Raw genomic sequence first — 111,519 nt, forward strand, 5'->3', positions numbered from 1 at the left:
GTACGTTCTGCGAGCGGCGAAATCCTTGTTGCGAAAGGCAATTGTTCAATTGATCCGCACCTTCCCCCTGTAGGGCGGTGAACAGTTTGCGCTCCATCCTGCCCTCAAGGTAAGGGCAGGGCTGGGGTGCCGTCACATAGAATTGTGGCGCAATTGGCAGCGTGTGTCGCATGAAGGTCCCGCATTTCCTCGGAACCGATGATAGCAACGGTTTTTGGCGCAGCCAAGTGTTTCACTCAGGTGTTTTTAGGCGCGCTGGTTGATCATCACGGTGCCGAGGAAGGCATCGGTCAGGCCCTGACAGCGGGCGCTGGTCATCATCATGATGACCGAAATGATCTGTAGTACCGGGATCGCCATGCTGACGAAATACCCTGCCGTATGTGCAATGGCTTTCCCCGTATCCATTCGGGCGCCAAAGGCGTCACGCAACTCTATCCCCATGAAGCGCATCCCCAGTGTGGCCGAGCCGTCGGCGATGGTAACGACGCGATAGACAAAGCTGATGACTGCGTAGATCAGCGCCAATATGAAGAAGCCCATGCCAAAGGTCAGCAGAATCGCAACCGTACAGAGCAATGAGATAAAGGCGATGTCGAACAGCCACGCGAAAAAGCGCTTGGTCGCTACGGATTGGTAGAATTCGGGTTGGCTGTCGGGGTCAGGCAGATGAAGCATAGACTGTAATCCGGGTATTGTGCAGAAACACCCTGTCCCGATGGGCGGGACAGGGCAAGCCACGATTACGCAGGTTGTTCGCCGTTTTCGTCATCACGATTATCGCGGGCGCGTTCATCCATGAACTCGTCGAACTCGGCCTTGTCCTTGGCTTCACGCAGGCGGTGCAGGAACGCCTCAAAGTCTTTCTGTTCACGCTCCAAACGCGCCAGGGTGTCGGCCTTGTAGGCGTCAAACGCGCTGTTGCCCGAAGGTTTCATGGCGCTCATGTGGCTGTTCCACGACGAACGGCGGCTGCAGGATTTGCTGAACATGCGTTTGCTCCAGATCATATAGGCAAGAAAGGCCAGGCCGATGGGCCAGAAGAAGATAAAGCCAAGGACCATTGCGGCGATCCAGGCGCCTTTGCCCTTGCTATCAAGCCAGGCTTCGCTTCGGTGCAGCCATCCCGGATTTTGGGGAACGGCGTGGTCGGACAATGCGGTCATGTGCTCTCTCCAGTTAAGATGTAAATGCTTTTCACATTACCAAGATGGGAGGGGGGATAGGTGGTTGCAAGGGGGTATGTGAAAAAGATTTACATTTTTCGGAATCCAGCGTCTGACCGGGCGGATCAATCAGCGGGGTGAAGCGCGCCATGGTTTTATTCAAATTTCGACATGGATAATTGCAGCAAGTCGTTTTCTGGTTTCTTCGCTCACTGGTCCCCGGATCAAAGCCGCCTATCTGGGCGGAGAAGTGTGAGGACGCTGTGAAACTGCTTGTTGTAAATCCCAACACCACCGCCTCCATGACGCGAAAGATCGAAGAAGCTGCACGGGCCGCTGCGCATTCCGAAACCACGATCATTGCCGCCAATTCGCAAGAAGGCCCCGCCAGCATTCAGGGCTATCTGGATGTCTCTACCTGTGTTCCCGGTCTTCTGGAGGTCGTGAAGGCGCATGCTGATGCGGACGCAATTGTTGTTGCTTGTTTCGATGATACCGGAGTCGACGCCGTGCGCTGCGTCACTTCGGCGCCAGTCATCGGCGTTGGGGAGGCGGCCTACCACGCGGCGTCCATGATCAGTCCAAAATTTAGCGTCATCACCACTTTGTCCCGATCTCTAGCAGGGCTAAAGGCAAACTTGTTGCGATACGGCTTAGATCGCAGATGTGTCAGGGTTCGGGCTTCGGATGTACCGGTTTTGAAGCTGGAGGAAAACGATCCCAAGACCATCGACATAATACGGGCAGAGATACGCGCCGCAATCGAGGAAGACCGAGCGGAAGCGATTGTTCTGGACTGCGCTGGCATGACAGATCTGATGTCACAACTGTCCGAAGAGTTCGGCCTGCCGGTGGTAGATGGCGTTGCATGTGCCGTCACTTTTGCCGAAGCCCTTGTCAAATCCAGATTGACGACGTCAAAGCTTTGTTCTTATTCCTAGCCGGTTTTTTTAACTAATTGCGTCAGAGGTCGAGTGGTAGCAATGGCATGTTGCTTATCAAAATTGTTAATTGATGCGTTCAATCGTTGAAACTAGTTGATGCACAAGATCATTTGCCGCGGCGGATGGCAGGCAATGCGCAGGGCGCATGATTGAAATATTCAGCGCAACCTCGGGAAAGAATGCTCGAAAGACAACCGAAGGCGATTATTACTGCCCGTTGATGTATCCGCTCACGGTGGTCGGGTCGCAAAGACTATGGCAAAGCTCTTTTTCGACCAGTTAAGTCAGGGTGAAAGGCTCTGAGTTCGAAGCCGTGTTCGAACCGAGCTTACTACAGAACGAAGGCAACGAGGGTTGCGATCAGGTTCGGGTCCCCCAACTGAATCGCTGCCCTTGGGCGGCCTAATAGCGATTTGGTGTCCCGTGTATATCCTAGAATTACGGGAACAAAATCTGGGCTGGAGCATCAGCGTATATCTGCGTCCAGAAATTCAGTGCACGGCGACAACGCCTCATAGTAGGCATAGCCCGCTGGTTTGCCCTTGATCTACGCCAGCCGGTCCGACGCGATGTCCATGGCCCAGATGTCATTCATACGCTCAACCTCAGATCGGCTGGATCAGCGCGCTCAAATCAGCGGGGGTAACGCTCGACGAAAGGTAAGTGACGCATATAATCCGCAAAGGTCAAATCATACCCAGAACCTGTCCGTTTCATCAATTCGCTGAACCAGCCGCTTAACAATCTAAACCTTAGCAACGGACGCCACGAGGTTTCGCAGTTCACGAGTTTCCGTTGTCCAGTTTTGAAGCGTAATAGAAGGCAATCGCCTGCGCGCGGTTCTTGATCGACAGCTTGTCGTATATGTTCGACAGATGGAACTTTACCGTGTTGGTCGAAATCTGCAGCTCTTTCGACAATTCCTTGTTGGACATGCCCTGCGCCAGTGCCTCAAGGATAGCGAGTTCCTTGCGCGACAGAGTCTGCAAAGGGTTCTGATGCATTTTGCGCACGTCGATATAGGGAAATACCATTTTGCCCTTAGCGACATCGACACAGGTTTCCAGCAAGCCTTCGACCTCGCCCGAACGCGGCGCGAACCCTGCGGCCCCGGCCTGCATAGCCTGACGCGGTACGTCCCCAGCCTCGTCCCCATAGACCACAAAGCGTGGCGCGTTGGTCTGTTCGCGCAGAACCTCAATCAGTTTTGCCGCGCCCAAAGCAGGAAGTTCCCAGGACACGATCCCCACCTGAACCGGCACCCGCATGACTGTACCCAGAAATCCCTCGGCGGTCGCTGAAGTGGCCACCAGAGAGAATCGCGGGTCGCGCTCGAAGATCTCGGACATGGCCGACAGCACCAAAGGGTTGTTGTTGGCCAGCATGACATCAATGGGGCGTTGAGATGTGTCGGACATTGTTTTCCCGTCTGATTTTATCTAAACCTACCCATTTTGGTGGGGATGCTTTCAGTATACATTGGCATATTTACCAAAATGGGTAGGATAATACCCGCCTAACAAGATATGCTAAAGCTGTAGTAAGTTACGTTGCGCCCCGGCGCAAGTTTCAGTTTTCCTCTGGGTCAAGGCGATCGGCGGTATCGAACACACCCGACGCACAGGAGGAGCACATGACGTTTCAGATTTATCCAACGCTCGACATCCCCGAGACGCTGGCCGCTGGCCCAGGACCGGGAAACACCGACGCACGTGTTTTGCAGGCGTTTGCCAGCGCCGGCGTTGCCGACCACATGCAGAGCGACGTGCTGCGTGGCATGATCGAATGCAAGCACATGCTGCGTCTGATCTGGGGCACCGCCAACACCCATACCTTCGCGGTTGCTGGCACCGGATGGAGTGGGCTGGACACCATGTTCTCGGCGGTGATGCCGGGTGACAAGGTTGTGGCCTTCACCAATGGCACCTTCTCGGGCATCGATGCGATGACTCTGCGGATCAAGGCTGCAACACCGGAAGAGCACGCGACCAACCCTCTGGACCCACAAGCTGCGAGTGTCGCCGTTATTGAGGTTCCTCATGGCCAGCCCGTCACAGGCGAGATGGTCGAAGAGGTGTTGGCCACGCACAAACCGAAGTGGGCCTTCATGGCGCATTGGGAAACCGGGTCGGGTCGGGTCAACGACCTGAGTGGCTTCTCGGACGCCTGTGAACGCCACGATGTGATGGGTTTGATCGATGCCGTATCGTCGTTGGGTATCGCGGATTTCAGCATCGATGACTATCCGGGTGTCGCGGGATGGGCCTCGTGCCCGCAAAAAGGGCTGTGCTGCCTACCGCTGACCTATGCGCCGGTCAGCTTCACCGACGCCTATATCGACGCGCTGAAGACCTCCGGCGCCTATACATACGTCCACAACCCGATTTTCGAAGCACGCCACTGGGGCATCGTTGACGGGCAAGACGTGGAAAAGGGCACCTATCACCGTACCCACTCGGGCTATGCGGTCGCCGCCTTCCATGAATCGCTACGCCTGACTCTGCAGGAGGGATTGGCCAAACGTGCGCATTCCTATCGCACGCATGAGGCCGTCCTGCGCGACGCCGTCACCGCGATGGGTTGCCAGGTCACATCGGACATGCCCAGCCTTGTGGTGCTGAACCTGCCCGCAGAGCTGGCGGGTCGTGAGATGGAGTTGGTACAGAACTGCCGCGCCCGTGGCTTTGGCATCTGGCCCACGCTCAGCGCCCCGGTTCAAGTCCGTATCGGCATCCTGAACCAGCTAACCCACCAATCGGTCAGTCGCATCGTCAGGCTGTTCGCCCAGGCCATCCGCGAGATGGGCGGCTCGGTTGATTTCGAAGCCATCGAAGCACTTTTGGAAAGTCGCTACGGCACATCTATCGCTGCATAACGGGAGGGAATGCAGATGGATATCCATGAATATCAGGCGAAAGAACTTCTTTCGAATTTCGGCGTCGAGGTCCCTTCGGGGGCTTTGGCCTACAGCCCCGAGCAAGCGGCATATCGCGCGCGTGAGTTGGGTGGTGACAAGTGGGTCATTAAGGCGCAAGTCCATGCCGGCGGGCGTGGAAAGGCCGGTGGTGTAAAGCTGTGCAACTCGGAAAGCGAAATATACGAGGCTTGTGACGAGATGTTTGGCCGCAAGCTGGTGACGCACCAGACCGGCCCCGAGGGCAAAGGCATCTACCGCGTCTATGTGGAGGCCGCCGTACCGATTAATCGCGAGATTTATCTGGGCTTTGTGCTGGATCGGTCCAGTCAGCGGGTGATGATCGTGGCCTCTTCGGAAGGTGGGATGGAGATCGAAGAAATCTCATCTGAGCGCCCCGACAGTATCGTCCGCTCAATCGTTGAACCTGCCGTTGGACTGCAGGAGTTTCAGGCCCGCGAAATAGCGTTTAATCTGGGGCTGGAACCTCGCCTAATTCAACACATGGTCCGTACCCTGCAGGGTTGCTATGCTGCGTTCAGCGAGCTGGACGCGACTATGGTCGAGATCAACCCGTTGGTCATCACTGGTGACGACCGTGTGCTGGCGTTGGACGCGAAGATGAGCTTTGACGACAATGCCCTGTTTCGCCATCCGCAGGTTGCTGAATTGCGCGACAAAAGTCAGGAAGACCCGCGCGAAAGCCGCGCGGCGGATCGCGGACTGTCTTATGTCGGACTGGACGGCAATATCGGCTGTATCGTGAACGGTGCCGGTTTAGCCATGGCCACGATGGACACCATCAAGCTGGCTGGGGGTGAACCTGCGAACTTTCTGGACATCGGTGGCGGTGCCTCGCCCGAGCGGGTGGCCAAGGCGTTCCGACTGGTACTGTCCGATGACAACGTTCAGGCGGTGCTGGTCAATATCTTCGCAGGCATCAACCGCTGTGACTGGGTGGCCGAGGGCGTAGTACAGGCGCTGCGCGAGTTGGAAATCGACCTGCCGGTCATCGTGCGTCTGGCGGGTACCAATGTCGAGGAAGGTCAGAAAATCCTGGCCAAATCGGGCCTGCCAATCATCCGCGCGACAACCCTTATGGAAGCCGCTGAACGCGCTGTGGGTGCATGGCGCAACGATCTGTCCCAAAACACCAAGATGAGGGCTGTGTAATGAGCATTCTTCTGGACCGCGACACCCGCGTTATCGTTCAGGGCATCACCGGACGCATGGCGCGCCTGCATACCAAGGATATGGTGCAATATGGCACCAACGTCGTTGGCGGCGTTGTTCCCGGCAAAGGCGGAGAGACCGTCGAAGGCGTACCCGTATTCGACACCGTCAAACAGGCGGTTGAGGCCACTGGCGCCGAGGCTAGCCTTGTCTTCGTGCCTCCGCCGTTTGCGGCGGATTCGATCATGGAGGCCGCAGATGCCGGTATTCGCTATTGCGTCTGCATCACCGACGGCATCCCCGCGCAGGACATGATCCGCGTAAAACGCTACATGTACCGCTATCCTAAGGACAAGCGCATGGTGCTGACCGGTCCGAATTGTGCCGGTACCATCAGCCCCGGTAAGGCGTTGCTGGGCATCATGCCGGGACATATCTACCTGCCAGGCAATGTGGGCATCATCGGACGTTCGGGCACGCTGGGTTACGAGGCCGCAGCGCAGTTGAAAGAGCGCGGCATCGGTGTCTCGACCAGCGTCGGCATCGGCGGTGATCCGATCAACGGCTCGTCCTTCCGCGATATCCTTGAGCGGTTCGAACAGGACGAAGACACCGAGGTCATCGCCATGATCGGCGAGATCGGCGGCCCTCAGGAAGCTGAGGCGGCAGAATACATCCGTGACCACGTCACCAAGCCTGTTGTGGCCTATGTCGCGGGTCTGACCGCGCCCAAGGGCCGGACCATGGGCCATGCTGGTGCAATCATCTCGGCCTTTGGCGAAAGCGCCAGCGAGAAGGTGGAAATCCTGTCAGCGGCTGGTGTGACGGTTGCTGAAAACCCCGCGGTGATCGGCGAGACTATCGCCCGTGTCATGGGAAAGGCCGCTTGATGGTCAAACCTTCGGTCCTTGTCACCCGTCGCTGGCCTGCCGCCGTCGAGGCGCAACTGGCCGAAAACTACAACGCCGTGCTGAATACCGGGGACAATCCGATGTCCCCGGCTGAACTCCGCGACGCGTTAAAGACATACGACGCGGTTCTGCCCACCGTCACCGACACGCTTAGCGCCGAGGCGCTGGACGTGACCGCAGCTCAGACCAAGATTTTGGCCAATTACGGCGTCGGGTACAGTCATATCTGTGAACCGGCGGCCCGTGATCTGGGTATGACGGTCACCAACACGCCCGATGTTCTGTCTGAATGCACCGCCGATCTGGCCATGACCCTGCTTCTGATGGTCGCCCGTCGCGCCGGTGAGGGCGAGCGCGAGCTGCGCGCAGGCGGCTGGACCGGCTGGCGTCCGACCCATTTGGTCGGCACCAAGGTCAGCGGCAAGACGCTGGGCATCATCGGCTTTGGCCGCATCGGTCAGGAAATGGCCCGCCGCGCTCATCACGGTTTCGGCATGAAAATTCTCGTACAGAACCGCAGCACCGTGTCGCCAGACGTACTGAAGCAATTCAACGCCACGCAGGTCGAGACAGTGGACGATCTGTTGCCGCAGTGCGATTTCGTCTCGCTGCATTGCCCCGGCGGGGCCGCGAACCGGCACCTGATCAACGGGCGCAGGCTGGACTTGATGAAACCCGACGCCTTTCTGATCAACACCGCGCGCGGTGAGGTGGTGGACGAGCGCGCTTTGGTACAGTCGCTGATGTTCGACACGATCGGCGGCGCTGCGCTGGATGTTTTCGACGGCGAGCCGCGCATCAACCCTGACCTGTTGCAATGCGACAACTTGGTGATGCTGCCGCATCTGGGCAGCGCAACAAAAGAATCGCGCGAAGCCATGGGCTTTCGCGTGCTGGACAATCTGGGCGACTTCTTCGCTGGTCGCCCACCCCGTGACCGCGTGATCTGACGCACCCTTCTTCAAAGGAGCAAAACCCATGAGCTTTTATGCCATCGAACAGGCCCCCGCGCGCCTGAACCGCAGCGAACTCGCCGTGCCGGGCAGCCAGCCCGGCATGTTCGAAAAAGCCGCGAACTCGGATGTGGACGTGATCTTCCTAGATCTCGAAGACGCGGTAGCCCCGCATGAAAAAGAGCAGGCCCGCAAGAACATCATTCAAGCCCTGAACGATATCGACTGGGGCAGCAAGACAATGTCGGTGCGCATCAACGGGCTGGATACGCATTACATGTATCGCGATGTTGTGGATGTAGTCGAACAAGCCGGTGAGCGGCTGGACCTGATCATGATCCCCAAGGTCGGCACAGCTGCAGATGTCTATGCCGTCGATATGATGGTGACGCAGATCGAAGACGCGATGGGTTACAAGAAACGCATCGGGTTCGAGCATATCATCGAGACCGCTCTGGGCATGCAGAACGTCAGCGAAATCGCGGCGGCCTCGAACCGCAATGAGAGCTTGCACTTCGGTGTGGCAGACTATGCAGCCTCGACCCGCGCGCGGACCACGATCATCGGTGGTGTGAACCCCGACTATTCGGTTCTGACCGACCCGGATGGCGATGCTGCGCGCGCGACCCATTGGGGCGACATGTGGCACTACGCGCTCGCCCGCATGGTTGTCGCCGCCCGTGCCAACGGTCTGCGTCCGATTGATGGTCCGTTCGGTGATTTCCAGGATCCTGAAGGCTATAAGGCAGCTGCCAAAAGGGCGGCGGTGTTGGGCTGCGAAGGTAAATGGGCCATCCATCCCAGCCAGATCGCTCTGGCGAACGAGGTCATGTCACCCAGCGATGCCGAAGTCACCAAGGCGCAGCGTATCCTTGTTGCTATGGCCGAGGCCGAGACCGCAGGCAAAGGTGCGGTGTCGCTGGATGGTCGTCTGATCGACTATGCCTCGATCCGCCAGGCGGAGGTCATGGTCGAAAAGGCTCGCCAGATTGCGGCAGCGTGATTTTAGCCCGCATTGGGCACTGAAGTAGGGGTGCGCGCGCTTGCCTCGGCAGGTCCGGGGCAGGCAACATCTGCAGACTTCGGTGGTCATTCATTCGATATGGCTGAAGTCTGCAACACACTACCCTGAACACTCACAGCCTTGCCTGAAAACGATGTTTTTCGGACCAAACCAGATAGGTTCTGTCGCAATCTACGATCCCAATTGTCGCTTGCAAGGTAGTTCTTTTGGCGGCGTTCGCAAAACAGACAGGAGCGGTACGTACTGATCTTACTCAAGGGAGCACATTTTCCTGATGAAGTGATCTTCCACGCGGTTTTCCACTACCTGCGCTAGCGTGTTTCTTGCCGGGACCCAGAAGAAACCATGTCGGAGCGGAGCGTAGTCTTGGACCACGCTGCACTGAACCGCCTTTTGAACGAGACCAATAGCATACCGTCAACTGGATAATACTTTTCGCCAAACTGACGCTAGATCCGCCAAGGTCAATGGTCAAAAGATTGCGACGGGTCCCGTTACGACAGAACCGGCTTCTATAAAGTGGCAACGGCGCAAACGCGGTTTTGAACCATGTCAATTTTGACGACGACAGCAGGGGGCCAAGACGTTCAATCAGTGTCGCATGATAGGTATTAAGCCAGATGACCTAAGCCTCGGTCAAAAACTGAATCTGCAGCATGGTGGTTTGAACAGGGCACCATGTCAGGTTCGAAAACTGCATGAACCCGTCATCGACTCTTACGATCTCGAACAGGTTTTCGATCCGGATACCGAACTATTCGGGCACATAAGAGCCTGGTTCGCAAAGAAGGGCGATCTTGTGACCGAACCTGATGCCGAGTACGCCATTCTGCGCTTCCGACAAGCGTCATCAGCTCATTTTATACTGACTCACAACTACACGGGTTATCCAATGGTTCGTCAGGCACGTGGCATGGTGCGTGCGGGCGAGTTGGGCAAGCTGCGGTTGGTGCAAGTGGAATATGCGCAAGACTGGCTGGCCGCACCCACCGCATCGGACAACAAGCAGTCCGACCAGCGCACCGACACAATTCGGTCCGGTGCTGGTGTAATTGGTGATATCGGTACTCACGCGTTCAATCTGGCACATTTTGTAACGGGCGAAGTGCCATCGCACCTTGCCGCCGACCTTTCAAGCTTGGTTCCGGGCCGCCAGGTGGACGACAACGCCCACGTCTTGATGCGCTATGCTAGTGGCGCGCGTGGAATGCTATGGGCCAGTCACGTGGCCGTGGGAAACGAAAACGGCCTGCGTTTGCGGGTTTATGGCGAACGTGGTGGTCTGGAGTGGTCACAGGAACACCCTAACCACCTACAATTCACCCGCTTTGGCCAACCTATGCAGCTCCTGACACGTGGATCAGGATCGGTGCTCCCGCAAGCCGCTCAACGAGCAACTCGTATCCCTCCGGGCCACCCTGAAGGATATTTGGAAGGCTTTGCAACCTTCTACGCCGAGGCCGCCGAACTGATCCGATGTGAGGATAAGGCGGACCACTTACTGCCCGGTCTTTGCGACGGTTTGTTGGGTATGGCGTTAATCTCAAGCGTACTGGCATCGGTCAAGACGAAGGCCGATGGTGCCGCATGAATGCATAAGGGTTCTACAGCGAAGCCTCCTGAAGTTCTAATAAATGCATCTGACCTGCGGTATAAAGTGGTCAGTTCTTTGAGCTTTTGAAAGGAACAGACTCCAAGCGTTAGCTGACCTTTACGGATCATGTGCGCGACCTCGATTGTCGGCAAAAAAGTGCGGGGCGATACTTGTAGTAAAGCGTCCACATTGGCCGACATTGTCGCAAACAACTTCAAACTGGAATACAGATTTGAATCAGTTTCAGTTTGCTCATACCTTTGATGGGTTGGCATTGAGGGCCAGACAGAAAATGGCCTCCGAAATACCGGAGGCCAATCAAAGATATTAGCTCAACCTCTACTCGGCCGGCATAGTCGTTGCGTCAGCTGAGATTGTTGTCGCGATGCCCGCTGCTTCGCGCCGCCCATCATTCCAGATTGCTTTGATCAGTGCGATGCACATCAACGCCATTACAATAGAGAAGGGCAGTGCACCTATCACCATTGCGGTCTGAATTGCTCCGGTACCACCTGAGACAAGCAAGCCCCCGACAACAAGTGCCAGAGCTGCGCCCCAGAACATGATGTGAGGCCTTGCCTTGGGACCTTCGTCGCCAGCTGCGTTGATCGTATTCACGATCAGCACGGCCGAGTCTGCAGACGTGACAAGGAAGGTCATCAGCAGGACAACGATCACCGCGGCCATTGCCCACGCCAATGCTTCTGCAATCGGAGCAAGCATGTGTTCTGTCATCGCGAAGATTTTGTCGCCGTTCGCCGCATCCAGGATGACGCCGTTTGCGTCTCCGTTCAGTTCCAGGTCGATTGCCGTGCCTCCGGCCCAGGCGAACCAGACAAAGCACATTAGTGCGGGAACAATCATCGCGCCCAACACGAACTCACGGATTGTCCGGCCTCTGGAAATCCGCGCCAGGAACAAACCGACGAAAGGTGCGAACGCGATCCACCACGCCCAATAGAAGACCGGCCACCAGCCTTGCCACTGCGCAAGAAGGAACGCTTCCGACCCTTCAACACCATCAGATGTGTATACGTTGAAGCTCAGCCATGGCAGCGCGACCACATAGTCCCATATGCCTACAAAAAACGCTTTGGCGCCAAAGAAGGTCGCTCCGAACAGGATGAAGAACCCCAGAAGGAAGATCGACAGGCCCATATTGATGTTCGAAAGCCATTTGATGCCCTTGCCAACACCGGACAGGGCCGACAAGGTCGACGCGCCCATGATGACAAGCAGAGCGACGACGATACCCAAGTTTGTCGCAGAACCATCGGGCTGTGCGAGCCCACCGATGCCGATGCGTGTGAGACCTGCAACGAACTGTTCAACACCGAAGCCGAGCGTCTGGGCTACCCCAAGAATAGTGGCGACAACGGCGACGATGTCGATCAGATGACCGAGGTTGCCCGACAGTGATTTACCAAACAGTGGGGTCAATGAGGAGCGGATCGTTAGCGGCAGTCCGCGACGATAGCTGAAGAAAGCAAGCGCCAAGCCAGCTATCGCATAGCATGCCCACGCCCCGAAACCCCAATGTAGGTATGACCAAACATACGCCGTTCGGACATTGTCTGCATCCAGTGCAGTCGTCACCCCCTGAATAACGGACGGAGTGTTCTTGAAATGCGCGACAGGTTCGGCGACCGCCCAAGTTAACATTCCGACACCGATGCCCGCGCCAAACATCATCGAGAACCAGGAAAAGTTAGAGAACTCGGGTTTCTCGCCCTCTACGCCAAGTTTCATACGTCCTGCAGTTGGCCAGATGGCCAGCCCAATACAGACGATGACAAACCCGGTAACAACCCAGATATACCAGGCAGCAAACTGCGAAAGAATGGCGGCGTTCCAATCGCCAAGAATTCTACCCGCCTGTGTTGGCCAGACTATGCACCAAACAACCAGCAGGCTGATGACGATCTTGCTGATCACCGTCACGTTGACGCTGAACCCCCGGTAAAAACCGTTGTCAGCGGTTTTTATCGGAAGTTCCGATAGTGGTGGTTTCATTGACATTTGTATTCCTCCCTTTGAATCTCCGCTTCACGCGTCGAGCGCGACCGGGCCTTTCGGCCAACTGCAACAGGCCAGCACATACCCTTGCTCGGTATCACCGGGTTGCAGGCCGCCCATGTCCTGCATCTCAACATCGCCCTGAGTGAGGCGCACTTTGCAGTTGCCGCAAACGCCCTGCTGGCAGGCCGAGTCGATCCAGACGCCTGCGTTCAGCGCAGCCTCTAGCAAGGTCTCGCCCTCGGCGGCATGACCGTGCAGACCGCTGAGTGAGAAATAGACCTCACCCCCCGTGCCGCTGCTTTCTTCGATAGTGATCTTTTCGCCAAAGCTTTCTTCGTGGACAGCGGCAAACGGAATGACAGAAGCCACATCACGGGCTGCTTTCATGAACGCTTCGGGACCGCACATGAAAATGCTGCGCTCGGCGTGATCAGGCACAAGTCGCTGCAGCAAATCTGCCGATATCTGACCGATTTCACCCTCAAACCCATCATTCGCTTCATCCACAATGGTATGGATGGTCACGTTGGCGAAGCGTCGGTTCAAAAACTCAAGCTGGTCGTGGAAAATGATGTCCCTCGGCGAGCGAGCGAAATGCACGAAAACGATGTCTTTCGGCAAGGTCACGTCGGTGACGTATTGCAGCATCGACATGACCGGGGTGACACCCGAGCCACCGGACAGGAACAATGGCTTATCGCTGGGGATATCCACCCAGTTGAAGCCACCGGTGATATCTGCAATCTTGATCTCTGTTCCGGGGACCATCTGATCGTTCAGATAGTTGGACACAACCCCACCGGGCACGCGCTTGACGGTGACCTGAATGTTGTGGGGCCGGGTCGGCGTGGACGAGATCGAATAGGCGCGTACATGCTGCTTGCCCTCGATCTCGAAACAGAAGGTCACGTATTGGCCTGGTTTGAAGTCGAAGCTGCGGCTTTGCGTGTCTTCAAAGACGAAGGTCTTGCTGTCATGCGTTTCATCGATCACCGCTTTGCAGGTCAAAGTGGCAGGCCCACCTGCGTAGCAGGGTTGGTTGTTGGCTGAACTCAGGGAAAACGGACTGTCCGTCGCAACGAGCATCTTGCGGAAACCTCCAGAATAGGGTTCGCGCGAGGATAATGGTGCGAGGGGACTGAAAAACGGTGCAGAATTGCGGTATCAATCGGTTAAAGCGATTGATCTGTGTTGGATTAGTTCTTTGAACAGGGTGACAGCTTGCGCCACCAGCGGATCATGGCGTTTTCGAACGTGCACGATGGAATAGATGGGCTGTGGGATCACCGGTGCGTCAGTAACCTGTTGCAATGTTGGATACTCGGCACACAGACCCGGTGCGGCAAATCCGGGGAAATATGCCGTTCCGCCGCTGGCTTTTAGGAAATCCAAAGCCAGATCATTGCTGCCCACCAGGGTCGAGCTTTGCGGCTGATCCAAAAACGCCTCGTCATGCTGGCGGTCAAAATATGATGTGTAGGCCACCTGAATGTAGCGCGTCCATGGAACGTCCTCGATACGGTCACAATCGGTGGACAGCATTATATAGCTTTCGCTGCCCAATTCGCTGACAAACATGTCAGGCGCCCGCTGCGGGACAAAAACAATACCGATATCGGTCTCGCCGGTCAGAACATCCCGCTGTATCTGTTGTGAGAAATTCGCCTCGAGATACAAGTCCAGATACGGGTTTTTTTCCCTGACTGCCTTAGTCCAGTCTATCAGCACGGATCGGGCCAAACTGAACTGAACTGATATACGCAAGCGTTGCCTGTTGCCGCTGCCACCCGCCTCAACATCGCGTCGTGCCAGACTCCAAGCAGCCAGCAGTGACCGGCAATGGGTCTCAAAGCGGCGCCCGGCGGCCGTGGGTTCAGCCCCGCCGCGCCCCCGTTCGAACAGGCGTGTGTCCAGCTCCTGCTCCAACTGACGGATGCGAGCGCTGACCGTGGATTGGGTCACATTCAGACGTTCGGCGGTGCGGTTGAAGTTCCGCGTTTCCAGAACATCCATGTAGGTCACTAAAAGCTGGCGATTCATTTAATCGGTAATCCCGATCGATAGGTGCGTTTCAATTGTATTTATTTGCCAAAGTTTCGCAGATATCAAGCATCGTTGAACAAGATGTAAGCCCGCCCTTTTGGCGCCAGCAACAGGAGAAGTTCATGTTCATCGTCGATTGCGACTGCCACAACTATTGGTGCAGCGCCACGGTTCTGGAACCCTACATGGAAGGTCTTTTCAAGGACATGTTCGTCCGGGGTGAACGCACCGGCCCACGTGGTGCATTCCCACATGGCCATCGTCCCTGGTTCCACCCCGAAGGATTTGCCCGCCATGACGTGAACCCGGTTGAGGAAGACGACAACTACTTGATAATGAAGGAAAAGCACCTCGATAAATACAATATCGACGTTGCGATCCTGACCGGCGACGAACCGATCGAAGCCTCAACGCTGGCCAACCCTTATTACGCCAATGCGCTGTGCAAAGCCTATAACGACTACATGATCGACTACTGGCTGCCCAAGGACGAGCGGTTCTGGGGCTCGATCGTGGTGGCACCGCAGGACCCGCATCTGGCCGCCGCTGAAATCCGCCGGGTTGGCGGCCACCCCCGTGTCGTTCAAGTTTTGGTGAGCCACGGTGCCGCGCGCCCTTATGGCGACCCGTTCTATCACCCGATCTATGAGGCTTGCGCCGAAATGGGCTTGCCATTCGCTATGCATCTCGGCGGACAGGGCGGCATCAACTCGACCCCGATCGGGGCCGGGCCTTCGACCTTTTTCTGGGAAACCCACGCGATCCTGCCGCAGACGGCCATGACCCACATGGCCAGCCTGATCGCCCACGGCGTGTTTGAGAAATGGCCGGGCTTGAAAGTGGTAATAATCGAATGTGGCGTCGCCTGGGTGCCCTCGGTTCTTTGGCGTCTAGATGCGAACTACAAGGCGCTGCGCAAGGAAACGCCGTGGCTCAAGCGTCTGCCGTCCGAGTACTTCAAGTCGAACATCCGCATGTCGACCCAGCCGTTGGAGCAGCCCGCGAATATCCAGCACCTGTGGGCCACGCTTGAGGCGATGGATGGAGAGAACACCCTGATGTTCGCGTCGGACTATCCGCATTGGGACTACGACGACGTCAACAAGCTGCATGTCCCGCCCGCATGGCGCGAGAAGATCTTCGGACTCAATGCGTTGGACGTATATACCCGTCTGCCACGCCCGATGGCGCATGCCGCCGAATAAAGAAGGAGACATCGACCATGGCAAACAAGTATTTCGCCTGCAAAACTGATGAAGTCCCCAGCGACGCGGCAAAGATCGTCACAGTTTCGAACATGCCCATCGGCGTTTTCAAACTCGACGACGGTTATCACGCTCTGCTCAACATCTGTCCTCACAAAGGTGCGGCCCTCTGCGAAGGCCCGGTCTGCGGTACGACCCGCCAAACGGACTCAACCGAATTTGTCTATGATCGCGCCGGTGAAATCGTCCGTTGCGCCTGGCACGGTTGGGAATTCGACATTCGCAGCGGTGAGTTTCTTGTGGATTCGTCCATTAAAACGAGACGCTTCGATGTATCAGTAGAGGGCAGTGATCTCTTCGTGCATCTGTAAGAAGCGGGTTTCACGACGAAGGTCAGAAATATTAGGCAGTTCAATCTTTCCTCCCAGCTGCCTGCGCTGGCATTGTCTAGGCATAGGCAATGCCAGTTCTATTTTTGAAACTGGAGATCTATCGCTGCGCTTCTCGTATTGGCTTGGAGGATGGCTATATGCACGTTCTGATTGGCCTACAGGAGGGCGCTCACCCTGGCCAGATATTCAATGAAAACAACTCATGGCTTGGCTAAGCCATTCTTACCAGCGCCCAAAACTATTTGTTTGATTGGCTTCATGAGGCATTGGGCATTTGCCACTTTTATGTCCCAGAAAACAGCAGACCGCGTAAATAGCTGTTCAAGGCCTTCTTGAAAACCATTGGGCTCATGAGATTTTCAAACTAAGGAAATGCATTTGAGCCCATATTTTACACGCCAATTCAGGTCCATTCGCAATTATCCCGCTTCCTCTGATCTACTGCAGTATAGAGTATTCAACTACAGCGGATTTACGTCTCAGTAATTCAGGCCGAGCGACGCAGCCCATCGGTTAAACGTTTCATTAAGAACGCTTAATAATCAAACCCTTCCATAGGGTTTGCGCAATGGCTGCATACATAGTTTTCCGAGGAGCAATCAAGGGAGGTCGCTGAAATGAATGTTGTGAACACAACTCATTGGCCGTTCGGGTCAGAGGAGAGTTTCATCTTGTCGACCGAACCAGGCCTAGCTTCGCAAGGCGGCGTATCTAGTTCGATTGATCAAGTCGATTTGCCTTTTTTGAACCTCGATCCCCATGATCTCGAAGGGAAAGAAGATCTGCCGGATATCGAACTGCGCGGGTTTTGGGACGGGGTGATCGACAGCACGGTCAGCGCGTATCAAGTTGCTGGGTCTCACGAGGTTGAGTTCAATCTTTCGATGGTGAACCACGAGATCGCGACACGCGGAAGCGCCACGCTCATTTCCGAGCTGTACCATACACAGCAAGTCGCGCTTGAAACCATAAGCATGAATGGAACGGACATACCTGTTTCTTATGAGGCCCGGTCAGCCTTTGGATTTGAGGGCGTTCACATTAGTCAGGCAGCACAGTTTCAGCATCTGTCTATAGCCAGCGAACAGGGGGAGATGTTCGATGTGCATGGGTTCGATACAAATGGCGATCTGGTATTGGCGTCATACGGCTATTACGAGGTCGTCGAGATCGCAGGCAAGCTTCACCAAAACGGAATTTCTGATTTTGCACTTAGTTTCGAGGTGTCGTTCGAGCTCGAAATGAATGAGACCGGTCTTTATGAAGTATTTGCTGCGGTCTCGTTCGATGGCCAAATTGACTTTAACGACGGAATGTCGCGCTACTTTGAGTTTGAAGAGGATATGTATTTCCCAGCTCGCGATCTGGGGAGTGTGGAATTTGGCCCTTTGCCAGATGGCTTGTTCCAACAACTGGCGATGTTCCAGGCTCATATGGGTGACGCCTGGGACGAGTTGGTGAGTTTGAACGATCAGCTTGAGGCGGTGTTTTTGCAGCTTCGTGAAGACGAGCACTATGATGAGTGGGATTTGGCCGGGCAGGGGATTGAAAATCCGTTCACTTTCGATTTGCCGCCAGTGGATCAGTGGCTATAACGATTTGGACATTCGGCCCTTTCTGCTGTTCAATCGGACAGGGCTAAGCCAACTCTGTCCGATCATGTGCGCTGGCCGCATCTGATTTTCGGCCGTCACAAGTCATAGGCAAATGGAAGATATTGAAAACACCAGCCCACCGTCACTCGATCAGATCCTCTCGCTGGAAAAACAGGTATGGACTGCGCTGGTTGAAGGCAATGCACAGGCGGACCGGGCACTGTTGAGCCCCGATTTTCTGGGCGTGTATCCAACGGGTTTTGCCAATCGCGACGATCATGTTGGCCAGTTCGCCGATGCGCCTACGATGGCGCAATATGAACTCAGCGATACCAGGTTGCGCGTCTTATCGGCGGATGTGGTTTTGCTCTCATACAGGGCAGATTATCTGCGCCCCGAAGCACAGGAATGGGAGGCGATGCTGATCTCATCCCTGTGGGAGCGGCGTCACGACGTCTGGATCAACAGTTTCAGCCAGGACACGCCACTGGAACGGTCATGAGCCAGCCTCTTGTTATCAACCGCTTGCCGCGCGCTTTTCATACCGATCTGGGTGACGAAACACGCGCGGCGCTGCCCGATTTGACTGCCGAGCAGGGGGAGTTGATCGCGGGAACTGCGGGCTCTAGCCCCTACCTGAAAGGTTTGATTGACCAAGAAAGGGACTGGTTGCCGCACGCGTTGCAGCAACCGGACCAGGCATTGGCGGATGTGATGGGCGCAGCGCGTGCGCTGCCGCCGGATCAGTTGAAACCCGGTTTGCGGCAAGCGAAGAGGCGCATGGCCTTGCTGACGGCGCTGGCCGATCTGGCAGGTGCGTGGCCGTTGGAAAAGGTAACTGCCGCGCTGACCGACTTTGGCGCTTTGGCCGCAGATGTGGCAGCGAAGGCCGAAATTGCTGCGCTGATCCGGCGCGGCAAGCTGCCGGGTATGACCGAAGATGATGTCGAAACCGCAGCTGGTATGGTCATTCTGGCGATGGGCAAAATGGGCGCGTATGAGCTGAATTATAGCTCAGATATCGATCTGATCGTGCTGTTCGACGAAACCCGCTTTGATCCCGATGATTTCTACGAAGCGCGACAGGGCATGGTGCGCGCCACGCGGAATTTCTGTGCCACGCTCAGCGACAAGACGGCGGATGGCTATGTGTTCCGCACCGATCTGCGATTGCGCCCCGACCCGGCGGTGACGCCTGTGTGTCTGGCGATGGAAGCGGCTGAGCGCTACTATGAAAGCCTTGGGCGCACGTGGGAACGCGCGGCCTATATCAAGGCACGCCCCTGCGCCGGGGACATCGCGGCAGGTCTGAGATTCCTCGATGCATTGCGCCCGTTCGTCTGGCGGCGGCATCTGGATTTTGCCGCCATTCAAGACGCCCATGACATGCGCTTGCGCATTCGCGAGAACAAGGGAACGGGCGGAAGTCTCTCGATTCCCGGCCACGATATGAAGCTGGGGCAGGGCGGTATTCGAGAGATCGAGTTTTTTACTCAGACCCGTCAATTGATCGCGGGCGGACGTGATCCCGACCTTCGCGTCCGGGGTACCGTTCCCGGTCTGGCGGCGTTGGCGTCGAAGGGCTGGGTGCCCGAAGACGTCGCAGAGAAACTGACTGACCACTACCGCGCCCACCGCGAGGTCGAGCATCGCATCCAGATGGTGCACGACGCACAGACCCATAAGGTGCCAAATTCAGAGGACGGTTTCGAACGGGTCGCGTGCCTGATGGGGATCAGCAGCGCCGAATTGACCGCCGAACTGACCCGCCGCCTGACCGAAGTGCACGAACTGACCGAAGGGTTCTTCGCCCCTGGACCAGGCGCGGCACCCGTGCCGCTTCAGGAGGTTGAGTTTGACAAGGGTGTGCTGGCCCGCTGGCCGACTTATCCGGCGCTTCGATCGCAGCGTGGTGCACGGATATTCGAGCGGCTCAGACCGGAACTTTTAGCGCGATTGGCGAAAACTGCGAAACCCGACGAAGCATTGCTGGCGCTGGATGGGTTTTTGGCAGGATTACCCGCTGGAGTGCAGCTGTTTTCCCTGTTCGAAGCGAACCCGCATCTGATTGATCTGCTGGTCGATATCGTTGGGACGTCACATGCGCTCGCCACCCATCTGTCGCGCAACGCCTCGGTTTTTGATGCGGTGATTGGTGGCAGTTTCTTCAGCGATTGGCCCGGGCAGGCGACCTTGCAGTCGGACTTGACGCAGGCCTTGGCAGAGGAAAGCGACTATGAAACACAGCTCGATCTCGCACGTCGCTGGTGCAAGGAATGGCACTTTCGCATCGGTGTGCATCATCTGCGCGGACTGATCGATGGGGCGCAGGCCGGGCAGCAATATGCCGAACTGGCGCAGGCCGTGATTGCGGCGGTTCTGCCCTGCGTTGTCGACCAGTTCTCCAAAAAGCATGGACCGGTGCCCGGGCGCGGCGCCGCGGTTTTGGGCATGGGGTCACTTGGGGCAGGGCGCATCAACTCGCAATCCGATCTGGACATGATTGTCATCTACGATCCTCAGGATCAGGATATGTCCGACGGTCCTCGCCCGCTGGCGACGCGGACGTATTATGCTCGGTTCACCCAGGCACTGATCACGGCGCTCAGCGCGCCAATGTCGCAGGGACGGCTTTATGAGGTCGACATGCGTCTGCGCCCGTCGGGCAATCAGGGGCCGGTGGCCACAAGCTGGGCCAGCTTCACCAACTATCAGCAGAATGAGGCCTGGGTGTGGGAACACCTTGCTTTGACTCGCGCCCATGTCGTCGCAGGCGACGCCGGTCTGGCCGAGGATATCGAAAACTTCCGCGCTGATTTCCTGTCGCAACCGCGCGACCGTGACAAAGTGCTGAAAGAAGTGGCCGAGATGCGCGAAAGGCTGGCCGCCGCAAAAGCGCCAGCGGGCGTTTGGGACGCAAAGAATGGGCCGGGCCGCATGATGGATATCGAACTGATGGCAGAGACGGGCGCATTGCTGGCCGGATTGCCCCAGCGCGATGTACACTCGGGTCTGGACGGGGCGGTCGCTGTCGGGCTGCTGGATGTCGCGCAGGCGCAAACCCTGAAGGGTTGTTACAATTTATGCTGGTCGGTGCAATGTGCGGCGCGTCTGCTGTCGGGAAAGGTGATCGAGGCCGATAAGATCGGTGAAGGCGGTACGGCCTTTCTGTGCCGGGCGACCGGGTTCGATCAGGTCGAACAGCTGCAATCCGCGTTGCAAGACAATTACAGCACTGCGGCCTCGTTGATTGGCGCAGTTGTCGGAAGGGTTGAAGATGGCACGCAGTGATGATCCGAATGACCACAAAGGCCTGATCCGCGAGGCGTATCGCATTGAAGGCATCACCTTGCCCGAGTGTCGCAGCATCTTTCTGGATTGGGCGCTGAGCCTGCCCGGAGAGCTTGATCAAAATCAAGCCTTGACCAACCTGCACGCAGTCTATTCGGAACAGGCTGCTGATCATCCGATGACGCAGGTCCTGACCGAGGGTTTGCAGGCGGCCCAAGCCCCCAAGCGTCGTGGCGGCTGGCGCAAGCGCAACCGTTAACGGGGCTTTCACCCCCGTGCATTCACGATTATGAGGGCGCCATGACACCCGTAGCTGACCGCCCCCGTATCCGTTTGAAACCCAAGGCCAATGCGCGTGGCCTGCGCCACGGGTTTCCCTGGGTCTATGCCAATGACATCGTCACCGACCGCCGGACCCGCAAAATCGGGCCGGGGTCCTTGGCTGTGCTGGAAGACGAGAAGCGCGCGCCAATCGCTCTGGTCGCGGTGAATCCGGCCTCAAAGATCATGTGCCGGGTGCTGGATCGCGACATTAACGCGCAGTTGGATGCGGACTGGTTTGAAACCCGTCTGCGCCGCGCGCTTGAGATGCGCGAGCGACTGTTCGATGCGCCTTACTATCGCCTGATCCATGCCGAGGCGGATGGGTTTCCCGGGGTGATCATCGACCGGTTCGGAGACGCCTGCGTGATCCAACCCAACGCAACCTGGGCTGAGGCACATCTTGAATCTCTGACCGACGCGCTAGTCAAGGTGACCGGGGTCGACACAGTGTTGAAGAACGCCTCGGGGCGCACGCGTGTGCTCGAGGGGTTGGACGACACCAATCTGACCTTGCGCGGCATCGCGCCCGATAAGCCTCTGCCGGTGCCAATGAATGGCGCAACCTACATGGCTGACCTGACTGGTGGACAGAAAACCGGCCTGTTCTATGACCAACGCCCCAACCACGCCTTTGCCGCCAAGTTGGTTCACCCCGAGGCGCAGGTGCTGGACGTATTCAGCCACGTCGGAGGCTTTGGTCTGGCCATGCTGGCGGGCGGCGCAGCACAGGCATTGTCCGTTGACGGCTCGGCGGCGGCGCTCGAACTGGCGGCGAAGGGCGCAGAAGTCTCAGGATTTTCTGCCCGTTTCCAGACCCGACAAGGCGACGCCTTTAATATACTGACCAAACTCGGCGAAGAGGGCGCGTTGTTCGACGTCGTCATCTGTGATCCCCCGGCTTTTGCACCTTCGAAACAGGCGTTGGATGCAGGTTTGCGTGCCTATGAGCGTACCGCACGTCTGGCGGCTCCGCTGGTCAAACCGGGCGGGTATCTTGGCCTCTGCTCCTGTTCTCATGCCGCTGATCTGGGCCGCTTCCGCGATGCCTCATCCCGTGGGATCGGACGGGCAGGACGACAGGCCCAACTGATCCGAACTGGCTTTGCCGGGCCGGACCATCCACAACTGCCGCAGCTGGCAGAAAGCGGCTACCTCAAAGCCGTGTTTTACCGTCTGTGAAGGCGGTTCTTGATACCTGCGTCATCTATCCCACGGTGATGCGAGAGATGCTGTTGGGCGCTGCGAGGCTTGGTTATTTCACGCCCGTCTGGTCTGCACGTATCCTCGAAGAATGGGCCCGCGCCGCCCGCAAGCTTGGCCCCGAGGGCGAGGCGCAGGCGCGCGCCGAAATCGCGCTGGTTCAGGCCCATTGGCCAAATGCCGAGCAACCCGCCAACCTCGGTGTTGAACAGCGCCTATGGTTGCCGGATGCCGCCGACATCCACGTTCTCGCAACGGCGGTCACAAGCTCGGCAGATGTCATTGTCACCGTCAATGCCAAGGACTTTCCCAAGAATATGTTGGCCGACGAAGGGCTTGAGCGGCGCGATCCGGACGGGCTGCTGCATGAACTCTGGCTGTCCGACCCCGAAGGCATGACGCAGGTTTCCAAAGCGGTCCTTGCTGAAGCCAACCGGCTATCCAGTGCTCAATGGACCTTGCGCAGCTTAATGAAAAAAGCCCGCCTGCCGCGCCTTGGCAAAGCCCTGAGTACTTAATTCGGGATCCCATTCATCTGGCCAAAAATATCTCGGGGAGCGCGAGGGGCTGGCCCCTCGCTCCTATCCTAAACTCCCACGCCCCATTTTTGTTCAAGTACTTCCAGAGCTGCGATCCGCTCATCCGTCTTTGGATGACTCATTAACCAAGCGGGCACAACGCCCGCGCGCTGCTGTGTCAGATCCTCAAGCTTGTGGAACAAAGACTTCTGTGGACCAATCCCGATCCCGGCTTTTGTCAAAAGCGCAGCCGCATATTCATCCGCCTCATATTCATCACTCCGCGACAGGCGGGAGGCCAGCAAATGAGTCAGCATATTTGCAATCCAGGCTCCAATGAACGGGATGAAGCGGTTCAATAGCATCATCAGCGCAGCACGCAGGGCGTTTTGACCCGAGAAATCAATCATCCGCCGCCGGGCGTGGCCAAGGGCGACATGGCCCAATTCATGCGCGATTACGCTTGCCATTTCTTCCGCTGATACTTCGCCGTTGCCAAATTTGCGATAAAAACCGCGAGTGATGAAAATACGCCCATCCGGCGCGGCCAGCCCGTTCACCGGATCGATCTCGTAGATGTAGACTGGGACCCGATCAATCTCCAAGGCTGCAGCCAGCCGGTCCGTCATGCGTTTTAGCGCAGGATCGGCCAGTTCGGTGGACTTCGCATCCAACTCACGATGCGTGCGCCAGACGGATATCCGGTACATCACAACGGCATAGGCTATGGCCAGCAGGATGGGTGTTAAGCGAAGCATGAGTTAGATATGGGCGGCCCACCCCGAGGAGGCAAGCGGTAACTCGCCCTTCACGTCCGATCAGTTATGCGGCTCAATCCAGCCTTACCTGCCTGGCGAGGGCAGGTGCAGGTTCGAATGAAACTCGGCAAGGGACTGCTTGATTAAGACCTCGCCCTTCGAAGCCTCAAAAAATGCGCGTTCAGCTTCCTTTTCTGCGACCAGAGCATCAACTCTCAGGTCCCTCACATCCGCGCGCAGAGCGTCGCGCGCCTCCTCGTAGGTTTCAGCATCGCGCAGCTCATCCTCAAGCGCACTCAGCTTGTCATCATAGTCCGGGTCCGCAGGATCAAGTGCGGCGATATCATCGGCGATGTCTTCGCTGCTGCGGCCATCGTAGTCTTCGTTCAGATCACGCAGTTCACGGCGCGCCTCATAGAGGTCACCGCGTAAGTCGTAATAGGTTTCCGCCGCCGCCTGGTAGGTCGCGATTTTGCCGACATTGCTGTTGGGTGAAGCATTGCGGAACGCCGGGGCCGCTGCCTTAGACGCATTCAGGTTACGCAGCTTGTCCGAGCCATAGGGATCGGTGATCGCTGCAACAAGCGGGTCGCGGTAATAGCGGTAGCGGTCCTTCTTGCGATCGGAATATGGCTTTTCGTAGCGCAGTCGATAGTCGGTTTCATCATAGATCTTCTTATCGTCCGAATAGCGGTAGCCGTCAGGATCGTAAGGCACCGGCTGGATCGTTGCCCAGTCCTTGTGCCGGTGGTTTGGCTGTGGCAGATTGAGATTGCCGTGGAACTCGCCCAGCGTCGCTTTGGTCAATGTACGCCCTTTCGAAGCGTCATAAAAGGCAGCCTCCGCATCTTGCAACGCGTCGCGGGTTTCGTATTTCAGATCCCTCAGATCAGCGCGCAGATCGTCGCGCGCCTCCTCGTAGGTTTCAGCATCGCGCAGCTCATCCTCAAGCGCACTCAGCTTGTCATCATAGTCCGGGTCCGCAGGATCAAGTGCGGCGATATCATCGGCGATGTCTTCGCTGCTGCGGCCATCGTAGTCTTCGTTCAGATCACGCAGTTCACGGCGCGCCTCATAGAGGTCACCGCGTAAGTCGTAATAGGTTTCCGCCGCCGCCTGGTAGGTCGCGATTTTGCCGACATTGCTGTTGGGTGAAGCATTGCGGAACGCCGGGGCCGCTGCCTTAGACGCATTCAGGTTACGCAGCTTGTCCGAGCCATAGGGATCGGTGATCGCTGCAACAAGCGGGTCGCGATAGCGACGCTTGCTGGGCTTCTTATTGTCATAGTGGTTGGATTTATAATCTGTGCGAGCAACAGGTCGCGGGGAATACTCAACCGGAGCCACCGACGCCTTGCGGTACGATTTCTTTACCCGGTTCGCGCTTGACTTGGTTTTTACCGGCGAACGCTTGCCAAATAGTTGCTCGACATCGCGTTTAAACTCTCTTCCAAAGCCCGCCAGTGTGGTCTTTTGTACCTTGCCGTTCCGTCCCTTAGCTTTAGCAGAGGCTTTGGCTGACCGGTGGTGTTTTGCCTTTTGCTTCTTGTTAAACCCGAAAGCCTTTTCCACGCGGTGCGTTTTGGAGTTGGCCTTGCCGGCATCTTTACCCGCGCTTTTGGAACCCTTAGCTTTGCCGGATTTTCCCTTTTCGCCACTTTTGTTGCCGTCGTTGCCTTTTCCGGACTTACCCTTGCCTTTGTTGCCATCGTTGCTTTTTCCAGAATTGCCTTTGCCGCCGCCGCGGCCCTTTCCATTGCCATTATCATTCTTGGCATAAGCGGCGTCAGGGGAAAGTACCAATGTCGCGGTCGCACCCGATGCAATTGCGAACGCTGTAATGGTCAAAACAGATGTCAGGATATTTCGTAGTTTTGAAATGGTCATCTCAGCCCCCCAGCTTCAATCCCTTTGTCGTATATCACGAATTCGAGAGAGGCAGGGAATTTTGCCGAGATTGTTTCTTTGGTGGTTCTTTTGACGCGAATATCTCTGAAAAATGGGCCTATTGTTTCCGGTTTCTGAAAAAACAAGGACTCCGACGGTGACTATCGCGTCAGTTCCCGCATACCTTGTTCTAAACCCGCCAGCGTCATGGGTACCATGCGATCTTCGAATATCTCACGGATCATGCCGATCGAATGGGTGTATTCCCAATACTTCTCTGGCACTGGATTGATCCACAGGTTCGATGTCCACTGTTCGCGTGCACGGCCCAGCCAGACTTGGCCAGATTCCTGGTTCCAATGCTCATTTGCACCACCGGGATAAGCGATCTCGTAAGGACTCATCGAGGCATCGCCGACAAAGATGCATTTGTAGTCCGGCCCGTATGTGCGCAAGACCTCGTGCGTCGGAGTTTGCTGATCCCAGCGGCGGCGATTGTCGCGCCAGACGCCTTCATAGAGGCAGTTGTGGAAGTAGTAGTATTCCAGATGTTTGAATTCGGTTCGGGCCGCTGAGAACAGTTCTTCCACAACCTTGATATGCGGATCCATCGACCCGCCCACGTCCAGAAACAGAAGCACTTTGACGGCGTTGTGTCGTTCGGGACGGGTTTTGACATCCAGATAGCCGTGTTCAGCCGTAGCTCTGATCGTTCCATCCAGATCAAGCTCTTCCGCTGCACCTTCACGCGCCCAGCGGCGCAGGCGTTTCAAGGCAACCTTGATGTTCCGGGTGCCCAGTTCAACAGTGTCATCTAAGTTCTTGAATTCGCGCTTGTCCCAGACCTTTACGGCACGCTGATGTCGGCTTTCTTTCTGGCCGATGCGCACGCCTTCGGGGTTGTAGCCATAGGCGCCGAAAGGTGAGGTGCCCGCGGTGCCGATCCACTTGTTACCGCCCTGATGGCGACCCTGTTGGTCCTTGAGGCGCTCGCGTAGCGTCTCCATCAGCTTCTCAAAGCCACCAAGCGCCTCGATCTCGGCTTTTTCTTCATCCGACAGGTGCTTTTCGGCCATCTTTGCAAGCCACTCGGCAGGAATATCGACCGCCTCGAGTACTTGATCGAAACTGATTTCACCCAACCCTTCGAAACTGGCGGCAAAGGCACGGTCGAACTTGTCGATGTTGCGCTCGTCTTTCACCATCGAAACGCGGGCGAGATAGTAAAACGCCTCGACATCGTATGTCGCCAAGCCCTTTTTCATCCCTTCCAGAAACGTCAGGTATTCGCGCAGAGATACGGGAATGCCAGCGTTTCGGAGGTTTTCGAAGAAGGGCAGGAACATCGTTCTATACCAGACGAACAATGACCAGTGAAATCACCAGCCCGACCAACGCAAAGGCAATGCCGTAACCTGCAGCGTATTGAGCCATATCCGCACCGCTTCCGTTACGTTTGCGTGCTGTCAACGCGCCCAGAATCGCGCCCAGAATAGCCATGCCCAGAACCACTATCATGTGACGTTATCCACCCGTGCTTGTGGCGGCTGACTGCGCGATGTCTTGTGTGACCGAGCGCACCACCAAATCCGAGCCGAAGCCGTAACGTGCCCATCCGATACTGTCCAGCCGAACGCGACGTGCCTGATCTAGTTGACCGGACTGCCGCAGCGCCTCGGATTTGAGCAGCAGCAGGGTGGCCAGAAGGGCGGCGTTCTCGGCCTTCGTCATAACACTGATTGCTTTGTTCAATTCGGGCAGGGCCTCGGCGCCCTGACCCTGTGCCAAAGCAAATGCTGCGGTTTGTGCCGTGATATGAGCGCGCTGAATTTCCGTTCCCGGGGTGGCGTTCAGGTATTTCAGGGCAATTTCATATTGCTGCTGCGCCGCCTCGGGGTCGTCGAATTGCCCCATGCGCCCCAGCAGATAATGCGGATAGGCGCGGCGGTGGTCGGTCCAGCCTTGCTGTTGACCAATTCGCGCTGCCTCGTTCGCAGCGTTGACGCGTTTGGCCGTACCAGCGCCAGCCCCCAAAGCGCGTTGAACTGCGTTAATCCAGGCCCGAGGTGTCTCAGTAACCTGTTGTGGCGCAACCCGATCCCCTCTGGGGTTCAGCCGGCTGAGTACGCCGGGTAGAACCGCCGCCACCTGTTCGCGTGTCATGCCATTTTGCAGCTCAGGCGCATAGGCTGCGCGCAGGATCAACATGTCGAATCCGGTCAGAACCGTGTGGAAATTGTCGTCGTTGAATACTGAATCGGTTAGGCGATAGAGGTCGTTCAGAGGTCCAAGTGCCTGAGCCAATTCTTCATGCAGGCAGTCACGAATTTCCTGTGGGCTGGCATCGTAGGGGATGAATATCCCGATCCGTTCACGTTTTCGCAGTTCGGTCCAGTTGCTTTTGCTTTTGCGCCTGTCACGGCGGTATTCTTCCAGACTTGAAGAGTTGGGCACGACGAAACAGGCTGCCTGCGGCAGGATGCGGCGGATCTGTTTCTGGCTTACAGCCTCGATCGTGATGTTCGCCTGACCCTCTGGAATCTGACGGATGTCGATCTTCGCCTCACGTTGCAACCGTGTCAGTAGCCGGCTCAGGTCGGTCTGCATCGTTGGTGGCGGTGTCCCAGTCAGGCGCACCGTGATGGGTCCATCAAACCGGGTGAAAACGGGCAACTCTGCGCCGCTCTCAAGTGCGAAATGCAGCGAAAGGAAATCTGCGGCGATGTTCTTGTTTGAGCGGGCGGGCGGGCTTGGACGAGCAGCGCCGAAGGATTTAGACGGCGGCAGCGAAGCTTCAATCACCTGGGTACGGGTCGGCGTCTCGATCCGGTCGACCGTGGTGCAGGCAGACAGCGCCGCCAGAAGTAGGGTTGCGCCTAAAAGCCTCATGGTCGCTGATACTTCAGGAACGGCGACAACTTGCCGATGCGGTCATAGAGTTTGCGTGCGGTATGGTTGTTTTCCTGCGTCAGCCAATAGACTGAGGGGGCTTTCTGCCTGTCCGCTTCTTCATAGACGGCCTCAATCAGGGCGCGCCCAACTCCGGTGCCTCGCGCTTCTGGGCGGGCATAGAGATCCTGCAGATAGCAGACACTTTCTTCCTTCCAGGCGTGGCGATGAAACAGGTAGTGGGTCAGTCCAAGCAGTTGCCCATCCAAATCCGCGACAAAACAGGAAAAGTCATTCGGATCATCACCTAAGAGCCGCGCAAAGGTGCTTTGGAAAGTCGAATCCGGCACTTCGGTTTCATAAAATGCCAGGTAGTCACGCCACATTTCGGCCCATTGATCCCGGTCTTCTGGTCGCAAGGGGCGAATTGTGAGGGCGTTAGTCATTTTATTATTTCCTGCTCTGGAGGCCCGATTGGCGCGGGGTCTTTCGTTGATGTAATGCTGACACCCGACCGTACCGATGACAAGCTGTGATCACCGCTTGCTACGTGCCATAAAGGCCAGCCGTTCAAACAGGTGTACGTCCTGCTCATTTTTTAGAAGCGCACCATGTAGCTTGGGCAGTGCATTCACACCGTCGCGTTTAAGGTCCTCAGCGCTCAAGTCCTCAGCCAAGAGCAGTTTCAGCCAGTCCAGCACTTCCGAGGTCGAGGGCTTTTTCTTCAAACCCTGCGTTTCGCGGATTTCGTAGAACTGGGTCAGCGCGGTGGTTAGCAGCGCATCTTTGATGCCGGGGTGATGGACTTCGACGATACGGCGCATCGTGGCTTCGTCTGGAAAGCGGATGTAGTGAAAGAAGCAGCGGCGCAGGAATGCGTCAGGTAGCTCCTTTTCGTTGTTCGACGTGATTATGACGATAGGGCGGTTCTTGGCACGGATCGTCTCGCCGGTCTCGTAGACGTGGAACTCCATCTTATCGAGTTCTTGCAATAGATCGTTGGGGAATTCGATATCAGCCTTGTCGATCTCGTCGATCAGTAGCACGACCTTTTCATCCGCATCGAATGCCTGCCATAGCTTCCCCTTGCGAATGTAGTTCGAAACATCATGCACGCGCTCATCACCTAGCTGACTGTCACGTAGACGGCTGACCGCATCGTATTCATACAACCCCTGCTGCGCGCGCGTTGTGGATTTCACATTCCACTCAATCATCGTCAGCCCCAGCGCGCCTGCGACCTGTTTCGCCAGCTCGGTTTTGCCGGTTCCGGGTTCGCCCTTGACAAGCAGCGGGCGTTCCAGCGTGACGGCCGCGTTCACGGCAATGTTCAGATCGTCGGTGGCAACATATTCTGCGGTGCCTTGAAAACGTGCGGTCATGGGACCCCTCATGTGGTTTCCGCGGAATGCGGGCTGGGTTTGCTCTGCTCGGGTTACAGAGAGGCAAGGTTATTTACAAGCCGGGCCGCAGCGTCGCGAAAGGATGGGATGGGCTGTAAATCCAATCTGTTTTGGGCGATTCGTTCGGGGCGGGGTATCGCAGGGGTTGAAGCTGCCTGAAAAACGCCTTGCGAGAACCACAGAAAAACAAGGTTTTGTTGTTACAAGTCTCAATATTAGAGCAGTCGGAGTGACGCGGCGGCGAGGCATACGTTTGTGTAGTGACAATCTCTGCCCCGTCGGATAAACGCTCCGCAGAAGGGGGTGCCGAATGTCAGGTAATACAATCGCAACCGACGTTTCAGGCCATACCGAGGGAGCAAATATGAAGCAGGAAGTTTTTCTGCCGGAAGATTACCGTCCGGCTGAAGATGAACCTTTCATGAATGATCGCCAGCTTGAGTATTTTCGCCGCAAGCTGATGGATTGGAAGACAGAACTACTCGCAGGCAGCCGTGATACGATCGAAGGTCTGCAAGACAACACCCGAAATATTCCAGATGTTGCCGACCGCGCAAGCGAAGAGACTGACCGCGCGCTGGAACTGCGCACCCGGGATCGTCAGCGCAAGCTGGTGGCCAAGATCGACTCGGCCCTGCGCCGGATCGAAGAAGGGGAGTATGGATATTGCGAGAAGACCGGTGATCCGATCTCGCTCAAGCGCTTGGATGCGCGTCCTATCGCGACTATGACGCTTGAGGCGCAAGAGCGTCACGAGCGCCGCGAAAAGGTCCACCGCGACGATTGATCGCTGGGAAATTGCAACAAAACAACTGCGCCGGGGCCTGTCGCCTCGGCGTTTTTGCGTTATGGCAGGTCCATGAATATCAATGGTCTGAATTTCTGCGTCATTGGCGGCGGCATTGGGGGCATGGCGGCGGCACTCGCACTGCGAAGTCAGGGTGCTCAGGTGACGGTTCTGGAGCAGGCCCCAGAACTGACCGAAGTTGGTGCTGGATTGCAAATCAGTGCGAACGGGATGGCGGTACTGCGTGCGCTAGGCGTTGCTGGTAAGGTCCCGGAAGCTGGACAAATCTCGGGTGGGACCGTTCTGCGCGATTACCGTAATGGGCGCGTGATCAGTCGGGTCCCGGTCCCTGCCGCTGGGTCGACTTACTATTATCACCGGGCAGATCTGCTGGACCTGTTACACAAAGCCGCCTTGCGCTCTGGGGTGGATATTCGGCTGGATGCACCTGTCGCCACGGTTCATAAACACCCAAGCGAAGCCGAGATCGTTCTGGAAAGCGGCGAAAGGCTGCGTGCGGAATGCGCGATCGCCGCAGACGGTGGGCGCAGCGCTATCCGCCCGATCTTGAATGGCCCCGAGGTCCCGGTGTTCACCCATCAGGTTGCCTGGCGAGCAACGATCCCCTGGACCCAGCCAGAAGAACTGCCATGCGCGTCCTTGACGATGGGGCCAGGCCGGCACGTGGTAACCTACCCGCTGCGCGATCAACGCCTCGTGAACATCGTGGCCATAGAAGAGCGTTCCGACTGGCAAGAGGAAGGCTGGCGACGTCAGGGTGATCCCGACGACCTGCGAACCCGGTTCGCCGATTTTGGCGGACCGGTTGGTGAGATATTGTCAAAGATTGACGAGGTTCACCTTTGGGCGCTGTTTCTGCGCCCCGTGGCGCAAATCTGGCAGAATGGGCGATTGGCCTTACTTGGGGATGCGGCGCACCCGACGTTGCCTTTTATGGCCCAAGGAGCTTGCCTAGCACTGGAAGATGCCTGGGTCCTGACACGCGCGTTCCAGGACAACTCAGGCGTCGCCCGCGCATTGGCTACCTATGAAGCCACTCGACGACCGCGTGCCAGGCAAGTGGTTGGCGCCGCAGGCGCAAATGCGCGTAGTTTCCACCTTCGTGGGCCAATGAGGCTGGCCGCGCAGGCCGCCTTAATGGCGGTTGGTCCACGCTTGGCGCGGCGCTACGAGTGGATCTATAGCTACGACGCGACCGCGTAAGCTTTCACAGGTCGAGATCAACCCAGACCGGCACATGGTCCGAAGGTTTTTCGTGCCCCCTCACTTCGGCATCGATCCTGCAATCACGCATCAAATCTGCAGCTTGCGGCGTCAGAAGAAAGTGATCGATGCGGATCCCGTCGTTTCTGTTCCACGCACCGGCTTGATAATCCCAGAATGAGTAATGACCGGGGCCTTGCGTTCGTGCGCGAAAGGCTTCGGTGAAGCCCAGATTTAATATCTTGCGAAATGCTGCACGGCTTTCGGGCCGAAACAACGCATCCTCGCGCCAGGCGTCGGGGCGCTTGGCATCTTCGGCCTGCGGAATAATATTGTAATCCCCGGCCATCAATGCGGGTTCCTCTGATGCCATCAAATCGCGGGCACGATCATAGAGGCGCTCCATCCACTCAAGCTTGTAGTCATATTTCGGCCCCGGCACCGGATTGCCATTTGGCAGATACAATCCGCAGATGCGCAGTGCTCTCTTTCCTATGACAGTGGCTTCGATCCAGCGCGCCTGCTCATCACTTTCATCACCGGGCAACCCAAGGGAGACATCCTCAAGCGGCAATTTCGAAAGGATTGCAACGCCGTTGAAGCTCTTTTGCCCGTGGGTTTCAACGTTATATCCACGCTCCCCGAAAATCTCGCGGGGGAAATTCTCATCGATTGATTTGATTTCCTGCAGCAACACGACATCGGGCTGTGCCTCATCCAACCAGCGAGGTAACGCCTCGGCCCGTGCCTTGATACCGTTGATGTTGAATGTGGCGATTTTCATGCGTGATCCTCCGGTGCCATTGGCAACCTATCGCGCAGAATACACGCAACGGCAAGTTGCCGAACAAGTAAGCGAGGCTCTGCCTCGCGCTCCGAGGTATTTTGGGCCAGATCAAGAAACGGATTCTTAACCATATTCGTCAAAACTGAGTATGCGGTACAGGCGGAGGCGCCGATGACCGCGCCAGGTGAAGTTCTCTGACTTTGACTGTCAGAGAGCGGATCCCTCTTCATCTGGCTAAAAATACCTTGGGGGTGTGGGGGCAAAGCCCCCACCGGAGCTACATCGAGAACGATGTGCCGCAGCCGCAAGAAGACGTGGCGTTGGGGTTCTCAATCACGAAGCGCGCGCCGATGAGTTCCTGTGTGAAATCAATTACCGCGTTCTCCAGAAACGGCAGAGAGATCGAGTCGACGATGACCTTTTGGCCTTTGCCCTCTAGCACCAAATCGTCCTCTTTCGGCTCATCCAGGGCGATCTCGTATTGAAAACCGGAACATCCGCCACCCTCCACAGCGACACGCAGGGCCTGGCCCTGATCTGCGGCACCGATTTCGGCCAGGCGTTCAAAGGCGCGTTCTGTGACTGTTGGGGGCAGATTCATGCCGGTCTCCAAAGGTTTATTTCCTTAGCATCGTACAATATATGGAACCTGACGACAGGCGACAAGGACAAGACCTTTGGACAGAGCGGGTTTTGCCTCGGACCCAGGCCGCGCAAGGGGGCGGCTTGTACCTGAGGAGGAAAGCAGTTTTCGGTCATGCTTTCAGCGCGACCGTGACAGGATTATTCATGCCAGCGCGTTTAGGCGCCTCAAACACAAAACTCAGGTGTTTGTCGAGCATGAGGGCGACAGTTATCGAACTCGCCTGACGCATTCCATAGAAGTGGCTCAGGTGGCCCGAACGATTGCCGGGGCCTTAGGCTTGAACGGCGAATTGACCGAAGCGGTCGCGTTGGCGCACGACCTCGGGCATACGCCGTTTGGCCACACGGGCGAGGATGCTCTGCATGCGTTGATGGAGCCATATGGTGGCTTCGATCACAACGCGCAGGCCATTCGGATCGTAACCAAACTTGAGCGTCACTACGCCGAGTTTGATGGGTGCAACCTGACCTGGGAATGTCTGGAAGGAATAGCTAAACACAACGGACCGGTTACTGGCGAGCTGCCCTGGGCGCTGGCCGAATGCAACCAGGGCTTTGACCTCGAACTCCATACCCATGCGAGCGCCGAGGCGCAGGTCGCGGCGCTATCGGACGACATTGCCTACAACAACCACGATCTGTTTGACGGATTGCGGGCGGGATTGTTCAGAGATGAAGACATTCAGCAGCTTCCCATAATTGATGCCTGTTTCGCCGAAGTGGATGCCAAGTATCCGGGTCTTGACCCTTATCGCCGTCGGCACGAGGCGCTCAGACGGGTATTTGGCGTCATGGTTTCGGATGTTATCGACACCTCACGCGCGTTGATAGCGGCCTCGGGGGCGCAGTCGGTCGAGGATATCCGCCATCTGGGTTATCCGGTCATTCAATTCTCGGATGATCTTTGGGCGAAGCTCAAACAGATCCGTGCCTTACTGTTTTCGCGCATGTATCGCGCACCGAGCGTGATGGAAGTGCGCGCCAGTGTCAGCAAGGTGGTTGAGGAACTGTTTCCGATTTACCTGTCCGACCCGAAACAGATGCCCAGGCACTGGCATGTCGATATCGAGACGGCAAAGGATGAGACCGCGCTGGCCCGCATCGTCTCGGATTATATCGCGGGCATGACCGACAGGTTTGCGCTGCAAGACCATGCCCGGCTTACCGGAGATCACTCGATCGCAATATAGGCGATGGCCCAGACCTGTTGGCTGGCTTGTGTTTGAGCCAGTTCAGCATCATTCGTGGGCGGGAAAACGATCATCGTGGGGCCGTAACTACCAATGCCCATCGGCACGCCATCCGCGTGGGTGGCCACGATGGGTTGATGTGTCTCGATGCTTTCCCATGGGATTTCAGCCTGATAGCCATCCATAGCCATGGGCAGAGCAGATTTGCCCCTCGCACCTGCCATCGTCATCACGTCGGACAACAGTGGGCCGGAAAAGGTATAGTCGCGCTGGTTCTCTGGCGGGCCGTAGGGGATGGTGATTTCGATCTGTTCCAACCCGTCCAGCATGGCAGCGTCAAAGCCTGCTGCACCGTCATGTGTGACTTCGAGAAAACCCAACAGCCCACCGTCGTTCTCAGCGCGCGCGGGCAGATTGGTTTCGGTGATGGCGCCACCGAGCGTCAGCAGTACGTGGCCTTGAGGTGAGGGCATCTCGGCCCATGTGGGCAGGGCGGTGGTCAGCAACAGGGCGAAGGGCAGGGTAAGGCGCATTCAGGGGCTCCGGTCACGGTTTTCCCCGACCTTAGCCCTGATAGCGGTTAATCCAAGCGCAAAATTTAGGCGTCCATTGACCTTGGCGCTTTGCGTGGTAAACCCCGCGGCAAGCAAAAGGACATCCGAAATGAACCTGTTTTCCGAGATCCGCGGCCTGGTACTGGACGCGCTGGCGCAGATGCAGTCCGAAGGCGCGCTGCCTGAGGGGCTGAGCTTTGACAACGTGGCGGTTGAGCCTCCGCGCGATGCGGCGCATGGCGATATGGCGACCAATGCGGCGATGGTACTGGCGAAACCGGCGAAGATGAAGCCGCGGGACATTGCGGATGTGCTTGCGGGCAAGCTGTCTGCAGACGACCGGATCACCAGCGCCGAGGTGGCGGGCCCGGGCTTTCTAAACCTGCGGCTTGCGTCTTCAGTTTGGCAGGGAGTGTTGGCTGCGGTGCTGGAAAAGGGCACCGGTTATGGCCGTTCGACCATGGGATATGGTCAGAAGGTGAACGTGGAGTATGTCTCGGCCAACCCGACCGGCCCGCTGCATGTGGGCCACACGCGGGGGGCTGTGTTCGGTGATGCGCTGGCAAGCTTGCTGGCCTATTCGGGCCATGAGGTGACCCGCGAATACTACATCAACGATGGCGGCGCGCAGGTGGATGTGTTGGCGCGGTCGGCCTATGAAAGGTATCGCGAGGCGAATGGTCTGAGCCCAGAGATCGCCGAGGGCCTGTACCCGGGCGATTACCTGATCCCGATCGGTGAAGCGCTGAAAGAGAAATACGGCGACAGCCTGATCGACAAGCCGGAAAGCGAATGGCTGGAAGAGCTGCGCAACTTTGCCACCGACGCGATGATGGACCTGATCCGCGCCGACCTGAAGGCGCTGGGCGTTGAGATGGACGTGTTCTTCTCAGAGAAGTCGCTCTACGGCACGGGTCGGATCGAGGCGGCGCTGCAGTCTTTGACCGACAAGGGCCTGATCTACGAAGGCGTGCTTGAGCCGCCGAAAGGCAAGAAGCCCGAGGATTGGGAGCCGCGCGAGCAAACCTTGTTCAAATCTACTGAACACGGGGATGACGTCGACCGCCCGGTCAAGAAATCGGACGGCAGCTGGACCTATTTCGCCCCGGATATCGCTTATCATTATGACAAGGTGAGCCGTGGGTTTGACGCGCTAATCGACGTGTTCGGTGCGGACCATGGCGGCTATGTCAAACGGATGAAGGCGGCGGTTTCGGCCCTTTCCGATGGTAAGGTGCCGCTGGATATCAAGCTGACCCAATTGGTGAAGTTGTGGAAGAATGGCGAGCCATTCAAGATGTCCAAGCGGGCAGGGAACTTTGTCACGTTGCGCGATGTAGTCGATCAGGTCGGGCCTGATGTAACCCGTTTCGTGATGCTGACCCGCAAGAACGACGCACCGCTGGATTTCGATTTCGACAAGGTGCTGGAACAAAGCCGCGAAAACCCGGTGTTCTACGTCCAATACGCCCATGCCCGCGTCATGAGTGTGCTGCGCCGCGCCGCTGAGGCCGGGATTTCTGCCGATGATACTACGCTATCAGGGGCAGATCTGGGCAAGATCGACCACGCCTCTGAGCTGACCGTTGCCAAGAAGCTGGCAGAATGGCCACGTCTGGTTGAAATCGCCGCTCGCACAAATGAACCGCACCGGGTTGCCTTCTATCTCTATGAATTGGCAGGAGATTTCCACGCGCTGTGGAACAAGGGCAATGACGAAACCCAGTTGCGCTTCATTCAGGATGGCGATGTTGCCACAAGCCAATCGAAAATCGCACTGGCCCGGGCTGTTTCTGTTGTGATTTCAGCGGGCTTGGGTATTCTTGGCGTTACCCCGGCGCAGGAGATGCGATAACAAATATCGCCCGAACCGCCGGTCTGAGGCAGACAAGAAATGACCCGCGCGCCACTTTTTACGGCGCAATCGGGCGGTGAGGCGGAAATGGCACGTTACGATTACTCGGGGCAGCATAGCCCCGAGCAGATGCATTACTCGAATCAATCGCATCCTGAAGATGCGTATGATTATCCTGATGAAAGCTATAGCTATGATGACGCCCCGCGCGCAGGCGCTGGGCTGGGCCGTATTGTCAACGTGCTTGGGGCGGTTGCGTCTTTGGCGCTGGTCGCCGGAGTCGGCGTTTGGGGCTACCAACTGATCATGCGCGACGTCAGCGGGGTACCGGTCGTGCGTGCCGCCGAAGGACCCATGCGCGTGCAGCCCGAAAATCCCGGCGGGACGCCTGCTGATCATCAGGGCCTAGCGGTGAATGCAGTTGCCGCTGTCGGGACTGCTGCACCGCCGGCAGATCGTCTGATCCTCGCACCGCGTCCCGTGTCTCTGACTGATGAAGACACGCCCATGACCGCGCTTGAGGCCACAAATGCAGTGCAAGTGATTGAGGAACCTGCCACTGATCAGGCGATCGTGAACGCTCTGGCCGAAGGGCTCGCCGCCGAACCTTTGCCCGAACAGGCGCCTGAGCAGGGCGTGCAATTGGCTTCCCTGGTCACGCCCGAAGACGAGCCCGCGATTGATCCGGCTGATTACGCAGCGCAACAGCCCGACCCTAAGATTGCTGCACTGCCTGGTGTGCGCCGGTCGCTGCGTCCGCATGTGCGTCCAGCCCGCGCTACGCCAAGTTCTATTTCGTCCAACAGCGCTACGGAAGCTGCGATCAATGCTGCAGTAAAGGCTGCTGTTGGTCTGGATGTTGATCCCGATACATTGACCAAAGGCACGCGACTTGCTCAGCTTGGGGCATACGAAAGCGCCGATGTGGCGCAGGCCGAATGGGCTCGTTTGAATGGCCGATTTGGGGAATATATGGATGGAAAACAGCGTGTTATACAGAAGACCTCAAGCGGAGGACGAACCTTCTATCGCCTGCGTGTCATGGGGTTTGATGATCTGAGCGACTCGCGCCAGTTTTGCGCGGCCCTAGTCGCGCAGGGTGCAGACTGTATCCCGGTCGCCGTCCGGTGAGATTTGGCGCGGTTATCACCGATGCCGAAGGGCTGCGCCTGACGCCGGATGAAAAAGCTTTGTTCAAAGAGATGAACCCGTTCGGGTTCATTCTGTTTGCCCGCAACATCGAATCCGCTGACCAGACCCGCGCCTTGTGCGAGGACTTCCGCGAGGCGGTTGGCCGAAATTGCCTAATCACAGTCGATCAGGAAGGTGGCCGCGTACAACGTCTGCGCGCACCTTTAGCCCGTGAATGGTTGCCCCCTTTGGATCATGTCGCGCATGCCGGAGATCAGGCCGAGCGCGCGATGTATCTGCGCTATCGTCTGATCGCGCATGAACTGCTGGGATTGGGCATCGACAGCAATTGTGCGCCGATGGTCGATCTGGCCCGCGAGGGTACTCATGCGTTCCTGAAGAACCGCTGCTATGGGTCTGATCCCGAAAAGGTTTCCGCGATTGGTCGAGCCGTTGCCAACGGACACTTTGATGGCGGAGTGTTGCCGGTAGTAAAGCACATGCCCGGCCACGGTCTGTCGACGCTCGACAGTCATCACGAGTTGCCGCATGTGGATCTTTCTCTAAGTGCACTGGAAGCAGCAGATTTTGCACCATTCCGCGCGCTGAACGACTTGCCGATGGGGATGACGGCGCATTTGGTTTATGACCAGATCGATCCACGGCCCGCAACGATTTCTGCTGGAATGATGACTTTGATTAGGGAGCGCATCGGTTTCGACGGTCTGATTATGACCGACGATATCACGATGAAAGCCCTGAACGGCGCGCCCGCCGACTTGGCCCGACAGGCACTGGACGCTGGATGCGATGTTACTTTGCACTGCAACGGGGCCTTTGAAGAGCGTGCTAAGGTGCTCGAAGCCGCTGGTGAGATGTCGGATGCGGCACAAGCCCGCGCAGATCGGGCGTTGGCTCGACGCCAGCCGCCACAGGAACTTGACATCCAAGCCGCCGAGGCGGAACTATCTGCCCTAATGGGCGGGCAGGTATATGCAGGATAACCTTTTCAGCGAAGACCCGGTCTCGGTTGCCGATCGGCTGGCCGCCGAGGCTTTGATTGTGGACGTCGACGGGTTTGAGGGTCCGCTCGATGTGCTTTTGACACTTTCGCGTACGCAAAAAGTGGACTTGCGCAAAATCTCGGTTCTGGCGTTAGCGCAACAGTATCTGACCTTTGTCGAAAAAGCGCGTCAGTTGAGGATCGAACTGGCCGCCGACTATCTGGTGATGGCGGCCTGGCTGGCCTTTCTGAAATCCCGCTTGCTGCTGCCTCCGGACCCGGATGATGAGGGTCCTTCGGGTGAAGAACTCGCCGCGCACCTCGCGTTCCAATTGGAACGCTTGCAGGCCATGCGCGATGCCGCTGCGCGCCTGATGGCGCGTGATCAATTGGGCCGAGATTTTTTCAAACGCGGGCAGGGTGAGGATGTTACGCGTATCCGCACCGTGACCTATTCCGCCACACTACTGGACCTGATGCAGGGCTATGCGCGTATCCGCACGCGCGACGAGTTCCGCCCCTTCGTCATGGACCGCGACGCCGTTTTCACCATGGAACAAGCGCTTGAGCGAATGCGACCCCTAATAGGCTTTGCCGGTGCGTGGACGGATATGGAGACCTACCTGCCCGAAGGCTGGGATGCTGATCCGGTTCGGCGACGCTCTGCCACGGCTGCAACCTTCGCAGCCTCGCTTGAGCTGGTGAAAGAAGGACATATGGAGATCAAGCAAAGCGAGACCTTTGCGCCGATCCATCTGCGTAAGAGGACTGAGACACGTGACTGACGCCAACGAAGAGACAGGCACACTGTTCGAAGCGCCGCCCTTGGCGGAACAGGAACGTATGGTCGAGGCCGTGCTGTTTGCCAGCGCCGAGCCGGTGACGATTGGTGATCTTGAAGCGCGGATGCCCCATGGCAGCAATGCCGCGCAAGCTGTTGAATCGCTTCAGAAACGGTACGAAGGGCGCGGGGTGCGTGTGGTGCGCGTTGGTGAGGCTTGGGCGATCCGCACAGCCCCCGATCTTGGCTTCCTGATGCAGAAGGAAACTGTCGAGACCCGCAAGCTTAGCCGGGCGGCCATCGAAACGCTGGCGATCGTGGCTTATCACCAGCCCTGCACCCGCGCCGAGATTGAGGAAATCCGGGGCGTGTCCGTTTCGCGCGGCACCATTGATCAACTGCTTGAGATGGAGTGGATCCGACTGGGCCGCCGTCGCATGACACCAGGCCGTCCGGTGACATTCGTCGTAACGCCTGAGTTTCTGGATCATTTCGGGCTGGAAAACGCCCGTGACCTGCCGGGCCTGAAGGAGTTACGCGCAGCCGGACTGTTGGAGAATCGCCCACCCCCTGGTGCTGTGCCGCTGGGCGAAGGAAAGGGTGATGACGAGGACGAAGATCAAACCGAGCTGTTCGAAGAAGAGTGATCGGACGGCCCTTTTATTGCCGCAGATCGCACCTATCCTAGGGTGCACATAACGGAGTTGAGCCAATGAATGCCAATCGGATCATCGATATGATCGTGCGCCGGGTGATGCGTCGCCTGGTGAACCACGGTGTGGACAAGGGTATTGATATGGCCAGCAAGGTGGGCCGCAAACCGGGTCAGTCTGATGTTGAGAATGGCCCCGAGGCGGATCGCCAGATGCGCGATGCGACCAAGCGCCAAAATCAAAGCGCAAAGCAGATGCGGCAGGTGTCGCGTCAGATGCGTCGGTTCATGAAGTTCTGAAACTCAGCCCACAGCTTTGAAATGCTTGGACAGTTTCAGGCCTTGACCCTGATAGTTCGAAGCAATCCCAGCACCATATAGCTGTGTCGGCATTTCGGCCATCTTCTCATAAACCAGGCGCCCGACGACTTGTCCGTGTTCCAACACAAATGGCGCTTCGTGGCAGCGCACTTCCAGCACCCCGCGTGATCCAGCGCCGCCTGCTTCGGCATGTCCAAAGCCCGGGTCAAAGAATCCGGCGTAATGTACCCGGAACTCGCCGACCATAGCGAGATATGGGGCCATTTCAGCAGCATACATTGGCGGGATATGCACCGCTTCGCGGCTGACGAGAATGTAGAACGCGCCGGGGTCGAGGATGATGCGACCGTCCTTGGTATGCACCTCTTCCCAGTATTCCTGCGGGTCGTATTCGCCGATCCGATCCAGATCGATCACCCCGGTATGGGGCTTGGCGCGATAGCCGACCAGATCGGTATCGGGCAGTTGCAGATCGACCGAAAACCCCAACCCGTCCTGAATGACGGCTGGCCCATCAACCAACGGCGTTTGACCATGCAACGCGGTCAGCTCGGCGTCGCTGAGTACCGCCTGACCTTTGCGGAAACGGATCTGATTCAGACGCATTCCGGGGCGCACCAGAACCGAGAACGATCGCGGGCAGATCTCGGCATAAAGCGGACCTGTGTAGCCTGCGGGAACCCGATCAAACTCGGTTCCGCCATCGGTGATCGTGCGCGTGAGCAAGTCGAGCCGCCCGGTCGAGCTTTTGGCATTGGCCACCGCACTGACGTCATCGGGCAGGGCGAGCGATTCCATTAGCGGCACCAGATAGACACAGCCCTTTTCCAGAACAGCGCCTTCAGTGATGTCGATGCGGTGCATCTCAAACTCGGCCAGCCGGTCTGCGACAGACCGTCCTTCGCCCGCCAGAAAGGACGCGCGCACCCGGTAAGCCACTGTTCCCAAACGTAGATCAAGGCTTGCCGGCTGCACCTGTGCAGGGATGATGTCCGGGCTGGCGGTGATCTCACCGCGTGCAATCATCGCCTCAAGCTGTTGGTTTGGGCAAACACCTGTCATCTCGATCCCCTCTGCTGCCAGAGCGGGATCTGGCCTATGTGCCATAAACGTCGGTGTGATTTGGTCGGGCTAGCAGGACTCGAACCTGCGACCTTCCGTCCCCCAGACGGACGCGCTACCAGGCTGCGCCATAGCCCGACGTTGAGGTGTTCATAAAGACTTTCCCGGCGGGGGCAAGAGGAAATCATCGCCTTTTTTGCTATCCCGCCGTGTGGTGTTCGACGCGATCCAGCCACCTGCGCAGGTCCTTGGCGATGGGTGCAATCTGGTGCAACAGCTCATCGTCATACTCGTCACGATTCCATGCCAGCGAGGCAATACCACCCATCAGCGGCGCTGCATCCAGCTCAGCCGGTATCGGTTTGGGTTCGGGGGTTGCGACGGGTTTCGGAGCCTCTGGGGCAGGGGAATGGGCGGGTTCGCCCAAATCCATGTCGATCTGGTTTGCGGATGGTTCCGGCGCTGAAGCGAACGGAACCACAGTATCGTCGATGCTGGGTGCGGGCGCGTTTTCGTCCAGGCTAGGTGACAGCGATGCAACATGCGCAACGCCCTGTTCCCGAAGGATACGCTGAACACCTTTGATGGTAATCCCGTCCTCGTGTAGCAGTTTCTTGATACCGCCCAGCAGGCGCATATCATTGGGGCGATAATATCGCCGCCCACCGGCGCGTTTGACGGGTTTGACTTGGGTAAATCGGCTTTCCCAGAAACGCAGCACATGAGCCTGAACTCCGAGCCAGTCCGCAACTTCACTTATGGTGCGAAAGGCATCGGGGGACTTACTCATAACCTGGATGTCCTGAACTTACTTGCGGTTCCCTGCGGCGACGCGATCCTTCATCAGGTGCGACGGACGGAATGTCAGTACACGACGGGGCTGGATCGGAACCTCTTCACCGGTTTTAGGGTTGCGACCGATACGGGCAGTTTTGTCCCGAACGCTGAAGGTGCCGAAGGACGAAATCTTGACCTGTTCGCCACGCACCAGCGCGTCAGACATGTGGTTCAGAACGCTTTCGACCAGCTGTGCGCTTTCATTGCGTGACAGGCCAACCTCACGAAAGACGGCCTCGCTCAGATCCATTCGGGTCAGTGTTTTGTCGCCCATGCTTTTTCCCCTGTTGATGTCTGAGCATATGGCTATGCAAAATTCGCTGTCAATATCAATGAATTGCAGGAGGCTCTGTAAGCCGGATTGTGCCGGTCACCAACGCAGTGCGACCGCACCCCAGGCCAGACCGCCACCAATCGCCTCTGTAACGATCAGATCGCCGGTTTTGATCTGGCCGTTTTGCTTGCCCACCGACAGGGCCAGAGGGATTGAGGCTGCCGATGTGTTGCCATGGTCCTGAACGGTGACCACAACGTTATCCATCGGCAGGCCCATCTTCTTGGCGGTGCCCTGAATAATGCGGATATTGGCCTGATGCGGCACGATCCAGTCAACATCGTCGCTGGACAGACCTGCACGCTCCAGCGCGACTTCTGCGGTTCGGGCCAGTTTCTCGACCGCATGACGGAAGACCTGATTGCCCTGCATCCGCAAGTGGCCGGTGGATTGGGTCGAAACCCCGCCATCAACATAGAGAAGGTCTTTGTAGCGTCCGTCCGAATTCAAGTCGGTCGCAAGAATACCGCGATCATCCGAAGTGCCCTGACCCTCTTGCTCTTCCAGAACCAGTGCGCCCGCGCCATCGCCAAACAGCACGCAGGTCGACCGGTCGGTCCAGTCCATGATTCGTGAAAAGGTCTCGGCGCCGATCACCAGTACGCGCTTGGCCTGACCGGACAGGATCAGGGCGTTGGCGTTGCTGAGCGCAAAGACAAACCCTGCGCAGACCGCCTGTACATCGAAGGCAAAACCTTTGGTCATGCCCAACCGGGCCTGTACCATGGTTGCCGCCGAAGGAAAGGTCAAATCAGCTGTGGAGGTTGCCAGTACAATCGCGTCGATATCATCCGCCGTCAGTCCGGCATCAGCCAGTGCGGCTTCGGCCGCTTTGGTGGCTAGATCGGAAGTGGTTTCGTCCTCGGCCGCAAAGTGTCGCCGCTCGATCCCGGACCGGGTGCGAATCCATTCGTCCGTCGTATCCAGCGTTTTCTCGAACTCAGAGTTCGGTACAACGCGCTCTGGCAAATAATGCCCGACACCTACAACAACTGAGCGGCCTGCCATGCTGGGGTACTGCCTTTTTTGTTATTATTCCGATTGAGACACGGAATGGGCCGCATCTTGTGCAAGTGCGGCTGTTGATGCAACCCGTGCCGCCAATTTTTCGGCGAAACCGGATTCAGCCAGAGTGAAGGCCAGCTTAACCGCTGCGGAAACGCCGGTTGCGTCCGCTCCGCCGTGGGATTTCACCACGGTTCCGTTGAGTCCCAAGAACACGCCGCCATTGACGCGGCGCGGGTCTATCCGCTTTTTCAGACGATTCAACGAGGTGATTGCCAGGATCGAGGCCAGCCGGGATAGGGGCGAGTATTTGAACGCTTCACGAAGCAAATCACCGATAAGGTTCGCGGTCCCTTCGCCGGTTTTAATGGCGACATTTCCAGTGAAGCCGTCGGTCACGATCACGTCAGCTTTGTCGCCGGGGATATCGCTGCCTTCGACAAAGCCCACGAATTCGAAATTCGCCTGATCGGCAAAGTCCGAGATCATCGCGTGGGCTTCTTTCAGTTCGGCGCGGCCCTTGTGTTCTTCGGTGCCGACATTCAGCAACCCGATCCGAGGGCGGCTGAGCGCCATACCGTTGCGCGCGTATGAAGCCCCCATCAGCGCGTATTGCAAAAGGTCCTTGGCATCAGCGCGCACATCTGCGCCGACGTCCAGCATCACGTTGAACCCATGCGGATTGCGCGAGGGCCACAGGATCGCGATGGCAGGGCGGTTCACGCCGGGCAGCTTGCGCAGCCGCAACATGGACATGGCCATCAGCGCGCCCGTATTGCCGCAGGACACCGCGCCGTGCGCTTCACCTGCACGCACCGCTTCCAGAGCGGACCACATCGATGTGCTCTTGCCGCTGCGGACAACCTGGCTTGGTTTGTCTTCCATCGTGACCACGTCCGGGCAATCACGAAAAACGACGCGCCCATCAAGGACACGCCGTTTGGCAACCAGCTTGCGTAGTTCCTGTTCCTGACCGTGCAGGATGAACCCGATCTTCGGGTTCTTGTCCGCAGATTTCGCAATGCCCGCCACAACGACGGCAGGGCCCGAATCTCCGCCCATAGCGTCAACCGAGATGATGATCCGTCCGGTCTGCGTGGGCTGATCCGTCATGCCTTGGCCTGCGTCCAATCAGGCTTAGGCCGCGTCTTCGTCCAGGTCGATTTCGTCGGCCTGAGCGACGACTTCACGATCGTCATAGTGGCCGCAAGATGCGCAAACGTGGTGTGGGCGCTTCAGCTCGCCGCAGTTCGGGCATTCGTTCGGGTTTGCAGCAACCAGAGCGTCGTGTGCGCGGCGGTTGTTGCGACGCGACTTGGAAACTTTGTTCTGTTGGACGGCCATGGTCTCAACCTTTGTCTGATATGGGCTGACAGAATCGCTGTCAGCCGGGTTACGTACTTTGTTTTCTCGTGGTTTGACGCGCGTTTAAGGGGCTTGCCCCGCAATGTCCAACCCAAATTCCAATGAGCGCGCGAAAATACTGCGATTCTCGTCATGTTCAAGCGGTTTTTCTGACGGCCTGCTATGACAGGAAATCCCTCGCCTGTCACTCGTCTTTTTTCATCGCATCCCGCAGCCCCGCCAAACCAGCGAAGGGTTTTACATCCTCATCTGTGAGGGCCTGTTTGCCCGGTTCGGTATAGTCTATCTGGCCCAGCTCGACTCCATCCTTCCGTGGATATTGGGGCAGGGCCAGCGACAGCGCTTCAACCATGATCAGCGCAGGATCGATCTCGGGGCCAAGCGGTTCGGTCTCGTCATCCTCGGGGATTTCGAACTCGGGCTCTTCTGGATCGCTCCAATCGGCCACAAAGATGCGACTCACCAGGGTGTCGATGCGTGTGGTCACAGGTTCCAACGTCACGACACAAGGTTGGATCACCGTTGCGCCCAGCTTGCCTGAAAGCGTCCAATCCCGTTTGCCCTGCGCGCGCAATTCGCCGACAAAGCTGAGCTTGCGCAGGCCAAGCAGGCCGAGCTCTTGTTTTATGGCCTCCAGCGCCTCGCCGGTCGGGCGCAACTCAAACGGGGTCGGAGCGTTTTGCGGCAGGTCTGCAACGCGTAAAGATGTCTGGTTGCTCATTCGTGAGGTTTTCCTGTGTTGAACCGGAGCCTTGGTTTCTGTAATCGGATAGGGTCCGCAAGGGGCCATGGCAAGAGGATGTGCATGTTGAAGGGTTTGAACAGGTTGAAACCAGCGTCGAAAACGCTTGTCTTTGCGGCCTGTCTGGCGGTCGCGGGCGCATGTTCACCAATCTTCAAGAATCACGGCTACGTGCCTCCGCCAGAGGATCTGGCCAAAATCAAGGTCGGCGTCGATACCCGCGATAGTGTTGAAGAAACCATCGGCGCGCCCAGCTCGGCGGGCGTGGTGCGGGATTCGGGCTATTACTATGTCGCCTCGCGCGTCCGTCATTATGGGCCCAAACGACCCGAGGTCGTTTCACGTGAACTGGTCGCGATCAGCTTTGATCAGCGCGGTGTCGTTCGTAATATCGAGCGGTTCGGCCTGGAAGACGGCTATGTCATCGTGCTGGATCGTCGCGTGACCGATTCCAACGTGGAAGACAAAGGCTTCCTGCGTCAGCTTCTGGGTAACATCGGCAACTTCAACCCGGCAAATATTCCTGGCGCAAACAACTAAAGCGACCAATTCTCTTGCAGTGGTCACAGGACAGTCACACATTCTGTAGTAAGGACCAGACAGATGTGACCGGTCAGCAACCGCAGGAGGATGCGACCATGGCGGTTTTGTTGGACAAGGGCCGATATCGCGCCCGCTTGGCGCAAACCGAGCAAGACGTGGCGGCGGCGCAGACGCTGAGGATGCTGACCTTTGCTACTGATGGTCAGGATTGTGATGCTTTTGACGAACGCTGCGCCCATGTTCTGGTCGAAGATCTGCAGGCCGGTGGGGCGTTGGTGTGCTGTTTCCGTATGCTAACAATGCAGGGCGGCTTTGAAATCGGACTCAGCTACTCGGCACAGTTCTATGACCTGTCGGCGCTATGCGATTTTACGGGACCGATGGTCGAGATGGGTCGGTTCTGTATCCACCCGGACTACAATGATCCGGATATCTTGCGTGTCGCGTGGGGCGCAATGACGGCGTATGTCGATCAGAACGGGATCGAAATGCTGTTTGGTTGTTCGTCATTCGCTGGAACAGAAACTGCCGAATATCTTGACGCTTTTGCGATGCTCAAACACCGACATCTGGCACCAAGGCGATGGTTGCCGCGAGTCAAGGCGCCGGATGTGTTTCGCTTTGCGGCGCGTTTGCGCCGACGCCCCGATGTAAAACAGGCGATGCTTAGGATGCCGCCCTTGTTGCGTACCTATCTGATGATGGGGGGGTGGGTCAGCGATCATGCGGTGGTAGACAGGCACATGAACACCCTGCATGTGTTCACCGGCCTTGAAATCGGAGCAATTCCCCCAGCTCGTAAACGGTTGCTGCGGGCGGTGGCAGGGTGATTTGAGTATCTGGGAAAAGGTGAAGTTGGGGCGTTGACGCCTTGCTTTGGCCGGTTTAGCTGGCGGGTATGGCGAGAATTCCTTTATTGCAGATGTCCGGTATCTCTCTGACGTTCGGGGGTGATCCGGTGTTTTCCGATCTGGACCTTGTGGTTCAACCCGGTGATCGCGTCGCGCTGGTCGGGCGGAACGGGTCTGGCAAATCCACTTTGATGAAAGTGATGGCCGGGCTGGTCGAGGCCGATCAGGGTGAAATCGTCATCCCTCCTGGTAAATCAGTGGGTTACATGGAGCAGGATCCCGGAATGCAAGGATTCGCGACGCTTGGAGACTATGCCTCAAGCGGGTTGGAACCGGGTGAGCTGTATAAGGTCGAACGCGCGGGCGAAGGGCTGAAATTCGACCCTGAGCGCGCGGTCGAAACCGCTTCGGGTGGGGAAAGGCGACGCGCCGCCTTGGCCAAGCTGATGGCCGAAGCGCCGGACCTGATGTTGCTGGACGAACCGACGAACCACCTGGATATCGAGGCGATAGCGTGGTTGGAGCGTGAGTTGGGCTCGACCCGTGCAGCCTATGTTCTGATCTCGCATGATCGCGCATTCCTGCGTGCGTTGACCCGTGCGACGCTGTGGATCGATCGCGGAGTTGTGCGGCGGCAGGAACAGGGCTTTGCGGCCTTTGAAAGCTGGAGGGATAAGGTCTGGGAAGAGGAGGATCAGCAGCGCCACAAGCTGAACCGCTTGATCAAGTCCGAGTCGCGATGGGCCGTCGAGGGTATCAGCGCCCGCCGCAAGCGCAATCAGGGTCGTGTTCGGGCGCTACAAGCCTTGCGCGCCGAGCGTGCAGCGCAGATCAAACGTCAGGGATCGGCTGCCATGACGTTGGAATCCGGTCCGAAATCAGGCCGCAAGGTCATCGAGGCCAATGGCGTTTCAAAGGCATTTGACTCTCAGCAGATCGTGCGCAATTTCGATCTTCTGGTTCAGCGAGGCGACCGTGTGGCCTTTGTTGGGCCGAACGGTGTGGGCAAGACCACGTTGCTGAAAATGCTGCTGGGTCAGGTCGAACCGGACAAGGGTTCGGTGGTGCTGGGTACTAACCTTGAGATCGCCGTGTTCGATCAGGCGAGGGCACAGCTGGACCCGGAAATGAGCCTGTGGGACAGCTTGACCGGCGATCCCGAGATGCGGGTCTCGGGCAAGGCCGATCAGGTGATGGTCGGCGGGCAGCCCAAGCATGTGGTGGGCTATCTCAAAGAGTTTCTGTTTGATGATGCGCAGGCAAGAGCGGCTGTTAAGTCATTGTCCGGAGGGGAAAAAGCCCGGTTGCTGTTGGCGAAACTGATGGCGAAAACATCGAACCTGCTGGTGCTGGACGAACCGACGAACGACTTGGATGTTGAAACGCTGGATCTGCTGCAGGAATTGCTGGACGACTATGATGGCACGGTGCTGCTCGTTAGCCACGATCGGGATTTTCTGGATCGGGTTGCGACCACAACCATCGCCATGGAGGGCAACGGGCGCGCGACCGTCTATGCTGGTGGTTGGTCCGATTACATCGCTCAGCGAGGTGATGTGGATGCGAAAAAGGAAGAAAAAGCAAGGTCTTCAAAGCCTAAAATAAAGCAAGAGACGAAGCAGAAGGCGGGGCTTTCATTTTCGGAGAAACACCGACTTGAGAAGCTACCAGCAGAGATCGCGCGCCTTGAAGCCGAGATCGCCAAGCTCGAAGAACTGATGTCTGATCCTGAGCTGTTCACACGCGAACCGATCAAGTTCCAGAAGGCAACCGATGCCCTGGTCGAACGGCAGGAAAAACTGTCAGCGGCTGAGGAAGAGTGGCTGATGCTTGAAGAGAAGGCCGAAGCCGGTTGAGTCCGAGTTGTACAACTTCAATCGACTAGATTGTCTGAGTTGTACAAACCTATGCACCGGTTTGCGCGTGCTCAAATGGGACGGGCGGGGTTGCCGACAACAGTTGCTCCGGCGGGGACGTCCTTCGTGACGACGCTGCCTGCACCGACGATGGCGCGGTCTCCGATCGTGACGCCGGGCATGATGATCGCGCCACCGCCGATCCAGACGTTTTCGCCGATTGTCACCGGGTGGTCGATTTCCAGACCCTGTGCGCGCAGGACTGGGTCTTTGGCGTGTTGGGCGCAATAGATCTGCACCGTGGGGCCGAGCATCGAGTCACTGCCGATGCGAACAGGCGCGGTGTCGAGAATGACACAGCCCGCATTCAGATACACCCGGTCGCCCAGCGACAGGTTCATTCCATAAGCGCAGTGAAACGGGGCCTCGAAATAGCAATCTTGCCCGATCCCCGCAAAGAGCGCCGCCAATTCGGGAGCTATAGCCCCTCGGTCGTCGGGCGGGCAGGTGTTGTGGGCATGGACCGCGCGGCGTGCTTTCATACGAAGCACTTCCAGTTCGGGGTCGAGGCAGCAATACCACTCGCCTGCCGCCATTTTCTGCCGCTCGGTCATGAAACCCGTCTTAGCGCATCCGCAGGGCACCGTCGATGCGGATGACCTCTCCGTTCAGGTAGCCCATCTCGACGATGAACCCGGCCAGACGACCGTATTCGCGCGGGTCGCCGAGGCGAGCAGGGTTGGGGACGTCCGCCGCAAGCTGTTGCTGCACCTCTTCGGGCAGACCAGCCAGCATCGGGGTCATGAAGATGCCCGGTGCGATGGCCATCACACGGATACCAGTCGAGGCCAGATCGCGCGCCATGGGTAGGGTCATGCCGACCACGCCGCCTTTCGAGGCTGCATAGGCCGCCTGACCTTTTTGCCCGTCAAAGGCGGCGATGGAGGCGGTGTTAATAATCACGCCGCGCGCGCCATCTGGTTCAGGATCATTCTTTGCCATCTCTGCGGCAGCAAGACGCGAGACGTTGAAGGAGCCGACCAGATTGATGTCGATGGTACGCTGGAACGCCTCCAGAGGGTGGGGGCCGTCTTTGCCAACCGTTTTGGCTCCGATCGCGATCCCGGCGCAGTTCACGGCGGCGGTGATGCGACCCATCTTGTCCATCGCATGTGCAATCGCTGAAGCGACCGAGGCCTCATCCGTCACATCGGTTTGTGCGAAATGTCCGCCGATTTCAGCCGCGACCTGCGGGCCACGCTCGGCGTCGCGGTCAAGGATTGTGACCTGCGCGCCGTTCTCGGCAAAGTGACGGGCTGTGGCTTCACCCAGGCCGGAGGCTCCGCCGGTGATCACCGCAGCTGTGGTTGAGAGTTGCATGGCGGGTTCCTTCCTGATCTGAACACTTGTTCAGATAATCCCAACCATGGCCTCCTGTCCAGTCACAGCTTTGATCAATCAAGCCTGCTGCGCTGCTGCATCGGCGTGACGCCAAACGCAGCCCGGTACACACGCGAGAAATGGCCGGCGCTTTCGAAACCGCAGGCAAAGGCGACCTCGGTCACCGAAGATTCGGTCTGCAACAGCAGATTGCGGGCGCGGTCCAGCCGCAATTCCATGAAGTATTTCTTAGGCGAGGTGTTCAGGAATTTCCCAAACAGGCGCTCCAGTTGCCGGGTTGAGATGCCGATATCGCTGGCAATGACCGAGGGGGACAACGGGCTTTGGATATTGTCGGTCATGATGTGGATTGCCTTGGCCAGATGCGCGTTCCGCATCCCGTTACGCGATTGCAGCGAGACGCGCTGATCGGCAGTGGCGTTGCGCACGGCGTTATAGACCATCTGATCGGCCACTGCGACCGACAGGTCGTGGCCGTGGTCGCGTTCGATCAGGTGCAGCATCAAATCGGCGGTCGCGGTGCCGCCCGAGGCGGTCATGTGTTTTTCGTCGGCGACAAAGACGCTGCGAACAAGATTGATCTCGGGGAAGGCCTCCATGAAAGCATCATGGTATTCCCAATGGATCGCCGCCTGCATCCCATCCAAAAATCCGGCCTCGGCCAGCAGCCATGCACCGGAACACAAGGCGCTGATATTGGTGCCCCGTGCCCGCTCTCGGCGCAGGGTTGCGAGCAGCGGACGCGAGACGTGATTGCGCATGTTTATTCCTGACAGAACAAACAGTTGGTCACATTTTGGGATAGATCCCAATCCGCCATGCACCAAAGTGACCGATCCGTTTGAACAGACCGCATGCTCAGCGTGTTCGGACAGGAAGGACCATCGATAAAGATCTTCCTCGGCCAGCAAATTTGCGATCCGCAATGGCTCGACCGCGCAGGAGAAGGCGAGATGCGAGAATTCCTCGACCAGTATGAAGGCGTAGTGCTGTGTTTGGCTCATCGATAGGACCGGAATCAGGGCGTTCTGACTGTTTTCTGCATGCTGCACGAAAACTAACTGTATACAACATGTATTTTTATACGATACCAGAGGGCAAGCTATCGATTCGCGGGATCGTGATGAAGGGGATCGGATGAGGGACGAAGGGAAATCACCAAAAGAGGCGTTGGCTGAGCATCTGAAGATGTCGGTTCTGACCCTGCGTTTGCGTCCCGGAGAAGATTTGGACGAGGCGCAACTGTCGCAGGCCTTTGGCTTGTCGCGCACGCCTTTGCGCGAAGTGTTCCGGCAGTTGGCCGGTGAGGGGTATCTGGACCTGCGCACCCATCGCGGGGCGCGGGTGTCAGAGATGTCTCATACCACGCTACGCGATTTCTTTCTGGTTGCGCCGATGGTCTATGGCGCGGTGCTGCGTCTGGCCGCGGCGAATGCGACGCACGATCAGATCGATCAGTTGAAAGAGGCGCAAGAGACGTTTCGGCAAGCCTTGCGTACAGGCTCAGCTGAGGAGCGGACGCTGGCCAATACCCGGTTTCACGAGGTGACCGGAGAGATGGCGGGGAATGTCTATTTATCCCCATCGTTCAACCGGTTGCTGATCGATCACGCGCGGATCGGGATGACATTTTATCGCCCGCAGACCGCACGAATGGCTGAGAACCTTTCAGAGGCGAGCGACCAGCATGACGCCATCATCGCCGCCATCGAGGCGGGCGATGAGGCGGCTGCTGCGCAGCTGGCCGACGACCACTGGACCCTGTCACGCGATCAGATCGAGCTGTTCGTGATGCCCGAGGGGTTGGATTTTCCGCTGGGGCAGGTCCCCGGCAAGACATCTGCATGAGGGACACATGACTCCGATCTTCAGATTTGAGGGTATTTATACGCCGGTGGTGACACCCTACGCGGCGGATGGTGGCGTGAACTGGGACGCGTTGGCCGAGGTGATCGAGTACCTGATCGAGAATGGTGTGCACGGGCTGATCTCGGGCGGGTCCACCGGCGAAAACTATGCGCAGACCGTCGATGAGCGGCTGGAACTGGCGCGCTTTACGCATGAACAACTGAAGGAGCGTGTGCCTCTGGTTGTGGGAACGGGGGCGATGCTGACCGGGGATTCCGTCGCTTTAGCCTCAGGTGCGCGAGACCTAGGCGCAGATGCGATCTTGTTGGCCAGCCCGCCCTATTCGGTGCCGACCGACCGCGAGAATGCGCTGAATGCGCTGGCAATCGACAAGGCGGCTGACCTGCCGGTGATGCTGTACAACTATCCGCACCGGACCGGCACGATGATGGGGGAAGAATTCCTGGACCGCGTAGGCCGCAGCCGGAACTTCTGTGGCATCAAGGAAAGCTCGGGCGATATCAACCGGGTTCATCTGCTGGCGCGGGATTATCCGCATATTCAGCTGGGCTGCGGCATGGATGATCAGGCGCTGGAGTTCTTCGCCTGGGGAGCGCCGTTCTGGGTCTGTGGTGGGTCGAACTTTCTGCCCGCCGAACACGTGGCGCTGTATCAGGCTTGTGTGATCGAGGGCAACTTTGCCAAGGGCCGTCGCATCATGAGCGCGCTGATGCCGCTGATGCGGGTGCTGGAGCAGGGCGGCAAGTTCATCCAGACGATCAAACATGGCGTCACCATGAACGGGATTGACGCAGGCGTGGTGAGGCCGCCTCTGAAAGGTTTGAACAAAGATGACAAACGCGCGCTGGAGCAGGTGACGCGCGTTCTGAAACGCAAAATCGCAGATATCGTGGCGGAGGGTTAAGGCATGGGCTTGTTGACGAAAGACGAATACGAATCCATCGCTGCGCATCTGGATCTGCCGACGGGCGCTTTCATCGATGGCGGCTACCGCCCGGCGACCTCAGGGCAGGTGTTCGAGACTATCAATCCAGCCACCGGGGCTGTGCTGACCAGCATTGCTGCCTGCGGATCGGAGGATGTGGATTTTGCGGTCGAAAAGGCGCGAGAAGCCTTTGACGACGGGCGTTGGTCAAAGATGCACCCCTCGGATCGCAAGGACATTCTGATCCGCCTGTGCAAGCTGCTTACCCGCAACGCGCGGGAACTGGCGGTGATGGAGAGCATCGATAGCGGCAAGACCATCTTTGATTGCGAAACCGTTGATGTTCCCGAGACGATCCACTGCCTGAAATGGCATGCCGAGGCGATCGATAAGATCTATGATCAGGTCTCGCCCGCCAGCGATGATCACATTGCCATGGTGGTGCGCGAGCCCATTGGTGTGGTTGGGCTGGTCCTGCCGTGGAACTTCCCTCTGCTTATGCTGGCGTGGAAGATCGGGCCGGCGCTGGCGGCGGGGTGTTCAGTGGTGCTGAAGCCGGCGGCCGAGACTTCTCTGACCGCTTTAAAGGTGGCGGAGCTGGCGTCTGAGGCCGGGTTGCCGCGCGGTGTGCTGAATGTAGTGCCCGGCGGTGGTGCCGAGGTGGGCGAACCCATCGGGCGGCATATGGACATCGACATGGTGTCTTTTACCGGCTCGACCGTAACCGGAAAGAAGTTCCTGAGCTATTCCGCTGAAAGCAATGCCAAGGAAGTTGTGCTTGAAATGGGCGGCAAAAACCCGGCCATCGTCTTGCACGATGCGGAAAATCTGGATCGGGTGGCGGCGCATGTCGTCAATGGCGCATTCTGGAACATGGGCGAGAATTGCTCGGCCTCGTCGCGGTTGATCGTGCATAAGGACGTGAAGGCAGAACTGCTGGAACGGATCGCGCATCATGCCAAGCACTGGAATGTCGGCGACCCGTTGGACCCAGAGACCCGCATGGGCGCGCTTGTCAGCGAGGGGCATTATTCCAAGGTGTGCGGCTATCTGGATCAGGCCGAGACTGTGCTGATTGGTGGCAAGGCGGAGAATGGGTTTGTTGAAGCCACGGTGGTCGAGGTGCCCGGAAACGATGCCACGCTGGCGCGCGAGGAGATCTTTGGCCCGGTTTTGTCGGTGATCGAAGTTTCGGGCTTTGACGAGGCGATCAGCATTGCCAATGACACCGAGTATGGGCTGTGCGCCTCGATCTTCACGGCCAACGCCAAACGCGCGATCCGGGGCGCGCGGGCGATCCGGGCGGGTACCGTCACGATCAACAGCTTTGGTGAAGGGGATATCACCACACCCTTTGGTGGCTACAAGCAGTCCGGGTTTGGTGGCCGGGACAACTCGGTTCACGCCCATGATCAGTATACCCAGCTGAAAACCATCTGGATTGATCTGGCCGATGACGAAGATGAGGCGGTAGATTGACGATCTACACCGCCAAACGTTTGCCCCGGCAAACCGGCGTGGCAGGATGGAATGCCATCATGCCTCTGCAGCAAGACCTGCCTCGGCTTGAGCAAGACCAGACCGCAGATGTGACCATCATCGGCGGTGGTTTTGCCGGGCTGTCCGCAGCGCTGAGGCTGCATCAGCTTGATCCGGCGCTGAAGGTTGTGGTGCTTGAGGCTGGGCGCTTTGCGGAAGGCTCTGCCGGGCGCAACTCGGGGTTCATGATCGATCTGCCGCATGACTTGGCCTCGGACAATTACGCCAGCGATGGGCTGGAGGCAGATCGGGCCACAATCGCGCTGAATCGCCAGGCGATTTCCTTTGCGACCCGGGTAGCCGCTGAGTGCGACCTGTCGCCGGAGATGTTCGACCCGTGCGGCAAGATCAACGCTGCTGCGACCGCAGCGGGTGATCGGCACAACGCAGACTACGCAGTGCATCTGGCGCGATTGGGAGAGCCCCACGAGCTTTATGATGCACAGCAGATGCAGGCGCTGACAGGCAGCCCGCATTACACATCTGGTCTGTTTGCGCCCGGGACGGTGATGATCCAGCCTGCAGCCTATGTGCGGGCTCTCTCAACGCATCTGGCTGGGCGGATCGGTGTTTATGAAAACTCTGCCGTGACCGGGTTTCGCAAACAAGGCGGTGGCTGGTTGGTCGAGACCGAACAGGCGCGGGTTTCGACGGGGCGGATCGTGATGGCAACGAATGGTCACCTGGAAAGCTTTGGGTTTTACCAGCGGCGTCTGATGCACATCTGCCTCTACGCGTCGATAACGGAACCGCTGACACCAGATCAGATCGCCACGCTGGGCGGACAGCCACGCTGGTCGGTAACGCCAGCGGATCCGATGGGCACTTCGGTCCGGCGGGTTTCGGGCAGTTATGGGGATCGCATTCTGATCCGGACCTGTTCAAGCTTTCATCCTGAAATCCACAGCGGCGACAGCCATTTGAAACGGGCAGGCGCGGTGCACGATCGTAAGTTTCAGGAGCGATTTCCCAACTTGCCGAATGTACAGATGCAGCACCGTTGGGCTGGGATGCTGTGCCTCAGCCGCAATGGCTCGGCCGCGTTTGGTGAGATCGAGCAGGGTGTATATGCCGCCTGCTGTCAAAACGGATTGGGTATAGCGCGAGGAACACTGCAAGGAATGGGCGTGGCAGAGCTTGTGCAGGGGAAAGACTCCCAGATTGCAGATCATTTTCTGGCGCAACCGATGCCACCGCGTTTGCCACCCGAGCCCTTCGCTTCGGTTGGGGCCAATGCGTATCTGCGCTGGAAAGAGTGGCGATCAGGGGCGGAATAGCTTGCAGGCTGGTCAGGGCAGGCTGAGCTTTGCCATCCGTCCGCCATCGATCGTGTAAATTTGACCGGTGACAAAACCCGCTTCCTCGGCTGCCAAGAACGCGACCAGTGCGGCGACTTCTTTCGGGTCGCCGGTACGGCCTACGGGATGAATGCGGGCGATATCCCGGCGGAATGCGCCGGGGTCGTTCATGCTCTCGATGAAATCGATGTTGAGGTCTGTGTCGATCCAGCCCGGTGCCACTGCATTGCAGCGAATGCCTTCTGCTCCGTGATCCACGGCAACCGCGCGGGTCAGCCCATGCAGCCCGGCCTTAGAGGCGCAGTAGGCGGCGTGGCCGGGGTTGCTGCCCAACCCCTCGACCGAGCCGATATTGACGATGCTGCCCTTGGTTTTGCGCAGATGTGGCAGTGCAGCCTGGATCAGCAGGAACGGGGCGGTCAGGTTGACCATGAGGTTGCGTTGCCAATCTTCAAGCGGCATGTCGTTGACGGAAGCCTCCTGCATCATGCCTGCATTGTTGATCAGTACGTCCAGCTGGCCCGCGCTGTCCACAACCTGCTTGATGATCTGCGCCGGGCTTTCCGGGTTGGCAAAATCCGCTGGGATAGAGGGGAACTCATCATCTTTACCGCGCTGCGCAGTGTAGACATTTGCCCCTTCTTCGCGCAGCCGCCGGGCGATGGCTTGTCCGATGCCACTGCGGCCACCGGTCACGAGCGCTGTTTTTCCTGCAAATCTTTTCATTGCACCGGCTTGCCCCCATTCACTTCGACCAGAGCACCACACATGTAGCGCGCCGAATCCGAGGCGAGAAAAAGGATCACTTCGGCTATATCTTCGGGTTCGGCGATACGCCCTAAAGGCACCGACTTCCCAAGCTCGGCAATCGCCGTATCAGGATCGAACCCACGTTTGGCAAAGCCCGAACGCAGCATCGGTGTGTTCACCTCGTTCGGGCAAACGGCGTTGATGCGGATGCCCTGATGGGCGTGATCGTGCCCCATGCATTGGGTGAGGCTGGCAATGGCCGCTTTGGTCATGCAGTACACCGCATGATCCGGGCCAGGTCGAAGGCCCCAGCACGAGGCAGTGTTCACAATAGCACCGCCACCCGCCGCCATGATTGGAATCGCAGCGCGGCAGATACGGAAAGGGGCCTCGACATTCACTCCGATGGACAGGGCCCAATCCTCATCGGATGTTTCAGTCACCGGGCCGCGGGTGATCACGCCTGCATTGTTGATCACGATATCAAGACCATCCAGCGCCTGATGCGCGGCCAAGGCCAGCCCGTCGCAATAGTCGGGATCGCGCAGATCGCCGGGCAGATGCGCCTCGGCTTCAAGGCTGCCCACATCGCGGTCAGCAACAGCCACACGCGCGCCTTCGGCCCGCAGCTGGCTGACGATGGCGGCCCCGATCCCGCCCGACGCCCCTGTGACGAGTGCGGTTTTTTCAGCGAACCTCATTCGTGTACCTCCCCGGGATTTAGTAGGACTGGTTCAGCTCATCCGCAGCCGGTATTTCACGCTCGCGCCGGGCGATGTAATCCAGCAGCTCTTCGTTCTTGGCGATATCGAGCGTTGGTTCCTGATACTCGGCCAGCAGCTTGCGGGCGTGTTTGAGCGCGCGTTCGGTGATTTCAACACAACCCTCAGCCTGCCATTGTTCGATCGAGTTGTTGTCGAACATATCCGGCATGAAGAATGCGCTCTGGAAATTGTCCTGCGTATGCGGATGCCCAAGGTAATGCCCGCCCGGACCGATATCACCGACTGCCGAAACGGCCTGATCGAAATCGCCCCATTTCGGGCCCTCGGCCATGCGATAGGCCATGGCGCATTGTTCCGCGTCAACGATGAACTTGGCGGTCGAGCAGTGCATCCCGGCCTCGTTCCAGCCCGCCGAGTGCCAGATGTAGTTCGCACCAGCATGGATGACCGCCTGCAAGGTAGTGGCAGATTCATAGCCTGCCTGCGCGTCGAACGTCTTGGCTCCGCCCAGAGTGTTTGAGGTACGCCAAGGCACTTCGTAGTGCCGCGCCATCTGGCCGATCATAAAATTCATCAGGCTGATCTCGGGCGTGCCTGCCATCGGCGCTCCGGATTTCATCGAAACGGTCGACAGGTAGTGCCCGTAGATTGCGGGCGCGCCCTTGCGGATCACCTGCGTATAGGCCAGCGCGCTGAGCGCCTCGGCATTCAGTTGCGCCACGGTCGCCGGAACGCTGGCGGGCGTATTGGCCCCGCCCAGAACGAAGGGCGAGCACAACACCGGCTGCTTTCGGCGACAGAAGGCACGCATCGCGCCCAGCATGGTTTCATCCCAAACCAGCGGCGAATTGCCGTTGCAATTACCAGTGGTGACCGGGTGATCTTCAAGGAAATCCTCGCCGAACAGGATGGCACACATCTCCATGACATCTTCGGCATTCTTGGGGCTGGTGGTCATGCCCATGAAGGTTTTGTCAGAGTGCTTCATTGACGAATAGGTAATCCGCAGATGCCGCTGACTGATCGGGTGATCATAGGGCTCCACGATGTGATGGGCCGAGGAATGCAGCGCGGGCAACATATGGCTGAGCTTGTGGAACATCGCCAGATCGTCCAGCGTCGGGTTGCGGCGCACATCTTCCAGATCGCGCAGGAACGGCGCGCCGGTCATTGGCACGAAGATCGAGTGTTTGCCGCCCAGCCGCACGTTCTTTTTCGGATCGCGCGCGTGGTAGGCGAAATCTGACGGAATGGTCGCGATCAGCTCACGCACCAGACCGCGATCCAGATAGACGAACTCGCCTTCTACCTTGGCACCAGCCTTCTTCCAGTCTTCCAGAGCGATGGGGTCACGGAACTGAACGCCTACGTTTTCCAGAATATCCATCGAGGCCGCATCAATGCGTTCTACCTGGGCGCCGTCCATAACCTCGCATAACGGAATGCCGCGGGTCAGGCCCGGCAGCATCTCGAAGTTTGGAGCGGTGCGCATGGCGCGCCGGGCAGAGCGCCCTCCGGTACGTGTGGCTGTGGCAGTTCTGGTCATATGGTGCCTCCTTCCGGTTCAGAGTGGAACGGAAAGGGTGAGGTCCACATGCAGGAATGCGAAAGACTGTTGCGAAATGCGACGTTGGGGTTTCGTCAAATAAACGGCAACTCGAAGGAGGTTCACTAAAGCATCTCAAACGCATCTTTGTGGGAGTTTGTGTTTAACATCACGCAATGGCAGCGAAGCAGACGATGGGGCCAAAGAATTGCGGCCAAAAGTGACTAGTCCGCCCGCAGACTGTATTCTGATTAATGTATCGGCACCATTCGAGACGGGCTTAATCCATGTGGGAGCGGGGCATTAGGAACTCTCAGCAACCAAATCTGATCGTAAGGAGCGTGGCAAAAGCTGCCCTGTCTGTGCGGGTAAAACTGCTGATGGCGTTTTTGGGTATCACCTTGTTGCTTTTGGGATTGGCTCTTTTTGCGGTGTCGGCCTTGCAGCAATCGAACAGGCGTGTCGATGCGATGATCCATGATCAGGAGAGGATTGCATATTTCAACGAAATCCATTTGGCGCTGAGCGAGTTGAACCTGATGAACTTGTCCTTGGTCATCGATCAGACGCCCGGGGACGACTCGGACGAAATTTTTGCATTTTCAACCGGCAATTTCATCGGTCAGATCGAGAACCTGCAACATCACATTGCGCAAGGGATACGTCGATTCCTGCAGGCGGGCAGCAAAGAGTTCCAAACCATTGATGAAATCCGCGCAGATTTGGGCGACATCAAAACCAAGGCCGCCGCCATGGTGCGGTTTCGAAGAGACGGAGACATGCAGAATCTCGCCGAATTGGGATTGGATCAGATTTTTCGCCAAGTTCGTTCACTGCAAAGCGATGCGTATAATCTTGTGCAGGGCGCCGAAGCAGAGATGCGTGACCGGGCAAATAGGAATGCCGAAGTTTACCAATCGACGCGCAAAATGGTCGTGGCGGCGGCAACAATTGCAATGGGGGCAGCCCTTTTTCTTGGCTACGCAATCTCTTCGTCACTGATCTGGCCAATGCGCCGAATTGGCCAAACACTTAGCGTTGTCGCCGAAGGAGATTTCGCGGCGCGAGTTGATGTCCCCAATCGCGACGAGCTTGGCAAATTGGCAAACGACGTGAATGCAACAAGTGCGCGGCTGGGTGATCTTTATGAACAGGTAGAGACCCAGCGAGCCGAACTGGAAGCCGAATACGACCGGTCGGAAAAGTTGCTTTACAATCTGCTGCCAGAAGACATTGCGGTAAGATTGAAGCTTGAGCCAGACCAGACTATCGCTGACAGTTTGCCCAAGGTTGCAATACTATTCGCTGATATCGTGGATTTCACGCCACGGGCATCGAAACTGCCACCGGAAGATGTAGTCGGGTTTCTGAACAAGATCTTTCGTCTATTTGATGAATTGGCCGACAAACACGGATTGGAAAAGATCAAGACAATTGGTGATGCCTATATGGTCGCGGCAGGTATGCCGTCTCCGGTCGGCGACCCGGTGCATCGTGTCGCCGAGATGGCTCTGGACGTGCAGCGGTCGGTTGCGGAAATGTCACCTGATTTTCCGGATGGGCTTCAAGTAAGAATCGGACTTCACGCAGGGCCTGCTGTCGCCGGTGTCATTGGAAACCAGAAGTTGTTCTATGATGTTTGGGGGGAAACGGTGAACACCGCCAGCCGGATGGAGAGCCACGGTGAACCGGGGAGGATCCAGGTAACGGGTGCCGCAAAAGAGGAACTTGAAGCGGACTACGACTTCGAACCCCGAGGCGTGGTGGAGATAAAGGGATTGGGTGCTGTGAAAACGTGGTTCCTGATCGGTTCTAAAACCAAAAGCTGACCACTACGTCTCGACCTAATTAATCTGCCACTTCTACCTCAATGGACGGCCACCCGGCGGCGACCGCCCAATTTGGCTCAGCCCAACTGAACCAGCGCGTGGCGTTTCTTGCCCGCGCTGAGTTTGATGGGCGAGGACAGTGCGCCTGCGTCGATCATCAGGCCCGCGTCGGTCAGCGGAGCATCGTCTAGCTTGGCACCGTTTTCGGCGATCAGGCGCTTGGCTTCTTTGCCCGATTTGGCGAGGCCGGATTTGACGATCAGCTGGACGATGGACATGCCGTCACCCAGCTCTAATGCGCTGAGGGTCAGGGTCGGGAGGTCTCCGCCAACGCCGCCCTTTTCGAACACCTCGCGCGCGGTCGCCTCGGCGGTTGCAGCGGCTTCTGCACCGTGCAGCAGAGTTGTGACTTCGTTGGCGAGGCGGATTTTGGCCTCGTTGATCTCGGACCCTTGCATCGCGGCCATGCGGTCGCATTCGTCCACCGGAAGCTCGGTGAAGATTTTCAGGAACCGTCCCACATCGGCGTCGGTCGTGTTGCGCCAGAACTGCCAGAACTCATAGGCGCTCAGCATGTCGCCGTTCAACCAAACCGCACCGCCCTGTGATTTGCCCATCTTGCGGCCATCGCTGGTGGTCAGCAGGGGGGTCGTGAGGCCATAGATCTCGTGATCCAGCACCCGGCGGGTTAGGTCGATGCCGTTGACGATGTTGCCCCACTGGTCAGAGCCGCCCATCTGCAGAACGCAGTTATACCGGCGGTTCAGTTCGAGGAAGTCATAAGCCTGCAGGATCATGTAGTTGAATTCGAGAAAGCTCAGCGACTGTTCACGATCCAACCGCGATTTCACCGATTCAAAGCTGAGCATCCGGTTGACCGAGAAATGCCGCCCAATATCGCGCAGGAAATCGAGGTAGTTCAGGCTATCCAGCCATTCGGCATTGTTCAGCATCAGCGCGCCGGTCTCGCTGTCATCGTAAGACAGGTATTTCGAGAACACCTGCTTCATGCCTGCGATATTGGCGTCGATCTGTTCAGGGCCCAGCAGGGGGCGTTCATCCGAACGGAACGAGGGATCGCCCACCTTGGTGGTGCCGCCGCCCATCAGGGTAATTGGCTTGTGGCCGGTTTTCTGCAACCAGCGCAGCACCATAATGTTCATCAGGTGACCTACATGCAGCGACTGTGCGGTGGCGTCATAGCCGATATAAGCCGTCTGCACCCCAGAGATCAGCGCGTCGTCAAGGCCCTGATAATCGGTGCAGTCGGCGAGAAAGCCGCGCTCGATCATCGTGGCGATGAAATCCGATTTGGGGTGGTAGGTCATGACGCTCAACAGGCCTTGTGTTCTGGCCCTCTCTGCAAGGGCTGGTGTAAGTCATAGGTCAGTAATTTCAAAACCAGACCCGCTTGGTCGCACGACGGAAGGTACATTCATGCGACTGGCCTTCTAATTCCCTAAGTCTCGCGGAATGTCCAGTCATTGGCGAGCAAGTGCAGTCCGCACTGAAAGAATCTTGCGGATAAGCTTTCTGAGGGAAACGCGAAGAAATAACGCATAGCGAAACACAGAATATCGCGTCAGTCTTTGAAGCGTACCAAGTCCTGCCGGATAACCTCTGGTTCTAGCGTGCAGTGTGTCTGGACAGAAGCGGCTTTTCATTCTTGATGTGGCGTTCAATCAGTTGCTTTTGCAGCTTCCCGGATGGGATCGGGCAGGCGGGCTTGGGGGCAAATTCCAGTTCTGCTATCTCGGGGAATATGCTCAGGATTTCTGTTCGTGCTTCTGGACTGATGGCCTTGAGCACTTCCGGTCCGGTAAACAGGCTTTCCGATGGTGCGCCTTCGGCATAGACTACCTCGTGCTGTCCAAAAAGAAGGTGAAAATACTCGACGCTCTGGGCATCCTGATCGATGAAAATACCGGGCAGCGAAGTCAGATTGACGGCGGGTACCAGAACTTCGGAAGTCCTGAACATACGTTCGACAATCTTTGAAGACACCAGCATCCGGTGCTGCCGGGACACCACAAGATCACGCTGAGGCAAGCCCAGACCTAACGCTCCGGCGCTGATACGAACCGGGCGCAGTTTGGGGTTTGCAGCCAGTTCCGGGGCAGATATCGTACGGCGAAACACCCGCAGCAGGGTGGCAAATCCGGGCCCATCACCTGTGGGATCAAACACTTCGACGTCATCGCTGGCTTTCAGATCCTCGACCGCCTTATGACCACCCCTTACCCGAATATTCGTGCCACTGGTGAAACAGGGAACAAAGTCGTCAACGGGCAGATTAACGACTGGACTGGCGAAGGCACCGTCACCCAGCGCCGTGATCGTCAGTGTTGTGTTGAGCGGGGGGACATCCCCCAAAAAGCCGATGAAGAATCCTTGCTCGGCTCCGCCGCCAAACGCGCCGTTGCCGCTGGAATCATAGTCGAAAACGCCAATCGTGTAGGTATTGGTGCCATCCGTGACTATGTAATTGTAGTCCCAGGCAATTGCATTCCCCAGATAGGTTTGCGTGGGATCGTCTGGGAATTCGTTGTTTACACCGTCTCCTTCGATGGTGTTGGGGTCAACACCATCAGTAATTTCGATCGTATTGTACGCGGAGATCTGAAATGTCGTTCCAACGCCGCCGAATTGGGCCTGGTTCGTGGTCAGAGTCGTGTCCGTCCGAAATGCACCGTATATGTTTGGCATAAACCCTGTTCAGGCCAATTCACTGCCGCTTTTTACTAAGCGGTATGAACCTACTCACCCGTCCTCAATTTGTTGTCTGTGCTTTGCTGCATATTAGTATCTCATCTATAAGCATTGGTGCAACATTTGCGATTATCCAGGGTTTTGAGCCTGCGCTTTTATTGCACTGAACATCCCAAAGTACCGGCCATTATTCAGTCGCTTTGTTTCAATGAAAATCTGATGAAGCTGAGCTATATGGAATGATCGTAGGTGCTTCAGACCAAGTGGAACACTGAAACCGGCGACGGGCATTCTTGGGAGAGCTTGGCACCTGCTGTAGCGATCTGCGAACATGTGGTAATGGACTTTGTACAGCTCTTTCATGAGCACTCGGAACTGCGCTGCGTTTGGGAACGCCTTGTCGCCTTCATTCGCGGTCTCGTACCTTTCGGAACTCTGTAGCGGCGCACGGTACAGGCGGGGGAAGAGGCAAGGAAAAGGCACCTTTTCCAAGAAAAATGAAGCTCGCGCATGATGTGTCTTGCCTTGGCTTTGCATTACCGTGCAGGTTGTGCTCAGAACCCGGCGAAACGGGTGGAGAGACGCAATACGAGGTCGGCGTGGGCAGGGTCATCAGCAAATCGGGGGCGATCAGAGCGTTGGGGGCCATGTCGGGCACATCGCTGGACGGTGTGGACGCTGCGGTCGTTGAAACCGATGGGCAGCAGATATTCGGCTTTGGTCCCAGCGGGTATCGCGCTTATTCCGAAGAAGAGCGTGCCTCACTGCGCGCGGCGCTGGGGCTTTGGCATGGACCAAAGGTTGATATTTCGGCTGAATTGGTGACCCGGGCACATGCCGAGGTTCTTTCAGAGTTCGAAGAGGTCGACCTGATCGGCTTCCACGGTCAGACATTGGCACATGAGCCGCGTGGGCGTGGCACGTTGCAGGTGGGTGACGGGTTGGGTCTGTCGCAGGCTTTGGGGCTGCCGGTGGTCTGGGATTTTCGCAGCGATGATGTGGCGCTGGGCGGAGAGGGTGCGCCTCTGGCCCCGTTCTTTCATTTCGCCTGCGCCAAATGGATCGGGGCGGAAGAGCCGCTGTGTTTCCTCAATCTGGGCGGTGTTGGGAACCTGACCTATGTTGACCCGTCTTTTGACGGGCCAGAAGCGCCAGGGGCGTTGCTGGCTTTCGACACCGGACCTGCCAACGCGCCGGTTGACGATCTGATGCAGGCGCGCTTGGGGTTGCCGATGGATCGGGACGGCGCGCTGGCCCGAGAGGGTACGGTCGAGACCGGCGCACTGGAGCTGTTTCTGGCCGAGCCCTATTTCAACCGAATGCCGCCCAAATCGCTGGACCGGAATGATTTCTCGGAAATGATCGGTCTTGTGACCGAGCTGAGCGATGCGGATGCGGTGGCCACGTTGACCGGGATGAGCGCTGCGGGTGTGCTGCAGGGGATGGAGCATTGTCCCAAGCCGCCTGTGCGCATGCTGGTTACCGGTGGCGGACGTCACAACCCAGTGCTGATGGAAATGCTGCGCGTGTCGCTGGATTGCCCGGTCGAGCCGGTTGAGGCGGTTGGGCTGGATGGCGATATGCTGGAGGCGCAGGCCTTTGCCTATCTCGCCGTGCGTGTGGCGCGGGGATTGCCGACCTCATGCCCGGGTACCACCGGGGTAAGTGCGCTGGTCGGGGGCGGTGTCGTGTCGTCTCCGGCGAGGGGTGTCGTGGTGAGCGGGTAGGGGGCTCTGCCCCCGTCGCTGCGCGACTCCCCCGAGGTATTTTTGGCCAGATGAAGGGACGGATCTAGCGATTTAGGGCGCGGGCGTAATCCAGGGTGAATTCGGTGTAGCCGTCCGAGGTGGATTGCAGGTGTGCCTGGGTCCAGCGGTGGAAGGCTGGAAGGTGGTGGAAAGGCACGTTTGGAAAGGCGTGGTGTTCCGCGTGGTAGGGCATGTTCCAGGCCAGAAATCGGATCATTCGATTGGTAAAGGTGGTACGGGAGTTTTCGAGCATATTTGCCACCGGCGGGCAGAGGCCGTGTTCGGCGAGCAGGTATAGGCGCAGGAAAGGCTGGCCGATAAGGGCGGGCAGAAGCCAGAGCCAGAACAACAAGGGGCTGAAGAACAGGCTGAGTGCGGCCAGGGCATATAGTGTGGATAATATTCGGGCTTCGGTTCGTATGGCGCGGTGCTGGCGGGTTGGCAGGTAAGCGGCGTCAATCCTGCCGCGCGCGTTGTCGGTCAACACACAGGCCATACCCGTCCAATATGGCCAGCCGCTGAGATAGATCGCAAGGCTGCGCCAGTTTTCGGGGCGGGGTTTGCCGCCAAGTTCCGGGTCTTTGGTCGGGTGGTTTGTCCATTTGTGATGGGCAAGGTGAAAGTAGCGAAACCATGTGAACGGCAGGCAGATGGGAATTGAGACAAGGTGCCCAACCGCTTCGTTGATCCAAGGGGTTTTGAACGGCGTCTTGTGGGTGCATTCGTGGCTGAGCGTAAAGAGGAAAACCAGCAATAGGCCTTGCGGCAGGAGCAATAGTGGCCAGAGGGGAACCTGTAGGATGATACCGGTGCTGGTTGCTGTCAAAGCGCCGAAATAGATCGCTAGATGTCTGAGACCTGCCGTGTCTGACCGCTGTTGCAGCCTGTCCTTGGTCTCGGGCGGGATCGCGGCGATCAGGGCGCGGTGGTCCATGGAATTACACTCCTGGAATGTCAAAACCGGGTGGCGCGAGCTCAAACCCGTCAAATTCAAATCCCGGTGAAACAGTGCAACTGACTAGCGTGTAGTCTCCACTGCTGCGCGCCGCCTGCCAATGGCCCTTGGGTACAATAAGCTGCGGTGCGCCTTGGGTCAGATCAGGTGTGAGGGTGTGGTCTTTGGCAGGGCCTGTATCGGAGGCGCTGAGCGAGAGGATCAGCGGAGCGCCGGAATGGTAGAGCCAGATCTCGGTCGCATCTACCTTGTGCCAGTGGCTGCGCTCACCCTTTGCCAGTAGGAAGTAGATGCAAGTGCCGGTGGCACGGCCGGGATTGTCGGCACGCCAGGTCTCTTTGAACCAGCCGCCTTCGGGGTGCTGCTGCAGGTTCAGGTGTTGGATGATGTCTTGCGCGGTCATGGAAGCCTCGGGTCTGTTTGTGGGATTATGCACGCACGCGCACGATCTGCTATGGCAATTGTGTATGCAGAGCATATGTTTGCCGCATGACTTTGACGATCCCGTTTGACAACAGCTATGTTCGCCTGCCGGACACCTTCTTTGCGCGGCAGGGGCCCGTGCCTGTGCGTGCACCAAAGCTTGTTGCCTTCAACAGTGATCTGGCGCGACTGTTGCGGATTGCGCCGGGCGACGTTGAAGAGATGGCGCAGGCTTTTGCGGGCAATACTGTGCCCGAAGGGGCCGAGCCGCTGGCGCAGTTATATTCCGGGCATCAGTTTGGCACCTATAACCCTCAGCTAGGAGATGGGCGCGCGGTTTTGTTAGGTGAGACGGTCGGATCCGACGGGATTCGGCGGGATATTCAATTGAAGGGCTCAGGGCAGACACCTTTCTCGCGCCAGGGAGATGGACGTGCCTGGCTGGGGCCGGTTTTGCGCGAATATGTGGTTTCCGAGGCGATGCATGCGCTGGGCATTCCCACCACGCGCGCCTTGGCAGCGGTTGAAACCGGAGAGATCGTGCTGCGCGAGGGTCCGATGCCCGGGGCGGTACTGACACGTGTGGCGCAGAGCCATTTGCGGGTAGGCACGTTTCAGGTGTTTGCAGCGCGAGGGCAGTTAGAGAGCCTGCAACGGCTAACTGAATATGCCATTCAGCGCCACTATCCTGAGGCGGACGGGGCTATGGGTTTGTTGCGCGCGGTTCGGGATGCGCAGGCCGGGTTGATCGCCCGATGGATGAGCGTGGGTTTCATTCACGGGGTCATGAATACTGACAATAGCTCGATCTCCGGCGAGACGATCGACTACGGCCCATGTGCGTTCATGGACAGCTATCACCCGAATACAGTCTATAGCTCGATCGACCGGATGGGGCGGTATGCCTACTCGAACCAGCCTGAGATTGCGGTTTGGAATCTGGCGCAGCTGGCAACGGCCCTAATTCAGCAGTTTGAGGACAAGGACGCAGCTGTCGAAGAGGCCACCGAAATTGTCCATGCCATGCCTGCGTTGATGCAGGCACATTGGCTGGAACGTTTCAGGGCCAAGATCGGATTGGTTCGGGCAGAGGAGGGGGATCTTGAAATGATCTCGGACCTGTTGACGCGGATGGCGCAGAATCAGGCGGATTTCACAAACACGTTCCGCGCGCTGGGCAGCGACCGCGCGCGAGACCAGTTTACCGACCCGGCGGCTTTTGACGAATGGGCAAAGGGGTGGCAGGAACGCTTGGCGCGTGAGGATGCGCCTTCGGACGTGATGGATGTGGCCAATCCGGCCTTCATTCCACGCAATCATCGGGTGGAGCAGATGATTCAGGCTGCGGTGCAGGGCGATTACGCACCGTTCAATCGGCTGAATGAAGTGCTGTCACGGCCGTATGAGGATCAACCAGAATCAGCTGACCTGATGCGCCCTCCGGCGAAGAACGAGGTCGTACACGCGACATTCTGCGGTACGTAACAAAGAGACGGTTTCTTATGAAGAAACCGAGCCTTAAACTTTTGAAGTTTCAGGTTTCGAGGCTATCGGGGCGTGTCTGCAAAGGGTTCGGCGATCACCTGACACGCATCTTCATAGACAACGTAGCCGATCCGGTCTGATCGCAGAGTATCGATCTGATATCCGTTTTCTTTGAGCAGTGCGACCATCTCATACGACTTGCCCAAAACCTCATTGGCTTCGGGTTTGAACCAGCTGAGGCCTTTGGTGTTGCGCTGAAAGGCGCCTTTAGATTTTGTCCTGTTGAAACGATAGGGGATTTCAAGGTTTTCCCGGAACCAAGCCAGCAGCGCCTCAATTCGATCGAATGTGTATTTATCCAGAGCGGTGGTGTCGCGCAGGTCGTAGGCCGCGCAGAAGAACCCCTGACGCGCGTCCATATCTTCTATCTTGATCGGGTGGACAAACCTTATGAACATGATCGTGAAGGTGGCCGAGAGGCTGCGCGGGCTCAAGGCCGTTTTGCACAAATGTTAGCGGAGCAAGCGGCGCGTTGCCATTCAGCGCTGGGTTCGGCTTGCACTTGTCCGACCAGTTGGCGATCTTGGGTTAAATCAGTTTAAGTGTGCCGATGACCTACCGCTCGACCCTGCGCCTTGCCAGTTACAACATTCAGAAATGCGTGGGACTCGATTTCCGGCGGCAGCCGCAGCGGATATTGCAGGTCATCGAAAGCATGCAGGCCGATATCGTTGTTTTGCAGGAGGCGGACAAACGATTGCCGCCCCGTCCTGCCGCTTTGCCACATTTCATGCTGGATGAGGCCGGGTGGCAGATCGTGGACTTGGGCGGTGCCGGTAGTCTTGGTTGGCATGGCAACGCGGTGATCTGGCGTGGGGACGCCATTCAGGTGCGTCAGGCAGGTCATCATGATTTGCCGGGTCTGGAGCCCCGCGGCGCCGTGCGGGTCGAGTTTGATACGCAGATCGGGCCTTTACGGGTGATGGGCATGCATCTTGGGCTTTTGCCGGCGTCGCGACGCCAACAGATCAGTCATATCCGTCGATGTGATTCTGATCTGGAACACATGCCCACCGTCTGGGCCGGGGATTTCAACGAATGGTCACGCCAGCCTGTTCTAGATCATTTGGCCCCGGACATGCGGTTTCTTCCTCCGGTTCCAAGCTTCCCGGCCGCGCAGCCATTGGGGGCACTGGACAGAATCGCGGTGGGGCAGGGGCTTGAGGCTGCACTGCACGGGGTGCATGATGCGCGGCCCGCGCATATCGCCTCGGATCATTTACCCGTCTGGGCCGATCTGCGACGCATCGCCTGACCGCAAAATCGTCTGTGGCGCAGGGCGCGTAGACATATTAAGACAGAACACCGAACAGTTCCGGGGGTCACCATGTCCGACACGATTATCGCCCGTTGCGAAGCCAAGGGCCTGCGCATGACCGGCCAGCGGCGGACCATTGCACAGGTCTTGCAGCAAAGCGAAGATCACCCGGATGTAGAAGAGCTTTATGCCCGTGCTTCAGCCGAAGATGCGGGAATTTCGATCGCGACAGTCTATCGTACCGTGAAGTTGTTCGAAGAGGCCGGGATACTTGAGCGGCTCGAGTTCGGCGACGGGCGCGCGCGATACGAAGATGCAGAGCGTGATCACCACGACCACCTGATCGACATGCAGTCAGGCGAGGTGATCGAGTTTGTCGACCCTGAGATAGAAGCGCTGCAAGAAAAGATTGCGGCCAAGCTTGGCTACAGGCTGAAAGGCCATCGCCTTGAATTGTACGGCGTACCGTTAGAAAAAGACTGACACATCACGAAAATCGATCGGTCGGTGAACGCGATTTCATCGAACATGTCGTAATACTGCTTGCGACGTCGCAAAGGTTGCGGTTTTGCTGCCGGAAAGGTCCGCCTGTCAGCGGCCTGTTCCAATGGAAACGCGCATGAACAACGTAAACGGCATTTTGCTGATCATCGGCTCGATGGCGGCCTTCGCGCTTGAGGACATGTTCATCAAGCATCTCTCGGTCAGTGTGTCGACCGGGCAGATCATGATCGCATTGGGTCTGATTTGCGGGGCTGTGTTCACGCTTATGTCTATGGCAACACGCAAACGCATCTTCGACCCGGTCGCGTGGCAACCTTTGCCGCTGATCCGTGCCGGGACCGAAGCCTTTGGTGCGCTCAGCTTCGTGACCGCGCTGTCACTTGTTGATCTGTCGACTGTGGCGGCGGTTTTTCAGGCGATGCCTCTATTTGTCACGATGGGGGCAGCACTGTTTCTGGGCGAGCAGGTCGGTTGGCGTCGTTGGAGCGCCATCGGCATCGGCTTTGTCGGCGTCTTGATGATCATCCGCCCCGGGTTCGAGGGATTCCAGCCGGAATCATTGTTTGTTTTGGTCTCGGTCGTTGCAATTGCCGCGCGCGATCTGATCACGCGTAGGTTGGATGTTCGTGTGGCCTCGTCGGTCGTCGCATTGCAGGCCTATATCGGAGTGGCGCTGGCTGGTGCGGCCCTTATGGTGTTCACAGCACAGCCAGTTGTGCCGCTGCAAGCTGCGCAGATCGGGCCTTATCTGGGTGCCATCGGGTTCGGCGTATTGGGCTATTACGGTATCGTAACCGCGATGCGGATTGGCGAAGCTTCAGCGCTGACGCCATTTCGGTATACTCGGTTGGTGTTCTCGATCACGGCCGGGATGCTGATGTTTGGCGAACGCCCCGACAGCATGACGTTGGCCGGTGCCGGTCTGATTATCGGATCAGGTCTGTATACTTTCATTCGAGAACGCCAGCTGGCGCGGGCATTGGCAGTGGCCTAAGCGCCCGCGACCTGTTGGCGCAAACAGCAAACTGTTAGCCCTAAAGGCTGAAAAATATAAGTGTTAGCGATAACGGAAACGGTTTACTTTTCGCCGCGTGCTGGTATGAGGCATGCAACCGTTGGCATCATTGGGACCCGTATCATGAGCACGATCATCGACATCCACGCACGCGAAATACTGGACAGCCGGGGCAACCCGACGGTCGAAGTGGACGTGATTCTGGAAGACGGCACCATGGGCCGCGCCGCTGTGCCTTCAGGGGCGTCGACCGGCGCCTACGAGGCGGTGGAAAAGCGCGATGGTGACAAATCTCGTTACATGGGCAAGGGCGTGCTGGAAGCGGTTGCTGCCGTTAACGGTGAGATCGCCGAAGAACTGGCGGGCTTTGACGCGACCGAGCAGGTGGCCATCGATCAGGCGATGATTGAACTCGACGGGACCGAGAACAAGGGCCGTCTGGGCGCGAACGCTATCCTGGGTGTCTCGCTGGCGACGGCCAAGGCGGCGGCGGATTTCACCACGCAGCCTCTGTATCGCTATGTTGGCGGTACTTCGGCGCGCGTGCTGCCGGTGCCGATGATGAACATCATCAATGGCGGCGAACACGCCGACAACCCGATCGACATTCAGGAATTCATGATCATGCCGACCTCGGCCGCGAATATCCGCGAAGCCGTGCGCATGGGGTCGGAGGTGTTCCATACGCTCAAGCGCGAACTGTCGGCTGCCGGACTGGCCACCGGAGTGGGGGACGAAGGTGGTTTTGCCCCTAACATCGCTTCGACCCGTGAGGCACTGGATTTCATCCTGCAGGCGGTCGAAAAAGCGGGCTACAAACCCGGCGAGGAGATCCATCTGGCGCTGGACTGCGCCGCCACGGAATACTACCGCGACGGAAAATATGTTCTGTCGGGTGAAAACATCTCGCTGACCTCAGAGGAAAACGCTGAGTATCTGGCGACCTTGGTCAAAGATTACCCAATTATCTCGATCGAAGACGGCATGTCCGAGGACGATTGGGATGGCTGGAAAGCGCTAACTGATGCCATCGGCAACGAAGTACAACTGGTCGGCGACGACCTGTTCGTAACCAACCCAGAGCGTCTGGCAGAGGGGATCGATCGTGGCTGTGCTAACTCGATGCTGGTCAAGGTGAACCAGATTGGATCACTGACCGAAACTCTGCGCGCCGTCGATATGGCCCACCGTGCACGGTATACCAACGTGATGTCGCATCGCTCGGGCGAGACCGAAGATGCCACCATTGCCGATTTGGCTGTGGCGACCAACTGCGGGCAGATCAAAACCGGCTCGTTGGCGCGGTCGGACCGGTTGGCCAAATACAACCAGCTGATCCGCATCGAGGAATCACTGGGTGAGGTCGCAGAATACGCCGGCGCGTCGATCCTAAAGCGCTGAGTTTGACGTACTTGGTAAAACCAGATCAGGCCCCGGCAGAACGCCGGGGCCATTTTTTTCTTTGCGTCATTACTGATCCGTCTAAGCTGGGCATCGAAGGCCAACATGGGAGAGGGCGATTTATGACAACATTCAAACGCATCGTTGGCGCTGGGGCGCTATTGATCCTGCCTCAGCTTGCAGGGGCTGATCGTCCGCCTCAGGCAGTGTGCCAGAAAATGGTGGAAGGCGATCCCAGCGGGCAGGTCACGATGGAGGAATGCCTGTGCACCTATAACGTCGCCAACACGGTTTTGGACGATGACATCAAAGAATTATTGTTCGAGTCCTGGTACACAGGTGAGAACATAACTGAACAGTTGAATGCGCTGCCCAAACCCAAACGCGTGCCCCGGCAGTTCAAGACCATGGAGCAGACGTTCAATAAGAACTGCCGCTGATCGTTAAGCTAAACAAACATAAATGTCGTTATGTGTGAACTTGTTCCTATTGCGGCGCTGTGACTCCCGATAGTCTGCAAACATTGCAGAAAGGGGGACGATATGTCTGCTTCAAAGGTCTTTCTCGTAATTTCAATGCTTTGCGCGGGGATGCTGGCCGCATGTTCAGAGCCTGGGACCTATCCGATCACAGGGATGCAGGTTTCGCAGGATGATCCGGTGCAGGAAATGGCAAATCCGGCGGTAATCTTCCGGGGGGAATCGCGCTAAAGCGATTTGCTCATCAGCATGTAGCGATCGCGCGGTTTAAAACCTGACCGCAGATATAGTTTCTGCGCGGTTTCGTTGGTCCGATCGACCTCAAGATGCAGGGCGGTCAGACCGGCCTCGGCCAGCGCCTTGGGGAGATCATGCAGCACTTCGGTGGCGATACCGCGTCCGCGAACGGCGGGGCGGATGTAAATCTCATCCACAAAGGCATCCATGCCACCAAACTCGACCGACCAGCCGAAGGTGAGGATGACATAGCCCAGCGGCGCGCGGCCCGGACCGATCAGATATATGCACCCATGGGGTATTCCATCCAGCAGAGGGGCCAGCGCATTGCGACGTTTGTCGTCATCCTGCGCGATGCCGGATTCCGAGTGAAACGCTGCGACCAGCGCCATCAGTCGGTCCAGATCGTCGGGGCGGGCAAGGCGGAGTGCGGCGGTCATAGGCGGGCAAGTCTTTCTGTGAGAAGGTCGAAGAAACCTTGGGCATCCACGTCACCCATGAACATGGCGTTTGGTGCGCGATCAGTGACCCGCCACCAGTCGGCCACTGTCATACCCAACGTCAATTCTGATTGGGTTTCGATCTCAACATTGATGTGGCGGCCCGAGAACAGATCGGGCCGGATCAGATAGGCGGTGACGCAGGGGTCGTGCAGCGGTGCGCCCTCCGAACCGTATTTTTCCTTGTCGAAACGTTCGAAGAAATCGGTCATCTCTGCCACTGCATGACCAACCTTGCTGTCCAATGCCCGGAATGCATCGTTGCGATGGGGCGTGACAAGCGCATCATGTGTGACATCCAATGGCATTACGACGATATGAACGCCGGATTTAAACACAATATCAGCGGCTTCCGGGTCGACATAAATGTTGAATTCGGCTGCTGGTGTGATGTTTCCAACCTCAAAATACGCACCACCCATCAGCACGATTTCCTGCACCCGGTTGATGATGTCGGGCGCTTTCTGGAACGCTGTGGCGATGTTCGTCAGCGGCCCCAGAGGGCAGAGCGTCACCGTGCCGGGCTCATGTGCGCGTAGGGTATCGATGATAAAATCGACCGCGTGACCTTCGGCCAGAGGCATTTCAGGATCTGGCAAAACAGGGCCGTCGAGCCCTGTTTTACCATGCACATGCTCGGCGGTGACGAGCGGGCGTTTCAAGGGGCGATCGCATCCGGCGTAGACGGGGATTTCGGTGTGCCCCGCCAACTCGCAAACGATGCGGGCGTTTTTGGCGGTCAGCTCCAAAGGCACGTTTCCAGCGACGGCGGTGATACCCAGAACCTCGATCTCTTCGGGGCTGGCAAGCGCCAGAAGAATGGCGACGGCGTCGTCCTGTCCGGGATCGGTGTCGATTATGATCTTGCGGGGCATGGGGGTCTCCGGGGGCCGTGAAGGTCGGACACTCGCAAGTGTCGCGGGACTTGTCTAGCCGAATTACGTGCCTGCCGGAGCATCCACCGGCGGGAGTTTGCCGTTGGCGCGGTGTTCCTCGATTTTCACCTCGTCCCACAGCGCGTCCATTTCGGCCAGATCACTTTGCGAAGGCGTTTTTCCGCGTTCGGCCAGCCGGGCTTCGACCTTCTCAAAACGACGAGTAAACTTGGCGTTTGTGCGGCGCAGGGCGGCCTCGGGTTCGATGCCTAAGTGGCGGCCGAGGTTGACAATCACGAACAGCAGATCGCCGAATTCATCCTCAAGCGCGTCGGCATCCATGCTGTCGCGCGCCTCTTCCAGCTCAGCGGCTTCCTCGGTGATCTTGGCGAGCACATGGCTGGCGTCGGGCCAGTCGAACCCTACGCGCGCGGCACGTTTCTGCAGCTTATGTGCGCGTAGCAGGGCGGGCAGGTTGGCGGCGACACCGTCTAGTGCACCTTTTTGTTCTTTGCCCGCACGTTCGGCGGCTTTGATGGTTTCCCAGTCCTTTGTCTGTTGATCCGCCGACTTCTCGCGGGACTCATCACCGAAGACATGTGGGTGACGGGTAACCATCTTGTCCGACATGGTGCGCACCACGTCCTGAAAGGTAAAATGCCCAGCCTCTTCAGCCATTTGCGCATGGAAGACGGATTGGAACAGCAGGTCGCCAAGCTCTCCCTTCAATTCGTCATAAGCCTCGCGTTCGATGGCATCGGCGACTTCATAGGCTTCTTCGATCGTATAGGGCGCGATGGTCGAAAAATCCTGTTCGATATCCCACGGGCAGCCGGATTGAGGGTCGCGTAAGCGGCGCATGATTTCCAGCAAACGCTCGATACCTGCGTCCGTGTCGTGGATCAGAGGATTTTCGGCCATTGCGAACCCTTTCGTTCCGGTGTCAGATGCATCCATCCCGCAGTCAGGATCAGGAGTCCACCCCAGATGCCCGTCGTCAACCGAATTGCCGATTACGCCGCTGATATGGCCAAGTGGCGCCAGCACCTTCACACCATCCCCGAATTGGAATTCGAATGCTATGAGACCGCCGCCTTTGTGGCCGAGCGTCTGCGCGAGTTTGGGGTGGATGAACTGCATGAGGGAATCGCCAAGACCGGCATGGTGGCGATCATCAACGGGCAGGGGGACGGCCCGACCATTGGTCTGCGCGCCGACATGGATGCGCTGCCGATTACCGAGGAAACGGGCGTGGACTACGCCTCGAAGAACCCCGGTAAGATGCATGCCTGCGGTCATGACGGGCACACAACCATGCTGCTGGGTGCTGCGCGCTATCTGGCCGAAACGCGGAATTTTGCGGGCCGGGTTGCGCTGATCTTTCAGCCTGCCGAGGAAGAGGGCGGCGGCGCGGGCGTGATGGTTGAAGAAGGCATCATGGATCGGTTCAATATCTCTCAGGTCTATGGCATCCATAACACTCCGGGTCGGCCCGAAGGGCTGTTCGAAACCACGCCGGGGCCGCTGATGGCCGCAGTAGATACGTTTGAGATCCATATTCAGGGCGTGGGCGGCCACGGGGCAATGCCGCATGAGACGCGCGACCCAGTGATGGCAGCTTGCGGGATGGCGCAGGCGATCCAAACTATCGTCAGCCGCAACCACTATGCGCTGGACGATCTGGTGGTGTCGGTGACGCAGATACACACCGGAACAGTGAATAACGTGATACCTGATACCGCTTATCTGAACGGCACCGTTCGCACCTTTGATCCGGCCGTGCAAAGGATGGTCAAAGAGAGAATGGCGCAGATCGTGGCGGGGCAGGCGGCCTCGTACGGTGTTGAAGCCAAACTGGACTATCAGGAGGGTTATCCCGCCACTATCAACGACGCCGACAAGGCGGCATTCGCGGCTGAAGTGGCGCGGGATGTATCCGGCGCGGAACGCGTGAAAGATGATGCTGGGCGTGAGATGGGGGCAGAGGATTTTTCCTACATGCTGCAGGCCCGACCCGGTGCTTACCTGTTCATGGGGCAAGGAGATGGCGCGGGGCTGCACCATCCGAAATACAACTTCAATGACGACGTCGCGCCGATCGGAGCGTCCTTCTTCGCACGGATCGTCGAAAAGGCACAGCCGTTGGGCTGACAGGGAAAAGACATGGCACTGGAAGATGCAAAGAACCAGGTGGATGAGGCATTCACCAACCCCGATCTTAAGGGGCTGTCCTATGAAAACACCTTTGGCGGCGCGACTTCATTCCTGCGGCGGCTTTATACCAAAGACCTGACTGGTGCGGATATTGCTGTAACCGGCGTGCCTTTCGATCAGGCGGTGACAAACCGCCCCGGAACCCGGCTTGGCCCTCGCGCGATCCGTGAGGCGAGCGCGCTGCAATCGCCGGATGCGCCTTATGGCTGGCCTTTTGATGCTCTGAGTGAGCTGGCCATCGTGGATTATGGCGACATGGCCTATGACTACGCCAATATCCCGGCCTTTCCCGACACGCTGACCGACCACATTCGGACCATTCTGAAGGCCGATGTCGCTTCGGTCACGCTGGGCGGGGATCATTATATCAGCTTCCCGATCCTCAAAGCTTATGCCGAGAAATATGGGCCGATGTCGCTGCTGCAATTTGATGCGCATACGGACACCTGGGCCGATGACGACATGTCCCGCGTGGATCACGGGACGATGTTCTACAAGGCAGTGAAATCGGGGTTGGTTGATCCGAAACGCTCGGTTCAGGTGGGCATTCGCACTACAAACGAAGACACGTTGGGCGTCAACATCATCGACGCGCGCGAGGTTTACGAATCCGGCCCAGCCGCCGTGGCGCAGAAGATCAGGGGTATTCTGGGCGACAGCCCCGTGTACCTGAGCTTCGACATCGACGGTCTGGACCCTGCTTTTGCGCCCGGTACTGGTACGCCGGTCTGGGGTGGGCTGAGTTCGATTCAGGCGCAAATCATCCTGCGCGACATTGCCGGGATCAACCTCAAAGGTGGCGACGTGGTCGAGGTTTCTCCGCCGTATGACACCTCTGGTGCGACGGCGATTGCGGGGGCTCATGTGGCAACACAGATCATTTGCCTTTTGGGGTGGAACAAGCTGGTGAAGCCTTAACCTTTGGTTAGGCATAATCCCGGTATCTGCTTGGTGAGGCACCGGATCGGAGACAGTACATGACCCAATACAACCAACCGATTGGCGGCAACGATCTGGCACGGTTTTCGGGGCCGAACACGTTTATGCGGTTGCCACAGGCGTCGTCGCTGGACGGGCTGGATGTGGCGATCCTGGGGGTTCCGATGGATATCGGCACTTCGTGGCGGTCGGGCACACGGTTCGGACCCAAGCAGATTCGCAGTGAAAGTGCGATGATCCGGCCCTATAACATGTCCAATGGCGCGGCGCCCTTCGACCATCTGCAGATCGCAGATATCGGCGATCTGGCGATCAACACTTTCTCGCTCGCCGATAGTCTTAAGATCATCAAGGAAAGCTATGACGGCATTTTGGCGCAAGGTGTTGTACCAGTGGCGATGGGTGGGGATCACTCGATCACTTTGCCGATCCTGCGGGCGATGGCAGCCAAGCACGGGCCTGTGGCTCTGGTGCACGTGGACGCTCATGCTGACGTGAATGATGAGATGTTCGGTGAAAAGGAAACCCACGGCACTGTCTTCCGGCGCGCCTATGAGGAAGGGCTGATTGTCCCTGACAAGACCTTTCAGATCGGCAATCGAGGCTCGGGTTACGCCGCCAGCGACTTTACCGAGGCACAGGGTTGGGGGTTCCGTCAGTACCCGGCGTGGGAGCTGTGGCAACAGAACCTGACCGAAATCGGCTCTTTGATCCGTAAAACTGTTGACGATCACCCGGTCTATATCACCTACGATATCGACAGCCTCGATCCGGCCTATGCACCCGGAACAGGCACGCCCGAGATCGCAGGTCTGACCACTCCGCAGGCGCTGCAGTTGATCCATGCGCTGGCAGGCATGAATGTGGTGGGCTGCGATCTGGTCGAAGTATCTCCACCCTATGATCCGTCGGGAAATACGGCACTGACCGCAGCCAATCTACTGTTCGAGATGCTGTGCATTCTGCCCGGAGTGACGTCACGATAGGGGTGCGACGCCATCCTCTGACCGAGTAAGCAGGGCATAGTGGGATTGAATGGGCAGATGAAAATGGTGCTTTGGCTGTTGATTGTGGTGGGCCTTGCAATGGGTGCCTATATCAGACTTGCGCCTTCAGATCCTGTGCGCTGGCATGTGGCCCCTGAAGACACGGAACGAGACCTGAAGGGTGGTGTCGTTCGGGTCGTCGAAACCGGTCCTGATGGGCTGGCGCGTCTCGATAAAATTGCGCGCGCAACACCACGCACCAGTGTGCTGGCCGGATCGCTGGAAGAGGGCATGATCACCTATATCACCCGTACCAAGGTGTTCGGTTTTCCCGATTACACCACCGTGCAGCTAGACGGTGATACGCTGCGTATCTATGCAAGATTAAGATTTGGCCGGAAAGATTTCGGCGTTAATCGGGACCGGGTCACCCAATGGCTTGCTTTGCTGCAACCCTGACGACAAACAGCCCTCTTGCACCTCGCGCCACATGGGCACGTTCAGTGACATTTGGCATTGGGCCATGAACATGCGGCCGTCGACCTGCAGGCATATCATCTCTCCCAACTCGATGCGGGTGCCGGATTTGTCGGTGCAATAGCAGTCTTGCACTTTGCCTCCGGGGCCAACAACATCGGCCATTCCGGGCGTCGCAATGAGTGTCAGGGCTAAGATCAGTCGCTTCATGGCCCAAGCCTAGCACAAGGCAGGGCCTTGACCAAAGCCTCTGGATGATAGACACCGCGCGGATGATCCCCGAAGAACGCCTTGAACAGATAACTCAGCGATTCCAATACCTCGAAGCGGCCATGGCGGATGGTGCCTCTGGCGGGGATATTGCAGCTTTGGCAAAGGAATATTCCGACCTCAAGCCGGTGGTCGATCAGATCATGGCGTGGCGTCAGCTGGTTTCTGATCTGGCCGAGGCCGAGGCAATGCTGTCCGACCCGGACATGAAAGAGCTGGCCGAAGAGGAAATTCCAGAACTGCAGGCGCGTATCCCCGAGGCGGAGCATGCCTTGCAGCTGGCGCTGTTGCCCAAAGACGCGGCTGATGCGCGCCCGGCAATGCTGGAAATACGCCCCGGCACCGGCGGGGATGAGGCCGCGCTGTTCGCCGGAGACCTGCTGCGCATGTATCAACGCTATGCCGAAGCGCGGGGCTGGCAGTTCGAGATCATCGAGGAACAAGCGTCTGATCTTGGTGGGATCAAAGAGGTGGTGGCACACATCAAGGGCGACAATGTCTTTGCGCGGATGAAGTACGAATCCGGCGTGCATCGCGTGCAACGCGTGCCCGAAACCGAAAGCGGTGGGCGCATTCATACCTCGGCGGCGACGGTGGCGGTTTTGCCAGAGGCCGAGGATGTGGACATTCAGATCGATGCCAATGACATCCGAATTGACACGATGCGCAGCTCGGGCGCGGGGGGGCAGCACGTGAACACGACGGATTCGGCCGTGCGGATTACTCACTTGCCCAGCGGTATCGTGGTGACCAGTTCCGAGAAATCCCAGCACCGAAACCGTGAGATAGCGATGCAGGTGCTGAAAACGCGCCTTTATGATCTTGAACGGCAGCGGATCGACAGCGAACGCTCGGCGGATCGCGCCAGTCAGGTCGGTTCAGGTGACCGGTCCGAACGGATCAGGACCTACAATTTCCCGCAGGGCCGCATGACCGATCACCGCATCAACCTGACGCTTTATAAGCTGGATCAGGTGATGCAGGGCGATCTGGATGAGGTGATCGACGCGCTGACCGCAGATGATCAGGCTCGGCTTCTGGCCGAAATGGCGCAATGATTGCGGCGCTGACAGCCGCGCAGGCCATGGTCGCTGCAACCGCACGTTTGCGCGCAGCCGGTGTGCCTGATCCAGCGCGGGATGCGCGGGTGCTGCTGGCGCATGCGGCGCGGATCGAGGCCAGTCGGGTGACGCTGATCGCGCCCGAGGAACTGCCGGTGGATATCGCGGAACGCTACGATCAATTGATCTCGCTAAGGGCCATCCGAGTGCCGGTATCGCATCTGCTGGGCGAGCGTGAATTCTATGGTCGGCGGTTTCGGGTCAGTCGCGATGTGCTGGACCCGCGCCCGGAGACCGAGGCATTGATCGAGGCGGCGCTGAGCGAGCCGTTTGATCATGTACTCGATTTGGGTGTGGGCTCGGGCTGTATCCTGATCACCTTGCTGGCCGAGCGGGGGAGTGCCTCGGGCGTCGGCGCCGACCTCAGCGAAGCTGCCTGTCTGCAGGCCAGCGCCAATGCAGTACAGTATCAGGTGCAGGCGCGCGCCGAGATTCGGCAATCTGACTGGTTCGAAAACATTGAGGGTCAGTTCGATCTGATTGTTTCGAATCCGCCCTATATTTCAGCGGACGAGATGCACGCGCTTTCCCCTGAAGTGCGCGAGCATGAGCCGCGCATGGCGCTGACGGATGAGGGCGACGGTCTGGATGCCTATCGCCGTATTGCGGCGTCGGCCCCGGATTATCTGATGCCCGGCGGGCGTATCCTGGTTGAAATTGGCCCGACACAGGGCGCTTATGTTTCTGCCCTTTTTGATGCCGCTGGTTTGACCGGCGTAAAGGTGATCCCCGATCTGGACAGGCGTGATCGTGTTGTGGGGGCCAGAATGCCGCCTTCTAAGCGAAACTGAGGCCGAAAAATGCCGATTGATGTAAAAAAGCTGCGACATTTTCGAGAATCCCCTTGTCTGAACGCTCAGGACATGTTTACTCAGGATTAGTCGGCGAGGTTGACGCTGTTTCAGCGCACCCCTGACGCCAAGCCCAAAAAGTCGATAGCGCGTAACGGCACAAGCCACTGAGCAGCGTTAGATACGGGTTGATCGACAGTGAATTGATAAGGCTGACGTAAAGTAAGATGAGATCTTCCAAATCCCGCTCGCGGGCCAAGAACAACCGCAATCGTCCTTCTGGCGGAAACGTCGTAAACCGAGTTTTTGACAGCTCGGGCCCCGAAGGCAAGGTGCGTGGCACACCGCAGCAGATCATTGACAAATACAACCAATTGGCGCGCGACGCTCAGCTGTCGAATGACCGCGTGGCAGCTGAGAACTTTCAGCAACACGCCGAGCACTATCTGCGCATGCTAAGCGAAGCGCAGCGCGAGATCGAAGCGCGCCGCGAAGAGCAAGAGCGTCAGAACCGCGAACGGCAGGCCGAGCGTGATCGTGAACGCGCCGAGCGTCAGGAACGCGAAGCCGCCCGTCAGGCCGATCCGGCCGAAGCTCCGCAGCCGGACGTTGTGGATTTCGGGAATGAGGCGGCTGCGCCCGATACAGGGCTGGTCGAGACGCCGGAAAGCAAGGATGCCGAGCAACCCGAAGCGACCGAGCGTAAGGAAAAGCCGCGCCGCCCGCGCACCCGGAAGCCAAAGGCTGCCACCCCTGCGGCTGAGGATGCACCCGCTGACAAGGGCGACGCACCCGAGGCAGCTGAATAAGCGCTTTTCGATCATGAATTGAATGAAAACCCCGGGCAAAGGCCTGGGGTTTTTTCGTTCAGGGTTTGCGAATTTCGCGCGCGAGCGCGCAGAAGGCTTCGAGCGGGATCTGCTCGGCCCGGTCGGTGGGTTTGATTCCGGCTGCGATCAGGCGGTCCTCGATATCTGGCGCTGCCCCTTTGAGTGAGGCCCGGAGCATTTTGCGGCGCTGATTGAAGGCTGTGGCAACCACGCGCGACAGGGTTGCGGCGTCAGCGGGATAGCGGGGTTCGGGCAGGGCAGTCAGGTGAACCACGGCGCTTGAGACCTTGGGCGGTGGAGTGAAGGCTCCGGGTGGCAGGGACATCGCAATGCGCGCTTCGGCCCGCCATTGGGCAAGGATGGCGAGGCGGCCATAGGCCTTGTTGCCGGGTTGGGCCACGATCCGCTCGGCCACTTCACGTTGAAACATAAGGGTCAGGCTCTGCCAGAAGGGCGGCCATTCGGGCGGGGTGAGCCAGCGGACCAGAAGCTCGGTCCCGACATTGTAGGGCAGGTTCGCGGCCACCCGGATCGGAGGTGTCAGGTGGGCCAGCGGCTCGATTTCCAGCGCGTCGCCGTTGATCACTTCCAGCTGGCCCGGATAGGCGGCGGCGATGTCGTTCAGGGCGGCGATGCAGCGGGTGTCCTTTTCCACGGCCACGACCTTGCGCGCGCCTTCGGACAGAAGCCCGCGAGTCAGACCTCCGGGGCCTGGGCCGATTTCAAGGACATCGCATTGAGTCAGATCACCCGCCTGCCGCGCGATCTTGGCGGTCAAGTTGAGGTCGAGCAGGAAGTTCTGGCCCAGCGACTTGCGGGCCGAAAGCTGGTGAGTTGCGATAACCTCGCGCAGCGGGGGGAGGGAGTCGATGGCGCTCATGACTTTAGCGTTGTTCGGAATGGAGGGGGAGCGCCAGAGATTTTTTTGCCTCCGGCGGAGGTATTTGGGGCCAGATGAAGCATTAGCGGGACTGCGCCATTCGCTGGGCGAGCTTCAGGGCCTCGATCAGGCTGTTGGGGTTCGCGCTGCTTTGGCCCGCGATATCCAGAGCGGTGCCGTGATCCGGCGAGGTCCGGACGAAGGGCAGGCCCAAGGTTACGTTCACACCGCGGTCGAAATCCAGTGTCTTGATCGGGATCAGGGCCTGGTCGTGATACATTGCAATCGCGGCATCATAGCGGGAGCGCGCAGCGGCGTGGAACATGGTATCGGCGGGGTGCGGGCCCGTCACTGCGTAGTCGATTGGATCGAGGTCTGCGATCAGTGGCGCGATCCAGTCAAGCTCTTCCGTACCCATTTTCCCGCCTTCGCCAGCATGGGGGTTCAGCCCCGCGATGGCGATGCGAGGATGGTGGATACCGAATTGGGTGCGCAGGCCTTGGGCGGTGATCTCGATGGTTTCACGCAGCACTTCTGGGGTGAGTGCGCTTGGGACCTGGGAGAGCGGGATGTGGATGGTGGCCGGAACCACGCGGAGCTGTTCGCTGGCCAGCATCATTACCACGCGGGCACGGCCTGCCAACGCGGCAAGAAATTCGGTATGGCCGGGGAAGGCAAAGCCCGCACCGTCGATCAGCGCCTTTTTGTGGATCGGCGCGGTACACAGTGCAGAGGCTGCGCCGGAACTCACCAGCTCAACACCCTTTTCAATAGAATCGATGACCGAAAGTGCGTTTGCTGGATCGGGGTGGCCGGGCGTGTTCGGGGCAGGAAAGTCGAAATGCAGCACCGGCAGAGCCGAGGCGCTGGCCGGTGTCGCCTCAGACGGGTCGGCGATCCGGGTAATGGGTGTTCCATCGGGCAAATGTGATGCGTCGCCGATGTAGAAGAACGGACAGGTATCGCGCAGGGCTGCCCAAGCTTTGGCTGCGATTTCGGGTCCGATCCCGGCGGGCTCACCACAGCTTAGCGCGATTGGGGCGATCATTGTTCGATGATGACAGCGTCGGCCCTCAGCTGTTCCAGCAGGCTGTTTGCAAGGGCCTGCAACCGCTGCTGGGTCAGTGCGTTTGCCACGTCCACACGGGTGGTGTCTTCGCCCAGGTTGCGGGTGCGATTGCACAGCATCAGGAACATCAGCGTCTGCCCGTTGTTGCGCGTCAGCGTGGCCGATGCCTCATTTGGATCAAGCTTGGCCAGCTCAAGCGCTACGTCGCGTGGAATCGCCGAGGGGCTTTGGGTAAGGCGTTCCAGCACGTCGGGCGATTGATCTTTGGCGATGCCGTAGAGGTCATCGCAGGTGTCGATCTCTTCCTTGAGCTTTTCGGCTTTCGCAAGCGTTTCGGCGCTGCGGCCACCGGGAAGGTAGTAGATCGCGTAGTCGATCTCGGAATAGGTTGGGGCACCAGCGGCAACTTCGCGGATACCGCGCATCTGGAACAGAGCAACGGCGTTCGGGAGCGACAGTGGGTCGGTGATCTCACCGTTTTTCAAGCCCAGAATGACGGGTTGCAGGGCCGGAGGCAGGTTGTTGAGCGACAGCCAATCCAGTCGCCCGCCATTCTCGCGTGTGGCAGCGGCAGAGTATTGCGTAGCAGCCGAAGAAAAGCTGTCTTGATCGGGAAGTTGTGAGATTTCATCGGCCAGGGCTTCAGCCTGCGCCAGGGTCTGCGGTGTTACCGGAATGATAATCTCGGACAACAGAACCTGCAGGCCGCCGCCGCCACCCTGACCCAGTGCACGGTTGATCTCATCTTCCGAGGGGCGAGCCTGCGACAGAAAGCGGGTACTGACAAAGTCGCGCCAGGACAGTTGATCGGCAACAAAATCCCGGACGGTTTCCTTTGATACGCCCGCATCGTTGAGCAGCTGCAGAAACTCTTCGCTGCTGAGGTTGCCGCGCGAGGCGAATTCATCAATCCCGGTCTGGATATCTTCGGGCGCGGCTTCGATGCCGGCATCGCGCATCGCCTGTTTGCGCAGACGATCCTCAATCAGGGCTTCGCGGACTTCGCGCTCGGAACTGCCCGGAACGCCGAGCAATTCGAGAAACTGCTGACGTTGTTGAAGTTCATACCAGGTGACAATGTCCTGATTGACCCGGATTGCAGGCGAGAACAGGCTTTGAGCCTGAACCTGTGGTGTGGCCATTGCAACAAGCGCGGCAGCCAGCACCGGCAGCACTGATCTACGGCAGCCAGAGCGGAGAGATTTTGTGAAACCTGAGATCAACTGCATCTTCTCTTAAACTTCTGTCCATCGCCTTCGACGGAATACCCTGTCAGGGCAACGGTAAAGCCGAATTCTGTCGAAGGCTCAATACTTGATGTGGAGGTAAAGCGTCTGTTGACGTTCACATTTACCTGCACACACTCATTTTCGTAGGTCACGCCGAACCCAAGGCGGAGTGGTTCGGATTCGCTGAAATCATAGCGTGCGCTGGCAAGGGTTAGCCAATTTTGGTCTACGCGGTAGCGGCCACCGACCCGTAGTTCCGAGATTTCATCATTATTTGCTTCAGCAGGATCAGGTTCGAGCCAGATGTACCCGCCGGAGATTGCCGTATCTCCATTAGACCAGCCTGCACGAATTTCAGCTTTGGTAAAACTGAAATCGCTGTTTAAAAGCCCACGCGCGGCCAATGTCAGCCCCTTGCCGTTATTCAATTGCCCGGCAAGCAGAATGTCGGACTTGGTACCCTGCAGCCCCGATGTGAGCGTGAAATCCGGATCCGCATCGGACCGGAAGACCTGTCCGATTGTCGCCAGCGCCCGCCAGCCGTCAGCGTTGTACCGAGACCAGTTCAGGCCCACAACGGCGGTTGCACCGTCTTCGCGGCGGTCGGGGGCCGGAAAGCGCGAAAGGGACAAAAGATTGCCCTGATCGAGTTCCTGAAAGGTACTTTCATCGTTGGGAACGTCATTGTTCGAAACATGCGTCCAACCAATTTGCGCGATTGGCTCAAGGATTTGTGTTGCACCGGACTGCTCGCGGCGCAGCATGGGGTAGCGCAGGGTAAAAGCTGCGCGCGGGGTCGAGCGGGTTACATTGTTCGGAAACTCGCTGTCATTGCGGATATTGAACGTATCCACTGACGCGCCCACCAATGCCTCTGCACGTAATCCGGTCGCAAAGGTCCAGTTGCGCAGCCATTCCGCATCGAATGTTGCCCTGGCGACGTCGCGACCAAGAATATCTTCGTCACTGGTTCGCGTGTGGGTGTGACCATCGAGGCTTAGTTCAACTTCACCCCCTAAGGTGCTGGGGAAGAATCGCTTTCGATAGTTGATGTCGAAGACACGCGATGGGATTTCATCCTGATTTTCGCTATCCCGGAGGGACTTGTAGTGGATGAAGCTGGTTCTGAATGCCGTATCACGCTTGATCCGCTCAAGTGCAATTTCGCTACGCAGGCGGTCAAAATCGGGCAAGCCGTAATCTGCCAGATACGAGTCATCCGAAGTTGTTTTGATATCGAATGTCAGCCGGTAGTCATTTCCAAGACCGAACCGGCCATCGGCGAAGAAATACCCCCGGTCTTGACCGGGCTGCAGGTCGTCGCGTGTATAAGAGCCCCGCAGCCGAATGCGCCCGCGTTTGAATGCCTGCCGGTAACGAAACCCAAGTGTGCGGGTCTTGGACGACAGATAGGGCGTCAGAGTCAGGTCCTTGTGATCTCCGATCTTGAAGAAATACGGCACCTGAACGCCAGTGCCTAGTTGCGAAGTGGTGCGGATCGACGGCACGAGAAAGCCGGTCGCCCGCTCAAGTGTCGGGTCGGGTAGGCGCAGCGTGGGAAAGTAGAAGACCGGGACATCGAGTATTCGGAACTGTGCGCCTTCGAAATAGAGCTGCCGTTCAAGCTGGTCATGGGTCACTTTCCGGGCGCGAATTTGCCAGATCGGGGGTCTGCCATTCGCGCAGACATGACATGACGTTGCAGCGACCTTGCTGAATTGCGTGTAGCGACCTGCCGCACGGGTGGCCTGAACTGAGGCGATCTGCACTTGCTGGTCAAAGACCATGCGCGCGCCCACCAGAAGTCCATTCTGTATCCCGCTGTCCAACTGCGCGGAATCGGCCAGCAATGTGCTGTTCCCGCCTTGATCGATCCGGATTGGGCCGGTCAGGGTCAGCTCGCCGGTTTCGCGATCATAGGTGACGCTTTGTGCTGTCAGTTTGACGTCGCCTTGGAAGGCCTCGACATTCCCCTCTGCGACCAGTTTGCGATCCGGGGTAATGAATATCTCATCGGCCACCAGTAGGGCGGGTTGATTCTGTTCAGTTGCGTCAGCCTCGCTGGCGGCACCTTCTGGTTCGGACTGTGCGGCAACTGCTGCTGGCAGCGAGAGGATCAGTGCGCTCGACAGCAACAAAGACAGGACGGAGCGCATCAGCCATCCTCCGCATGGAGCAACAGGCCCAGAGACAGTAGAATGCCCGCAAAGGGTGGGGCCCAGGCCGAGACCAGAATAGGTAATTGCCCGTTTTCGCCAAGAATTTGGGCGAAATTCCGGATGAAGTAGATACCGAACCCCAGCAATACAGCGGTCAGCACGGCAACTCCGGTGCCGCCGAACCGGACATGGCGCATTGTGAAGGCGGCCCCGATCAGAACCATCGAAACCAGAAACAGGGGTCGCGCAAGTTGTACTTGCAGCCAGACCTCATATTGCTTGGTTGAAAATCCCGCCTCGCCCAGATCACGAATCAACTGGGGCAGATCATAGACCGAAACTGAATCCTTTTGCCCGAGAGTGTCCAGAATCCGGTCTCTGGTCAGCGTTGTGGGTAGGTTCAGGATCTCATGGCTGGTGGCATTTGCTTCGGGATTGAGATCGTCCTGAATGGGCCAGATTTTGGCCTGATGCAAGGTCCAGAATCCATCCTCCAGATCAGCTTTCTGGGCCGAGATTTGCTGGTTCGGCTTGCCGTCGGATGAGAACGTTGTGATGGTCACGTTCCGCAGGGCGAACCGGTCGCCATTGACAGTGCCGGTTGCGTGAATCACCGACTGACCGTTGGCTGAGCTCTGGCGCAACCACAACCCCTCGCGGCTGATGGACAGGGCTGAACCACCCTGGTTGCGATAGCCATCGGACAAACGTTGGAACTCTTCCGACGTCGCGGCCGCGATGGGATTCAGCAAAGTCACAGCAAGTGCGCCGATGGTCAGCGCAAGCAACACGGGTGCTAGCAGGGCTCGGATACCGGATCGCCCGATTGCGCGGGTCACCACCAGTTCGGAGCTGCGGGCGAGGCCGACAAACAGCGCGATCGTGGCTAGGATCATCAGCAGGGGCAACATCTCGCTGATCGCGGCCGGTGTGTTCAGCAACGTCAGTTGCAGCAACTGGCCAAAGGATAGGTCAACACCATCGAACCGCCGCACCTGTTCGATCAGATCGATCAGGATCATCAAGGTCAGAAAAATACCGCCGATTACAAGAAAGCTTTGAACAAAGCGGCGGGCAAAATAGCGGTCGAGGATCACTTGGGCATCCCCGTCAAACCCCGGCATCCAAGAATCACAATCGGGCATGGAATCATGCGCGACGGCCTGTAACTGCCGATTGGTGTCACGTTCTCTCCCCCGAGCCTGCCGTTATTTTCGCGCGACCATAATGCAATTGCCCGGCGGGGAAAACTGCTATCTGGTCAACGGTGGCTGCGCGGGCTAGGTCTTGGGCAACGCATTTTTCAGGAGAATGATATGAGCAGTCTTGTGCCCGTCCGATTCACCCCCTTTGACCTTGATGCGATAGCGCAAACCGAAGGGCGCGTGGCCATTCTCATTCCCGCCGATGGCAAGATGAGCCCCGCCGCGCGTCGAGCCAATCGCCTGACCAAAGGCGCGGTTGCGCGGCTGGTCGAAAGCGAGCGGTTCAGCAAGGTCAAATCGGGTAATGTTATTTCGCTGGCCTGGCCTGCCGGAATGGTGGCCGAGGCGCTGGATATTCTGGTGTTGCCGCGTCGCCCCGACTCTGACGAGGCACGCAAGGCCGGGGCCAATCTGGCGAAAGCTGCAGCGGGCAAACCCGTGCTGGTCATGGCCGCCAATCACGCGCGTATCGAAGAGGTAGCCTTGGGCATGGTACTGCGGGCCTACGATTTCGATGTCCACAAATCCAAGGACTCAGACCCGGCGGGTGAGATCACCATCGGTCACTCCAAGCCAGAGGAGGCCGAAGCTGACTTTGCGCCGCTCTATGCCGTCGCAGACGGTGTGCGCATGACACGAGATCTGACAAATGAACCCGCGAATGTGCTGACGACAACTGAGTTCGCGGACAGGTTGGTCGAGATGGAATCGCTGGGCCTGAAGGTCGAGGTTCTGGAAGAGGACAAGCTGGCCGAACTGGGCATGCGTACGCTGCTGAGCGTCGGGCAGGGCTCGGTCAGCCCCTCGAAAGTTGTGGTGATGCAATGGGACGGCGGCGACAAGGATGACGCGCCACTGGCCTTGGTCGGTAAGGGCGTCGTGTTCGATACCGGCGGTATCTCGCTTAAGCCGGCCGGAGGCATGGAAGACATGACCATGGACATGGGCGGCGCGGGTGTTGTTGCCGGAACCATGCGAGCGTTGGCCAAGCGCAACGCCAAAGCCAATGTCGTGGGGCTGGTCGGGTTGGTCGAAAACATGCCCTCGGGCAATGCCTCTCGCCCGGGCGATGTGGTCACTTCGATGAAAGGCGACACTGTCGAGATCATCAACACCGATGCCGAGGGTCGTTTGGTTCTGTGTGACGTCATGTGGTACGCGCAGGATCGGTTCCAGCCGGTGGGCATGATCGATCTGGCCACTCTGACGGGCGCGGTCATCATTGGTCTTGGGCATGAGAATGCCGGTGTGTTTTCAAACAATGACACCTTCTGCGACGCCTTCCTGAAGTCGGCCAAGGCCGAGGACGAGGGCGCATGGCGGCTGCCCTTGGGTGAAGGCTACGACAAACAACTTAAATCGCGCATTGCGGATATGAAGAACGTGGGCGGGCGGCCCGCAGGTTCGATCACCGCAGCGCAGTTCCTGCAGCGTTTCGTCAAGGAAGAGACGCCGTGGATTCACTTGGATATCGCAGGTGTGGCCTCTGTCTCTTCCGAGACCTCTTATGCGCCGAAAGGGGCCACGGGCTGGGGCGTCCGCGCGCTAAGCCGGTTCGTGCAGGACAATTTCGAGTAAGCGCATGGGTGCCGTCTATTTCTACCACCTGACCCGTCAGCCGTTGGAGCACACATTGCCTGTGCTGCTCGACAAGGCACGGCAGGCCGGATGGCGGATTGCCGTGCGGGGTGTCGACCCTGCGCGGATGGACTGGCTGGATGAGAAATTGTGGCTGGGACCTGAGGACGGGTTCCTGCCGCATGGCCGCGAAGGTGGCTCGCACGACGCGGCACAGCCCGTTCTGCTGACGACCGGCCAAGGGGCAGCAAATGGCGCGACCTGTGTAATGGCTGTCGATGGGGCAACGGTTGAGGCGGAGGAAGTTTCGACCATGGAGCGTGTCTGCATTCTGTTCGACGGGAATGATCCGGAGGCGGTTCAACATGCGCGCGGGCAGTGGAAGGCTCTGACCGGGGCGGGGTGTTCGGCACAGTATTGGTCCGAGGAATCCGGACGATGGGAGAAAAAGGCCGAGGCTTGATCGGCCACAAATATATTTTAGGAGATTTCAAATGGATATGAAGCCTTTGGGCCGCACCGGGATCATGGTGTCGGATTTATGTCTTGGGACAATGACCTTTGGTACTCAGACCTCGGAAACTGAGGCGCACCGCCAGATGGACATGGCGCTTGCGGGTGGGATCAACTTTGTCGACGCGGCTGAGATGTATCCGGTGAACCCGATCTCGGCAGAGACGGTCGGGCGGACCGAAGAGATTCTTGGCAATTGGAATGCCGCCAACCCTTCGCGGCGCGGTGACTATGTGCTGGCCACGAAACACTCTGGTGAAGGGTTCGTGCATGCGCGCAATGGCGCCCCAATCTCGAAAGAGACCATACCTGAGGCGATAGAGGGTTCACTGCGTCGTCTACAGACTGACTGTATAGATCTCTATCAGTTCCACTGGCCAAATCGTGGCAGCTACATGTTCCGACAGAACTGGGACTATGCACCCTCGGGTCACAACCGGGACGAGATTATGGACGAGATGCGCGAAAGCCTGATCGCTCTGCAGGCGCAGGTTGACAAGGGCAATATCCGCGCCTTTGGTCTGTCGAATGAAAGCGCTTGGGGTACCGCTCAGTGGTTGCGGGCATCGGATGAGGTTAGTGGACCTCGGGTCGCGTCGATCCAGAACGAATATTCTTTGCTCTGCCGGTTATTCGATACCGACCTGGCTGAATTGTGTCTTCTGGAAGATGTCGGGTTACTATCATTCTCACCGTTGGCGGCAGGTTTCCTGACTGGGAAATATCAAGGGGGTGTTGTTCCAGAAGGATCACGCATGGCGCTGGTGCCGAATATGGGCGGGCGTAAAACAGATCGCGTTTTTGATGCCGTGGCTGCTTATCTGGATGTTGCCGCGCGGCATGGGCTGGACCCGATCCACATGTCACTGGCGTGGTGTTGCAGCCGTCCTTTCATGGCCTCAACCATCTTTGGCGCGACAAATGTAGCGCAGCTAGAACATATTCTGGCGGGTAAGGATTTGAAGCTGTCGTCCGAAGTGATGGCCGAGATCAGTGCGTCGCACCGGGCGTTTCCGATGCCATACTGAAGGGATGGGGGCTCTGCCCCCGTCGCTTTTGGCGCCTCCCCCGAGGTATTTTTGGCCAGATGAAGTTGGATCGTGTCAGTGATGGGTTGGTTGCGTACGGTCTTGCCTGAGGTCGCGAGCCGTGAGGCCGTGGGCGGTTCGGAACGCGCGGGCGAAGCTGGATTGCGAGGCGAAGCCGGTGGCTAGAGCCACGTCCATCAGCGGCAGGTCGGTATCGGTAACCAGACGGCGGGCCTCGGCCAGTCTGAGTTGCAGGTAATGATCCTGTGGAGTTGTATTCAGGCGCAGGCGGAACTGCTGCTGCAGGGTGCGTGTACTAGTGCCGAGTCTATCGGCGATGTGCGCAAGGGACAGCGGGTCGTCCAGTGAGGATTCCATCAATGAGTTGGCTTTGGCTGTGAGCGCGGTGTGACGGTGCGGCGCACCGGTGCGGCTTTGCGGTTTTGAGGGCTGAGATGCACCTTCATAGAGGAATAGCCCGGACACGCGGGCGGCAAAGCCCGCGCCATGACGTGCAGCAATAATATGGAGCATCATATCGATCGCCGGGACGGCGCCGCCAGAGGTTAGGCGTGTATCGGAGACGGTAAATCGGTCAGGGCGCACATCGACATTGGGAAAGCGCGCAGCGAAGTTCTCCAAATCCTCCCAATGGGTCGTCGCCGCGTGACCGTCGAGCAATCCAGCCTCAGCCAGTAACCAGGGGCCGCCATCTATCCCGGCGATTGTTGCACCGGTGGCCGCGATCCTGCGGAGCCCGGCGAGCAGGCTGGGCGTCGCATGACGGGCCAATTGGAATCCGGCAACTACGATCAACAGATCGCAGCCCTGCAACCGGGCCAGGGGAATGCCCTGCACATTCAGAGCGCTGGTCAGCAACGCGGGTTCTGCGGTTGCCGTGACGTAGTCCCAATCAAAAGCGGGCCGATCCGCTAGTCGGTTGGCAGCACGCATCGGATCGACGGCGGCCGCGAAGCTGAGTGTGTTGCATTCGTCCAGCACCAGCACCGCCGTTTTCAGGGCGCGATGTTCGGGCTGCAGTATGTTTTTTGCGGATTTCATCAAGTCTGATTCGCATTTTGCTAAGTGGTTCCCTCAAGGCTGCGTCAGAGTTGGCGTTGACGCAAATCGGAATCCGGGGAGAAGCCTGGGGAAAACCCACGGTAAAACCGGGTATAAGCTGGGGATAACGCCATGCCTTTGGAAATGAACCGCGAAGTCTTTATCACCTGTGCCGTCACCGGCTCGGGCGGGACACAGGATCGCAGCCCACATGTGCCGCGTTCGCCGAAGCAGATTGCCGATAGTGCAATTGCTGCAGCGAAAGCCGGTGCGGCCGTGGTGCACTGCCATGTGCGCGACCCCGAGACCGGTGCGCCTTCACGCGATCTGGCGCTGTACCGTGAAGTCACGGACCGCATTCGCAATGCCGAAGTAGACGCGGTTCTGAACCTGACGGCGGGCATGGGCGGAGACATGGTGTTCGGCGGGATCGAAAATCCGCTGCCTTTGGCAGAGGCCGGAACAGATTTGGTCGGCGCGACTGAACGTGTTGCACATGTAGCGGAGTGCTTGCCTGAAATCTGTACTCTGGATTGTGGCACGATGAACTTTGCCGAGGCCGACTATGTGATGACCAATACGCCCGGCGCCTTGCGGGCGATGGGGCAGATGATGACCGATCTGGGTGTGAAGCCCGAGATCGAGGCCTTCGACACCGGCCATCTGTGGTTCGCCAAGCAGCTGGTGAAAGAGGGTGTTCTGGAACCGAACGCTCTGGTCCAGCTATGTATGGGGGTTCCATGGGGGGCTCCGGATGATCTCAACACCTTTATGGCGATGGTGAACAATGTGCCGGATGACTGGACGTTCAGCGCGTTTTCGCTGGGGCGCAATGAGATGGCGTATGTCGCGGCCTCGGTTCTGGCGGGCGGTAATGTGCGCGTCGGGCTGGAGGACAACCTGTGGCTGGAAAAGGGTGTTCTGGCCGAAAACTGGCAGTTGGTCGAGCGTGCAGGCAGCATCATCGAAAACATGGGCGCGCGGGTGATCGGGCCGCAGGAAGTACGTGAGAAGCTGGGGCTTACTAAGCGGGCTCCGGTTGCGAAGTAGTCGCGGATTGGGGGCCAGCCCCCAAACCCCCGAGATATTTTTGGCCAGATGAAGAGGCGGATCGTGGGCAAAGAACAGCAAGCAAAAACAGCAGCAATCATCGGAGGCGGAGTGATTGGTGGCGGGTGGGCTGCCCGATTCCTGCTGAACGGATGGGATGTTCGGGTATACGATCCCGACCCTGAAGCCGAGAGGAAGATCGGTGAGGTGTTAGATAACGCGCGCCGTTCTTTGCCGGGGTTGAGCGATGTACCTCTGCCGCCCGAAGGGACGCTGAGCTTTCATGACGATCTCGGTGAGGCAGTTCAGGGTGCGATCTGGATTCAGGAGAGCGTACCGGAAAGGCTCGATCTGAAGCTGAAGGTTTACAAGAGCTTGCAGGGGGCTTGTGATCCAGATGCAATCATCGGGTCCTCGACCAGCGGGTTCAAGCCCTCGGAGTTGCAGGAAGGCGCGTTGCGACCCGAGCAGATCGTGGTGACCCACCCGTTCAACCCGGTCTACTTATTGCCACTGATCGAACTGGTTCCGACCGACAAGAATTCACCTGACTTGATCGCGCGGGCCAAAGATCTTTTGACCTCGGTGGGGTTCTTCCCGCTGCACATCAAGAAGGAAATCGACGCGCATATTGCTGACCGGTTCCTCGAGGCGGTGTGGCGCGAGGCGCTTTGGCTGGTGAAAGACGGCATCGCAACGACCGAAGAGATCGATGAATCCATCCGCATGGGTTTTGGTATCCGTTGGGCCCAGATGGGACTGTTCGAAACCTATCGCGTGGCCGGTGGAGAGGCCGGGTTGCGGCATTTCATGGCTCAGTTCGGCCCAGCGCTGAAATGGCCCTGGACCAAACTGATGGATGTGCCTGAGTTCACCGATGAGTTGGTCGACATGATTGCGGATCAGTCGGATGCGCAGTCTGGCAAGTACTCGATCCGCGAGTTGGAGCGTATCCGGGACAATAACCTCGTTGGTATGATGCGGGCGCTGAAGGCCCAGAACTATGGTGCAGGGGCGGTATTGAACCAGCATGATGCGGCCTTGAAGCCCGGAGCGCTGCCGACGCTGGACGAGGCGGATCTGAGCCAGCCGATCCTCACGCTGTCGCGCGCCGTTCCGCTGGATTGGACCGACTACAATGGCCACATGAATGAAGCTAAATATCTGGAGGCCTTTGCAGCGGCCACGGATCGTTTCATGGAAATCATTGGCTGCGATATGGAGTATATCGCGACAGGCGGCAGCTATTTCACTGCCGAAAATCACATCCGTTACATGCAGGAGACCCATGCGGGGTCGCGGATCGAATGCCGTACGCAGATGCTGTTGGGGCAGGGCAAGAAGCTGCATGTCTTCCACAGCATGTACGAGGGTGAAACGCTGCTGGCCACAGGCGAAAGCTTTCTTCTGCATGTCAGCCTTGAGACCCGACGCCCCAGCCCACCTTCACCCGAGATCGAGGCCGCGATGGCACGGGTTGCCGAGGCGCAGGCCGCGTTGCCTTATCCCGAAGGCGCGGGCGCGGCGATCCGCAAGCCCGCATGAGCAGCCGCGTCTTGATTACCGCAGGCGCCTCTGGCGTCGGCAGGGCCATGGCTGAAGCGTTTGATGCTGCCGGGGCTCAGGTCTGGGTTGCGGATGTTGATGCGGATGCGTTGGCGGATTGCCCGGCGCATTGGAAGCAAAGCCAGCTTGATGTGTCGGATGAGGATGCTGTCGCGGCTGCGTTTACCGACCTTGAGACCGAATGGGACGGGCTTGATGTGCTCTGTGCGAATGCGGGGATAGCGGGCCCCACCGCAGCGGTTGAGGACGTTTCCCTGACGGATTGGAGGTCATGCCTTTCCATCAATCTAGAGGGGTCATTTTTGTGCTCTAAATACGCTGCACCTCTGATGAAACAGCAACGCAGCGGCGCGATCTTGATCACTTCATCGACTGCAGGCCAGTACGGATACCCCAACCGCGCGCCGTACGCGGCGGCCAAGTGGGGCATGGTGGGATTAGGCAAAACGCTGGCGATGGAACTTGGGCCGCACGGAATCCGCTGCAATGTGATCTGCCCGGGTTCGGTCGAAGGTCCACGAATGGAGGGCGTGTTGCAGCGCGAGGCCGATGCCAAGGGCATGACCCGGGATCAGGTTTACGACGGCTATGCCTCGGGCACGTCCATGGGCCGCTTTGTAGAGGCGCAGGACATTGCGAACATGGCTGTATTCCTGGCTTCAGATGCAGCGAGGCTGGTGTCGGGTCAGGTAATCGCGGTGGATGGCCATACGGTCAATCCTGACCCGAAACTGTGAATCAGCCCTGATTTGGCCCCCGAATCTGGCGGATGGCGCTGCGGACGGCTTGCCAGTCCTGCGCCTCCTGCTGATTTCCGGCGGCTTCGCATTCGCGCATTTTCTGCGCAGCTTCGGCTTCGGCCCGATCGCCATGGGCCGTATAAAGGGCACGTGCGTATTCAGCGGTTTTGAGTGCGTCCATTCCCGTCATCCTCCATCTCAGATCGGAATGTCTGTAGTTTCGCGCCAAGTGACTATACTACAGCTTTGAGCCCAGGTCATGTCTGAGCGATTTCTGCCCGCAATTGCTGCAGATGGTCCGGGAAATCACGCGCGGTCATATCCGCCTCTCGAACCAGCCGGTCGAAATGGAGCGTAAAGACCTCAATCCGGTCGCGGTCTCGGAAAGCCATGTAGTGGCTTCCGGCATAGAACACGCAAAGAAGTGGGCCGAATATCGTGACGGGGGCAGAGTAAAGACGTTTTGCATCAAATAGATAGATGCGCAGACGTGGATAAAGCTGCTCGCACACCGACAGCAGGTGATCGATCTGATCCAACCGGACCTGAAGCGGTAGTCCCTCGTAGTAACCGGTGGCATAGGCAAAGCTGTGAAGCTCGTACAACGGCATGGCAATCTCATAATCGGACTGGGCGCTGCGCATCCATGCCAGCCGGTCTGCCGAGGCGCCAATGGCTTGATCTGCAGTACGGCCGAGATGCGGAGCGTATTCCCATTCAAGCACGGCGCGGGTCTTGAGCATGTCGGGCAGGGTAGCCGGAACGTAGCGTATCTTGTAGCCGGCGGCCTCTTGATGCCATTCAAAAATGCGCTCATCAACCAATGCCCGGGCGGCCTCGGTTAGGGTGAGGGAACTGGCCAATAGTTCTGCCGCGCTTTCGGGTCGGTTGGAAAGCCCAAGAAGCCAATCGGCGGAAACCCCAAGCGCCGAGGCGCAGCTGCCGACGACATGAGCATTCGGAAGGCGTGCCCCCGCCCCGGTCAGCAATTGCGAAACGGTAGATCGGTCAACCCCGATGCTGCGTGCCAGGGCGCTTTGGCTGACGTTGCGCTCTTGCATCGCTCGGGCCAGGCGCTGGCGAAAATGCAGGGCGCGATCCCGTTTGTCGATTTTATCAATCATGTGATGATTAATATCACCTTTGGTGAGAATTGTTAATCATATTCAGAATTCACGACCCTTGGCTCTGTCTGTAACGCTGGTGTTACAAAAATAAGAATGGGGTCTGGAATGGAAACGCGACGCAGGTCGGTCGTGAAGGCGCTGGTGTGGAATGCGATGGGGCTGGCGATGATGACGCTGGTTGGTTTGATCGCCACGGGTTCAGCAGCACTTGGAGGGATGGTTGCACTGGTCAATACGGCCATTGGTTTGACCATGTATGTGATTTACGAGCGTATCTGGGCCGGAATTTCGTGGGGCCGCAATGGCTGAGCCGGTCACACCCAAATCACCTGAATGGGCGACATTTGCCCTGATCATCGCGTGCTATTTAGCCTGGATTGGTGCGATTTTCTGGTTGGCAGGCATATCGCTTTGGCTTGCGATCCCGTTCATGGGGCTGGTGGCTGCGCTGCATTCCTCGCTGACCCATGAGGCTTTGCACGGGCATCCCTTTCGCCAGAAGTGGCTGAATGAGGCGCTGATGGCGATGCCGCTGACTTTGTTCATTCCCTACAATCGGTTTCGGGACCTGCATCTGGCGCATCACTGTGACGCGAACCTAACCGATCCCTATGATGACCCTGAGACCAACTATCTCGACCCGCAGGTCTGGGCGTCTCTGTCCGGTTGGCAGAGGCGGATGTATCAAGTGAACAACACTCTGCTGGGGCGGATGGTTCTGGGGCCTGCAATTGGGCAGGTTGCGTTCTTGCGGGATGAACTGCGTGGTGCACTTCGCGGAGATCGGGCGATTTTGTTGGCATGGGCGCTGCATATGCCCGGCGTTGTCGCGACTCTTTGGATCGTCTCGCTTTCGCAAATGCCGATCTGGGCCTTCGCCCTTTCAGCATATATCGGGCTGGGACTGGTCAAGATCCGCACATTCCTGGAACACCGCGCGCATGAGAAATCGCGCGCGCGCACAGTGATCGTAGAGGACCGTGGCATCCTTGCATTTCTGTTTTTGAACAATAACTTGCACGTCGTTCATCATATGAACCCATCAGCACCTTGGTACCGATTGCCGGCACTCTACCGCACGGGCAAGGAAAGATACTTGGCCTGTAACGAGGCTTATGTCTACCGTTCGTACGGGCAGATATTCCGAGAGTATTTCTGGCGCGCCAAGGATCCGGTGGCGCATCCGCTCTGGCCAAAGCCTTGATTTAACGACAGAAGGGAAGCCATGAGTTTATGGATTCCCGTCACCATCGCGGCCGCATCGTTCCAGACGGTGCGGTTTATGCTGCAGAAATCCCTGAGCAGCGTGAAGCTTTCGGCTGCCGGGGCGACATTTGCACGATTCGCCTATTCCATGCCATTGGCCTTGCTGGGGCTTTCCATTGCTTTGGGCGCGACAGGGTACGAACTGCCAGCGCTGACGGCGAAGTTCTGGATATTTGCTGTCATCGGCGGGACCACACAGATACTGGCCACGATCTGCGTTGTGGCATTGTTCAAGCAGCGCAACTTTGCGGTAGGGATTACGTTCAAGAAAACTGAGGTGATTCAAACCGCTATTGTGGGGTTCCTTGTCCTCGGCGATCAGGTCTCTACCGGGGCGCTGGGGGCAATTCTGCTTGGGTTGCTGGCCGTCCTGTTGTTGTCAAAAACGCCCGGAGGCAGCGGCGCTTGGTGGCAACATCTGACAAACAAAGCCTCGCGTCTTGGACTGGGGTCAGGCGTGTTATTCGCATTCTCATCGGTCAGCTATCGCGGCGCCTCTTTGCAATTGGGCGACATCGATGCGTGGTTCCGGGCACTTGTGACACTGGCCGTCGTGGTAACGTTTCAGTTTCTCAGCATGTGGCTGTGGCTGCTTTGGCGAGACAGCGCCGAGCTGCGCGCGGTGTGGGAGACTCGCCGGACCGGTGTTTTTGTCGGCCTGACCAGCCTCTGTGGTTCGTTTTGCTGGTTCTTCGCCTTCACGTTGCAGAACGCAGCCTATGTAAAGGCCTTGGGTCAGATCGAACTGATCCTCAGCCTGTTCGCATCGCTGCTGTTTTTCCGTGAAACCATCACCCGTCGCGAGATCGCCGGGATGACGTTGCTTGGCTTGTCGATACTGGCGCTTGTGCTGACAATCTAGCCTGCGCGACGCTCATCAAAGCTGAGTGCGATAAAACTAGGCAGGTGATCCCCCATGCCTACTACTGCTGGCCCGCCATCGTCGCGACGCCCACGGCCACGGGTTTTGGGCTCTCGCTCTTTGCGGCTCTCGCTCTTTTTGTTGTCCGACGCTTTGGCCTTCTTCTCTGGCTTTGGCGCCTCGGGCTTGGGCTCATCGGCCTTGACCGGATTGTCGATGCGCGGAATGTCCTTTTGGATCAGGCTCTCGATCGCGGCCAGCGCCTTTTCATCGCGGCCCGAGCAGATCGTGATTGCCTTGCCTTCGCGCCCGGCACGGCCCGTGCGGCCGATGCGGTGGACATAATCTTCGGCATGGCCGGGAACATCGAAGTTGAACACGTGGCTGACCGAGGGGATATCCAGACCCCGCGCAGCAACGTCCGAAGCTACCAGCAGCCGCAGTGATCCATCGCGGAATCCGTCCAGTGTTTTCATCCGCTGCGACTGATCCAGATCGCCATGGATCGCGGCGGCGTTATAGCCGTATTTCTTCAGCGATTTGGCGCAGATATCTACATCGGTCTTGCGGTTGCAGAAGATGATGGCGTTGGTGCATTTGTCGCCCTCGGCATCGATCAATGCGCGCAGGGTTTTGCGTTTCTGGCTGGCCTCACGATCCCGGCGACCACCTTTGAACATCACCACGCCTTGTTCGATGGTTTCCGAAGCGGTGGCCTGACGCGCAACTTCGACCCGGGTGGGGGCCGACAGGAAAGTATCGGTGATCCGTTCGATCTCGGGCGCCATGGTGGCTGAGAAGAACAGCGTCTGGCGGGTGAATGGCGTCAGCGAGAAGATGCGCTCGATATCAGGAATGAAGCCCATGTCGAGCATCCGGTCAGCTTCGTCCACCACCATGATCTGAACGCCTGTCAGAAGCAGTTTCCCGCGTTCGAAATGATCCAGCAGACGGCCCGGAGTGGCAATCAGCACGTCAACACCGCGGTCAATCAGAGCATCCTGTTCCTTGAAGGAAACGCCACCGATCAACAGTGCTTTGGTCAGCTTGAGGTGCTTGGCGTAGGTATCGAAATTCTCGGCCACCTGTGCCGCCAGTTCCCGCGTCGGGCACAAGACCAGCGAGCGTGGCATACGTGCGCGGGCGCGCCCACGGGCCAGCAATGTGATCATCGGCAGGGTGAAGCTGGCGGTTTTGCCGGTGCCGGTTTGGGCGATCCCCAGAACATCGCGCCCTTCCAGCGCGGCTGGAATTGCGCCTTCCTGGATCGGGGTCGGAGTTTCGTATCCGGCTTCCTCAATTGCTTTGAGGACCTTCGGGTTCAGGTTCAGTTCGTTAAACTTTGTCATGTATGTCCGGTTCAAGCGGACACTAGACCTGGCCCGCGCGTCTGAAAATGCCGGGCCCGGATGGCCATGCGCCCCATGCGCGTTTCGGCTGTGGCGCGGGCATAACAAAAACGTGGGGCAGGGTCAAATGAAGTCGGTTTAATCCGTGGCAAATCTGCCGGTAACAAGGATTTCCGCAACAATTCAGATGGTTCCGGGAAAGTGTTTCGCGACTTTTTGGTCCAGATCAAGCGGCCGGTGACGGATCATGTCGTTATCCTCAAGCCGTTCCAGCACTTCCGGGTCAGCAGCGCTGATTTCATCGTAAAATTCCCGCAGGCCATCGAGCCCGTATTCGGTTTCCAGAAGGGTGATCAATTCGTACCTGTCTAGCGCACCGATCTTTCGCGGCCGATCCGGGCTGGCCTGGTACGAGCCGCGTTCGAGGCGGAAACGATAATGCGCCAGCCAATGCTCCCAATCCGGGGCGTGGCGATGACACAGATCAATCTGAGGAAGCTCGGTTCTGACTGGCAGAAACTCACCGTGCTGATAGAGGTTGTGGATACGGTCGCTCAGTTTTTTCAAACCGCCGCGTACGAACAGTTTGCCCTGAATGTGGCTCATGAAACCGGCCAGAACGTAAGTGCCGAAATTGGGATAGAGCGCTTCGACCAGCGCTTGTCGATTCTGACCTTCGGGAATGAACGCTTTGTAGAGGTCCTGGCCACCCGCCAGCGCCTCAATCGGGCGGACGCGGACGGCGGGGATGTCATCGGGAATGTCGCGCAGCAGGTCTGGGATCGGGGACATCGGCCACAGGAACTCATCGACATCGATATGTGCGACCCAGTCCAGATCAGTCCTGTTGTAGATCAAATTCGCATTCGAGGATTGTCGAACCTGATGTTTGTCCGGCCTCTCACGCCTGCGACGCTTCCAGAACGCCGCATCGCAGGTACGCACCCGGATCCGGGGATGCTCGCGCAGGGCTGAGATGTCCCCCTGGACCGGCTCGTCTAGAAAGATGTGAATCCGGTCCGCGCCGATATCGAGGTGGTGGGCGGCAAAGCGCAAAATATCCTCACGCGGGGCGCGGATCGTGGACACAATCCCCCATGTGGTCACTTCTGGATTGCCCGCAGAGTCCGTCAGGTCATCATTTCCTTCGTCGCGGTCAGGCTCAGCTCGGGATAATCGCGGACGACCCGGTCGATGTCCCACTGCAGCCGCGTTAGATAGACGATATCTCCATCGTGATCATGGGCAATATGCTGCTTGTTGGCGTTGACGAATTTGTCGATCTCAACCTTGTTGCCACTGACCCAACGGGCCGAGGTGAACTGAGACGCCTCAAACCGCACAGGCAGGCCGTATTCCATCTCAATCCGGCTGGCGAGCACCTCGAATTGCAGCGCACCGACGACTCCGACGATGAAGCCCGACCCAATCGAAGGTTTGAATACCTTCGCGGCACCTTCCTCGGCGAACTGCATCAGAGCCTTTTCCAGATGCTTGGCCTTCAATGGGTCACCCGCGCGCACCGTTTGCAGCAATTCCGGTGCGAAGGAGGGGATGCCGGTCACCCGGATCGCCTCACCTTCGGTCAGCGTGTCGCCGATGCGCAACTGACCGTGGTTGGGAATGCCGATGATGTCTCCGGCCCAGGCTTCCTCGGCCAGTTCCCGGTCAGAGGCGAGGAACAGCACGGGGTTTGATATTGCCATCGGTTTCTTCGATCGCACATGCGTTAGCTTCATGCCACGTTTGAAATGGCCCGAGGCCATTCGGACAAAGGCCACCCGGTCGCGGTGTTTGGGGTCCATATTGGCCTGCACCTTGAACACGAAACCGGCGACCTTCTTTTCATCGGGCGCGATCTGACGGGGCTCAGCGGACTGAACCTGCGGCTGCGGACCATAGGCGCCGATACCCTCCATCAGTTCCTTGACGCCAAACGAGTTGATGGCCGAACCAAACCAGATCGGCGTCATGTGCCCCTCAAGCACCGCCTGCGGGTCGAGCTTGGGCAGCAATTCGCGCGCCATCTCAACCTCTTCCAGCAGCTTGTCGAGCAATTCAACGGGCACATGCTCGGCCAGCTTAGGGTCATCCAGACCATTGATTTGGATGCTTTCGGCCACCTTGTTGCGGTCGGCGCGGTCCATCAGCTCAAGCCGGTCGCGCAGCATGTCGTAGCAGCCGATGAAATCGCGACCCACACCGATAGGCCACGCGGCTGGCGTGACGTCGATCGCCAGCATTTCCTGAATTTCGTCGATGATCTCGAACGTATCCCGGCTTTCGCGGTCCATCTTGTTACAGAAGGTCAGGATCGGCAAATCGCGCAGGCGGCAGACCTCGAACAGTTTCTGCGTCTGGCTTTCCACACCTTTCGCACCGTCAATGACCATGACGGCGGCGTCTACGGCCGTCAGGGTGCGATAGGTGTCTTCGGAGAAATCCGAGTGGCCGGGTGTGTCCACAAGATTGAACCGGAAGTTCCCGTAGTCGAATGACATGGCCGAGGCTGAGACCGAGATACCGCGATCTTTCTCCATCTGCATGAAGTCCGACCGCGTTCGCCGTGCCTCACCCTTGGCGCGCACCTGTCCAGCCATCTGGATCGCGCCGCCGTACAGCAGAAACTTTTCCGTCAGCGTCGTCTTACCCGCATCCGGGTGCGAGATGATAGCGAATGTCCGGCGACGAGCGATCTCGGGCGGCAGGGTGGGTTGGTTCGAAGTATCAAGCATAAGCGCGCGTATAGGCGGGGAATCCAACTGAGGCAAGACAAAGGGGGTGGTTCGAATCATGTGGCTGTGGCAATAAGAACATATAGTGAACAAAAATGGAGTGGACCAATGAATTTGAAAGAAATCGCAGACGAACTGGTTGCTGGATGCCGCGAGAACCGGGCCAAGGAAAACCTCGAGAAGCTTTATGCCTCGGATGCTGTTTCTGTTGAGGGACAGGATTTTGCGGGCATGGGGCGCGAGACGCACGGATTGGAAGCCATTCGTGGCAAGCACGAATGGTGGGAAGGCGCTCATGAAGTATCGGGCGCGTCCGTCAGTGACCCGTACCCGCATGGTGACGACCGCTTTGCCGTGATCTTTGAAGTGCAGGGCAAGGTGAAAGAAACCGGTGAGAGCTTTGATATGCGTGAGGTCGGTGTCTATCACGTCGCCGATGGCAAGATCGTGCGTGAAGAGTTCTTTTATTAATCCGCAAGATCCCATTCTGGTCTTCTTTGCCGGGCCGATGTTAGATGTGTGCCGAAGATAGGGAGGGCCAGAATGGACTTGGGAATTCGCGGAAAACGTGCGCTGGTTTGTGCCAGCAGCAAAGGCTTGGGATTGGGCTGTGCCGAGGCGTTGGCCGAAGCCGGCGTTGATCTTGTGATGAACGCGCGCGGAGCCGAAACGTTGGAGGCTGAAGCCACGCGTTTGCGATCCTCATATGGCGTTGCCGTGCAGACAGTGGCTTGTGATGTTACCACACCAGAGGGTCAGGCCGAGGTGATAAGTGCTGCGCGGGGTGCTGATATCCTTGTCACAAACGCGGGTGGCCCTCCGCCCGGCATGTGGTCGGACTGGGAGCGTGATGATTTCATCAAAGCACTGGATGCCAATATGCTGACACCCATAGCTTTCATGAAGGCTCTGCTGCCGGGCATGATGGATAAGGGCTGGGGTCGCGTGGTGAATATCACCTCGCAGTCGGTACGCGCGCCGATTGCGGTGCTGGGCCTGTCGAATGCGGCGCGAACTGGATTAACCGGCTATGTTGCGGGCACATCGCGCCAGGTGGCACCACATGGCGTGACGATCAATAATCTGCTGCCAGGTATCCACGCCACCGACCGCGCGAACGCGCTGGATGGCGGGGTGTCAGAGCAGAAAGGTATTTCGATGGCCGAGGCACGGGCTGAACGCGCTGCAACCATCCCAGCGAGACGCTATGGCACGAGGGAAGAGTTTGGGGCGACCTGCGCGTTTCTATGCTCGCAACACGCCGGGTTCATTGTCGGGCAGAACATTTTGCTGGACGGTGGTGGCACCAATCTGACGATGTAGGTATGGCACAGAACTTTTCTCTGAAAGATCAGTTGTTCAACGCGGAAAAGGTAAGCTTTCTTGCGGGCTTGTTCGCCAAGGTTGATTCCGATTTCAAGGAAGAAGCATTCGCGGCGAAAGTGATGTCGCGTTTGCCCGAGCTTGAACTGAAAGAGCGTATGGCGTGGATTGCAGAGTGTCTGCAAGAATCGGTGCCTGGCGATTTGCCGGCAGTGGCACCGGTCATTCTGCGGGCGCTGCCGCCTCCGCTGGACCCCGCCAAAAGTGATGACGACTTCGGAGACTTTATCTTTGCGCCCTTGGGTGATTGGGTTTGTGCAATCGGCCTGGATCATCCCGCTTTGGCGCTGGATGTATTCGAAGAGTTGACCCAGAGATTTTCGATGGAATGGGCGATCCGCCCGTTCCTCAATCACCACTCCGAACTGGTCATGGCGCGGATGCAGGCTTGGTGCACGCATCCCAGCTATCACGTGCGTCGTCTGGTCAGCGAGGGCACGCGGCCGCGTTTACCGTGGGGGCAGGCCGTTGGCTTGGCAATGTCAGACCCATTGCCGTTATTGGACCGATTGCACGGGGATCGGACGCGCTATGTGACGCGCTCGGTCGCCAATCATCTGAATGATATCACCAAGAAAGACCCCGATCTGGTGCTGGAACGTCTGCGGGATTGGGGCAAGGCAGGGCGGCAGGACAAGGATGAACTGAACTGGATGACATCTCATGCATTACGAGGCCTTGTGAAATCTGGGCATCCCAAGGCGATGAAGGTGCTTGGATACGATCCCGATGCAGATATTGCGGTTGAGATTCAGGTAAACGGTCCGGCCCGGATTGGTGAAGCGCTGGAGTTTGAAACCCGCCTAAGCGGCGCAGAAGATCAGCCAGTCTTGGTCGACTATATCGTTCATTTCCAACGACCTGGCGGAAAGATCTCACCCAAGGTTCACAAGTTGAAACAGGCCGAGCTTACAGGTGGTCAGTTGACACTTAGAAAGCGGCACAAGCTGAAGGGCAATGCAACAACATTCAAGTTGGTTCCTGGGCCGCATCGGTTGGAGATTCAAGTGAACGGCCGCGTGCACGCAGGCGTGGATTTCGACCTGCTCGCCTGAGCCCTGTCACGGTTTCGTCAGATCGGGCGCTGGTGGATTGCGTGGTGTGGATTGCTGCACTAGCTGCAAAAGACCAGTGACAAAAGGATTGCCCCGATGAAGCACGAGGCTGTGCAGAACTACTATGGTGAGGTGTTGCAAGGCAGCGCGGATTTGCAAACAAATGCCTGCTGTACTCCGGATGATATGCCGGATCACTTCAAGAAAATTCTGTCGCAAATTCATGATGATGTGCTGACACGTTACTATGGATGCGGGCTGATTGCTCCGTTGGATCTGGAGGGAATGCGTATCCTGGATCTGGGCTGTGGTGCGGGGCGCGATGTGTATGCTTTATCCGCGATGGTCGGTGAAAAGGGCCGTGTTGTCGGCGTTGACATGACGCCTGAGCAGCTCGACGTGGCGCGCGCGCATCAGGACCATCACGCGAAGGCATTCGGACATTCGGCCAGCAATGTCGAGTTTCACCACGGCTATATCGAAAAGCTGGATGAGCTGGACCTCGAACCGGGATCGTTCGATATCATCGTCTCAAACTGCGTGATCAATCTGGCGACCGACAAGGCTGCTGTGCTGCGTGGTACGCATCGGCTGCTAAAAGAGGGCGGAGAGATGTATTTCTCGGACGTCTACGCCGATCGCCGGGTGCCCAAGGCGATGGCCGAGGATGAGATCCTGTATGGCGAATGCCTGTCGGGTGCGCTCTATTGGAACGATTTTCTGTCGATGTCGCGTGCTGCCGGATTTGGCGATCCCCGTCGGGTGACGCATCGTCCTTTGACGATCGAAAACCCAATTCTTGAAGAACGGGTCGCACCGCTGAGCTTTATCTCGGCCACCTACCGTCTTTTCAAGCTGCCGGAGTTGGAGCCTGCGTGCGAGGATTACGGTCAGGCTGTGATCTACAAGGGCACAGTGCCGCATGCGCCGCATGAATTTGTACTGGATGACCACCATACGATCGAGGCCGGCAAAGTATTCCCGGTCTGTGGCAACACGTGGATGATGTTGCAAGACACCCGTTTTGCACGGCATTTTGAGTTCATCGGCGATTTTTCGACCCATTACGGGATTTTCGAAGGCTGCGGCGGGGTTAGCCCGTTTGTTGTACAGGGCGAAGCTGCCTCGACCGGGTGCTGCTGATCCCTTGCGCCTGATGGGCGGGGTTGTTATCCCCGCCTAAGCCCGATGGATTTGATCGGGAAAGGCAATGGGGTCCATCGGTGACAGTGACGACAACTCCTCCTCGATTGGAAATCCGCAATCTGATTGCGCGCTTTGGCGGGCGGACGGTCGTGGATGATGTATCGTTGACCGTGCACGCGGGGCAGGTGACTTGCCTGCTGGGGCCTTCGGGCTGCGGAAAGTCGACCACATTGCGGATGATCGCGGGGGTCGAAATGCAGACCTCGGGCGAGATTTACGTCGATGGCAAGCTGATCTGTGACACGGTTTTCCGCGTACCGCCCGAACGGCGCGAGATTGGGCTGATGTTTCAGGATTTTGCGCTGTTTCCACATCTCAGCGTAGCGGATAACGTCGCGTTCGGACTGAAAGGCAGCAAAGAGCAGAAACGCGCGCGGGTCGAGGAACTGCTGACCAAGGTCGATCTGATGCGGTTCATCGATGGATTTCCGCATCAGTTATCTGGGGGTGAGCAGCAGCGGGTTGCTCTGGCGCGTGCGTTGGCCCCACGCCCGCGGATCATGCTGATGGATGAGCCGTTCTCGGGCCTCGATAACCGTCTGCGCGACGGCATTCGGGACGAAACGCTCGCAGTCCTCAAAGAAGAGGACGCTGCTGTTCTATTGGTCACGCATGAGCCGGACGAGGCGATGCGAATGGCTGATGAAATCGCGCTGATGCGGCGCGGCAAGATTGTGCAGCAGGGGGCGCCATACAATGTCTATACCCGGCCTGCAGACAAGGCAGCAGTTTCGTTTTTTAGTGATATCAATGTGTTGAAGGCTCAAGTTAATGGTGCGTTGGCGCATACTCCGTTTGGCCGTTTTCTTGCGCCCGGTGTGCCGGACGCGACCGATGTTGAAATCGTGTTTCGACCCCAGCACGTCAAGCTGGACTTCGACCGCAATGGCAAAGGGCCTGCGCCGACGCCGACAGACGGCATTGCCGCCCGAGGCGTGGTTGAGCGTGCTCGGTTTTTGGGAAATGAAAGCCTTGTCGAGTTTCGCATGGACTATGATGGCTCGATCCTGAAGGCGACGGTCCCGAACGTCTTTGTGCCCAAAGAGGGCCGTGTCATGTGGCTGACCATTCGCCGCGACCGGTGTTTTGTATTCCCGGCCTGACGCTCAAATCCTGCATTTTCATCCAAGTGGTGCGTGAAAGCCTCAGATTGCGCATGTGCATTGCTTGTCGCAGCGCTGAGGCGGGTCTATCAAGGGCAAAACGAGGGGTGGACCGGGCATGCGAATTCTTCTGACCAATGATGACGGCATCAATGCGCCGGGACTGATTGTACTTGAAGCGATCGCGGCTGAACTGGCCGGTCCCGATGGCGAGGTCTGGGTCGTCGCGCCTGCCTTTGAACAGTCGGGCGTGGGCCATTGCATCAGCTATACCCACCCGATGATGGTCGCCAAACTGGGCGAGCGTCGCTATGCCGCCGAAGGGTCTCCGGCGGATTGCGTGTTGGCCGGTTTGCACGACGTTATGAAGGACGCGCCGCCCGATCTGGTGTTGTCAGGGGTGAACCGGGGCAACAACTCGGCTGAGAACACGCTGTATTCGGGTACTATCGGCGGCGCGATGGAGGCGGCGTTGCAGGGTGTGCCCGCGATTGCCTTGTCTCAGTATTTCGGGCCGCGCAATCTGGGGCTGGACGATCCGTTTGAGGCGGCTGCCAAATTTGGGGCCGATCTGGTGCGCCGCATTCTTGATGCGACACCCGAGCAGCAGGGCGACTATCGTCTGTTCTATAATGTGAATTTCCCTCCGGTTCCCGCAGGTGAGGTGCTGGGTACGCGCGTGGCCCCGCAGGGGTACCGACGCGATACACATTTCTCTGTCGAGCCGCACAGCTCGCCTTCGGGTCGCCGGTTCCTTTGGATTAAGGGCGGGTATCAACATAACCCGACTGCTCCGGGCACGGATGCGGCGGTCAATCTGGAAGGATATAACTCGGTCACTCCGATGCGCGCTGATCTGACAGCATATGACACGCTCGAGGCGCTAAAGGTCATCGAATGACTGGACCAAGCGCAGAAACCATAATGCAGTTCCTGTTTGCCCTGCGCTCGCGCGGGGTAACGGATGCACGTGTGCTGGCGGCGATGGAGCAGGTTGACCGGGGGCAGTTTGTCAAAGGCCTGTTCGCGGACCGGGCCTATGAGGACACTCCACTGCCTATTGCCTGTGGCCAGACCATCAGCCAGCCTTCGGTTGTGGGGCTGATGACGCAGGCGCTGCAGGTGCGTCCGCGTGATACGGTTCTAGAGGTCGGCACCGGCTCGGGCTATCAGGCGGCGATCCTGTCCAAGCTGGCGCGCCGGGTCTACACGGTTGAGCGGCACAAGAGGCTGGTGCGCGAAACGGGAGAACTGTTCCGTGAGCTGGGGCTGACGAATGTGACCGCGATGCTGTCGGATGGATCGTTTGGCCTGTCCGAACAGGCCCCGTTTGACCGTATCATTGTGACCGCTGCTGCCGAAGATCCTCCGGGGCCGCTCTTGGCGCAGTTGAAAATCGGCGGTATCATGGTGTTACCCGTGGGCCAGTCGGACGCGGTGCAGACCCTAATCCGGGTCACGCGCACTGAAACCGGTCTGGACTATGACGAATTGTTGCCGGTCCGTTTTGTGCCCTTGCTTGAGGGGCTGGGAAAAGACGGAGCGTAAAGGTATATTAGAGGCGCCAGAACCCCGGAGAACAGGGGCAGGTGTTGAGGACAGTAAAATGAGAGCAGTTTCCAAATCAGCAATGCGCCGCTATGCGACAGGTGTTGCCGCGCTGGCAATTCTGGCCGGGTGTGAAGGGCCATATGACTATGACCTGCGCGGCAATGTCGGCGGGTTCTCCACTGCAGATGCCGCCCTTGCAGCGACCGCCAACCGCCCGACGCCGGATGCGCGTGGCGTGATCACCTATCCGAACTATCAGGTCGCGGTAGCCCGCCGTGGGGATACAGTTGGCGATGTCGCCACCCGGATCGGCATGCCGGTGGCCGAATTGGCCCGGTTTAACGGCTTGCAGCCAAATGACAGCCTGCGTGACGGTGAAGTTCTGGCCTTGCCGCGCTCGGTCGGTGGGACGAGCAATGTTGATATTGCGACCATTGCCGGAACCGCGATTGACGAGGCACCGGACACAGGATCTGTACAGACATCGACATTGGAGCCCGCGCAACCTGCTGCGGCTCCGGCACCGGTTGCTACTGGGCCTGAGCCGATCCGGCACAAGGTCAAGCGGGGTGAGACAGCCTATACAATTTCGCGGCTCTATCAGGTGCCTGTGGAGTCTCTGGCAGAATGGAACGGTTTGGGACCAGACTTTATGGTGCGCGAAGACCAGTACCTGTTGATACCGGTCAAGAATCAACCGGCACCTCGGGCAGCAGCGCCGGCCGCCACGGCAACTGCGGTAACCCAACCGGGGGAAGGCTCACCAACTCCTACGCCGCCGAGCGCGACGCAGCCATTGCCGGATGAGAAAGTTGCCGCGGCAACGCCTGCGCCGGATATCACAGCCGAGGCCCCGACCAATTCGGGAAGCTCGGCGCTGGCAAGTCCGGTGAGCGGCACCATCATTCGGACCTAC

General features: G+C 58.0%; 114 protein-coding genes and 1 tRNA gene (2 of these 115 running past the window's edge). 64 read left to right on the forward strand and 51 right to left on the reverse strand.

The window, feature by feature from the left end; genetic code table 11:
* The 3 genes from ACR0L9_RS05735 to ACR0L9_RS05745 all read right to left on the reverse strand — a co-directional run.
* On the reverse strand, positions 1-172 hold the 5' end (the start) of the coding sequence (locus ACR0L9_RS05735) for an arginyltransferase (protein ID WP_170396602.1). The gene continues 653 nt to the left of window position 1, outside the view; only the first 172 of its 825 coding nucleotides appear in the window; its start codon is at positions 170-172; the stop codon falls past the left edge of the window.
* 74 nt (positions 173-246) lie between these two features.
* On the reverse strand, positions 247-678 hold the full coding sequence (locus ACR0L9_RS05740; protein ID WP_480895164.1) for an RDD family protein: 432 nt from the start codon (positions 676-678) through the stop codon (positions 247-249).
* A 65-nt stretch (positions 679-743) separates the two neighbouring features.
* Positions 744-1,166: a DUF2852 domain-containing protein gene (locus ACR0L9_RS05745; RefSeq protein WP_170396606.1), complete on the reverse strand. Its 423-nt coding sequence runs from the start codon at positions 1,164-1,166 to the stop codon at positions 744-746.
* Positions 1,167-1,429: 263 nt separating this feature from the next.
* Between ACR0L9_RS05745 and ACR0L9_RS05750 the strand changes: the two genes are divergently transcribed.
* Entirely contained in the window at positions 1,430-2,107 is a 678-nt protein-coding gene (locus ACR0L9_RS05750) for an aspartate/glutamate racemase family protein (protein ID WP_480895166.1), read from the forward strand.
* Between the two features lie 785 nt (positions 2,108-2,892).
* Here the strand turns inward: ACR0L9_RS05750 and ACR0L9_RS05755 are convergent.
* Positions 2,893-3,528 (reverse strand): response regulator transcription factor, encoded by a 636-nt coding sequence (locus ACR0L9_RS05755; RefSeq protein WP_255612072.1) that lies wholly within the window; start codon positions 3,526-3,528, stop codon positions 2,893-2,895.
* Between the two features lie 215 nt (positions 3,529-3,743).
* Here ACR0L9_RS05755 and ACR0L9_RS05760 point away from each other — a divergent pair, with 215 nt between their 5' ends.
* From ACR0L9_RS05760 to ACR0L9_RS05785, 6 genes are all read left to right on the forward strand, one after another.
* Positions 3,744-4,985 (forward strand): pyridoxal-phosphate-dependent aminotransferase family protein, encoded by a 1,242-nt coding sequence (locus ACR0L9_RS05760; protein WP_480895168.1) that lies wholly within the window; start codon positions 3,744-3,746, stop codon positions 4,983-4,985.
* Positions 4,986-5,000: 15 nt separating this feature from the next.
* Positions 5,001-6,197 carry a malate--CoA ligase subunit beta gene (locus tag ACR0L9_RS05765; protein WP_170613801.1) on the forward strand — a complete coding sequence of 399 codons (1,197 nt, stop codon included), beginning with the start codon at positions 5,001-5,003 and terminating at the stop codon, positions 6,195-6,197.
* Entirely contained in the window at positions 6,197-7,087 is an 891-nt protein-coding gene (sucD, locus tag ACR0L9_RS05770; protein WP_170613799.1) for a succinate--CoA ligase subunit alpha, read from the forward strand. Before ACR0L9_RS05765 ends, sucD begins: the two co-directional genes overlap by 1 nt.
* Positions 7,087-8,058 carry a 2-hydroxyacid dehydrogenase gene (locus ACR0L9_RS05775; protein WP_170613797.1) on the forward strand — a complete coding sequence of 324 codons (972 nt, stop codon included), beginning with the start codon at positions 7,087-7,089 and terminating at the stop codon, positions 8,056-8,058. The genes sucD and ACR0L9_RS05775 overlap by 1 nt, the downstream gene beginning before the upstream one ends.
* Positions 8,059-8,086: 28 nt before the next feature.
* Positions 8,087-9,064: an HpcH/HpaI aldolase/citrate lyase family protein gene (locus ACR0L9_RS05780; RefSeq protein ID WP_170613795.1), complete on the forward strand. Its 978-nt coding sequence runs from the start codon at positions 8,087-8,089 to the stop codon at positions 9,062-9,064.
* 622 nt (positions 9,065-9,686) lie between these two features.
* On the forward strand, positions 9,687-10,676 hold the full coding sequence (locus ACR0L9_RS05785) for a Gfo/Idh/MocA family protein (protein WP_480895171.1): 990 nt from the start codon (positions 9,687-9,689) through the stop codon (positions 10,674-10,676).
* A 342-nt stretch (positions 10,677-11,018) separates the two neighbouring features.
* Here ACR0L9_RS05785 and ACR0L9_RS05790 read toward each other — a convergent pair whose 3' ends face one another.
* The 3 genes from ACR0L9_RS05790 to ACR0L9_RS05800 form a co-directional block, all read right to left on the reverse strand.
* Positions 11,019-12,698 carry a BCCT family transporter gene (locus tag ACR0L9_RS05790; protein ID WP_480895173.1) on the reverse strand — a complete coding sequence of 560 codons (1,680 nt, stop codon included), beginning with the start codon at positions 12,696-12,698 and terminating at the stop codon, positions 11,019-11,021.
* A 27-nt stretch (positions 12,699-12,725) separates the two neighbouring features.
* Positions 12,726-13,784, reverse strand: coding sequence for an FAD-binding oxidoreductase (locus ACR0L9_RS05795; protein WP_480895175.1), 1,059 nt, complete (start codon positions 13,782-13,784; stop codon positions 12,726-12,728).
* A 78-nt stretch (positions 13,785-13,862) separates the two neighbouring features.
* On the reverse strand, positions 13,863-14,738 hold the full coding sequence (locus ACR0L9_RS05800; protein WP_480895177.1) for a LysR family transcriptional regulator: 876 nt from the start codon (positions 14,736-14,738) through the stop codon (positions 13,863-13,865).
* Between the two features lie 125 nt (positions 14,739-14,863).
* Between ACR0L9_RS05800 and ACR0L9_RS05805 the strand changes: the two genes are divergently transcribed.
* The 8 genes from ACR0L9_RS05805 (at position 14,864) to ACR0L9_RS05840 (ending at position 23,266) form a co-directional block, all read left to right on the forward strand.
* Entirely contained in the window at positions 14,864-15,946 is a 1,083-nt protein-coding gene (locus ACR0L9_RS05805) for an amidohydrolase family protein (protein WP_170566039.1), read from the forward strand.
* A 17-nt stretch (positions 15,947-15,963) separates the two neighbouring features.
* Complete coding sequence (locus ACR0L9_RS05810; RefSeq protein ID WP_170396629.1) at positions 15,964-16,317, forward strand: Rieske (2Fe-2S) protein; 354 nt, start codon at positions 15,964-15,966, stop codon at positions 16,315-16,317.
* Positions 16,318-17,009: 692 nt separating this feature from the next.
* Positions 17,010-17,933, forward strand: a complete 924-nt coding sequence (locus tag ACR0L9_RS05815) for a hypothetical protein (RefSeq protein ID WP_170598153.1) — start codon at positions 17,010-17,012, stop codon at positions 17,931-17,933.
* Positions 17,934-18,045: 112 nt separating this feature from the next.
* Positions 18,046-18,435, forward strand: a complete 390-nt coding sequence (locus ACR0L9_RS05820; RefSeq protein ID WP_170396632.1) for a nuclear transport factor 2 family protein — start codon at positions 18,046-18,048, stop codon at positions 18,433-18,435.
* Complete coding sequence (locus tag ACR0L9_RS05825; protein WP_480895180.1) at positions 18,432-21,224, forward strand: [protein-PII] uridylyltransferase family protein; 2,793 nt, start codon at positions 18,432-18,434, stop codon at positions 21,222-21,224. The genes ACR0L9_RS05820 and ACR0L9_RS05825 overlap by 4 nt, the downstream gene beginning before the upstream one ends.
* Positions 21,211-21,483, forward strand: a complete 273-nt coding sequence (locus ACR0L9_RS05830; RefSeq protein WP_170396636.1) for a hypothetical protein — start codon at positions 21,211-21,213, stop codon at positions 21,481-21,483. Before ACR0L9_RS05825 ends, ACR0L9_RS05830 begins: the two co-directional genes overlap by 14 nt.
* 41 nt (positions 21,484-21,524) lie before the next feature.
* A complete protein-coding gene (locus ACR0L9_RS05835) occupies positions 21,525-22,727 on the forward strand; it encodes an RSP_2647 family RNA methyltransferase (protein WP_170626696.1) in 1,203 nt (400 codons plus the stop codon).
* Complete coding sequence (locus ACR0L9_RS05840; protein ID WP_480895182.1) at positions 22,724-23,266, forward strand: RSP_2648 family PIN domain-containing protein; 543 nt, start codon at positions 22,724-22,726, stop codon at positions 23,264-23,266. The genes ACR0L9_RS05835 and ACR0L9_RS05840 overlap by 4 nt, the downstream gene beginning before the upstream one ends.
* 68 nt (positions 23,267-23,334) lie before the next feature.
* On the opposite strand, the gene ACR0L9_RS05845 is transcribed toward ACR0L9_RS05840, so the two are convergent.
* From ACR0L9_RS05845 to ACR0L9_RS05875, 7 genes are all read right to left on the reverse strand, one after another.
* Positions 23,335-24,024: a M48 family metallopeptidase gene (locus ACR0L9_RS05845; RefSeq protein ID WP_170396642.1), complete on the reverse strand. Its 690-nt coding sequence runs from the start codon at positions 24,022-24,024 to the stop codon at positions 23,335-23,337.
* Positions 24,025-24,108: 84 nt separating this feature from the next.
* Positions 24,109-25,911 carry a hypothetical protein gene (locus ACR0L9_RS05850; RefSeq protein WP_480895184.1) on the reverse strand — a complete coding sequence of 601 codons (1,803 nt, stop codon included), beginning with the start codon at positions 25,909-25,911 and terminating at the stop codon, positions 24,109-24,111.
* A gap of 161 nt (positions 25,912-26,072) precedes the next feature.
* Positions 26,073-27,257, reverse strand: a complete 1,185-nt coding sequence (locus ACR0L9_RS05855; RefSeq protein WP_170611080.1) for a vWA domain-containing protein — start codon at positions 27,255-27,257, stop codon at positions 26,073-26,075.
* Positions 27,258-27,261: 4 nt separating this feature from the next.
* Positions 27,262-27,429 (reverse strand): hypothetical protein, encoded by a 168-nt coding sequence (locus tag ACR0L9_RS05860; RefSeq protein WP_170396648.1) that lies wholly within the window; start codon positions 27,427-27,429, stop codon positions 27,262-27,264.
* A 6-nt stretch (positions 27,430-27,435) separates the two neighbouring features.
* Entirely contained in the window at positions 27,436-28,800 is a 1,365-nt protein-coding gene (locus ACR0L9_RS05865; protein ID WP_480895186.1) for a DUF2927 domain-containing protein, read from the reverse strand.
* Positions 28,797-29,246 (reverse strand): GNAT family N-acetyltransferase, encoded by a 450-nt coding sequence (locus ACR0L9_RS05870; protein WP_170509831.1) that lies wholly within the window; start codon positions 29,244-29,246, stop codon positions 28,797-28,799. The genes ACR0L9_RS05865 and ACR0L9_RS05870 overlap by 4 nt, the downstream gene beginning before the upstream one ends.
* A 90-nt stretch (positions 29,247-29,336) precedes the next feature.
* On the reverse strand, positions 29,337-30,182 hold the full coding sequence (locus ACR0L9_RS05875; protein ID WP_170406386.1) for an AAA family ATPase: 846 nt from the start codon (positions 30,180-30,182) through the stop codon (positions 29,337-29,339).
* Positions 30,183-30,567: 385 nt separating this feature from the next.
* Here ACR0L9_RS05875 and dksA point away from each other — a divergent pair, with 385 nt between their 5' ends.
* Positions 30,568-30,990, forward strand: coding sequence for an RNA polymerase-binding protein DksA (gene dksA / locus ACR0L9_RS05880; RefSeq protein ID WP_074736317.1), 423 nt, complete (start codon positions 30,568-30,570; stop codon positions 30,988-30,990).
* A 72-nt stretch (positions 30,991-31,062) separates the two neighbouring features.
* Positions 31,063-32,214: an FAD-dependent monooxygenase gene (locus ACR0L9_RS05885; protein WP_480895188.1), complete on the forward strand. Its 1,152-nt coding sequence runs from the start codon at positions 31,063-31,065 to the stop codon at positions 32,212-32,214.
* 4 nt (positions 32,215-32,218) lie between these two features.
* Here the strand turns inward: ACR0L9_RS05885 and xth are convergent, their stop codons facing one another.
* Positions 32,219-32,998: an exodeoxyribonuclease III gene (xth, locus tag ACR0L9_RS05890; RefSeq protein ID WP_170611073.1), complete on the reverse strand. Its 780-nt coding sequence runs from the start codon at positions 32,996-32,998 to the stop codon at positions 32,219-32,221.
* A 280-nt stretch (positions 32,999-33,278) separates the two neighbouring features.
* Positions 33,279-33,602, reverse strand: coding sequence for a HesB/IscA family protein (locus tag ACR0L9_RS05895; RefSeq protein ID WP_170406378.1), 324 nt, complete (start codon positions 33,600-33,602; stop codon positions 33,279-33,281).
* A 76-nt stretch (positions 33,603-33,678) separates the two neighbouring features.
* On the opposite strand from ACR0L9_RS05895, the gene ACR0L9_RS05900 reads away from it, so the two are divergent.
* Complete coding sequence (locus ACR0L9_RS05900) at positions 33,679-34,836, forward strand: deoxyguanosinetriphosphate triphosphohydrolase (protein WP_480895191.1); 1,158 nt, start codon at positions 33,679-33,681, stop codon at positions 34,834-34,836.
* Here ACR0L9_RS05900 and ACR0L9_RS05905 read toward each other — a convergent pair.
* Positions 34,818-35,369 (reverse strand): molybdopterin-binding protein, encoded by a 552-nt coding sequence (locus ACR0L9_RS05905; protein WP_170422124.1) that lies wholly within the window; start codon positions 35,367-35,369, stop codon positions 34,818-34,820. The two genes, ACR0L9_RS05900 and ACR0L9_RS05905, sit on opposite strands and share 19 nt — an antisense overlap.
* A 130-nt stretch (positions 35,370-35,499) precedes the next feature.
* Here ACR0L9_RS05905 and argS point away from each other — a divergent pair, with 130 nt between their 5' ends.
* From argS to ACR0L9_RS05935, 6 genes are all read left to right on the forward strand, one after another.
* A complete protein-coding gene (gene argS, locus ACR0L9_RS05910; RefSeq protein WP_480895192.1) occupies positions 35,500-37,245 on the forward strand; it encodes an arginine--tRNA ligase in 1,746 nt (581 codons plus the stop codon).
* A 39-nt stretch (positions 37,246-37,284) separates the two neighbouring features.
* The gene (locus ACR0L9_RS05915) at positions 37,285-38,376 is read left to right on the forward strand and encodes an SPOR domain-containing protein (protein ID WP_480585286.1); all 1,092 of its coding nucleotides are present in this window, start codon (positions 37,285-37,287) and stop codon (positions 38,374-38,376) included.
* On the forward strand, positions 38,373-39,380 hold the full coding sequence (gene nagZ / locus ACR0L9_RS05920) for a beta-N-acetylhexosaminidase (RefSeq protein ID WP_170396666.1): 1,008 nt from the start codon (positions 38,373-38,375) through the stop codon (positions 39,378-39,380). The genes ACR0L9_RS05915 and nagZ overlap by 4 nt, the downstream gene beginning before the upstream one ends.
* The gene (locus ACR0L9_RS05925) at positions 39,370-40,164 is read left to right on the forward strand and encodes a segregation and condensation protein A (RefSeq protein ID WP_170509855.1); all 795 of its coding nucleotides are present in this window, start codon (positions 39,370-39,372) and stop codon (positions 40,162-40,164) included. Before nagZ ends, ACR0L9_RS05925 begins: the two co-directional genes overlap by 11 nt.
* Positions 40,157-40,807 (forward strand): SMC-Scp complex subunit ScpB, encoded by a 651-nt coding sequence (scpB, locus tag ACR0L9_RS05930; protein ID WP_170422113.1) that lies wholly within the window; start codon positions 40,157-40,159, stop codon positions 40,805-40,807. The genes ACR0L9_RS05925 and scpB overlap by 8 nt, the downstream gene beginning before the upstream one ends.
* A 65-nt stretch (positions 40,808-40,872) precedes the next feature.
* Positions 40,873-41,112 carry a hypothetical protein gene (locus tag ACR0L9_RS05935; protein WP_170396673.1) on the forward strand — a complete coding sequence of 80 codons (240 nt, stop codon included), beginning with the start codon at positions 40,873-40,875 and terminating at the stop codon, positions 41,110-41,112.
* Positions 41,113-41,115: 3 nt separating this feature from the next.
* Here ACR0L9_RS05935 and ACR0L9_RS05940 read toward each other — a convergent pair whose 3' ends face one another.
* The 8 genes from ACR0L9_RS05940 to ACR0L9_RS05975 form a co-directional block, all read right to left on the reverse strand.
* Positions 41,116-42,195 carry a 2'-deoxycytidine 5'-triphosphate deaminase gene (locus ACR0L9_RS05940; protein ID WP_170611156.1) on the reverse strand — a complete coding sequence of 360 codons (1,080 nt, stop codon included), beginning with the start codon at positions 42,193-42,195 and terminating at the stop codon, positions 41,116-41,118.
* Between the two features lie 61 nt (positions 42,196-42,256).
* A tRNA-Pro gene (locus ACR0L9_RS05945) sits at positions 42,257-42,333 on the reverse strand.
* Between the two features lie 61 nt (positions 42,334-42,394).
* On the reverse strand, positions 42,395-42,985 hold the full coding sequence (locus tag ACR0L9_RS05950; protein ID WP_170422104.1) for a MerR family transcriptional regulator: 591 nt from the start codon (positions 42,983-42,985) through the stop codon (positions 42,395-42,397).
* 18 nt (positions 42,986-43,003) lie between these two features.
* Positions 43,004-43,306: an integration host factor subunit alpha gene (ihfA, locus tag ACR0L9_RS05955; protein ID WP_008755922.1), complete on the reverse strand. Its 303-nt coding sequence runs from the start codon at positions 43,304-43,306 to the stop codon at positions 43,004-43,006.
* A gap of 96 nt (positions 43,307-43,402) precedes the next feature.
* Positions 43,403-44,374 carry a beta-ketoacyl-ACP synthase III gene (locus ACR0L9_RS05960; RefSeq protein ID WP_170406350.1) on the reverse strand — a complete coding sequence of 324 codons (972 nt, stop codon included), beginning with the start codon at positions 44,372-44,374 and terminating at the stop codon, positions 43,403-43,405.
* Between the two features lie 24 nt (positions 44,375-44,398).
* The gene (gene plsX, locus ACR0L9_RS05965; protein WP_170396680.1) at positions 44,399-45,484 is read right to left on the reverse strand and encodes a phosphate acyltransferase PlsX; all 1,086 of its coding nucleotides are present in this window, start codon (positions 45,482-45,484) and stop codon (positions 44,399-44,401) included.
* A 24-nt stretch (positions 45,485-45,508) separates the two neighbouring features.
* Positions 45,509-45,715 (reverse strand): 50S ribosomal protein L32, encoded by a 207-nt coding sequence (gene rpmF / locus ACR0L9_RS05970; RefSeq protein WP_008756996.1) that lies wholly within the window; start codon positions 45,713-45,715, stop codon positions 45,509-45,511.
* Positions 45,716-45,920: 205 nt separating this feature from the next.
* A complete protein-coding gene (locus ACR0L9_RS05975) occupies positions 45,921-46,457 on the reverse strand; it encodes a YceD family protein (RefSeq protein WP_480895195.1) in 537 nt (178 codons plus the stop codon).
* Positions 46,458-46,541: 84 nt separating this feature from the next.
* Between ACR0L9_RS05975 and ACR0L9_RS05980 the strand changes: the two genes are divergently transcribed.
* The 3 genes from ACR0L9_RS05980 to ACR0L9_RS05990 all read left to right on the forward strand — a co-directional run bounded on the left by ACR0L9_RS05980 (position 46,542) and on the right by ACR0L9_RS05990 (position 49,728).
* Positions 46,542-47,018, forward strand: a complete 477-nt coding sequence (locus ACR0L9_RS05980) for an outer membrane protein assembly factor BamE (protein ID WP_170396685.1) — start codon at positions 46,542-46,544, stop codon at positions 47,016-47,018.
* Between the two features lie 98 nt (positions 47,019-47,116).
* On the forward strand, positions 47,117-47,851 hold the full coding sequence (locus ACR0L9_RS05985) for a GNAT family N-acyltransferase (protein WP_170396687.1): 735 nt from the start codon (positions 47,117-47,119) through the stop codon (positions 47,849-47,851).
* A gap of 68 nt (positions 47,852-47,919) precedes the next feature.
* The gene (locus ACR0L9_RS05990) at positions 47,920-49,728 is read left to right on the forward strand and encodes an ABC-F family ATP-binding cassette domain-containing protein (protein WP_480895197.1); all 1,809 of its coding nucleotides are present in this window, start codon (positions 47,920-47,922) and stop codon (positions 49,726-49,728) included.
* Between the two features lie 71 nt (positions 49,729-49,799).
* Here the strand turns inward: ACR0L9_RS05990 and ACR0L9_RS05995 are convergent, their stop codons facing one another.
* The 3 genes from ACR0L9_RS05995 to ACR0L9_RS06005 all read right to left on the reverse strand — a co-directional run bounded on the left by ACR0L9_RS05995 (position 49,800) and on the right by ACR0L9_RS06005 (position 52,133).
* Positions 49,800-50,342: a sugar O-acetyltransferase gene (locus tag ACR0L9_RS05995; protein WP_170509420.1), complete on the reverse strand. Its 543-nt coding sequence runs from the start codon at positions 50,340-50,342 to the stop codon at positions 49,800-49,802.
* A gap of 10 nt (positions 50,343-50,352) precedes the next feature.
* Positions 50,353-51,108, reverse strand: coding sequence for a 3-hydroxyacyl-CoA dehydrogenase (locus tag ACR0L9_RS06000; RefSeq protein ID WP_170611046.1), 756 nt, complete (start codon positions 51,106-51,108; stop codon positions 50,353-50,355).
* A gap of 74 nt (positions 51,109-51,182) precedes the next feature.
* The gene (locus ACR0L9_RS06005; RefSeq protein ID WP_170396693.1) at positions 51,183-52,133 is read right to left on the reverse strand and encodes a GlxA family transcriptional regulator; all 951 of its coding nucleotides are present in this window, start codon (positions 52,131-52,133) and stop codon (positions 51,183-51,185) included.
* 133 nt (positions 52,134-52,266) lie between these two features.
* Between ACR0L9_RS06005 and ACR0L9_RS06010 the strand changes: the two genes are divergently transcribed.
* From ACR0L9_RS06010 to ACR0L9_RS06025, 4 genes are read left to right on the forward strand one after another with little or no spacing between them, the layout of a single operon-like run.
* A complete protein-coding gene (locus tag ACR0L9_RS06010) occupies positions 52,267-52,977 on the forward strand; it encodes a GntR family transcriptional regulator (protein ID WP_170396695.1) in 711 nt (236 codons plus the stop codon).
* A gap of 7 nt (positions 52,978-52,984) precedes the next feature.
* The gene (locus ACR0L9_RS06015) at positions 52,985-53,902 is read left to right on the forward strand and encodes a dihydrodipicolinate synthase family protein (RefSeq protein ID WP_480895199.1); all 918 of its coding nucleotides are present in this window, start codon (positions 52,985-52,987) and stop codon (positions 53,900-53,902) included.
* A gap of 3 nt (positions 53,903-53,905) precedes the next feature.
* Complete coding sequence (locus tag ACR0L9_RS06020; RefSeq protein WP_480895201.1) at positions 53,906-55,402, forward strand: aldehyde dehydrogenase; 1,497 nt, start codon at positions 53,906-53,908, stop codon at positions 55,400-55,402.
* Positions 55,399-56,739: an NAD(P)/FAD-dependent oxidoreductase gene (locus ACR0L9_RS06025; RefSeq protein WP_480895203.1), complete on the forward strand. Its 1,341-nt coding sequence runs from the start codon at positions 55,399-55,401 to the stop codon at positions 56,737-56,739. The genes ACR0L9_RS06020 and ACR0L9_RS06025 overlap by 4 nt, the downstream gene beginning before the upstream one ends.
* A 12-nt stretch (positions 56,740-56,751) precedes the next feature.
* Here the strand turns inward: ACR0L9_RS06025 and ACR0L9_RS06030 are convergent, their stop codons facing one another.
* From ACR0L9_RS06030 to ACR0L9_RS06040, 3 genes are read right to left on the reverse strand one after another with little or no spacing between them, the layout of a single operon-like run.
* Positions 56,752-57,486 carry an SDR family oxidoreductase gene (locus ACR0L9_RS06030; RefSeq protein WP_170817861.1) on the reverse strand — a complete coding sequence of 245 codons (735 nt, stop codon included), beginning with the start codon at positions 57,484-57,486 and terminating at the stop codon, positions 56,752-56,754.
* On the reverse strand, positions 57,483-58,211 hold the full coding sequence (locus ACR0L9_RS06035; protein WP_480895205.1) for an SDR family NAD(P)-dependent oxidoreductase: 729 nt from the start codon (positions 58,209-58,211) through the stop codon (positions 57,483-57,485). Before ACR0L9_RS06035 ends, ACR0L9_RS06030 begins: the two co-directional genes overlap by 4 nt.
* A 19-nt stretch (positions 58,212-58,230) precedes the next feature.
* The gene (locus tag ACR0L9_RS06040) at positions 58,231-59,781 is read right to left on the reverse strand and encodes a trimethylamine methyltransferase family protein (RefSeq protein ID WP_480895207.1); all 1,551 of its coding nucleotides are present in this window, start codon (positions 59,779-59,781) and stop codon (positions 58,231-58,233) included.
* A 341-nt stretch (positions 59,782-60,122) separates the two neighbouring features.
* Between ACR0L9_RS06040 and ACR0L9_RS06045 the strand changes: the two genes are divergently transcribed.
* Positions 60,123-61,610, forward strand: a complete 1,488-nt coding sequence (locus ACR0L9_RS06045) for an adenylate/guanylate cyclase domain-containing protein (protein ID WP_480895209.1) — start codon at positions 60,123-60,125, stop codon at positions 61,608-61,610.
* Positions 61,611-61,687: 77 nt separating this feature from the next.
* On the opposite strand, the gene tyrS is transcribed toward ACR0L9_RS06045, so the two are convergent.
* Both tyrS and ACR0L9_RS06055 read right to left on the reverse strand, forming a co-directional pair.
* On the reverse strand, positions 61,688-62,938 hold the full coding sequence (tyrS, locus tag ACR0L9_RS06050) for a tyrosine--tRNA ligase (RefSeq protein ID WP_480895408.1): 1,251 nt from the start codon (positions 62,936-62,938) through the stop codon (positions 61,688-61,690).
* Between the two features lie 298 nt (positions 62,939-63,236).
* Entirely contained in the window at positions 63,237-64,316 is a 1,080-nt protein-coding gene (locus ACR0L9_RS06055; RefSeq protein ID WP_170509901.1) for a Hint domain-containing protein, read from the reverse strand.
* Between the two features lie 650 nt (positions 64,317-64,966).
* Between ACR0L9_RS06055 and ACR0L9_RS06060 the strand changes: the two genes are divergently transcribed.
* A complete protein-coding gene (locus ACR0L9_RS06060; protein ID WP_480613919.1) occupies positions 64,967-66,046 on the forward strand; it encodes an anhydro-N-acetylmuramic acid kinase in 1,080 nt (359 codons plus the stop codon).
* Positions 66,047-66,110: 64 nt separating this feature from the next.
* Here the strand turns inward: ACR0L9_RS06060 and ACR0L9_RS06065 are convergent, their stop codons facing one another.
* Complete coding sequence (locus ACR0L9_RS06065) at positions 66,111-67,001, reverse strand: fatty acid desaturase (RefSeq protein ID WP_480895211.1); 891 nt, start codon at positions 66,999-67,001, stop codon at positions 66,111-66,113.
* A gap of 4 nt (positions 67,002-67,005) precedes the next feature.
* Positions 67,006-67,425 (reverse strand): cupin domain-containing protein, encoded by a 420-nt coding sequence (locus tag ACR0L9_RS06070; protein ID WP_170611016.1) that lies wholly within the window; start codon positions 67,423-67,425, stop codon positions 67,006-67,008.
* 86 nt (positions 67,426-67,511) lie between these two features.
* On the opposite strand from ACR0L9_RS06070, the gene ACR0L9_RS06075 reads away from it, so the two are divergent.
* Entirely contained in the window at positions 67,512-68,930 is a 1,419-nt protein-coding gene (locus tag ACR0L9_RS06075; RefSeq protein ID WP_480895213.1) for a protein adenylyltransferase SelO, read from the forward strand.
* A gap of 62 nt (positions 68,931-68,992) precedes the next feature.
* On the opposite strand, the gene ACR0L9_RS06080 is transcribed toward ACR0L9_RS06075, so the two are convergent.
* Complete coding sequence (locus ACR0L9_RS06080; RefSeq protein ID WP_480503309.1) at positions 68,993-69,424, reverse strand: hypothetical protein; 432 nt, start codon at positions 69,422-69,424, stop codon at positions 68,993-68,995.
* 116 nt (positions 69,425-69,540) lie between these two features.
* On the opposite strand from ACR0L9_RS06080, the gene ACR0L9_RS06085 reads away from it, so the two are divergent.
* The 6 genes from ACR0L9_RS06085 to ACR0L9_RS06110 all read left to right on the forward strand — a co-directional run bounded on the left by ACR0L9_RS06085 (position 69,541) and on the right by ACR0L9_RS06110 (position 73,878).
* Positions 69,541-70,245 (forward strand): endonuclease/exonuclease/phosphatase family protein, encoded by a 705-nt coding sequence (locus ACR0L9_RS06085; RefSeq protein ID WP_170396721.1) that lies wholly within the window; start codon positions 69,541-69,543, stop codon positions 70,243-70,245.
* A 72-nt stretch (positions 70,246-70,317) separates the two neighbouring features.
* A complete protein-coding gene (locus tag ACR0L9_RS06090; RefSeq protein ID WP_170396723.1) occupies positions 70,318-70,731 on the forward strand; it encodes a Fur family transcriptional regulator in 414 nt (137 codons plus the stop codon).
* Between the two features lie 136 nt (positions 70,732-70,867).
* Positions 70,868-71,746, forward strand: a complete 879-nt coding sequence (locus tag ACR0L9_RS06095; protein ID WP_170422062.1) for a DMT family transporter — start codon at positions 70,868-70,870, stop codon at positions 71,744-71,746.
* Positions 71,747-71,890: 144 nt separating this feature from the next.
* Positions 71,891-73,168 carry a phosphopyruvate hydratase gene (gene eno, locus ACR0L9_RS06100; protein WP_480895215.1) on the forward strand — a complete coding sequence of 426 codons (1,278 nt, stop codon included), beginning with the start codon at positions 71,891-71,893 and terminating at the stop codon, positions 73,166-73,168.
* A 122-nt stretch (positions 73,169-73,290) separates the two neighbouring features.
* Complete coding sequence (locus ACR0L9_RS06105; RefSeq protein ID WP_170422059.1) at positions 73,291-73,608, forward strand: hypothetical protein; 318 nt, start codon at positions 73,291-73,293, stop codon at positions 73,606-73,608.
* 102 nt (positions 73,609-73,710) lie between these two features.
* Positions 73,711-73,878, forward strand: a complete 168-nt coding sequence (locus ACR0L9_RS06110; RefSeq protein WP_170396730.1) for a hypothetical protein — start codon at positions 73,711-73,713, stop codon at positions 73,876-73,878.
* On the opposite strand, the gene ACR0L9_RS06115 is transcribed toward ACR0L9_RS06110, so the two are convergent.
* The 3 genes from ACR0L9_RS06115 to mazG form a co-directional block, all read right to left on the reverse strand.
* Positions 73,875-74,324: a GNAT family N-acetyltransferase gene (locus tag ACR0L9_RS06115; protein ID WP_170734901.1), complete on the reverse strand. Its 450-nt coding sequence runs from the start codon at positions 74,322-74,324 to the stop codon at positions 73,875-73,877. The genes ACR0L9_RS06110 and ACR0L9_RS06115 overlap by 4 nt on opposite strands.
* A complete protein-coding gene (locus tag ACR0L9_RS06120) occupies positions 74,321-75,259 on the reverse strand; it encodes a nucleoside hydrolase (RefSeq protein WP_480895218.1) in 939 nt (312 codons plus the stop codon). Before ACR0L9_RS06120 ends, ACR0L9_RS06115 begins: the two co-directional genes overlap by 4 nt.
* A gap of 63 nt (positions 75,260-75,322) precedes the next feature.
* A complete protein-coding gene (gene mazG, locus ACR0L9_RS06125) occupies positions 75,323-76,180 on the reverse strand; it encodes a nucleoside triphosphate pyrophosphohydrolase (protein ID WP_480561402.1) in 858 nt (285 codons plus the stop codon).
* 66 nt (positions 76,181-76,246) lie between these two features.
* Between mazG and ACR0L9_RS06130 the strand changes: the two genes are divergently transcribed.
* From ACR0L9_RS06130 to ACR0L9_RS06145, 4 genes are read left to right on the forward strand one after another with little or no spacing between them, the layout of a single operon-like run.
* Positions 76,247-77,410 carry a M20 aminoacylase family protein gene (locus ACR0L9_RS06130; RefSeq protein WP_480895220.1) on the forward strand — a complete coding sequence of 388 codons (1,164 nt, stop codon included), beginning with the start codon at positions 76,247-76,249 and terminating at the stop codon, positions 77,408-77,410.
* Between the two features lie 12 nt (positions 77,411-77,422).
* Positions 77,423-78,391: an agmatinase gene (gene speB / locus ACR0L9_RS06135; protein ID WP_170406255.1), complete on the forward strand. Its 969-nt coding sequence runs from the start codon at positions 77,423-77,425 to the stop codon at positions 78,389-78,391.
* A gap of 59 nt (positions 78,392-78,450) precedes the next feature.
* Positions 78,451-79,398: an agmatinase gene (gene speB / locus ACR0L9_RS06140; protein ID WP_480895222.1), complete on the forward strand. Its 948-nt coding sequence runs from the start codon at positions 78,451-78,453 to the stop codon at positions 79,396-79,398.
* A 57-nt stretch (positions 79,399-79,455) separates the two neighbouring features.
* Entirely contained in the window at positions 79,456-79,857 is a 402-nt protein-coding gene (locus tag ACR0L9_RS06145) for a DUF1499 domain-containing protein (protein ID WP_170626828.1), read from the forward strand.
* On the opposite strand, the gene ACR0L9_RS06150 is transcribed toward ACR0L9_RS06145, so the two are convergent.
* On the reverse strand, positions 79,783-80,085 hold the full coding sequence (locus ACR0L9_RS06150; protein WP_170406248.1) for a hypothetical protein: 303 nt from the start codon (positions 80,083-80,085) through the stop codon (positions 79,783-79,785). The two genes, ACR0L9_RS06145 and ACR0L9_RS06150, sit on opposite strands and share 75 nt — an antisense overlap.
* A gap of 62 nt (positions 80,086-80,147) precedes the next feature.
* Here ACR0L9_RS06150 and prfA point away from each other — a divergent pair, with 62 nt between their 5' ends.
* From prfA to ACR0L9_RS06165, 3 genes are all read left to right on the forward strand, one after another.
* Positions 80,148-81,203 carry a peptide chain release factor 1 gene (gene prfA, locus ACR0L9_RS06155; protein WP_170396981.1) on the forward strand — a complete coding sequence of 352 codons (1,056 nt, stop codon included), beginning with the start codon at positions 80,148-80,150 and terminating at the stop codon, positions 81,201-81,203.
* Positions 81,200-82,057: a peptide chain release factor N(5)-glutamine methyltransferase gene (gene prmC, locus ACR0L9_RS06160; protein ID WP_480895225.1), complete on the forward strand. Its 858-nt coding sequence runs from the start codon at positions 81,200-81,202 to the stop codon at positions 82,055-82,057. Before prfA ends, prmC begins: the two co-directional genes overlap by 4 nt.
* Positions 82,058-82,284: 227 nt before the next feature.
* Positions 82,285-82,866 (forward strand): DUF4167 domain-containing protein, encoded by a 582-nt coding sequence (locus ACR0L9_RS06165; RefSeq protein WP_170396747.1) that lies wholly within the window; start codon positions 82,285-82,287, stop codon positions 82,864-82,866.
* Between the two features lie 58 nt (positions 82,867-82,924).
* Here ACR0L9_RS06165 and rsmA read toward each other — a convergent pair whose 3' ends face one another.
* From rsmA to lptG, 5 genes are all read right to left on the reverse strand, one after another.
* Positions 82,925-83,767, reverse strand: a complete 843-nt coding sequence (gene rsmA, locus ACR0L9_RS06170; protein ID WP_170396749.1) for a 16S rRNA (adenine(1518)-N(6)/adenine(1519)-N(6))-dimethyltransferase RsmA — start codon at positions 83,765-83,767, stop codon at positions 82,925-82,927.
* 82 nt (positions 83,768-83,849) lie between these two features.
* The gene (gene pdxA / locus ACR0L9_RS06175) at positions 83,850-84,815 is read right to left on the reverse strand and encodes a 4-hydroxythreonine-4-phosphate dehydrogenase PdxA (RefSeq protein ID WP_480895226.1); all 966 of its coding nucleotides are present in this window, start codon (positions 84,813-84,815) and stop codon (positions 83,850-83,852) included.
* Positions 84,812-86,065: a peptidylprolyl isomerase gene (locus ACR0L9_RS06180; RefSeq protein ID WP_170406236.1), complete on the reverse strand. Its 1,254-nt coding sequence runs from the start codon at positions 86,063-86,065 to the stop codon at positions 84,812-84,814. The genes pdxA and ACR0L9_RS06180 overlap by 4 nt, the downstream gene beginning before the upstream one ends.
* A complete protein-coding gene (locus ACR0L9_RS06185; RefSeq protein ID WP_480895228.1) occupies positions 86,056-88,221 on the reverse strand; it encodes an LPS-assembly protein LptD in 2,166 nt (721 codons plus the stop codon). Before ACR0L9_RS06185 ends, ACR0L9_RS06180 begins: the two co-directional genes overlap by 10 nt.
* A complete protein-coding gene (gene lptG, locus ACR0L9_RS06190) occupies positions 88,221-89,321 on the reverse strand; it encodes an LPS export ABC transporter permease LptG (protein ID WP_170510774.1) in 1,101 nt (366 codons plus the stop codon). Before lptG ends, ACR0L9_RS06185 begins: the two co-directional genes overlap by 1 nt.
* A 219-nt stretch (positions 89,322-89,540) precedes the next feature.
* Between lptG and ACR0L9_RS06195 the strand changes: the two genes are divergently transcribed.
* From ACR0L9_RS06195 to ACR0L9_RS06205, 3 genes are read left to right on the forward strand one after another with little or no spacing between them, the layout of a single operon-like run.
* A complete protein-coding gene (locus ACR0L9_RS06195; RefSeq protein WP_170396757.1) occupies positions 89,541-91,007 on the forward strand; it encodes a leucyl aminopeptidase in 1,467 nt (488 codons plus the stop codon).
* Between the two features lie 4 nt (positions 91,008-91,011).
* Positions 91,012-91,470, forward strand: coding sequence for a DNA polymerase III subunit chi (locus ACR0L9_RS06200; RefSeq protein WP_480895230.1), 459 nt, complete (start codon positions 91,012-91,014; stop codon positions 91,468-91,470).
* Positions 91,471-91,501: 31 nt separating this feature from the next.
* The gene (locus ACR0L9_RS06205) at positions 91,502-92,548 is read left to right on the forward strand and encodes an aldo/keto reductase (protein WP_480895231.1); all 1,047 of its coding nucleotides are present in this window, start codon (positions 91,502-91,504) and stop codon (positions 92,546-92,548) included.
* Between the two features lie 75 nt (positions 92,549-92,623).
* Here the strand turns inward: ACR0L9_RS06205 and ACR0L9_RS06210 are convergent, their stop codons facing one another.
* Complete coding sequence (locus ACR0L9_RS06210) at positions 92,624-93,610, reverse strand: GlxA family transcriptional regulator (protein ID WP_170396763.1); 987 nt, start codon at positions 93,608-93,610, stop codon at positions 92,624-92,626.
* Between the two features lie 132 nt (positions 93,611-93,742).
* Between ACR0L9_RS06210 and bcoG the strand changes: the two genes are divergently transcribed.
* The 3 genes from bcoG to ACR0L9_RS06225 all read left to right on the forward strand — a co-directional run bounded on the left by bcoG (position 93,743) and on the right by ACR0L9_RS06225 (position 96,963).
* Complete coding sequence (gene bcoG, locus ACR0L9_RS06215; protein ID WP_480895233.1) at positions 93,743-94,660, forward strand: 3-dehydrocarnitine:acetyl-CoA trimethylamine transferase BcoG; 918 nt, start codon at positions 93,743-93,745, stop codon at positions 94,658-94,660.
* Between the two features lie 63 nt (positions 94,661-94,723).
* Positions 94,724-96,205: a carnitine 3-dehydrogenase gene (locus ACR0L9_RS06220; RefSeq protein WP_480895235.1), complete on the forward strand. Its 1,482-nt coding sequence runs from the start codon at positions 94,724-94,726 to the stop codon at positions 96,203-96,205.
* Entirely contained in the window at positions 96,202-96,963 is a 762-nt protein-coding gene (locus tag ACR0L9_RS06225; protein ID WP_170396769.1) for an SDR family oxidoreductase, read from the forward strand. Before ACR0L9_RS06220 ends, ACR0L9_RS06225 begins: the two co-directional genes overlap by 4 nt.
* A 1-nt stretch (position 96,964) precedes the next feature.
* Here the strand turns inward: ACR0L9_RS06225 and ACR0L9_RS06230 are convergent, their stop codons facing one another.
* Positions 96,965-97,147, reverse strand: a complete 183-nt coding sequence (locus ACR0L9_RS06230; protein WP_170396771.1) for a hypothetical protein — start codon at positions 97,145-97,147, stop codon at positions 96,965-96,967.
* Between the two features lie 76 nt (positions 97,148-97,223).
* The gene (locus ACR0L9_RS06235) at positions 97,224-98,090 is read right to left on the reverse strand and encodes a helix-turn-helix domain-containing protein (RefSeq protein WP_480895237.1); all 867 of its coding nucleotides are present in this window, start codon (positions 98,088-98,090) and stop codon (positions 97,224-97,226) included.
* Between the two features lie 108 nt (positions 98,091-98,198).
* Between ACR0L9_RS06235 and ACR0L9_RS06240 the strand changes: the two genes are divergently transcribed.
* From ACR0L9_RS06240 to ACR0L9_RS06250, 3 genes are read left to right on the forward strand one after another with little or no spacing between them, the layout of a single operon-like run.
* The gene (locus ACR0L9_RS06240) at positions 98,199-98,402 is read left to right on the forward strand and encodes a DUF2061 domain-containing protein (protein WP_039535902.1); all 204 of its coding nucleotides are present in this window, start codon (positions 98,199-98,201) and stop codon (positions 98,400-98,402) included.
* On the forward strand, positions 98,395-99,297 hold the full coding sequence (locus ACR0L9_RS06245) for a fatty acid desaturase (protein ID WP_170662736.1): 903 nt from the start codon (positions 98,395-98,397) through the stop codon (positions 99,295-99,297). Before ACR0L9_RS06240 ends, ACR0L9_RS06245 begins: the two co-directional genes overlap by 8 nt.
* Before the next feature lie 21 nt (positions 99,298-99,318).
* The gene (locus ACR0L9_RS06250) at positions 99,319-100,221 is read left to right on the forward strand and encodes an EamA family transporter (RefSeq protein WP_480895239.1); all 903 of its coding nucleotides are present in this window, start codon (positions 99,319-99,321) and stop codon (positions 100,219-100,221) included.
* Here the strand turns inward: ACR0L9_RS06250 and ACR0L9_RS06255 are convergent.
* The 3 genes from ACR0L9_RS06255 to ACR0L9_RS06265 all read right to left on the reverse strand — a co-directional run bounded on the left by ACR0L9_RS06255 (position 100,218) and on the right by ACR0L9_RS06265 (position 104,305).
* On the reverse strand, positions 100,218-101,570 hold the full coding sequence (locus ACR0L9_RS06255) for a DEAD/DEAH box helicase (RefSeq protein WP_170396782.1): 1,353 nt from the start codon (positions 101,568-101,570) through the stop codon (positions 100,218-100,220). The genes ACR0L9_RS06250 and ACR0L9_RS06255 overlap by 4 nt on opposite strands.
* A gap of 183 nt (positions 101,571-101,753) precedes the next feature.
* Positions 101,754-102,773, reverse strand: coding sequence for a glycosyltransferase family 2 protein (locus tag ACR0L9_RS06260; RefSeq protein ID WP_480895241.1), 1,020 nt, complete (start codon positions 102,771-102,773; stop codon positions 101,754-101,756).
* Entirely contained in the window at positions 102,701-104,305 is a 1,605-nt protein-coding gene (locus ACR0L9_RS06265) for a peptide chain release factor 3 (RefSeq protein ID WP_170509564.1), read from the reverse strand. Before ACR0L9_RS06265 ends, ACR0L9_RS06260 begins: the two co-directional genes overlap by 73 nt.
* A gap of 108 nt (positions 104,306-104,413) precedes the next feature.
* Between ACR0L9_RS06265 and ACR0L9_RS06270 the strand changes: the two genes are divergently transcribed.
* The 8 genes from ACR0L9_RS06270 to ACR0L9_RS06305 form a co-directional block, all read left to right on the forward strand.
* Complete coding sequence (locus ACR0L9_RS06270; RefSeq protein WP_480895243.1) at positions 104,414-104,776, forward strand: SnoaL-like domain-containing protein; 363 nt, start codon at positions 104,414-104,416, stop codon at positions 104,774-104,776.
* Positions 104,777-104,848: 72 nt separating this feature from the next.
* Positions 104,849-105,628: an SDR family oxidoreductase gene (locus tag ACR0L9_RS06275; protein WP_480895245.1), complete on the forward strand. Its 780-nt coding sequence runs from the start codon at positions 104,849-104,851 to the stop codon at positions 105,626-105,628.
* A gap of 2 nt (positions 105,629-105,630) precedes the next feature.
* Positions 105,631-106,743: a hypothetical protein gene (locus ACR0L9_RS06280; protein WP_480895247.1), complete on the forward strand. Its 1,113-nt coding sequence runs from the start codon at positions 105,631-105,633 to the stop codon at positions 106,741-106,743.
* Between the two features lie 96 nt (positions 106,744-106,839).
* A complete protein-coding gene (locus ACR0L9_RS06285; RefSeq protein ID WP_480895249.1) occupies positions 106,840-107,886 on the forward strand; it encodes a methyltransferase domain-containing protein in 1,047 nt (348 codons plus the stop codon).
* Between the two features lie 80 nt (positions 107,887-107,966).
* The gene (locus ACR0L9_RS06290; RefSeq protein WP_170396795.1) at positions 107,967-109,052 is read left to right on the forward strand and encodes an ABC transporter ATP-binding protein; all 1,086 of its coding nucleotides are present in this window, start codon (positions 107,967-107,969) and stop codon (positions 109,050-109,052) included.
* A 118-nt stretch (positions 109,053-109,170) separates the two neighbouring features.
* Positions 109,171-109,953 carry a 5'/3'-nucleotidase SurE gene (gene surE, locus ACR0L9_RS06295; RefSeq protein WP_480895251.1) on the forward strand — a complete coding sequence of 261 codons (783 nt, stop codon included), beginning with the start codon at positions 109,171-109,173 and terminating at the stop codon, positions 109,951-109,953.
* Positions 109,950-110,600: a protein-L-isoaspartate(D-aspartate) O-methyltransferase gene (locus ACR0L9_RS06300; RefSeq protein WP_170509978.1), complete on the forward strand. Its 651-nt coding sequence runs from the start codon at positions 109,950-109,952 to the stop codon at positions 110,598-110,600. Before surE ends, ACR0L9_RS06300 begins: the two co-directional genes overlap by 4 nt.
* A gap of 58 nt (positions 110,601-110,658) precedes the next feature.
* Positions 110,659-111,519, forward strand: the 5' portion of a protein-coding gene (locus tag ACR0L9_RS06305; protein ID WP_170406164.1) for a peptidoglycan DD-metalloendopeptidase family protein. It continues 303 nt past the right edge of the window; the window shows 861 of its 1,164 coding nt (coding positions 1-861); its start codon is at positions 110,659-110,661; the stop codon falls past the right edge of the window.

Source organism: Ruegeria sp. I3 (assembly GCF_056532525.1).

Bases quoted from the DNA above. Each gene is read 5' to 3' on its own strand.
- ACR0L9_RS05790 (WP_480895173.1), bottom strand. From the start codon at position 12,698: ATGTCAATGAAACCACCACTATCGGAACTTCCGATAAAAACCGCTGAC.
- ACR0L9_RS05820 (WP_170396632.1), top strand. From the start codon at position 18,046: ATGGAAGATATTGAAAACACCAGCCCACCGTCACTCGATCAGATCCTC.
- ACR0L9_RS06195 (WP_170396757.1), top strand. From the start codon at position 89,541: ATGAGCAGTCTTGTGCCCGTCCGATTCACCCCCTTTGACCTTGATGCG.
- ACR0L9_RS06110 (WP_170396730.1), top strand. From the start codon at position 73,711: ATGTCTGCTTCAAAGGTCTTTCTCGTAATTTCAATGCTTTGCGCGGGG.
- argS (WP_480895192.1), top strand. From the start codon at position 35,500: ATGAACCTGTTTTCCGAGATCCGCGGCCTGGTACTGGACGCGCTGGCG.
- ACR0L9_RS05905 (WP_170422124.1), bottom strand. From the start codon at position 35,369: ATGCGCCTTACCCTGCCCTTCGCCCTGTTGCTGACCACCGCCCTGCCC.
- ACR0L9_RS06000 (WP_170611046.1), bottom strand. From the start codon at position 51,108: ATGCAACTCTCAACCACAGCTGCGGTGATCACCGGCGGAGCCTCCGGC.
- ACR0L9_RS05975 (WP_480895195.1), bottom strand. From the start codon at position 46,457: ATGAGCAACCAGACATCTTTACGCGTTGCAGACCTGCCGCAAAACGCT.
- ACR0L9_RS05915 (WP_480585286.1), top strand. From the start codon at position 37,285: ATGACCCGCGCGCCACTTTTTACGGCGCAATCGGGCGGTGAGGCGGAA.
- ACR0L9_RS05985 (WP_170396687.1), top strand. From the start codon at position 47,117: ATGGCGGTTTTGTTGGACAAGGGCCGATATCGCGCCCGCTTGGCGCAA.
- ACR0L9_RS06035 (WP_480895205.1), bottom strand. From the start codon at position 58,211: ATGAGGTTCGCTGAAAAAACCGCACTCGTCACAGGGGCGTCGGGCGGG.
- sucD (WP_170613799.1), top strand. From the start codon at position 6,197: ATGAGCATTCTTCTGGACCGCGACACCCGCGTTATCGTTCAGGGCATC.
- ACR0L9_RS06245 (WP_170662736.1), top strand. From the start codon at position 98,395: ATGGCTGAGCCGGTCACACCCAAATCACCTGAATGGGCGACATTTGCC.
- rpmF (WP_008756996.1), bottom strand. From the start codon at position 45,715: ATGGCCGTCCAACAGAACAAAGTTTCCAAGTCGCGTCGCAACAACCGC.
- ACR0L9_RS06070 (WP_170611016.1), bottom strand. From the start codon at position 67,425: ATGACCGCGCAAGACATCATCCAACACCTGAACCTGCAGCAGCACCCC.
- ACR0L9_RS06240 (WP_039535902.1), top strand. From the start codon at position 98,199: ATGGAAACGCGACGCAGGTCGGTCGTGAAGGCGCTGGTGTGGAATGCG.
- ACR0L9_RS05950 (WP_170422104.1), bottom strand. From the start codon at position 42,985: ATGAGTAAGTCCCCCGATGCCTTTCGCACCATAAGTGAAGTTGCGGAC.
- ACR0L9_RS06275 (WP_480895245.1), top strand. From the start codon at position 104,849: ATGGACTTGGGAATTCGCGGAAAACGTGCGCTGGTTTGTGCCAGCAGC.
- ACR0L9_RS05795 (WP_480895175.1), bottom strand. From the start codon at position 13,784: ATGCTCGTTGCGACGGACAGTCCGTTTTCCCTGAGTTCAGCCAACAAC.
- ACR0L9_RS05800 (WP_480895177.1), bottom strand. From the start codon at position 14,738: ATGAATCGCCAGCTTTTAGTGACCTACATGGATGTTCTGGAAACGCGG.
- ACR0L9_RS06200 (WP_480895230.1), top strand. From the start codon at position 91,012: ATGGGTGCCGTCTATTTCTACCACCTGACCCGTCAGCCGTTGGAGCAC.
- ACR0L9_RS05785 (WP_480895171.1), top strand. From the start codon at position 9,687: ATGATAGGTATTAAGCCAGATGACCTAAGCCTCGGTCAAAAACTGAAT.
- ACR0L9_RS05940 (WP_170611156.1), bottom strand. From the start codon at position 42,195: ATGACAGGTGTTTGCCCAAACCAACAGCTTGAGGCGATGATTGCACGC.
- ACR0L9_RS05745 (WP_170396606.1), bottom strand. From the start codon at position 1,166: ATGACCGCATTGTCCGACCACGCCGTTCCCCAAAATCCGGGATGGCTG.
- ACR0L9_RS05755 (WP_255612072.1), bottom strand. From the start codon at position 3,528: ATGTCCGACACATCTCAACGCCCCATTGATGTCATGCTGGCCAACAAC.
- ACR0L9_RS05765 (WP_170613801.1), top strand. From the start codon at position 5,001: ATGGATATCCATGAATATCAGGCGAAAGAACTTCTTTCGAATTTCGGC.
- ACR0L9_RS06300 (WP_170509978.1), top strand. From the start codon at position 109,950: ATGACTGGACCAAGCGCAGAAACCATAATGCAGTTCCTGTTTGCCCTG.
- surE (WP_480895251.1), top strand. From the start codon at position 109,171: ATGCGAATTCTTCTGACCAATGATGACGGCATCAATGCGCCGGGACTG.
- ACR0L9_RS06090 (WP_170396723.1), top strand. From the start codon at position 70,318: ATGTCCGACACGATTATCGCCCGTTGCGAAGCCAAGGGCCTGCGCATG.
- ACR0L9_RS05895 (WP_170406378.1), bottom strand. From the start codon at position 33,602: ATGAATCTGCCCCCAACAGTCACAGAACGCGCCTTTGAACGCCTGGCC.
- ACR0L9_RS05810 (WP_170396629.1), top strand. From the start codon at position 15,964: ATGGCAAACAAGTATTTCGCCTGCAAAACTGATGAAGTCCCCAGCGAC.
- ACR0L9_RS05805 (WP_170566039.1), top strand. From the start codon at position 14,864: ATGTTCATCGTCGATTGCGACTGCCACAACTATTGGTGCAGCGCCACG.
- pdxA (WP_480895226.1), bottom strand. From the start codon at position 84,815: ATGATCGCCCCAATCGCGCTAAGCTGTGGTGAGCCCGCCGGGATCGGA.
- ACR0L9_RS06250 (WP_480895239.1), top strand. From the start codon at position 99,319: ATGAGTTTATGGATTCCCGTCACCATCGCGGCCGCATCGTTCCAGACG.
- mazG (WP_480561402.1), bottom strand. From the start codon at position 76,180: ATGGCCGAAAATCCTCTGATCCACGACACGGACGCAGGTATCGAGCGT.
- speB (WP_170406255.1), top strand. From the start codon at position 77,423: ATGGCACTGGAAGATGCAAAGAACCAGGTGGATGAGGCATTCACCAAC.
- ACR0L9_RS06285 (WP_480895249.1), top strand. From the start codon at position 106,840: ATGAAGCACGAGGCTGTGCAGAACTACTATGGTGAGGTGTTGCAAGGC.
- ACR0L9_RS06015 (WP_480895199.1), top strand. From the start codon at position 52,985: ATGACTCCGATCTTCAGATTTGAGGGTATTTATACGCCGGTGGTGACA.
- ACR0L9_RS06115 (WP_170734901.1), bottom strand. From the start codon at position 74,324: ATGACCGCCGCACTCCGCCTTGCCCGCCCCGACGATCTGGACCGACTG.
- ACR0L9_RS05850 (WP_480895184.1), bottom strand. From the start codon at position 25,911: ATGACCATTTCAAAACTACGAAATATCCTGACATCTGTTTTGACCATT.
- ACR0L9_RS06180 (WP_170406236.1), bottom strand. From the start codon at position 86,065: ATGCAGTTGATCTCAGGTTTCACAAAATCTCTCCGCTCTGGCTGCCGT.
- ACR0L9_RS06265 (WP_170509564.1), bottom strand. From the start codon at position 104,305: ATGCTTGATACTTCGAACCAACCCACCCTGCCGCCCGAGATCGCTCGT.
- ACR0L9_RS05875 (WP_170406386.1), bottom strand. From the start codon at position 30,182: ATGACCGCACGTTTTCAAGGCACCGCAGAATATGTTGCCACCGACGAT.
- ACR0L9_RS06010 (WP_170396695.1), top strand. From the start codon at position 52,267: ATGAGGGACGAAGGGAAATCACCAAAAGAGGCGTTGGCTGAGCATCTG.
- ACR0L9_RS06230 (WP_170396771.1), bottom strand. From the start codon at position 97,147: ATGGACGCACTCAAAACCGCTGAATACGCACGTGCCCTTTATACGGCC.
- ACR0L9_RS06055 (WP_170509901.1), bottom strand. From the start codon at position 64,316: ATGCCAAACATATACGGTGCATTTCGGACGGACACGACTCTGACCACG.
- tyrS (WP_480895408.1), bottom strand. From the start codon at position 62,938: ATGACCTACCACCCCAAATCGGATTTCATCGCCACGATGATCGAGCGC.
- prfA (WP_170396981.1), top strand. From the start codon at position 80,148: ATGATCCCCGAAGAACGCCTTGAACAGATAACTCAGCGATTCCAATAC.
- ACR0L9_RS06145 (WP_170626828.1), top strand. From the start codon at position 79,456: ATGAAAATGGTGCTTTGGCTGTTGATTGTGGTGGGCCTTGCAATGGGT.
- ACR0L9_RS06270 (WP_480895243.1), top strand. From the start codon at position 104,414: ATGAATTTGAAAGAAATCGCAGACGAACTGGTTGCTGGATGCCGCGAG.
- ACR0L9_RS06185 (WP_480895228.1), bottom strand. From the start codon at position 88,221: ATGCGCTCCGTCCTGTCTTTGTTGCTGTCGAGCGCACTGATCCTCTCG.
- ACR0L9_RS05865 (WP_480895186.1), bottom strand. From the start codon at position 28,800: ATGAGGCTTTTAGGCGCAACCCTACTTCTGGCGGCGCTGTCTGCCTGC.
- ACR0L9_RS06225 (WP_170396769.1), top strand. From the start codon at position 96,202: ATGAGCAGCCGCGTCTTGATTACCGCAGGCGCCTCTGGCGTCGGCAGG.
- dksA (WP_074736317.1), top strand. From the start codon at position 30,568: ATGAAGCAGGAAGTTTTTCTGCCGGAAGATTACCGTCCGGCTGAAGAT.
- ACR0L9_RS06150 (WP_170406248.1), bottom strand. From the start codon at position 80,085: ATGAAGCGACTGATCTTAGCCCTGACACTCATTGCGACGCCCGGAATG.
- ACR0L9_RS06255 (WP_170396782.1), bottom strand. From the start codon at position 101,570: ATGACAAAGTTTAACGAACTGAACCTGAACCCGAAGGTCCTCAAAGCA.
- ACR0L9_RS06235 (WP_480895237.1), bottom strand. From the start codon at position 98,090: ATGATTGATAAAATCGACAAACGGGATCGCGCCCTGCATTTTCGCCAG.
- ACR0L9_RS05935 (WP_170396673.1), top strand. From the start codon at position 40,873: ATGAATGCCAATCGGATCATCGATATGATCGTGCGCCGGGTGATGCGT.
- ACR0L9_RS06205 (WP_480895231.1), top strand. From the start codon at position 91,502: ATGGATATGAAGCCTTTGGGCCGCACCGGGATCATGGTGTCGGATTTA.
- ACR0L9_RS05835 (WP_170626696.1), top strand. From the start codon at position 21,525: ATGACACCCGTAGCTGACCGCCCCCGTATCCGTTTGAAACCCAAGGCC.
- ACR0L9_RS06060 (WP_480613919.1), top strand. From the start codon at position 64,967: ATGTCGGGCACATCGCTGGACGGTGTGGACGCTGCGGTCGTTGAAACC.
- ACR0L9_RS05775 (WP_170613797.1), top strand. From the start codon at position 7,087: ATGGTCAAACCTTCGGTCCTTGTCACCCGTCGCTGGCCTGCCGCCGTC.
- ACR0L9_RS06020 (WP_480895201.1), top strand. From the start codon at position 53,906: ATGGGCTTGTTGACGAAAGACGAATACGAATCCATCGCTGCGCATCTG.
- ACR0L9_RS06065 (WP_480895211.1), bottom strand. From the start codon at position 67,001: ATGGACCACCGCGCCCTGATCGCCGCGATCCCGCCCGAGACCAAGGAC.
- ACR0L9_RS06030 (WP_170817861.1), bottom strand. From the start codon at position 57,486: ATGAAAAGATTTGCAGGAAAAACAGCGCTCGTGACCGGTGGCCGCAGT.
- prmC (WP_480895225.1), top strand. From the start codon at position 81,200: ATGATTGCGGCGCTGACAGCCGCGCAGGCCATGGTCGCTGCAACCGCA.
- ACR0L9_RS06005 (WP_170396693.1), bottom strand. From the start codon at position 52,133: ATGAGCCAAACACAGCACTACGCCTTCATACTGGTCGAGGAATTCTCG.
- ACR0L9_RS05855 (WP_170611080.1), bottom strand. From the start codon at position 27,257: ATGTTCCTGCCCTTCTTCGAAAACCTCCGAAACGCTGGCATTCCCGTA.
- ACR0L9_RS05960 (WP_170406350.1), bottom strand. From the start codon at position 44,374: ATGGCAGGCCGCTCAGTTGTTGTAGGTGTCGGGCATTATTTGCCAGAG.
- ACR0L9_RS06210 (WP_170396763.1), bottom strand. From the start codon at position 93,610: ATGAAATCCGCAAAAAACATACTGCAGCCCGAACATCGCGCCCTGAAA.
- ACR0L9_RS05845 (WP_170396642.1), bottom strand. From the start codon at position 24,024: ATGCTTCGCTTAACACCCATCCTGCTGGCCATAGCCTATGCCGTTGTG.
- ACR0L9_RS06075 (WP_480895213.1), top strand. From the start codon at position 67,512: ATGACTTTGACGATCCCGTTTGACAACAGCTATGTTCGCCTGCCGGAC.
- ACR0L9_RS05995 (WP_170509420.1), bottom strand. From the start codon at position 50,342: ATGACCGAGCGGCAGAAAATGGCGGCAGGCGAGTGGTATTGCTGCCTC.
- ACR0L9_RS05830 (WP_170396636.1), top strand. From the start codon at position 21,211: ATGGCACGCAGTGATGATCCGAATGACCACAAAGGCCTGATCCGCGAG.
- ACR0L9_RS06095 (WP_170422062.1), top strand. From the start codon at position 70,868: ATGAACAACGTAAACGGCATTTTGCTGATCATCGGCTCGATGGCGGCC.
- ACR0L9_RS06165 (WP_170396747.1), top strand. From the start codon at position 82,285: ATGAGATCTTCCAAATCCCGCTCGCGGGCCAAGAACAACCGCAATCGT.
- bcoG (WP_480895233.1), top strand. From the start codon at position 93,743: ATGCCTTTGGAAATGAACCGCGAAGTCTTTATCACCTGTGCCGTCACC.
- ACR0L9_RS06280 (WP_480895247.1), top strand. From the start codon at position 105,631: ATGGCACAGAACTTTTCTCTGAAAGATCAGTTGTTCAACGCGGAAAAG.
- ACR0L9_RS06040 (WP_480895207.1), bottom strand. From the start codon at position 59,781: ATGACCAGAACTGCCACAGCCACACGTACCGGAGGGCGCTCTGCCCGG.
- eno (WP_480895215.1), top strand. From the start codon at position 71,891: ATGAGCACGATCATCGACATCCACGCACGCGAAATACTGGACAGCCGG.
- ACR0L9_RS05760 (WP_480895168.1), top strand. From the start codon at position 3,744: ATGACGTTTCAGATTTATCCAACGCTCGACATCCCCGAGACGCTGGCC.
- ACR0L9_RS05990 (WP_480895197.1), top strand. From the start codon at position 47,920: ATGGCGAGAATTCCTTTATTGCAGATGTCCGGTATCTCTCTGACGTTC.
- ACR0L9_RS05740 (WP_480895164.1), bottom strand. From the start codon at position 678: ATGCTTCATCTGCCTGACCCCGACAGCCAACCCGAATTCTACCAATCC.
- xth (WP_170611073.1), bottom strand. From the start codon at position 32,998: ATGAAAATCGCCACATTCAACATCAACGGTATCAAGGCACGGGCCGAG.
- ihfA (WP_008755922.1), bottom strand. From the start codon at position 43,306: ATGGGCGACAAAACACTGACCCGAATGGATCTGAGCGAGGCCGTCTTT.
- ACR0L9_RS05980 (WP_170396685.1), top strand. From the start codon at position 46,542: ATGTTGAAGGGTTTGAACAGGTTGAAACCAGCGTCGAAAACGCTTGTC.
- ACR0L9_RS06130 (WP_480895220.1), top strand. From the start codon at position 76,247: ATGCCCGTCGTCAACCGAATTGCCGATTACGCCGCTGATATGGCCAAG.
- speB (WP_480895222.1), top strand. From the start codon at position 78,451: ATGACCCAATACAACCAACCGATTGGCGGCAACGATCTGGCACGGTTT.
- ACR0L9_RS06105 (WP_170422059.1), top strand. From the start codon at position 73,291: ATGACAACATTCAAACGCATCGTTGGCGCTGGGGCGCTATTGATCCTG.
- ACR0L9_RS05870 (WP_170509831.1), bottom strand. From the start codon at position 29,246: ATGACTAACGCCCTCACAATTCGCCCCTTGCGACCAGAAGACCGGGAT.
- ACR0L9_RS06085 (WP_170396721.1), top strand. From the start codon at position 69,541: ATGACCTACCGCTCGACCCTGCGCCTTGCCAGTTACAACATTCAGAAA.
- ACR0L9_RS05885 (WP_480895188.1), top strand. From the start codon at position 31,063: ATGAATATCAATGGTCTGAATTTCTGCGTCATTGGCGGCGGCATTGGG.
- ACR0L9_RS05780 (WP_170613795.1), top strand. From the start codon at position 8,087: ATGAGCTTTTATGCCATCGAACAGGCCCCCGCGCGCCTGAACCGCAGC.
- ACR0L9_RS05825 (WP_480895180.1), top strand. From the start codon at position 18,432: ATGAGCCAGCCTCTTGTTATCAACCGCTTGCCGCGCGCTTTTCATACC.
- ACR0L9_RS05860 (WP_170396648.1), bottom strand. From the start codon at position 27,429: ATGATAGTGGTTCTGGGCATGGCTATTCTGGGCGCGATTCTGGGCGCG.
- ACR0L9_RS05925 (WP_170509855.1), top strand. From the start codon at position 39,370: ATGCAGGATAACCTTTTCAGCGAAGACCCGGTCTCGGTTGCCGATCGG.
- ACR0L9_RS06120 (WP_480895218.1), bottom strand. From the start codon at position 75,259: ATGCCCCGCAAGATCATAATCGACACCGATCCCGGACAGGACGACGCC.
- rsmA (WP_170396749.1), bottom strand. From the start codon at position 83,767: ATGAGCGCCATCGACTCCCTCCCCCCGCTGCGCGAGGTTATCGCAACT.
- plsX (WP_170396680.1), bottom strand. From the start codon at position 45,484: ATGACGGATCAGCCCACGCAGACCGGACGGATCATCATCTCGGTTGAC.